Genomic DNA, 109,851 nt, shown 5'->3' on the forward strand with positions numbered 1-109,851 from the left:
GGGCCAGGGCCAGGGTCAGGCGCGCGGGGCGCGGGGACGGTCGGGAAGCTTGCATGGGTCACTCCTGTGTCGCGATGTTCTGTTTGTGAGGAATTCACGCCGCGGCTTGCGGCTGCACGCGTTCGGCCGCGTCGCGCAGCAGGCTGGCGCGGTCGATCTTGTTGGTGCCCGCCAGCGGCAATGCCGGCAGGAACCACACGTGGCGCGGATGCTGGTAGGCGGGTGCGTTGGCCAGCGCGTACGCCTTGATGGCCTCGGCATCCGGCTGGCTGCCGGCGCGCGGCACGATGTAGGCCACGGGCTTGGCGCCCTTGATGTCGTCGTCCACCGGCACCACGCAGGCCTGCTGCACGTCCGGATGGGCTTCGAGCATGCGCTCGACCTCGCCCGGGTAGATGTTCTCGCCGCCGCAGACGAACATGTCATCGCGGCGGCCCACGAAGGTGTAGAAGCCGTCGGCATCGCGCTGGAACACGTCGCCGGTGCGGTAGTAGCCGTCGGCCGTGAAGGGCAGCGCCAGGTCGGGGCGGTTGTGATAGCCGCGCATCAGGCCGGGGCTGCGCAGCTCCAGGATGCCGGTGTCGGGGCCGTCCTGCGGGCCCGGCGCCAGGCGCAGGTCCACCGCGGGATGGGCGTAGCCCACCGACAGCGGCGGCGTGGGCAGGCCGTCCGGGTGGGGGCCGAACACCACCGGCCCGCCCTCGGTCGTGCCGTAGGCGTTGATCACGCGGGCATTGGGGAAGATGGCGTGGATCTGCGCCAGCAGGCTGGCGCTCACCGGCGCCGAGCCCATGCGGATCACCCGCACCGAGGTCAGGTCGGTCGAGGCCAGCAGGTCCTGCTCGCGCAGCATCATCGCGATCATGGGCGGCACGGCCGTGAGCCAGGTGGCGCGATGGCGCTCGATGGCGCGGATGTAGGTGCGCGCGTCGAACTGCGGCAGCAGCACGGCGGTGGCGCGGCACGCCAGCACCAGGAACGCCAGCGCCAGCGCGTTCATGTGGTAGAGCGGCGCGGCGATCAGGGCGCTTTCGCTTGCGAGCGGTGTGGCGCGTTCGCGGGTGTGCACGGTCCAGCGCTGGCCCGCGTGCGACAGCCGTACGCCCTTGGGCTTGCCGGTCGAACCCGAGGTGTAGAGCATCAGCGCGATGTCCTCGGCGCCGGGCTGCCACGGCGGCTCGGCGCCCGGCGCCTGGAATGCCTCCCAGGCGGCGTCGTCGAGCGCCACGGCGGGCACTTGCGGTGGCACCGCGGTCGCCCGCGCGCCGTCATGGAAGACGAGGCGCGCGCCGCTGTCGCCGATCACATAGGCGATCAGCGCCGGCGGGAACTTGAAGTTCACCGGCACCGCGATCAGGCCGGCGCGCATGATGCCGCACACCGTGGCCAGATAGCGGGCCGAGTTGGCGGCCAGCACCGCGACCCGCTCGCCCGGCGCGTAGCCGCGCCGGCGCAGGCCCTGGGCGATGCCCTCGGCCTGCGCGGCGAACTCGGCGTAGCGCACCGGGGTGGCCGCGCCGGCCGCGTCCAGGCCGATCAGCGCGATCAGCCCGTCGTCGGTGGCGCGCGGGTCGCCGGAAAGCGCGCCCAGGTTGGCGGGCGTTTCGGATCGGGTCGGTGCCGGCATGCCTGTTGCCTCCGGTCAGGCGCGCGGCGTGGCGTAGACGCCGCGGCCGCTGGCCACCAGCTTGCCGTCGGCATCGAAGATCTGCGCCTCGGCGACCGACACCGAACCGCCGAACTTGATCACCTTGCCGTGGGCGCGCAGGTCGCCGGGGCCGGCGGGGCGGTGGTAGTCCACCCGCAGGTCGATGGTCGGCACGCCGCGGCCGGTCTGCGACACCAGGGCCCAGTCGGCCGTGAGGTCGACCAGCGCGGCCAGGATGCCGCCGTGGGTGTAGCGCTTCTCGGCGTTCACCACCCACTCCTCGCGCCAGCGCGCGGTGAGCTCGATCTCGCCTTCGCGCACGGCCTGCACTTCGAGGCCGAGCCATTGGTGGTAGGGGCCGCGCAGCAGGCGGGCCTGGATGTCGGCCGCGGTGGGCAGGGTCTGGGTTTCACTCATGATGAGGGTCCTTGCGGGTTCAGGGATTGACGATGACTTTGCCCAGCACTTCGCGGTCGCGGATCAGTGCCAGGCCGGCGGCGGCCTCTTCGAGCGGCAGGCGGCGGTCGATCAGCGGATCGATGCGGCCTTCGGCGATGAGCGCGAGCAGGGCCTTGAGGTTGTCGTCGTAGAAGCTGTTGGAGCCCTTGATGTTCAGCTCGAAGCTCCAGACGTAGCGCAGGTCTTCCTTCGGATCGTGGCCGGCCGTGGCGCCGCAGACCAGCAGCGTGCCGCCGCGCTTGAGGCACTTGAGCGAGGGCACCCAGGTGTCGCCGCCGGTGAAGTTCACGACCACGTCCACGCCGCCCTCGTTGGTGCGGCGCTGCGGTTTGCCGTATTGGCCGATGGCCCACTTCGAGAAGTCGGTGTCGCGGTAGTTGATGACGTGGTCGGCGCCCAGCGCCTTGAGCGCGTCGAGCTTGGCGGCGCTGCCGGCGCAGGCGATCACCTCGGCGCCCAGCAGCTTGGCCAGGATCACGCTGGCGGTGCCCACGCCGCCGCTGGCGCCGAGGATGAGCACGCGATCGCCCTTGCGCACCGTGTTGTGCGTGACCAGCATGCGGTGCGCGGTGCCGTACGCCACCGGCAACGCGGCCGCGGCATCGAAGCCGACCGCGTCGGGCAGTGCGATGAGCTGGGGTTCCGACACGAGGCAGTACTCGGCCATGCCGCCGTCCAGCATTTCGCCCATCAGGCCCTTGGCGCGGTTCAGCGGGTTGACCAGCACGCGGTCGCCCACCTTCCAGCCGGTCACGCCGGGGCCGACCTCGCTGATCTCGCCGGCCAGGTCCAGGCCGATCACCACGGGCAGCGGCACCTTGATGCCGGGCATGCCCTGCACGGTGAACACGTCGTGATAGTTGAAAGACGAGGCGCGCACGCGTATCACCACATGGCCTTCGGTCGCGTTGGGGATGGGCTTGTCGCTCACCACCTTGAGTTGGTCGAGGCCGCCGTGCTCGGACAGCACCAGCGCTTTCATGGTCTTGCTCATGTCGATTTCCCGGGTTCGGTTGGTAAAGGAGAGGGGCACGCGCCTTACTTGAGCTTCTTCGCGGCCTCGTAGGGGCCGGTCACGAAGAGGTCGGCAGGCAGTTCGCCCTTGATCAGCCCGCCCGCGGCAAACACCTCGTGCTGGCGCTTGAGCGTGGCGAGATCGGCGGCCTCGAAGGCCACGCGGTTCATGTCGTTCCATTGGGCGGCGTAGATGCGGGCGTCCTCGGCGGGCAGGTTGGCCGACTTCTGCAGGATCTCGACCACCTGGTCGCGATGCGTGTCGCCCCAGGCCAGCGTGTTGCGCAGGCCGGCGATCACGCGCGCCACCGTGTCGGGATGGGCCTGCACGAACTCCGCGCGCACGGCGCCGATGCCGATGTAGGGCACCGATTGCGAGCCGGTCAGGCGCTGCCATTCCTGCGCGAACGAGCCCAGGCGCGTGACGTTGAGTTCCTTGAGCTGCGCCACCGTGACCGAGCGCAGCGCGGCCCCGTCGACCTGTTTCTGCGCCAGGAACTGCGCCAGGCGCGATTCGTTGCCGCCCACCAGCGATAAGTCGTTGGCGCCGATCTTGTGGTTGCCGGCCAGCACCGCGCCGGCGATCACCGCCACCGAGCTGCCGGCGGGCGACATGCCGATCTTCTTGCCGCGGAACTGGTCGAGCGAGGTGATCGGCGAGCCTTCGGGCACGACGAACTGCGCGTCGGCCGGCTGGGTGGCCGCGAACACCTTGATCGGCACGCCTTCGGCGGCGCTGCTGAACACGCCCGCGGCCGGGGCGCCGAAGGCCAGGTCGATCGAGTTCGATGCGAGCGCGCGCAGCGGCGCGTTCACGTCGGGGAAACGCACGAACTCGACGTCCAGGCCCTGGTTCTTCAGGAAGTCGGTGGCTTCGAGCACCGAGCCGTAGCCCAGGCTCACGCCGCTGCTCCAGTAGCCGATGCGCACCTTGTCGGCGGCGTGGGCGGTGAGCGCGCTCGCGCCCAGGACGACGGCCGCGGCCGCGCGCAGGAGGGATTTCAATTGCATGGGGGAACTCCGGTACGTCAGTGAGGTTTCCAGCGGAACAGATGGCGTTCCAGCGGTTTGAGAATGCCGCCCTCGAGCGCGAGCATCAGCGCCACCAGCAGCAGGGTCCAGGCGAACACCTGGTCGGTCTGCACCAGGTCGGCCGCCTGGCGCAGGCGATAGCCGATGCCGTCGGACGAGCCCAGCGTCTCGGCCACCAGCGACACGCGCCAGCCGAAGCCGAAGGCCAGGCGCGCGCCCGAGAAGAAGTAAGGCAGGATCGAGGGCAGGTGGATGCGCCACAGGATCTGCGTGCGGGAAAAGCGCAGGCTGCGGGCCAGGTCGACGTGCTGCTTCTCGACGTTGCGCGCGCCCTGCCACACGTTGGTCAGGATCAGCGGCATCGCCGTCATGAAGACCACGAAGATGGTGGTGGCGTTGGAGATGCCGAACCAGATGATGGCGAACACCGCCCAGATCGCGGACGACACGGTGTTGGTCACGGCCAGCACCGGTTCGAACACGCGGGCCAGCGCGCGGCTCGAGCCCAGCGCGAGGCCGAGCGGCGTCCCCACCAGCGCGGCCAGCGCGAAGCCCATGGCGACCCGGTAGGTGGTCATGCCCACGTCGTGGCCGAAGCTGGCGGTCCGGGTCAGGGCCACCAGGGCGCGCCAGACCTTCTCCGGCCCGGGCAGCACGAAGCTCGGCATGCGCGAGGCGGCAAAGGTCCAGAGCGCCAGGAACACCGCGGCCAGCAGCAGGCGCGTGAGCACCAGCCACAGCCAGGCGGGCAGGGCGCGCGGCGGGGTCAGGGTGGAGGCGGAAGCACGGCTCATTGCTGGACTTTCAAACGCAGGCGGCGCGTGGTTTCGGTGACGTCGGGATCGGTGGGCAGGCGCGGGCGCGGCAGGGTCACCGGCACCACCTCGCGGATGCGGCCCGGGCGCGGTTCCAGGATCACCACGCGGTCGGCCAGCACCACGGCCTCTTCGACGTCGTGGGTCACGAACAGAATGGTGGCGCCGGTGTCGGCCTGGATGCGCAGCAGCTCCTCGTGCATCTGGCTGCGGGTCTGCGGATCGAGTTTGGAGAACGGTTCGTCCATCAGCAGCAGGTCGGGGTCGATCACCAGCGTGCGGGCCAGGGCCGCGCGGCTGCGCATGCCGCCCGACAGGGTGTGCGGCCAGGCCTGGCCGAAGCCGGCCAGGCCGACGCGCGCGAGCGCGGCCTCGGCGCGTTCGGCGCGTTCACCGCGCGCCATGCGCGTGGTCTCGAGCCCGAGCGCCACGTTGTCGCGCACGGTGCGCCACGGCAGCAGCCGGTCTTCCTGGAACAGATAGCCGAGCCGCGCATGGCGGTGATAGCGCGCCGCCGGCTCGCCGGCCAGCGTGATCTCGCCCACGCCGGGCGCCTGCAGGCCTGCGATCAGGTCGAGCAGCGTGCTCTTGCCGCAGCCGGACGCGCCGAGCAGCGCCACGATTTCGCCGCGGCCGACCTCGAACGAGATATCGCGCAGCACCTCGAGCGAGCCGAAATGCTTGGACAGGCCGGCCACGCGCAGCGCGGCGGGCGGGGTGGCACCGAGGACGGCGCGGGGCAGGGCGCTCATCGCCAGCTCCCGGGCCCGGTCACCGGAATCGCGGCGCCGGTCTCCGCCAGGCTGGCGTAGAGCTTCTCCAGCGTCATGGCCTGGAAGGTCTCGATGTGACGGCGCGCAATCAGTTCGACGCGGCGGGCGTCGCCTTCCTCGAAGGCCGCGATCATCGCGTTGTGATCGTGCTTGATCTCGGGCTTGGTCTTCTGCACGCCGAAGCCCAGCGCCACCAGGCGCGACATCTCGTCCATCAGCCCCGCCAGCGTGCGGTGCAGGCGTTCGTTGCCGCAGGACGCGGCGATGGCCAGGTGAAAGGCCTTGTTGGCGTCGAGAAAGACGTCGATCTGTTCGTTCAGTTGCAGCACGGGGTGCTGCACACGGCAGGCCGCCTCCAGCTCGCGCAGGCGGGCCAGGTCGACCCGGCCGACCGCGAGGCGCGCGGCCAGCGGCTCGAGTTGCGCGCGCAACGTGAACACTTCCTCCACGTCGCGCAGCGTGATCGGCGCGATCTGGTAGCCCTTGCGCGGCCGCGAACGCACGAATCCTTCCTGCGCCAGGCGCGTGAGCGCGATGCGGCAGCTGGTCTTGCGGATGTCGTAGGCGGCCATCAGCGTGGGCTCGGTCACGATCGCGCCCGGGGCGAGCCGGCACGAGATCACGTCGCGGCGGATGCGCTGATAGGCATCGTCCCCGCTGCTCAGGGCGGCGTCGTCGGAGTCGGGATGGCGAAAAGTGTCCATGGGCTGCGCGGTGTGGGATGGGGTTCTGAGCGGCTCACCGAGGTCTGCACATCGGCTTACGAATGATTCTAGGTAGGTGCACAGCGCAGGCGAACGAAGAAAATCTGCTATGGATATGCGCTGTGCTGACCGGCCCAGCTGGGCTGCTCACAAAGGGGGGCCCAGGGCCGGCCACGCCGCGCGGCTGCATGGCTCGTCCGCGCGTCTGTCCTTATTACCTGCGCTGCTAAGGCGGGCACCGTATGTCGTCATGCGCATTTGGTTGTTCGCGCAACCGGGGGGGCTACCTACCATGCAGCCTGATTCTTACAGTCAGGAGCGGGGTTCATGGGGTCGGTGGCAGTTCATACGCAAGGCGTTGCGGCGACGCGCAGCGGGCAGGGGCGGCGCGTGCGCCGCGTGGTGACGGGTCTGCTGGTGGCGGGCGTGGCGACGGCGGCGCTGGCCTGGAGCGCGGCCGCACAGGCCCAGGGCAAGCCCAAGGCGGGCGGCACGCTGATCGTGGGCCAGTACCAGGAGCCCACGGTCTACGATCCCAACCGCCAGTATTCGTGGGAGACCTATCGGGTCGACAAGCACATCTATGAGTCGCTGCTGGCCGAAGACCTGAGCAAGCCCTACAAGGAAGGTCCGCCGCCGCTGGTGCCGGCGCTGGCCGAGCAGTGGGAAGTGAGCGCCGATGCGCGCACCTTCACCTTCAAGCTGCGCCAGGGCGTGAAGTTCCACGACGGCACCGATTTCGATGCCGAGGCCGTGCGCTTCAACGTGCGCCGCTTCACCGATCCCGCGTTCGAGTTCTACGACGCGCGCGCCGCCGCCACCATGAAACCGGTGTACGGCAAGCTCGAGGCGCTGAAGGTGCTGGACGCGCACACGGTGCAGTACGTGTTCAGGGAGCCGTTCATCGACTTCCCGCGCCTGCTGCCCCAGGGCAACTACGTGTCGGGCATCTTCAGCCCGGCCGCGCTGAAGAAATACGGCCAGGACGGCCTGGCGCTGCACCCGACCGGAACCGGCCCCTTCAAGTTCGTGGAGCGCGTGCATGGCGAGAAGACCGTGCTGGCGCGCAACGACGCCTGGTGGGGCGGCAAGGCGCCGCTCGAGCGCGTGATCTTCCGCCCGATCCCCGACGAGGCCACGCGCCTGTCGGCGCTGCGCTCGGGCGAGATCGACATCCTGACCCGCGTGCCGGCCGATGCCGCCGATGCGCTCGAGCAGGCCGGCTACACGGTGCACGACAGCACCACCGCCGGACAGCTGTTCCTGGGCTGGAACTTCCGCAACCCGTTCATCGCCAAGCGTGCGGTGCGCGAGGCAGTCGCGGCCGCGATCGACCGCGAGGGCCTGGCGCGCAGCATCTTCAAGGGCCGCGCGCAGGCCTCCTACAACATCCTCAACATCGGCAGCACCGGCTACGACCCGGCCCAGAAAGACGTGGCCTACGATCCGGCGCGGGCGCGCCAGCTGCTCAAGGACGCCGGCTATGCCGAGGGCGAGGTGCAGTTCACCATCATCACCGACGTGGCCAACCAGCCCTCGATCGAATGGATCCAGCGCGACCTGGGCAAGGTCGGCATCAAGGTGAACGTGATCTCGCAGGAGTGGCTGACCTATTCCAGCAAGCTCGCCAACCTCGCGCCCGACACCGGCCTGTTCACGATGGAATGGGGCTTCGTCACGCCGTACTGGCTCAAGATCGCCTACGACGGCTACGTCGTGACGCGCGGCGGCGGCGAGAAGCTGGTGGACCCCGCGCTGGGCCCCGCAATCGCGAAGGCCGCGGCGCAGACCGACGAGCGCGCCGCGATCGCGGCCTGGAAGGAGGCCAACGCCATCGCCCTGCGCGACGTCGCCTTCCTGCCGCTGGTGACCTTCCGCCTGCACTTCGCCTCGGCCCGGAACGTGCAGGGCTTCAACGTGCCGGCACAGAACTTCTACGACCTCTCCAAGGTGTGGCTGCAACCATGAGCCGCGCCATCCTGTCCCGCCTGCTGCAGGCCGTCCCGCTGTTCTTCGTGATTTCCGTGCTGGTGTTCTTCATCTCGCACGCCGGCGGGGGCGATCCGATCACCAACGCGCTGGCCAGCACGCTGCCGCAGGAATCGATCGACGCCATCCGCCGCGAGTACGGCCTGGACCAGCCGGTCTGGGTGCAGTACCTGCGGTGGCTGCAGCACCTGGCGGCAGGCGACTGGGGCACCTCGCTGGTGCTGCGCACGCCGGTCTACGAGGTGCTGGGCCGCAGCTTCACCAACACGCTGATCCTGGCCGGCGCCGCCGTGCTGGTGTGCGTGGCGGGCGGGGTGCTGGTGGGCGTGACCAGCGGTCTCAAGCGCGGCAGCTGGCTCGACAGCGCGACCATGTTCATCATTCAGGTCGGCCACAACTTCCCGGTGTTCTGGTCGGGACTGCTGCTGATCTGGATCTTCGGCGTGCAGCTGCGCTGGCTGCCGGTCTCGGGCATGTACGACATGCGCGGCGACCACGGCTGGGGCGATCTGCTGCGTCACCTGGTGCTGCCGGCGCTGGCCGCGGCGATCATCTCGATGCTGATCCTGGCCCAGCTGGTGCGGGCCCAGGTGATCGAGATCATGGGCTCGGAGTACGTGCGCACGCTGCGCGCGCAGGGCCTGCCGCGCGGCCACATCCTGCGCCGCCACCTGGGCCGCAACCTGTTGCCGCCGGTGGTGAACATCACCGGCCTGCAGATCGGGTATCTGCTGTCGGGCGTGGTGTTCGTGGAGAACGTCTTCAACTGGCCCGGCATCGGCACCCAGCTCTACAACGCCGCCGCCGGTCGCGACTATCCCATGATCCAGGCCGGCGTGATGCTGGTCACCGGCTGCTTCATCGTGGTGAACCTCGCCACCGACATCATTCTCGACCTACTGAACCCGCGCCTGCGCGGCGCCACGGCCACCGCATGAACACCCTCACGATTTCCGCCACGGCGTCCGTGTCCGCGGGCGCCGGCCGCCGCGCGTGGCGGCGGCTCGCCGCCAACCGGCTGGCGCTGCTCGGCCTGCTGCTCATCGCCGTCGCCTTGCTCGCCAGCGTGTTCGCGCCCTGGCTCGCACCCTACGATCCCAATGCCGCCACGCCGATGCTGCGCAACGGGCCGCCGGGCACCGACGGCCACTGGCTCGGGCTGGACGCGCAGGGGCGCGACATCCTCAGCCGGCTGCTGTGGGGCGGCCGGCCCGCCTTGCTCGCCTCCATCGTGCCGGTCGCGATCTCGGTACTGCTGGCGCTCGCCGCGGGCCTGCTGGCGGGCTTTTACCGCAATCGCTGGTCGGCGCTCATCATGCGCGTGATCGACGTGCTGTTCGCCTTTCCGATGGTGTTGCTCGCCATCGGGCTGGCCACCGCGCTGGGTCCGGGCGGCTGGGCGGTGGGCCTCACCATCGTCTTCTCGGCCACGCCTTACCTCACGCGCGTGGTCTACGCCGGCGTGCGTGCCGAGCGCGACAAGGACTACGTGGAGGCGGCCCGGGCCTGCGGCGCCACGTCCGCCGACCTGCTGCTGCGCGAGATCCTGCCCAATGTCGTGAGCGCCGCCGTGGTGTACGGCACCACGCTGGTGGGCGGCATGATCGTGTTCCAGGCCGGGCTCTCGTTCCTGGGCCTGGGCACCCAGCCGCCGCATGCCGACTGGGGCCGCATGGTCTCGGAGGGCGCGCAGGTGCTGGTGCTGGGCGCGGCCCACGTCGCCACGCTGCCGGCGCTCGTGATCGTGACGGTGGCGCTTTCCTTCAACTGGCTCGGCAACGGCCTGCGCGACGTGCTCGACCCGCGCGACTAGGAGCCCGCATGACTGTCCTGACGATTCAAGATCTGCGCGTCGATTTCACCGCGCCCTCGGGCGAGGTGCAGCCCGCCGTGCGCGGCGTGAGCCTGCACATCGACGCCGGCGAGGTGCTGGCCCTGGTGGGCGAGTCCGGCTCCGGCAAGAGCGTGACCGCCGCCTCGGTGATGGGGCTGCTGCCGGCGCGCGGCGTGTCGGTGCGCGGTTCGGTGCGCTTCGAGGGCGAGGAGCTGCTGGGCCGCAGCGAGGCGGGCTTCAACCAGATTCGCGGCCATGGCGTCGGCATCATCTTCCAGAACTCGCTGGCCTCGCTCGACCCCTCGTTCCGGATCGGCGACCAGCTCACCGAGGCCCTGCGCTTCCGGCAGGGGCTGCGGGGGGCGAGCGCGCGGGCCGAGGCGCTGGCCTGGCTCGAGCGCGTGCGCATCCGCGATCCGCTGCGCGTGTTCAAGGCCTATCCGCACGAGCTCTCCGGCGGGATGCGCCAGCGCGTCATGATCGCGCTCGCCATGCTGGGCCGGCCGCGCCTGCTGATCGCCGACGAGCCGACCACCGCGCTCGATCCCACCATCCAGAAGGAGATCCTGGAGCTGCTGGCCGACATCAACGTGCGCGACGGCACCGCCATCCTGCTCATCACGCACGACTTCGGCGTGGTGGCGGCGCTGGCCGACCGCGTGGCGGTGATGCGCGCCGGCGAGATCGTGGAGACCGGCACGACCGAGGCGGTACTGGCGCGTCCCGCGCATCCGTACACCACCGCGCTGGTCGCCGCCGTGCCCGGCGGGCGCCGCGAGCACCCGGCGGCCGCGGCGCGCGTCGATGGCGTCGATGCCACCCCGCTGGTGCAGCTCACGCAGTTGTCGCGCACGTTCACGCTGGGACGGCGTCTGTTCGGACCGGCCCAGACGGTGCAGGCGCTGGCGCCCACCGATCTTTCGATCCGGCGCGGCGAAATCCTCGGCCTGATCGGCGAGTCCGGGTCGGGCAAGTCGACGCTGGCGCGGCTCGCCGCCCGTCTGCTCGACCCGAGCACGGGCCGCCTGACCTTTGCGGGCGCAGACGTGACCGCGCTGAGCGGCGCGGCGCTGGCCCCGCTGCGGCGGCAGGTGCAGGTGGTGTTCCAGGATGGCGGCGCATCGCTCAATCCGCGCCGCACCATCGGCGCGCAGCTGATCGCGCCGCTGCTGCGCCTGGGCGCGGCGGCCACGCCCGCGCAGGCGCATGCGCGGGCGGTCGAGGCCCTGGAGCGCGTCGGCCTGGGCGCGCAGCACCTGGCGCGATATCCGCACGAGTTCTCGGGCGGGCAGCGCCAGCGCATCGGCATCGCCCGCGCGCTCGCGCCCCGGCCCGCCTTCGTGATCCTGGACGAACCCACCTCGGCGCTGGACGTCTCGATCCAGGCCCAGGTGCTGGACCTGCTGCGCGAACTGCGCCGCGAGCTGTCGCTCACCTATCTGTTCATCGGCCACGACCTGGCGGTGATCGAGTCGCTGTGCGACCGCATCGCCGTGATGGAGCAGGGCCGCATCGTCGAGGTCTTCGAGCGCAGCGCGCTGCACGACCCCGATCGCCATCCCGCCACGCGCCGCCTGCTCGGTGCCGTCCTGCCGGTGAGCGCGCAGGCCCGGCTCGGCCGCCGCGATGCCGGGCTCGACCAGCGCGCCGCCGCCTGACCCTTTCCTCGCACCATGCCCACCAAGAAGATCATCTACAACGCATTCACCCAGTTCACGCTGTCGCACCAGGCCCATGGCCAATGGCGGCGCCAGGAGGCGGCCGCGCAGCGCAACTTCTCGCGGCTCGCGCCGTGGGTGCGGCTGGCCCGCACCGCGGAGCGCGCCGGGCTGGACACCATCTTCTTCGCCGACACCATCGGCGTGTACGACGTCTATCGCCAGGGCTGGGACACCGCCGCGCGCGAAGGCATGCAGTTCCCGGCCAACGACCCCGCCAGTCTGATCTCGGCGCTGGCCTACGCCACCGAGCACCTCGGTTTCATCGTGACCAGCTCGATCCTGCAGGATCACCCCTTCAACTTTGCACGCAAGCTCTCCACGCTCGACCATCTGAGCGAAGGCCGGGTGGGCTGGAACATCGTCACCAGCTACCTCGACAATGCCGCGCGCAACTTCGGCGCGCCGCGCCTGGAGGCGCACGACGAGCGCTATGCCTGGGCCGAGGAGTACACCGAGGTGGTCTACAAGCTCTGGGAGGCGAGCTGGCAGGACGACGCCGTGCGCGCCGACCTGGAGCAGGGCATCTACGCCGACCCGGCCCGCATCCACGCCATCAACCATGCGGGGCCCCGCTACACGGTGGCGGGGCCGCACATGCCGCAGCCCTCGCCGCAGCGCACGCCCTTGCTGGCGCAGGCAGGCGCCTCGGGCGCGGGCCGCGCCTTCGCCGCGCGCCACGCCGAGATGACCTTCCTGCCGGCGATCACGCCCGCATCCGCCAAGGCCGACATCGCCGACATGAACGCCCGCCTGGTCAAGGCCGGCCGCCGCGCCGGCGACCTCAAGTACGTGGTGGGCCTGCATCCCATCATCGGCAGCACCGAGGCCGAGGCCAGGCTGCGCTACGAGGAATTCCTGCACTGGCGCAGCGAGCCGGGCTACCTCGCGCATGCGTCGGGCAGCATCGGCTTCGACCTGTCGGTGATCGACCCCGACACGCCGCTGGCCGACGTGAAGTCGGAGTACGTGCAGGGCGGCATCCGCGCCGTGATCGATGCCGAGCCCGACAAGCAGGCCCGCTTCGGAGACGTACTGCGCACCCGCCTGAACAAGGCGGCGCCCGGCACGCCCGAGCAGATCGCCGACACCATCGCCCAGTGGGTCGAGGCCGGCGTGGACGGCTTCAACCTGATCCCGGTCACGCTGCCCGACTGGTTCGACGTGTTCGCCGACGAGGTCGTGCCGATCCTGCGCAAGCGCGGTCTGATCCAGTCGCATTACCGCGACGGCACGCTGCGCGAAAAACTCTTCGGCGCGGCGCCCACGCTGCCGGACCGCCATCCGGCCCGCCGCCTGCGCCCCTGGGCGGCCTGAGCGCCACGCCCGACTCTCCTTGACATCGATACAGGATTCCCCATGTCTCACGACGCTCCCACCGACGAATCGCTGGCCGGGCGCTTCCGCCCGATCTTCGCCCGCATCGCCGAAGGCGCGGCCGAACGCGACCTCAAGCGCGAGCTGGCCCACGAACCGATCCGCTGGCTGGCCGAGGCCGGCTTTGGCGCCGTGCGCGTGCCGCGCGCATTCGGCGGCCTGGGCGGCTCGGTGGAGCAGCACTACGACCTGTTGATCGAGCTGGCCGAGGCCGACTCCAACCTGCCGCAGGCACTGCGCTCGCATTTCGGCTTCATCGAGCGGCTCTACGCCGAGGTCGATCCCGCCCGCCACGAGCCCTGGCTGCGCCGGATCGCGCAGGGCGCGATCTTCGGCAACGCCACCACCGAGCGCGGCGATCACGCCATCGGCCAGCTCGATACCGTGGTGCGCCAACACGCCGAGGGCTGGCACCTGAACGGCGAGAAGTTCTACAGCACCGGCTCGCTGTATGCCGACTGGATCCAGGTGACGGCCCGGCGCGAGGGGCATCCGCCCACGCCGCAGGACCATCAGACCTTCGTCGTGGTGCCCGCCACGGCCGCCGGCGTGACGCGGGTGGACGACTGGACCGGCTTCGGCCAGCGGCTCTCGGCGTCCGGCACCACCCGCTTCGACAACGTGGCGCTGGAGGAAGACCAGATCTTCTCGTACCGCCGCACGGGACCCACGCCCATGACGGCGGTGTTCCAGCTCACCCATCTCGCCACGCTGGCCGGCATTGCGCGCGCCATCGTGCGCGACGCGGCGGCGTTCGTGCGGCCGCGCAAGCGCGTGTTCAGCCACGGCGCCGGCCAGGTGCCGGCCGAGGACCCGCTGGTGCAGCAGATCGTGGGCCAGCTCTCGGCCACCGCGTTCACCGCCACCGCATCGGTGCGGGCCGTGGCGCGCACGCTGGGCGCGGCCGACCGGGCGCGCCAGCGCGACGGCCAGTTGCCGGCCGACCTGCTCACGCAGGCCGAGCTCGAGACCGCGCAGGCGCAGGTGGGCGTGGTCGACGCGGTGCTGCAGGCCGGCACCCGCCTGTTCGACGTGGGCGGCGCCTCGGCGCTGCTGGAGGCGCGCGGGCTCGACCGCCACTGGCGCAACGCCCGCACGCTGGCCTCGCACAACCCCACGCCCTACAAGGCCCGCCTGCTCGGCGACCACGCCATCAACGGCACCGGCCCGGCGTTCTACTGGACCGTCGGCACGCGCGCCGCGTAAGGATTCCCATGGCTGCAAAACCCCTGATCCTCAACGGCTTCATCATGAACGTGGTGGGCCACGTCTCGGCCGGCCTCTGGCGCCATCCGGCCGATCGCGCCACCGACTACACCGGGCTGGATTACTGGCTGCACATCGCGCGCCTGCTCGACGAGGCCGGCTTCGACTCGCTCTTCATCGCCGATGCGCTGGGTCAGCTCGACGTGTATCGCGGCAATGCCGAGACGGCGCTGCGCACGGCGGCCCAGACGCCGGTGAACGATCCGCTGCTGCTGGTGTCCGCCATCGCCGCCGCCACCCGCCATCTCAGCGTGGGCGTGACGGTGTCGACGACCTACGAGCATCCCTACCTGCTGGCGCGCAAGTTCACCACGCTGGACCACCTGACGCGTGGCCGCGTGGCCTGGAACGTGGTGACCTCGGTGCTGGAGTCGGCCGCGCGCAACCTGGGCCTGGACACGCAGATGGAGCACGATGAGCGCTACGACCGCGCCCAGGAGTTCCTCGACGTGACCTACAAGCTGTGGGAGGGCTCCTGGGAGGACGGGGCGGTGCTGCGCGACCGCGAGCGCGGCGTGCACGTCGACCCGGCCCGGGTGCATCCCATCGGGCACGCGGGCAAATACTTCCAGGTGCCGGGCGCGCACCTGAGCGAGCCCAGCGTGCAGCGCACGCCGGTGATCTTCCAGGCCGGCACCTCGCCGCGCGGGCGCGAGTTCGCGGCGCGCAATGCGGAGGTGGTGTTCCTGGGCGGCGCGCGTCCGGCCGACATCCGCGAAAGCGTGGACGCGATCCGGGCGCGCGCCGTGGCGCTGGGCCGCGCGCCCGACGCGATCCGCTTCATCACCGCCGTCACCGTCATCACGGCCGCCGGCAGCGCGGCGGCGCACGCGAAGTACGAGGACCTGCTGCGCTATACCGACGAGGACGCGGCGCTCACGCTGTTCTCGGCCTGGACCGGCGTCGACTGGTCGCGCTATCCACGCGACCATCCGCTCGAATACATCGAAACCAATGCCGGCCGCTCGGCGCTGCGCAACTTCACGCGCATCGACGCCGACCGGCGCTGGACGGTCGGCGACGTCGCGCGCTACATCGGCATCGGCGGGCTGCACCCGACCTTCGTGGGCGATCCCGTCGAGGTGAGCGACGCGCTGGAACGCTATGCCGACGAGGCCGGCGTGGACGGCTTCAACCTGGCGTATGCCGTGAGCCCCGGCACCTTCGAAGACTTCGTCACGCACGTGGTGCCCGAGCTGCGCCGCCGCGGCCGCCTGCGCGACGCGCCCGCGCGGCCGCTCACGCTGCGCGAACGGCTCCAGGGCGAGGGCCAGCAGCGCCTGCGTGCCGATCACCCCGGCGCGCGCTTTCGCGAGCTGCGCCCGCAGCGCGAGGAGGCGGCATGAGCATCCATCTGCATTGGTATCTGCCGACCAACGGCGACAGCCGCGGCATCACCGGCTCGGGCGACGACTCGCACCGCATCGCCGGCGTGGCGGGCGCGTTTCGCAAGCCCACGCTGGCCTACCTGAAGCAGGTGGCCGCCGCGGCCGAGAGTCTGGGTTTCGAGGCCGTGCTCACGCCCACCGGCACCTGGTGCGAAGACGCCTGGATCGCCACGGCGGCGCTGTCGCAGCATGTCGAGCGGCTGAAGTTCCTGGTGGCGTTCCGCCCCGGCTTCATCTCGCCCACGCTGGCGGCGCACCAGGCGGCGACGTTCCAGCGTCTCACCGACGGTCGTCTGTTGATCAACATCGTGACGGGCGGCGACGCGGTGGAGCAGCGCCGCTTCGGCGACCACGCGGATCACGGCCAGCGCTACGCGCGCACCGGCGAGTTCCTGGAGGTGTTCCGCGGCCTGGGCGCACGCGCCGGCACCGGCCAGCTGCTGGACTTCTCCGGCGAGCACTATCGCATCGAGGCCGCCCATCTCGATCCCGCCCCGGCCGGCGCGCCGCCGGTGTTCTTCGGCGGCGCCAGCCCGGCCGCCGAGCAGGTCGCGGCGCGCCATGCCGACGTGTACCTGGCCTGGGGCGAGCCGCCGCAACAGATCGCCGAACGCGTGTCCCGCATGCGCGCGCTGGCGCGCGAGCAGGGCCGCGAGCTGGCATTCGGCATCCGGCTGCACGTGATCAGCCGCGACACCGAGGCCGCCGCGTGGGCCGAGGCCGACCAGCTCATCGCCGGCATCGCGCCGGAGCGCATCGCCCAGGCCCAGTCGCTGTTCGGCCGCACCGAGTCCGTCGGGCAGCAGCGCATGACCGCGCTGGTGTCGGGCTGGGAAGCGGGCGCGGACGCCCGCAGGCTGGAGGTGGCGCCCAATCTCTGGGCCGGCTACGGGCTGGTGCGCGGCGGCGCCGGCACCGCGCTGGTGGGCAGCCACGCGCAGGTGGCCGATCGCATCGCCGAGTATCAGGCGCTCGGGCTCACGCACTTCATCCTGTCGGGGCAGCCCCACATCGAGGAGGCCTACTGGTTTGCCGAAGGCGCGGGCGCCGAGCTGCAACGGCGCGGCCTGTGGCGGCCCGCGCGCTGAGCGCGCGGCGTTGCCCGACGCCCGAGGCGGTCCGTCGCGCGGCGGTGCCGTGGCGCGCGGCGCTCAGCCGACCGCGTGCGTGAGGTCTTCCACGTGCACGTGGCAGGCGTCGCCGTCGCTCAGGATGCGCGCCTGCACGCCGTAGGCCTCGCGCAGCCGCGGCGGCACGATCACCTCGCGCGGCGTGCCGCGCGCCACCAGCCGGCCGGCCTTGAGCAGCAGGGCGTGGTCGGTGTGATTGAGTGCCATGCCGAGATCGTGCAGCACGATCACCGTCACCATGCCGCGCGCGCGTGTCTGCTGCGCCAGCAGCCGCATCACGTGGAATTGGTAGTTCAGGTCCAGCGCCGACAGCGGCTCGTCGAGCAGCAGCAGGCGCGGCGCGCGGATCAGCGCCTGCGCCAGGCCCGCCATCTGGCGTTGGCCGCCCGAGAGCTCGGCGAGCTCGCGATTGGCCAGCGCCGCGATGCCGAGCGACTCGAGCAGGCCGATGGCCGGCGCCAGGTGGTCGGGCGCGCGCGAGGCGGTGAGCACGGCTTCCAGCACGGTCATGTGCACACCGGCGGGCAGCGCCTGCGGCATGTACATCGCGTGGCGGGCGCGCTCGGTCGGGCGTAGCCGGTCGAGCCGTTGCCCGCCCAGCCAGACCTCGCCCGCGGAGAGCGGCACGAGGCCGGCGAGTGCGCGCAGCAGGGTCGACTTGCCGCTGCCATTCGGCCCGATCAGCGCCGTGACGCTGCCCGCGGCCAGGCCCGCCGCGCTGATGCCGTGCAGCACCGGGCGGCGGCCGTAGCCGGCGCACAGCTCCGTGATCGAAAGCGCGGCGGGGGTCTGGCTCATGACGGCATCACTTCGCGGCGAGCGTGAGCGTGCCGCGCATCATTTCGGCGTGCGCCGGGAACGAGCAGTAGTAGGTGTACGACTCGCCGGCCTTGAGACGGCTCACCGGGAAGGTGACCGTGGCGGTCTCGCCGCCGCCCAGCATCGGCGTCTTGGCCAGGATGCGCGCGTCGTTCGGCACCAGCCAGTCGCCCTGCGGGCCGGCGGCCATGCCGTCGAGCATGACGCGGTCGATGTCGGCCGTGGTGGTCAACACCCAGTTGTGGCCGGCGTTTTCCTTGCTGTTCTTGCCGGTGTGGATCAGGCGCACGGTGAAGTTCTGGCACGCGGCCGGGATCTCGATCCTGCTCGGCGAGAACTTCTTGCCGGGCTGGCCCTGGACGTCGACCGCGCAGTCGCGCACCACGGCGGGCGCGTCGTCGGCGGCGGCCGGGGCATGGTCGTGGGCCTGGGCGGCTCCGGCGACCAACAGCAGGGGCAGGGCGAGCAGGGTGAAGCGGGACGTCATGGAGGTTCCTTGGACTACCGGTTGAGAAAGCGGGGCGTGGTTCAGCTTTTGCGCAGCGTGCGCACCACAATGGCCAGAAAGAAGGGGATCCCGACCAGCGAGGTCACGATGCCCACGGGGATCAGCGCGCCGGGCAGCAGCGTCTTGGATGCGATCGACGCGCCCGACAGGATCAGCGCGCCCGCCAGCGTGCTGCCGGGCAGGTAATAGCGGTGGTCCTCGCCCAGCAGCAGGCGCGCGATGTGCGGCGCCACCAGGCCCACGAAGCCGATGGTGCCGACGATCGAGACGGCCAGCGCCGTGAGCGCGCTCACGCGCAGCAGGCTCACCATGCGCAGCCGCCTGAGGTCGACGCCCAGGCTGGCCGCGCGTTCCTCGCCCAGCCGCACGGCGGTCAGCTGCCACGCGTCGCGGTACGACCACGGCAGCACCACGGCCAGCGCGAGCGCGAGCGCGGCGACACTGCCCCAACTGGCGCGGCCCAGGTTGCCCATGGTCCAGAACACGATGCCCTGCAACGCCTCTTCGGAGGCGATGAACTGCAGCAGCATGATGAGCGCCTGGAACGAATACACCAGCGCGATGCCGAACAGCACCACCCCGAGCGTCGAACCGCCGCGCCAGCGCGCCACGCGCTCCAGCAGGGCCACGGCGAGCAGGGCGCTGGTGAACGCGGCCAGCGTCACGGTCCACGCGCCGGGGATGCCGGGCAGGCTGAGGTTGAGCGTGATGGCGGCGGCCGCGCCGAATGCCGCGGCGGCCGACACGCCCAGCGTGAACGGACTGGCGAGCGGATTGTTGAGCAGGGTCTGCATCTCCGCGCCGCCCCAGCCCAGCGCCGCGCCCACCAGCACCGCCATCAGCGCGTAGGGCAGGCGGAAGTCCCACACGATCACGCGCGTGCCGGCGCTCGCCGCGTCGGGATGCAGCAGGGTGCGCAGCAGGTCCGCGGCGCCCAGGCCGGCGGGGCCGCTGGTCATGTCGGCCGCGAGGCAGGCCAGCAGCAGGGCGGCGAAGCCCAGCAGCCAGCAGCGGCGGCGTCGTTGCGCGCGCAAATGCACGCGCGCGATCTCCTGGGCCGGCGCGGCCAGGGTGGCGAGGGACGGCGTCATGCGCAGCCCGGCTCAGCGGCCGGCCGGCGCGGCGCGGCGGGCGCCCGCCCGCGTGCCCGGGTCGGTCCAGTAGGTGCCGGCCACCGGCGCGCTCAGGAAGGTGCCGTAGAGCGTGCCCAGGTCGGCCTCGGGATCGATGCCGCGTGCACGCGCCGCCTCCGGATGCAGCCAGGTTGCCAGCGCCTCGAGCGCCAGGATGTTGTAGGGCGAGTTGTAGAACGCGTGCCACAGGCCGTGCGCGCGGCCCGCTTGCACGGCGTCGAGCTGCTTGATGCCGGGGCGCGACAGCAGCACGTCCAGGCTCGCGGCCGCCGTCTCGGGCGCCACGCCGGGGCCCGCCAGCAGGCCGGGGCGGCCCGGCTCGCTGCGGCTGCCGGTGGCCACGTACACGTCGGGCTGGTGCGTGAGCAGGAATTCCAGGCTCACGTCGCCGATCGCGCCCGGCACCACGCCGCGCGCGATGTTCACGCCGCCCGCGGCTTCCACGAGATCGCCCAGGCTGCCGGTGCCGGTGGTGTGGCAGCACGGCGGCCACACGCCCGCCAGCATCTCCACGAACACGCGCGGCCGTTTGGCCTCGGGCACGGCGGCGGCCAGGTCCTGCACCGCCTTCAGCCGCCCGGAATAGAAGTCAACATAGGCCTGCGCCTCGGCCGGCCGGTCCACGGCCGCGCCCAGGATCTTCATGCTGGCCACGGTGTTCTGCACCGGGTGCTGCCGGAAGTCGATGAAGACCACCGGGATGCCGGCCGCCTGCAGGGCCGCCACCATCGGGCTGTTCTTGCCCGGGCCGTGGCCGGCCAGGCCGAAGATCGCGACGTCGGGCTGCAGGTCCACGATGCGTTCGGGGCTCACGCTGTCTTCCGAGCTCTTGCCGATCAGCGGCACCTTGGCCGCGCGCGGATAGCTCGTGGTGAGCTGGGTCCAGGCATAAGGATCCTGCTGCTTGAGCTCGCCCTGCCAGCCCACGATGCGGGCGGTCGGGTCGGCACGGTCCAGCAGCGCCATGGCGAACACGAAGCGGCCTTCGCCCAGCAGGATGCGCTTGGGATGGTCGGGCACGTCCACCTGCCGGCCGGCGAGGTCGGTCACGGTGCGGGCGGCGGCGGCGCCGGGCAGCGCGAGGGCGAGCGCCAGCGTGGCGGCGGAGGCGGCCAGCAGGGCGCGCGGGCGGAGGATCGGGTTCGTCATGGCGTGCGGAATCGGCGCGGCGGGTGAGGGGTTGGAACGCGAATGGTTCTTATTGAAACGAGAGTGTGCGTGGGTTAATGTCAACGCAACGTTAAGACCGCCCGCCCTACAATCCGCTCACCTCATTCTGCCGCCCGCCGCGCCGCCTGCATGCGTATCCTGGTCATCGAAGACGATCCCGCCATCCTGTCCAACGTCGCCGCCTATCTCGGCCGGCGCGGCTATATCGTGGATTGCGCCGAAGACGGCCGGCAGGGCTACAGCCTGGCCGCGAGCGGCGAGTTCGACCTGATCGTGCTCGACCTGATGTTGCCGCGCATGGACGGCTACGACCTGTGCCGGCGCCTGCGCACCGAGGCGCGCTGCGCCACCCCGGTCATCATGGTGACCGCGCGCGACACGCTCGATCACCGCCTCGAAGGTTTCGACGCCGGCGCCGACGACTATCTGGTCAAGCCCTATGCGCTGGCCGAGCTGGCGGCACGCATCCACGCGCTGCTGCAACGCAGCCAGGGCAGGGTTGCCGCGACGGTGCTGCGGGTGGCCGATCTGCGCTGCGACACGGCCACCCTGGAGGTCTCGCGCAACGGCCGCCGCATCCGGCTCGCGCCCGCACCGCTGCGCGTCCTCACGCTGCTGATGCAGGCCAGCCCGGCGGTGGTGCACCGCAGCCGGCTGGAGGAGGCGCTGTGGCGCGATTCGCCGCCCGACAGCGACAGCCTGCGCACCCACATCCACCAGATCCGCCACGCCGTCGACAAGGACGAGGCCGTGCCGCTGGTGCACACCGTACGCGGCATCGGCTATCAGTTGCGCGATGCGGCTGGCTAGTCTGCGGCGCGGGCTCGCGCGCAACCTGGTGCTCACCTATGTGCTGCTGGCCCTGCTGGTCGGCGGCCTGCTCACCATCGTGTCGGTCTGGACGGTGACCGGGCTCGAGGCCCACCTGCAGCGCATCGACATGGGCATGGCGGTCGAGCGCGTCCGCGCGGAGTACCTCTCGGGCCGCGATCCCGGCCGGCCCAATCGCTTCTTCCATGGCCAGGCCGGCGGCGCGGCCTTTCCGGAATGGTTGCGCGCGCTACCACCCGGCTTTCACAAGGTCGACCACGACGGCCGCGTCTGGCACGCGATGGTCGATGACGACGCCGGCGAGCGCTACATGCTGCTGCGCGACTACACCGATTACGAGCGCAGCCAGCGCGGCTCGCACTGGCTTGCCGTGATCGGCATGGCGGGCGGCCTGCTGGTGGCATTTCTGTTGGGGGCGCTGATGATCCGGCGCGTGGTGGCGCCGCTGGGCCGGCTCGCCGCCCAGGTGCAGACCCGCGCCGCGCAGCCGCCGCGCACCCGGCTGGCGCAGGACTATCCGGCCAACGAGATCGGCGCGCTGGCCGCTGCCTTCGACCAGACCTACAACCAGCTCGAGCAGGCGCTCGAACGCGAACGGCTCTTCACGGCCGACGTGGGGCACGAGCTGCGCACGCCGCTGATGGCCATCACCAGCTCCTGCGAACTGTTGCGAGACGAACCCGGGCTCGCGGCCGCCGACCTGAGTCCGCTGGCGCGCATCGAGCAGGCGGCGGCCGACATGCGGCAGCGCCTGGACGTCTACCTGATGCTGGCGCGCGGCCGCGACAGCGGCGCGGCCTTCGAGCACGCCAGCGTGCAGCGCGTGGCGCGCGAGCAGGTGGGCGTGTTCCTTGCCATGGCGAACCGGCGCGGCACCGCGCTGACGCTGGACGCCGACGGCCCCGCCACCGCCGACTATCCCGTGCCGCTCGTGCGCGCCGTGCTCGGCAACCTGATCCAGAACGCGCTGCAGTACGCCGGGCCCGACGCCACGATCCGCGTGCGCGTGCGGGCCGGCAATCCGGCCACCGTGGAAGTGAGCGACGACGGCCCCGGCATCCCGGCCGAACGGCAGGCCAGCGTGTTCGCGCCCTTCGTGCGCGCCAGCGCGCCGGGCGAGGCGCACAACCTCGGGCTCGGCCTGTCGCTGGTGACGCGGATCTGCGAGCACCAGGGCTGGTCCGTGACGCTGCAGTCCGAACCGGGTGCGGGCGCAACGTTCCGCATCAGCCTTCCCGCGCCCGAGGACGACGCGCCGCGGGGCGCCTGACGGCGGGGCCGCAGGCCGCGCTCAGGTGCCCTCGGCGCACGCAGCGCACGCAGCCGCACTGCGCGCAGTCAGGCGCAGTCAGGCACGTTGCGCTTACCCGCGCCACGGCGAACGGCGGATCGTGCAGCAGAAATTGCCGCGATGGAAGTGCGGATCCTTGTCGGCCAGCACGTCGGCCTTCACATTGCCGAAGGTGGTGTCGGGCTTGTGCTTGATGCCGTCGTAGAAGGCCTGGATGATGTCTTCCTTGAACTGCGGCGTGCGCGGATGCGCGTGCACCACCGCCTCGCGCTCGTCCTCGCGATACTGGTGGTAGGTGAGGCCCAGCACGTCCATCTCCACGCCCGCCGTCACCAGCGCCACCACCGGATGCATGTGTTCCGGAATGCCCGGCGTCGTGTGCAGCGCAATGGCGGTCCAGACCAGGTCGATGTCGCGCGGGTCGATGCGGTGCCGGCGCAGGAAGTCGCGCGCGGCATTGGCCCCGTCCACCTCGAAACGCTGGTCCGGGCTCGCATGGGCGGCGGTCAGGCCCATGTCGTGGAACATCGCGCCGGCGTAGAGCAGCTCGGGGTCGAAGGCGAGGCCACGGTCGCGGCCGGCCAGCGCACCGAAGTAGTACACGCGCGAGGAGTGGTGAAACAGCAGCGGCGAGGCGGTGTCGCGCACCAGCTCCGTGATTTCGCGGGCCAGCTGGCTGTCGGGAATGGCGATGCCGCCGATGGATGTGTGCATGGATGACTCCTGAAGGCAGGGCGCGATCGCGCCCGGATGGAGCCATTCTGGAATCCGTGCGAGGTGGCAACAATAGGCGTATAACGTCAGATTCTGCCATTTCGCGCCGAATCCGGACCCGGCCTGGCCTGGCGTCGCCTGGCCTGCCGCTGCGCCAGGACTCAGCGCCCGCCCCGTCATCCATCGCCCGTTGCCATGCCCGACCCCGCGCCGCTCACGCTTGCCATTCTTGCCTTGCCCGGCGCCCAGTTGCTCGACGTGGCGGGGCCGCTCGACGTGTTCGCGCAGGCCAACACCGAAGCGGGCCGGGCCGTCTACGCCCTGGAGGTCGTGGCCTGCGACAGCGGGCCGCTGCGCACCTCCTCGGGCGCGCGCCTGCTGCCCGACCGCGTCGCCGGCCGGGATCCGGCACCGCCGTCGCGGGTCGACACGCTGCTGGTGGCCGGCGCACCCGGCTGCGAGGCCTGGCCCTTGCCCGCCGCAGCCCGCCGATGGCTGCGCGATACCGCGCGCGACAGCCGCCGCCACGGATCGGTGTGCACCGGCGCCTTCGTGCTGGCCCAGGCCGGTTTGCTGGCGGGGCGTCGCGTCACGACGCACTGGGCCCTGGCGCAGACCCTCGCCGCGCGCCACCCGGACCTGACGGTCGAGCCCGATGCGCTCTACATCAAGGACGGGCCGGTGCGCACCGCCGCCGGCGTGACCGCGGGCCTGGACCTGGCGCTCGCCCTGGTCGAGGAAGACCTGGGCGCGGACATCGCGCGGCGCGTGGCGGCGCAGCTGGTGATGTTCTTCAAGCGGCCGGGCGGACAGCTGCAGTTCAGCCGATCGGGCCAGGCCGAACCGGCCGGCCGGTCGGCCTTGCAGGCGGTGCAGCGCTGGGTCGCGGCCCATCCCGCGGAGGACCACAGCGTCGCCAGCCTGGCCGCCCGGGCCGGCATGAGCCCGCGCCACTTCGCCCGCTTGTTCCAGGCCGAGGTCGGTCTGACCCCGGCGGCCTGGGTCGAGCAAGCGCGGGTCGGTGCCGCCCGCGCCCTGTTGGAGACCGGCCGCGAGGCGCCCAAGCAGGTGGCCGCGCGCTGCGGCTTCGCCAATGCCGACACGCTGCGCCGCGCCTTCGCCCGCCACGTCGGCGTGACGCCCGCCGACTACCGCAAGCGCCACGCGGGGGGTGAATGAGGGCGGGCGGCGTGGCCCGATTGCGTCCTGGATCCGCGCGGCTTTGGCGGTCGGGCCGGTGCCGCCGGCCGCGCGTCTACTAGCTTGCCGCGCCGGCCAGGGCGGGCGGCGGGCCAGCCGGGCGTCGGCGCCCGCCTGAGTCGCGCCGGGCGGTAATCCCCCTGCGGCCCGCAGGGCATTTGACCCGGCGCAAGAACTGTTGCGTAAGCCCCGCAAGTGCCCCGCCACAAGGGCTCGCAACCATACCTATGCATGGATGGCATACGCTAAGATTGACCAGTACTATCGTTTTCATCGATTGAATTCATTGGAGAGTCAGCACTCTTTCAAGCAATAGTTATCCGCCGTGAGTCATGATGCGCAAGCATTGAGAGCAAACGAAGACTGGAGTCTGTATGCAGCAAAGAGAAGAGTCCCTGGATTTGCCCCCTCAACCCCCGGCCACGCAGGGCAACGCGCCGCCGGAAGTCCTGGTCGATCTGCTGGCGCTCGCCGATGTGCGGATCAATGGCAATCGCCCCTGGGACATCCGTGTGAATGACCCGCACGTGTACAGCCGCGTGTTTTCCAGCTGGTCGCTGGGATTCGGCGAGTCGTACATGGATGGCGAGTGGGAGTGCGACCAGCTCGACGAGCTGTTCACCAAGCTCATGACCGCGCACCTCGAAGATGCCGCCGTGGGCCTGTCCAAGCTGCGCCTGATCGCCGAGGGCCTGCGCCACAAGCTGTTCAATCTGCAATCCAAGGGCCGCGCTTTCGAAGTCGGCGAGCGTCACTACGACGCCGGCAACGACGTGTTCGAGGCCATGCTGGATTCGCGCATGATCTATTCGTGCGGCTACTGGGCGAAGGCCGACAATCTCGAACAGGCGCAGTTCGACAAGCTCGACCTGATCTGCCGCAAGCTCCAGCTCAAGCCCGGCGAGACCCTGCTCGACATCGGCTGCGGCTGGGGCGGTCTCGCCAAGTTCGCCGCCGAGCACTACGGCGCGCACGTCACCGGCGTCACGGTCTCCAAAGAGCAGCTCGTGCTCGCACAGGAACGCACCAAAGACCTGCCGGTCAAGCTGCTGCTGCAGGACTACCGCGATCTCGAAGGCCAGTTCGACAAGATCGTGTCGGTCGGCATGTTCGAACACGTGGGCCCCAAGAATTACCTCACGTACTTCGACACCGTGAAGCGCCTGCTCAAGCCCGACGGCCTGTTCCTGCTGCACAGCATCGGCCTGGCCTCGATCACCGCCGGCACCGATCCGTGGATCGACAAATACGTGTTCCCCAACGGCAAGCTCCCGTCGCCCGAACAGATCGCACAGCCCGTCGAGGGTCGCTTCATCATCGAAGACTGGCACAACTTCGGCCAGGACTACGACCGCACGCTGATGGCCTGGTGGGAAAACTTCAAGGCCGCCTGGCCTCAGCTGAGCCAGCGCTACGACCAGCGCTTCTACCGCATGTGGCAGTACTACCTGCTGTGCTGCGCCGGCTTCTTCCGCTCGCGCGAAGGCCAGCTCTGGCAACTGGTGCTCACCCATCCGGGCCGCAAGGAGACCTACCGCTCGGTGCGATGAGCGCCACCGGCGCGCCAACCGCTGCCGCACCGACCCAGGCCGCCCCGCAAAGGGCGGCCTTTTTCATGGACGGCGGTCTGGTTGCGCGCGCAGCGGTTGCGGGCGCAACCGGGGCGGCGGGGGGCGCCGGAGCCGGCGGCTACCCCGTGCGGCTGCCGGCATTGGGGTTTCCCTGGGGCGGTTTTGCGGTGTGCCGGGTACGCGGGTTGCGGACGCCGCGCGGCAGGAGGAACACCGCCATGCGCATCATCGACAGCCTGGTCAGGCTCAACCCCGACGACATGGGCGACGGCCCCGTGCCGTGGCGCCGGTTCAACGGTGTCCTCTCGGCCGGCTTGCTCGCCGCTGTGCTCGGCGCCGCGCTCAGCACCGGCGCGGCCTGGGCCGAGGGCCCGCGCACCGACCTGCGTGGATACAGCCTCGGCGGCGTGCGGCTCGGGATGGGCTACCAGGAAGCCATGCAGGCGGCCGCCGGCCACTTCCGCGTGCCGGTCGAATCCTTGCAGCCGGGCCCCACGCCGTCGCAGAACCCGGGTGCCGGCAGTCAGGTGCCGATGGCATTCACCTATACCCGCGGCGACGAGGTGCTGCGGGTGGCGGCGGTCAAACGCGTGCCGCCCAGCCCGTCCAACCCCACCGCGGTCACGCAGATCAGCTACGAAATCAAGGGCGACGACCCGGCCCGGGCCCGCTTGCGCGAGGGCGCGGTGCGCCAGTTCGGCCAGCCGGTGACCCGCCATGGCGACACCTGGATCTGGTGCGACGCGCCGGCCGGCAAGGGCTGCGGCAACGCGGGCGGCCCCGCGCTCACGTCCACCCCCGGCATGCTGGCGCTGCGCGACCGCGCCTACGAAGAGAAGGCGCGGGGCGCCGCGCGGGGGGATTCGGTGCGCAAGCCTGCGTCCTGAGCGCAGGCGAGGGGAGTGGGGGGGCGTCCCGAGCCCTTGCGGCCGGGAGGCACTGGGGGCGCTGGCCATCAGGCCGGCAGGGCCGATCCAATCGGGCATGGTCGAGCGGGCGGTGATCCAGGGCGATGGAAGGGGGCACGCGCCCGCGTTTGGCGGAGAAGGCGCGCGGCGATCGCTGCGGCGTGTCGCGATGCGAGGCGGTCGCCAGCCCGGCGCGGGGGCGGGTTCACGTTCCGTGCCGCGGATGCGGCGGGATGCGGGGCGCGACCGGGCGGAGCCGAGAAGGCGCGCGGCGATCGCTGCGGCGTGTCGCGATGCGAGGCGGTCGCCAGCCCGGCGCGGGGGCGGGTCACGTCCCGTGCCGCGGATGCGGCGGGATGCGGGGCGCGACCGGGCGGGCTTTGGCCGGGAGCCACCGGGCCCGGTGCGGGGGGCCGGCTGGCCGCATCCTATACAATCCCGGCACTCCATCGCCGCGCGTGCGTTTGCGCGCAGGCGACATCAACGACAAGCATACGAGTGACGAGGCCATGATCATCAAACCCCGCGTGCGCGGCTTTATCTGTGTGACCACCCATCCGACCGGCTGCGCCGCCAACGTGCGCGAACAGGTCGAATATGTGAAGGCCCAGGGCCCCATTGCGAACGGCCCCAAGAAGGTGCTGATCATCGGCGCGTCCACCGGCTACGGCTTGGCCGCCCGCATCACCGCCGCCTTCGGCAGCGGCGCCGCCACGCTGGGCGTGTTCTTCGAGCGTCCGGGCGACGACAAGAAGCCGGGCACCGCGGGCTGGTACAACACCGCCGCGTTCCATGACGTGGCCGAGGCCGAAGGCCTGTATGCCCGCAGCATCAACGGCGACGCCTTCTCCGACGAGATCAAGGCCCAGACCATCGACGCGATCAAGGCCGACCTCGGCAAGGTCGACCTGGTCATCTACAGCCTGGCCGCACCGCGCCGCACCCACCCGAAGACCGGCGTGGTCTACAACTCCACGCTCAAGCCCATCGGCAAAGAGCTGAAGATGCGCGGCCTGGACACGGACAAGGAAGTCATCAAGGAAACGGTCTTGCCGCCCGCTACGCAGCAGGAAATCGACGACACCGTCGCTGTGATGGGCGGCGAAGACTGGCAGATGTGGATCGACGCGCTGGCCGACGCCGGCGTGCTGGCCCCGGGCGCCAAGACCACGGCGTTCACCTACCTCGGCGACACCATCACCCAGGACATCTACTGGAACGGCACCATCGGCGCCGCCAAGAAAGACCTGGACAAGAAGGTGCTGGACATCCGCGCCAAGCTGGCCGCAACCGGCGGTGACGCCCGCGTCTCCGTGCTCAAGGCCGTCGTGACGCAGGCCAGCTCCGCCATCCCGGTGATGCCGCTGTACCTGTCGCTGCTCTTCAAGATCATGAAAGAGAAGGGCACCCACGAAGGCTGCATCGAACAGCTCTACCACCTGTTCCAGGACGGTCTCTACACCGACAAGCCCCTGCAGGATGACGTCGGCCGACTGCGCGCCGACCTCAAGGAAATGGACCCCGACGTCCAGGCCAAGGTCACCGCCCTCTGGAACCAGGTCCAGGACGACAACATCTACGAACTCACCGACTTCGCCGGCTACAAGGCAGAGTTCCTGCGCCTCTTCGGCTTCGGCATCGACGGCGTGGACTACGATGCCGACGTCAACCCCGACGTCCAGATCCGCAACCTCGGCTGACCCCCGCGTCCGCTGAAACAAAAAACCGGGCCAAGCGCCCGGTTTTTTTATTTGCCCCGTCGACACCGCCGTCCCCAAAACGGCGCCAGCTCAACAATGGTGTCAGACTACATTTATCGACGCCACGCTCCCATCCAAAAAGGAGTCAGACTGCATTTTTCGGTATCCCCGGTTCCGCAGAAAAGGAGTCAGACTGCATTTATCTGTGCGGCAATCAGCGCCGAAAAGGTGTCAGACTGCATTTATCGAGACGCCTACCCCTTCCAAAAAGGTGTCAGACTGCATTTTTCCGGCGCCCGTCGCACCCAGCAAAAGGTGTCAGACTGAATTTATCAGTGCCCGGCGCCCTTGAAAATTGAGTCAGACTGCATTTATCCGCCAGGCCGCCGTCAGGCGGCAATGCCGATCCACTTGGCCCGATAGCCGTCCATTTCAAATCGCGCGTCACAGCCGTTGCCGCGCCCGACGCGTAGTCCTGTCCAACATCGACGCGAGAGAAGCCGCGGTCCGCGCCGCCGTGTGGGCCCCGCGCACGACCGGCTTCGTTGCGCGGGAAGCGCACTTGGGGCAGGTCGCCGTAAGTTGCGTCAGTTCGTCGGGGGCCGCCACCGCGTCCGAGGTACTGAGGTCGCCGCCCAACGGTAAGATTCAGTTTTGCTTCGCTTTCAATCCAGGCAGGCTGAAATGACCGATACCGCCGACATCCGTTTCCTGCTTTCCATCAAGTCCGGCGGCAGCCTGCTCGCCGCAGCGCGCACGCTGGGCGTGACGCCGTCGGCGGTATCACAGCGTCTGCAGCAGCTCGAGGCACGCGTCGGCGCTCGGCTGGTCGACCGCAGCGCCCGGCGACTGCGGTTCACCGAGGCGGGCGAGATGCTTTGCCGGCGTGGCGAATCGCTCGTGCGCCAGCTCGATGAACTGCTGCAGGACGTCCACGGCGACCAGTCTGGTCTGGTGGGCCGGCTGAACATCTGCGCGCCGCTGGGCTTTGGCAGGCGCTACATCGCGCCGCTGGCCGCAGATTTCCAACGCCTGAATCCCCGCGTCGATATCGCGCTCACGCTGTCCGACGAGCCGCTCAGCGCCACCGCCGGCCGCTTCGACGTCATCGTGCACATCGGCCAGCTGCCGGCCTCCAACCTGATCGGCCACGCCATTGCCCCCAACGCCCGCCTGCTCGTGGCGGCGCCGGAACTCTTGCGCCGCCACGGCACGCCGCAGACGCCGGAAGACCTCGCCAATCTGCCTTGCATCGTCTTGCGCGAGAACAACGAGGACGTGTCGCTCTGGTCGTTCACGAAGGGCCGTACCACGCGCAGCGTGCGCGTCAACGCCGCCTTGAGCTGCAACGATGGCGATGTGATCTGGCAATGGGCGGTCGAGGGACGCGGCGTCATCCTGCGTTCGGAGTGGGACGTCGCCGACGATCTGCGGGCAGGGCGACTGCAACGCCTGTTGCCGGCATGGAAGGCCCCGGACGCAAACGTCGTCGCGCTCACGCACGACCGCGCGGGGCTGCCGCGGCGCACCCGCGATTTCATGCAGCACCTCCAGGCAGGATTCAAAGGCGCGGTGCCCTGGCGCGTCGCGTGAGGCCTCCCCCGGGGAGGAGTCAGACTGCATTTACGCGCCGGGCGATGGCTCGGGGCGGCTGGCGCTTGCAACGGTCCGCCGGGATAACCCCGGCCCTCACTTTGCGCGTCGACCCGCGGATCAAGCCCAGCCGGACCGCAGTATGCCCGGCGCCACCCCTCCGGTGGCAAGCAGTAACTGCGGAGCTTGGCAATTGCAATGCGATTTGCGAGTGCACTCGATGATCCAATTTCGACCTAGCTTTCTGCTTGACACCAAACCGACCAACTAGTAGATTGGCTGCCATGTCGACCCCCGACTCGGTCCGAGTGCAGAGAACCCGGACGAGCGAAGCAGAAAACTGGATTTACCCATGAGCTTGGATCTTTCCCCCAGAGCACTCGAAATCGTCGAGCAGACGAAGCTGCTGCTGGCCGCCGGCGGATATCACGGCTTTAGCTACGCCGACATTTCCGAACGCGTGCGAATTGGAAAGCCCAGCATCCACCACCATTTCCCGACCAAGGCAGATTTGGTATTGACGGTTGTCGCCCAGCATCGCGCGCAGGCACGGGCAGGCTTGTCGGCATTGGATGGCCATGTGCCGAATCCGCTGGACCGTTTGACGGCGTATACCGATTATTGGGCGAAATGCATCGGCGAGGGCACAATGCCGATGTGTATTTGCGCAATGTTGGCCGCTGAGCTCCCCATGATTCCACAGGCAATCGCCGACGAGGTGCGCGCTTATTTTGGCGAGCTGAACGCGTGGATCGCCGGGGTGCTGGAGAAGGGCAGTGCCGCCGGGCAGTTTCGTCTGCGCGACACGGCCGACGTGGAGGCGCAGGCATTCATGTCGTCGGTGCATGGCGCGATGCTCACGGCGCGCGCCTATGGCGACCCGAAGGTTTTCGCAACCATTTCTCGGGCAGCGATCGGGCAACTGACCACAGCTTGATGTCTTAGGCGCGCCTCGTGGGCGCGCATATTTTTCGATTCTCAACCGATCAACTAGTTGGTTGTCAGTGGCTGGTCAAAGCGTGTTTTCGCCAGTGCCCGACACCCTCGACCCTGCAGGAGTTTTCCATGCCTCATCCCATTTCAGCGCTCGGCGCGGCGCACACCATCGTCAGCCTCATCCCCGCTGTGGTCGGCGCATACAGTTTCGCCCGCTACCGCGGCATCGATACCGCCACGCTGGCGGGAAAAATATATCTGGGCGGCTTGATCGCGGCCGTTCTCACATCGTTTGGTTTATCGAGCTCAGGCGGGTTCAACGCGGGGCATGCGCTGGGCATTCTGGCCTTGATCTCGGTATTCGGCGCGCTGGTCATAATGCGAATGCGGGCGTTCTCGCGTTCGCAGGTGTATCTCGCCCAACTGGGATTTTCGTTCAGCTTCTTCCTGATGTGGGTGCCCGGCATCGCGGAAACGCTGACTCGCCTGCCGCTTGCACATCCCCTGGCCGACGGGCCCCAGGCGCCGCTGGTACGCGGCGCACTCACGGTGTGGTTGGGCCTGTTCTTGATTGGCGCAATCGCACAGCAATTTTGGCTGCGGTCGCAGCGTCGCATCCGCATCGAAGCAAACCGCTGAGCCACCCGAGCACCGGTATTCCCCCTCGATGCGAAATTCAATCTGGAGAGCCTTGTGAATACGAGCAGTGTGGAGGCGATTGGAAGACCACGGATCGACACCCTCCAGAATTTCTATCTGGAAGAGCGCGTGCGTGCGCAGATGCGCGCGGAACGTCGTGAGTACGCGCACGTCGCGGCACGCATGGGTGCGGAGGCCACAGAAGCTGCATGCGTGGCAATGCCGTTCACAGCACAATCGCAGGCGGGCGAGGGTGCAGGGCCTTCGGTGGACGCGCTGCGAAATGACTTTGCCGCGCACTGTCTGCAACGCGCCATACAGGCTTTCCATGAACAGCTGGCGCGTCTCGATGCGCGGGCGGCGGAAGTCGACCATGCGGCGCGAGACGAGCAGTCGCTGCTCCAGGCCCGCGCCGCTGCGGCCCAAGACCTCGGCACCATCGAAGGCCTGTCGCCACTCCAGCCTTACCGGTCCGCGGCAGTTTGGCCTATGCTTTCCACGCCGGCGCCGGAGGCCGTTTTCGGAAGCGGCGCGTTGCGGGTAACAGCGGTCGACGCCTCCGCCTCGCTGCGTGGAAGCACGGACCGCAGCCCGCGCCCCATGACGCCAGTCGTCGCTGAACATCGCAAAAATGCAGTCTGACTCCTTTTCCGCGGCGGCGCGGCAGCCGATTTAAGGTGTCAGACTACAATTTCGGGTCGCGGCGAGGCGCGTGTGGCGCATCGCGACGGCAGGCCAACTGCGGCGACGGCCTACGCCGCACTACGCCGCTGTACGCCGCAGTGCGCGGCAGCCCGGGACAATCCCATCATCGATGCCAGAGTGAGCCGCCCGCGTCTCGGCGGTGGGCTACAGTGCTTCTGGTTCTCGCGAGACGCCCGGGCCGAGCCGCAATGCCCGCGAGATTCGTTTCCCGCGTGCCGAGCGGATATCGACACGATCCGCCGCACGCCCGAGAGACGGCACGAATATGAAAGCAGGAGTAGTACAGCAGTGAACGATACCCACGATTTGGACCTGGATGACCCGCAAGACAGCAAGGAGCAGAGCGCTCGGCTGTGGCAGGACGACGGCTGGACGGCCCGGGTCATCAAGAATGAAGACGACGACGGCTGGGCCGTCGAGATGACCAAGGACGGTCAGGCCGAGCCGGCCCTCGTCGGCCCCTGGACGATGGGCCGCGACAAAAAGAATCCCAAGCCGCTCGACTCGCCCGCGTTCATCACGCTGGTAAAGACCGCCAACGAGGTGCTGCGTCGTCACGAACAGCAGCTGCACGCCACCTTGCACAAAAGCGTCAAGATCGACACTGCCGAAGGACGGCTGACGATCAAGCTAGACATCGTGCCAGACGATGACGAGCCCTATGCCATCTTGAGTGCCTACGACGAACTGGGCGAGGAACTGGCCAAGATCCAGGTCGCACCGAACTACAAGTTGAGCGTGCAACGCGCGTCGGACTGGGCGAGCGGCGGTTTCGGCCGACAAGGCTGATTCGCTGACCGGCGCACGTGCGTGCGTCGGTTCTTGCCGGGCGTTCCTGGGCGTCCAACGCCAGACTCGCAGCGCACCGGAAAAATGCAGTCTGACACCTTTTCGCTGCGCAGGCGCGCTTCAGAAAATGCAGTCTGACTCCTTTTCGGTGGCGCCCGGATTCCAAAAAAATGCAGTCTGACACCTTTTCGCGGCGTGGATGCGTCTCGTGAAAATGTAGTCTGACTCCTTTTCTTGATGCCTTCTCGGCTCCTTCGCGTTTTTGTCCTCCTGGCGGGGGGAAACGGCTGGCGCGGCGGCGCGGCCAGCGGAGGTGCGAGCCTCGTGCGTGTCGATACATGTTGTTGCAAGTGATGGTGCGTCTACCTGATCCCTTTTTCTTTCTTAAGGGTCATGTCAGGTAAGCACACCTCTTACAACGACACAGGAACCCTCGACCATGCACGTTGCCGCGTCGCATCACTGCGCCAACACCCCTGCGTACCGCCGCACCCGCTTCGCGAGCGCGATGGGCGCCGCCTTCATGATGATGGCCGCGTCGGCCGCCATGGCACAAGCCCAGTCTTCCGCCACGGCCGACGCCTCGACGCTGCCGGCGGTCACCGTGACGGCGCCCGCGCTGAACGAGTTGCCGGAAGCGTATGCCGGCGGCCAGGTCGCGCGCGGCGGCAGCCTGGGCATCCTGGGCTCGGGCGACGTGATGGACATTCCGTTCAGCACGACCAACTACACCTCGCAGATGCTCGAGGACCAGCAGGCCCGCACGCTGGCCGACGTGGTCGTGAACGAATCGTCGGTGCGCGTGATGACCTCGACGGGCAGCTTCAGCGAAGACTTCCAGATCCGCGGCTTCAACGTGCCCAGCGGCGACATCGGCTTCAACGGCCTGTATGGCCTGACCTCGTCGAACCGCATGCCCGCCGCGCTGATGGAGCGCGTGGAAGTGTTGAAGGGCCCCGGCACGCTGATGTATGGCATCAGCCCGACCGGCAGCGTGGGCGGCAACATCAACATCATCACCAAGCGTGCTGGCGACGAGCCGCTCACGCGCCTGACCACGACCTACGAAAGCAAGTCGATCCTCGGCACGCATCTCGACGTGGGACGCCGCTTCGGCGACGAGAACCAGTGGGGCATCCGCGTGAACGGCCAGTATCGCAACGGCCAGACCAGCCTCGACAACGGCCGCCAGGAATTCGGCCTGGGCGCGCTCGCGCTGGACTACCGCTCGCCCAAGCTGCGCTGGTCGCTGGATGCCTACTCGCAGCGTGAGAACGTCGACAACTTCCGCGCCCAGACGGGCTTCGCGCCGGGGATTCCGTACCTGCCGTCGGCCCCGTCGGGTCACCGCGCGATCTATGATGGCGCCGATCTGCTGGTGTTCGATTCGGTGGTGGCCTCGCGCCTGGAGTATGACCTGACCGACAACCTGATGGTGTATGCCGCCGCCGGCTATCGCTATGGCGGCAGCGAGCAGGACTTTCCGTCTGCGCGCACCATCAACGGCCTGGATCAACACGGCAATTTCCGCGTGACCAACGCCTGGTACGACGCCTACTCGCGCAACAAGACCGGCGAGATCGGTGCGCGCGCCAAGTTCGATACCTTTGGCGTGAAGCACACGCTGTCGGTGTCGGGATCGCTGTTGAAGATGGAAGCCGGCAGCTTTTTCCTGTCGGCACCGGCCAGCTCCGCGCAGAACTCCAACATCTATGATCCGGTGCGGCTCACGCCGATGACCGGCGATCGCAGCACGCCGACGAAGAACTCGGAAACCGAGCTGTCGAGCCTGGCGCTGACCGACACGCTGTCGTTCGCCAACGACCGCATCCTGCTGACGGGCGGCCTGCGTCACCAGAACGTGAAGCTGGAGAACTTCAACGCGGCCGGCAGCGTGACCTCGAAGTATGACGAGAGCGCCGTGTCGCCGCTGGCCGGCATCGTGCTCAAGCCGTGGGAGAACGTGGCCCTGTACGGCAACTTCACCTCGGGCCTGAGCCGGGGCGGCACCGCGCCGGCCACGGCCGCCAACGCGGGCGAAGTCTTCGCGCCGTACAAGTCCAAGCAGTACGAAGCGGGGATCAAGGTCGATTGGGGCAAGGTGATGACGACGGTGTCCGTGTTCCAGGTGGACCGGCCCAATGCCATTACCGATCCGGTGTCGAACGTCTACAGCTTCGACGGCGAGCAGCGCAACCGCGGTCTGGAACTGGCCGCCGTCGGCGAGATCACCCGCGGCCTGCGCGTGATGGCCAGCGCCACGTTCTACGACGCCAAGCTGAGCGAGACCGCCGGCGGCGTGAACCAGGGCAATCGCGCGCCGGGCGTGCCCAAGCGCACCTATAACCTGGGCGTGGACTGGGACATCCCGGGCGTGCAGGGCCTGAGCGTAAACGCGCGCGCGATCCACACCGCCTCGTCGCCCTATGACGCCGAAAACACGCTGACGCTGCCGTCGTGGACCCGCTACGATCTGGGCGCGCGCTATCGCACCGAGATCATGGGCAAGCCGGTCACGTTCCGCGCCAACGTCGAGAACCTGTTCAACAAGAACTACTGGCTCTCGAGCAGCACGCTGCTCACCGTCGCCACCGCGGCCGCACCGCGCACCTTCCTGCTGTCGGCACAGATCGACTTCTGACGGATGTGGACGTCGGCCCGGTGTCGCGCACGCCGGGCCGGTGAATGCCAGAAACGAAAGGCCGGAGATCGCTGGATCTCCGGCCTTCTTCTTTTTTGGGGCGACATCGGAATCATGCACCGGCACCGTCGCCGCCCAAACAAAGGTGTCAGACTACATTTTTCCGTGTCCGACCAATCACAAGAAAGGTGTCAGACTGCATTTTCGCGAACCGCCGCTCCAAGAACAAAGGTGTCAGACCGCAATTCCTGTGGGCCGCGGCGCCGTGAAAAAGGAGTCAGACTGCAATTATTTGGTGCTGAGCTGAAGGTGTTCGGAGCGTCTGTTTGCGGGCCCGTCGCGGTTCGATGCCTGGAAATTGCAGTCTGACACCTCTGATTGGTGCAACGACGAAATTGCAGGCTGACACCTTTCTTTAAATTGCAGTCTGACACCTTTCTTTTGGGCGAGGTCGGAGCGGGTCTAGTCGAACGACCACCACAGCTCAAGCAAAAAGTAGCGGTTGTCTGACAGCCGGGCCATGTGGAGGTCGGCATTCATGATGTGGCCGTCGTTCTGGTAGTACCAGAGGAATGCGTCGACGCCGAGATCCGTGCGGAGTGCGTCGATCAAGGCGTGCGCCGCGCTCTGCGGGTCGGGCCGCAGCGTGCCGAACTCGCCCTCGGCCGCCTGCAGCCATATCGCAAGCTCGTCCATGTCCAGCGGGCCCGCCGTGGGCGTGCGACGGGGATCATTGAAGCGTGTGTGGGCCTGGTGCGCCGCCTCGGTGTAGGTCCACAGCGTGCCTCCTTCCGGAAACGCTGCGTGCGAGCGGGCACAGTGGCGGTCCAGGAGGTCGAGGGTGCGCGGTGACAGCATCGTGGGGTGGGGCGAGAGGTAAGGGGCGCAATGCTGGCCCGGGGGAGGAGAATCGTTGCGCGTAGCGATATGTGCGACCGTTCGACCTCAGCAGATCATCGCGCGCAGCACGTGAGACCTGCGTGATCGTTGCGGCAGCAACGAATGGTCGCGCAGACAATGACGGAAGGTGAGTCAACAACGTCCGCCGCGGCCATCATGGTCTTGGGGGCTCACGGGACGAGCGAGAATATCGAGGCGGGCACGGCTTTTCCATGCAGCTGGATGCGATTTCGTGCAACGCCCTCGAACTCCGCGCCAGCCTTGCGCGCGACAGCCTCGCTCGGCGTATTGCCCACCGCCACCACGATTTCCACGCGTTGCATGCCGAGCGTGTCGAACGCATACGGAACGAGCGCCTGCACCGTGCGCGAGGCAATGCCTTGGCGCTGTGCCGACTGCTTGACCCAATAGCCCAGGTTGCAGAGCAGGTTGTGGCGCTGGATCGCGTTTAGCCCCGCGCCGCCCAGCAGCTCGCCGGTCGAGGCGGAGAATATCCCCACCTCATAAGCGGTCTGGCGCCGCTTGCCCGAGCGACACTGGCTGAACCAGGCGAGCGCGTCGAGCTCCGAAAACGATGAATTGCACCACGACATCCAGCGACCGACCGTATCGACGGACTCCCGTGCGGCGCGCGCGAAATTGGCAGCATCGGTGCTGCGAAAACTCCGGAAAACGAGCCCTGCGTGCGTGATCGGCTGCATCGCCATCTCTCAAAATCGGTTTCTCCTGCATCATACCTAAGGCGCGTTCGCCCAGCGCCGGCGGTCAGGATCCGGGACGCATCAATGCAGTGCGAGTCCATTGCGATGGTCTGACCGCATTCTTGCGGCGGCGTGTCGTCGGTGCGGGAATCGAACACTCATGCGTGGCTACGGCGTCGGCGCGAGCCCGTGCCCCAAGCCTGGTCCGCGCTCGCGCCCGCGCCTGACTCCGCCCTTACACGGACGCCATGATGTTGGAACGTCCTGTCACAGGAGGCCGGCATCGGGTCGGGTAAGCTTGCGGCGATTTTGATCGGGTGTGCGCGCAACGAATTGCATGCGCAAGCAACCCCTTCGCTTTCCCGGCAACTCTTGGATCGACTCCCTATGGCAAATCCCCCCATCCTGGACGAAATGTGGGCCATCCTCGGCCCGGTCGACATCAAGGACTTCGAGGTCGTGGCGGGCGCGGCCGAGGCGGAACGCTTCGACGCGTATGAGGCCAGACTGGGCTTCAAGCTGCCCGACGCGTTCCGCGATCTGAGCCTGTCCAAGCTGGGTGGTGTGTACGTGACGGCGCGCGAGGAGCATTGGCCGGAGGCCAAGCTCTATGACGTCGGTCCGGCCTGGACCTTCTGGCGGGGCGTGATGGTGTTCGGGCTGGCCCCCGACGTGCCCGACAGGCTCAACCTCGAAGTGATGCTGGATCGCGTTCGCGAGCAGGAGATCAGCGACTTTGCGCCGGTGCTGAAGGTGGAAGGAGATTCGCGGCTGTATGGCTTCCGGCCTGACCAGACCGTGGCCGTGTTCGACGGCTACGAGCTGGAGGATGAATCGGCCGAGTCCTTTGCCGCGCTGTACCGACGCGAGATCGGCGATCTGCTTGAGCGATTCGCCGACATGAAGGCATTGCAGGCCAAGCGTGCGCGCAAGGGCTGAGCAGGCAGGCGCGGGTTCACCGGGCGTCGTCGGCGCCGGGGAGCCCCAGCAGGCTGGTCTGGCTTACAAGGAAACCAGCGTTGAACGATCGAGGAACGTCGATGATCCGAGTCTTGAGCGGTTTTGCCTTTTTTGCCGTTGCCGCCGTGGCGAGCGCCGCGTCTTCGGTGGATTATGACGCCCGTTACGACCTTTGCCTGACCGAGGCTGGAGGGGCGAACAATACTTCGGTGCTGAATTGCTCGGGGTCGGTGAATGCCGACGTCAAGGCCGAGATGAATACGCTCTACGACAAGCTGCACACGCGCCTCGTGGGCGAATCGGTTGCGGACGCAGACAAGCTGGAGGCGACCCAGAAAGCCGTGTATCGCAACGGTCAGTGCGACCTCGCCCCGTCGTACGTGGGATCGCCCATGTACGGCTATTGTCCGCTGATGCTGAACATTCAGCGCGTGAAGGAGTTGCGCGAGCTGTTGGGCGAGTGAGCCTCGGGCGCTCCGAGCGCGCGCCGGAAGGTCAGCCGGGCGCCGGGGTGGCGATCCGGGCTTTCACCGCGTTCGCCAGTTCGCACATGGGATCCTGGGCGGCAAGCGGATAGAGCGCCTCGCCGTCCACGCGCGGGAAAGCCGCGCTGCCTCGCCAGAACTCGGCCGGGTTGAAGCGGAATTTGGCGATCAGCTTGCGGCCGAAGTCCATTTCCGCGTGCTCGTAATGCAGGCCCTGGTCGGCGCTGGCGAACTCCGGGTACTCACCGAGAAGATAGCCTTCCTGGATGTGCGGGCGCACGGCGTCGGGCGGGCATACGCTGGCGAGACGCACGATCTGGATGCCGGCCTCGGCGCTTGCGGTGATGGCGCCGCTGATCTGCGGTATGCCCAGCACGAACACGTAGGCGTCCGACCCGTCATGCTGGCTGGCGAAAGACGCGGCGATACGCAGCGATTGCGTCACGTCGAGCAGCGGCGTTTCGCAGATTTCGTAGTGTTGAAGTATCGCCCAGCGCAGGATGCGCTGACGCTTGACGCGATCGCGCCCGAGAATCTGGCGCGCGGTGTACTCGGCAACCAACGCCTGTTCGGCGGCGATCAGGCGTTCGAAGCGCAGGCCGATCTCGCGCTCGGTGGGCAGCTTGTTGGGCACGCGCGAACGCAGCAGCGACGGCTTGAGCGACGTGGCGCCTGCGCGATTGGCGTGGTCGCGGGCCTGGCCGCGGTACATCATCACGAAGTCGCGATTGCGGAACTGCAGCTCGGCCACCTTGTTGGCGAGCTCCATGTACGACGCGACGAAGCAGGGCGGCTCCTTCCGGATCGTGCCGCAGCTCGAGGCCTTGATGCCGTCGGCCGAACCGGAGAAGGTCCAGATCTTCTGGCTGCCGATGATGTCCACTGTCGCGTGTCTCCTGCCTCGCCCGACGATGCGCGCGCCGGACGGGTGGCTGTAAAGGGCTAAGCATACTAGGACAGGCCCCCGCCGGCCGCGGTAAAGGTATCCAGTAAAGGTGTCAGACTGCATTTTTCTGTGCAGCCCGATTCCCAACAAAGGTGTCAGACTGCATTTTCTTTGCCGCCTCCGCGCACAACAAAGGTGTCAGACTGCATTTTCCGGGGCGGGGAGCAATGCGGGGGAAGGCAGGTCGCAGCGAAGCGGGCTGTGGCGGCAGGAGAACCATCGCAGCCAGCTCGCACGCTGTGCAATGAACCGGTGTGATGAACGCATCCCGCAGTCGCGCCGATCTCTGCATGAAGTGCTAGCGTTGCACGCTCCCCTCTTTGCCGGAGCCGCTCATGTCTCCTCGTCTCGCACGGGTCGTGGTTGCCCATCTTCCGCATCATGTCGTCCAGCGTGGACACAGCCGTCAGACCGTGTTCGCGGGAGACGATCACTATCTTGCCTACCTCTCCGATATCGAACAGAAGTCCCGCGAGTTGGACGTCGCGGTTCACGCCTATTGTCTGATGCCGAACCACGTGCATCTGCTCCTCACGCCAACCGAGCCACCCTCGGTCGGGCGCTTGATGAAGGAGGTGGCGCGACGCGCGACGGTGCGATGGAATCGCCGGTTCGGGCGTTCGGGCACGCTCTGGGAGAGTCGGTACCGCTCGAGCGTGGTGCAGACCGAGCGCTATTTCCTGGCCTGCTGCCGGTATATCGAGTTGAACCCGGTGCGTGCCGGGTTGGTGGCACGGCCGGAGGAATATCCGTGGTCGAGCTACTGCGCGCGGTTGAGGGAAGCGGAGGGCGGCGTGCTGGCGCTGCACCCGGCCTATCTCGCGCTCGGCGCCACCTTGGAAGCGAGGCAGCGCGTCTATCGGGCACTTGCGGCCCAGGCGCTGCATGAGGACGAACTCATGCAGATCCGGGGCGCGACGCAGACCGGCAACCCGTTGGCGACGTCAGCCTATTGCCGCGCGTTGCAGACGGCGCTGGCGCGCCCGGTGGTGACGGCACGGCGCGGTCGGCCGAGGAAAGAAAATGCAGTCTGACACCTTTGTTTGGCGCACGGCGGCGCAGAAAAAATGCAGTCTGACACCTTTGTTTGGATCGGCGGCGCCGCGGAAATTGCAGTCTGACACCTTTGTTCGAGGGTGGGGTGGCGGGATAAATGCAGTCTGACACCTTTGTTTTTGGGGTGTAAAGCTTGCTTGACATTGGCCCCGATGGGATGTCAAACTTGCTTTACATCATCCGTGGGAAGGGGTTTTCATGTTTACGCAAAAACGCTATGTGCTGGAGTTGGTTGGGGCGCTGGCGCTTTATGGGGTGTTGCTGTTCGGGGCCAATGCCTTGGAGGCTGCCGTGCGGCCGGCGGGGGCGATGTTGGTGGCGATCAATCTGTTGCCGATGGTGGGTGCATTGGCGGCGGCGTGGGCGATCATGCGGGCGTTGTGGCGCATGGATGAGTTGCAGCGACGCATCCAGCTCGACGCGATCGCGATGGCTTTCCTCGGCACCGCGCTGGTGACGTTCGGCTGGGGATTCGCCGAGGGCGCGGGGTTGCCGCAGCTGCGGGCCTTTGCGGTGTGGCCGGTCATGGCTTCGCTGTGGGTGGTCGGGCTGCTGATCGCGCAGAGGCGCTACCGGTGAACAACCACATCAAGGAACTGAGGCTGGCGCGGGGCTGGAGCCAGGCCCAGCTTGCCGAGGCGCTGCAGGTGTCGCGCCAGACGGTGAACGCGATCGAGAACGGTCGCTACGATCCGAGTTTGCCGTTGGCGTTCCAGATTGCCGGGGTGTTCGCGCTCAGGATCGAAGAGATCTTCGTGCCGGACGCGTGACGCGGCCGACGTCTGCCGAAGCGCGTTTGCCGGGGTCGGCGTGCGCCTGGATCGAGGCGACGGCGCACCCACCATGAAGTGTCGGCGCGCCTACCATGAGGCGTCGGCACGCCACCTACGCATCGGCGCCCGGTCGTCCCAGCGCGTCGCCTTTCCCGGTTCCACGTACGCCCGCACCGGCGTCTACCTGTTCATTCTTCGTTCGGAGCTGACATGTATTACCGCGTGATCGCGCCCCATCGCAGCGAGTATCCCGATCCCATCCGGCTTCGACGCGGCGAGGCGCTGGTGGTGGGGGAGCGCTACGAAGGGCCGGAGGGGTGGGACGACTGGCTCTTCTGCTCCACGGCATCGCATCCGGGCGGATGGGTGCCCGCGCAACTGATCGAAGCGACCGGTCCGGGCGTGGGCCGCGCCATGGCGGACTACAGCGCGCGCGAGCTGGATGTGAACGAGGGCGAGGCGTTGACCGGCGAGCGCGAGCTCAATGGCTGGGCCTGGTGTGTGCGGGCCGGCGGCCTGGACGCGGGGTGGGTGCCACTGGCCAATCTCGTGCGGGTCGCGGCGGCCTGAGCGGGCGGCGGCGTATGTGCGGCACGCGCCGGGCGCGGCTGCATTTGCATCCCGACCAGGCCGCGCGCCGCGCATGCGATGGAGCGCCTACGCGGCATCGCGGGCGCCCCGGGCAACGTTCAGGGCATCCGGTTCGTCACGAACATGCCGAGCGCCTCAAGCGCGTCCAACACCTTTGCCAGGGCGGCGGTGGCGCCGGCGTCGTAGTCCAGCCGGGCGCCGACGCGGGTGTCGCCGGGTGACTGTGTGAGCTGCGCGCGCCCGTGCACGGTGGGCAGGTAGAGCAGCGTGCCCCAGGCCGCATCCAGGCGGTGCGCGGCGGGCAGATGGGCGGTGATCGCTTCGGCTACCTGGGCGACGCGCAGGCTCTGCGCGGTGAAGAGCTCGACGGTTGCGCGGTCGATGCCGGAGTCGAAGGTGAGGAACGGCGAGCGGAGGTGGGGGCCCTCGCCCCAGTCGAGCGGATCGGCGAAGCCGCGCGGCATCCAGTAGACGCGGTCGTCGTGGCGCGGCAGCACGAAGAGCTGCGCGCGTTCGCGGCTGTAGAGAATCTTGTCGCCGTCGACCGAGTAGCCAAAGGGAATGCCGCGAGCGGCTTCGTCGCGGGTGATGCTGGGATCTTCGCCCCAGAACTCGTCGAACCATTCGCGCACGAAGTCTTGCTCGGGCGCCGTTTCGGCCGGGATCTCGGGCGGCGGGCGCACGATCACGCGGTTGTCGTAGGCGCCCCGGCCAAGTCGCGTCACATAGTCTGCATAGCCCGCGGGCAGTGGCTGGCCCAGCCAATCGGCCAGGGCCTGGACCTCGGTGTCGGTGGCGAGGTGCAGCTTGGGCGTGATGAGATAGGGAGCATCGTTCATCGGGCGTTCTCGGGTCGGCATGTCGGGCGTCGCGTGCGGGCCTGCCGGACGCCAGCCAGGACTTTACCAAGTCGCACCGCCTTGCCCCGGCCGGAACAAAAACAGGCAAGAATGATTCAGCCAGGCTACACACAAGAATAATAAGAAGCTAAATCACAGCCCTCCCGGGATTTTCTAAAATGAGGCATACGCGCCACCCTGGCGCCTGCCTCTTTCCGGAGCCGCCATGAGCGCCACCTTTCTCGAATCGCTGGACACGCCCGCCGCCATCGTGGACCTGCCGCGCTTGCAGCACAACATCGCGCGCATGCAGGAACACATGAACGCGCTGGGCGTGGCGTTGCGTCCGCACGTCAAGACGACCAAGTGCCTGGAGGTCGCGCAGGCCCAGATCGCGGCGGGCGCGCGCGGCATCACGGTGTCCACGCTGAAGGAGGCGGAACAGTTCTTCGCCGCCGGGATCACCGACATTCTGTACGCGGTGAGCATGGCCCCCGCCAAGCTGCCGCGCGCGCTCGCGCTCAAGCGGGCGGGCTGCAATCTGAAGATCATCGTCGACAACGTCGCCGGCGCCGAGGCGATCGTGGCGGCCTGTCGCGAGGCTGGCGAGACGCTCGAAACCTGGATCGAAATCGATACCGACGGCCATCGTTCGGGCATCACGCCGGAGCAGCCCGAGCTGCTGGACGTGGCGCGGGCGCTCGACGCGGCCGGCCTGGTGGGCGGTGTGCTCACGCATGCCGGCTCGAGCTATGAGCTCAATGACGACGAGGCGCTGGCCGCGCTGGCCGAGGTCGAGCGCGCGGGCTGCGTGCGAGCGGCCGAGCGCATCCGCGAGATCGGCATCGCATGCCCGAACGTGAGCGTGGGCTCCACGCCGACCGCGCTGGCGGCGCGCGCGCTGCCCGGCGTCACCGAGGTGCGCGCGGGCGTGTACGCCTTCTTCGACCTGGTGATGCACAACGTAGGCGTGTGCCGCAAGGAAGATATCGCGCTGAGCGTGCTGGCCACCGTGATCGGTCATCAGCCCGACAAGGGCTGGGTGGTGGTGGACGCGGGCTGGATGGCGATGAGCCGCGACCGCGGCACCTCGAAGCAGGGGCAGGATTACGGTTATGGCCTGCCGTGCGACCTGGAAGGCCGGCCGCTGGACGGCTGGCTCATGACGCAGGCCAACCAGGAACACGGCATCCTGGCGCCGACCGATGGCAGCGTGCCGGCCGACGTCGCCCGCGACTTTCCGGTGGGCATGCGCATCCGCATCCTGCCCAACCATGCCTGCGCCACCGGCGCGCAGTTTCCGGTTTACGGCGTGGTGGGCGAGGGCAGCGGCACGCAGTGGCCGCGCTTTTACGGCTGGTGAACCCGCCAAGGCGCGGGCTCGAGGGCGCCCAAGGCAAAGGCGCCGCTGCCCGGTGCTGGCGCGAAGGCATCGCTCCCGAGAGGAACATGCCTGCCGTATGCCACGCGGCATCGGGCCGGTGCAGCCTCCACGCGGCCGCGCCCGCAACGGCACGACTGCGCCCCGCCTTGAAGCGTTCTTGACGCGCCCTTGACGCAAGGGCTGGCATACTCGCGCCATGTCCGAACACGCAGAATCCTCCCATGAACCGCTGCTGCGGCTCGACGCGCTCGCCTGCGCGCGGCTCGCGCCCACGACGCTGAGCGTGGCCGCGGGCCAGTGCCTGGCGGTGCTGGGCCCGTCCGGGGCCGGCAAGTCGGTGCTGCTGCGCCAGATCGCCGACCTGGATCCCGGCGCCGGCGAGGCCTGGTTGCGCGCGCAAGCACGCAGCGCCATGTGTGCACCCCAATGGCGGCGCCAGGTGGTGTATTGCCAGGCCGAGGCCGGCTGGTGGCACGAGCACGTGGCGCCGCACTTCCCGGATGCCGATGCGGCGCGGGCCATGCTCGCGCGGCTGGGACTGGCGCCCGACAAGCTCGACGCAATGGTGCACGAATGCTCCACCGGCGAGCGCCAGCGGCTCGGTCTGGCGCGCGCGCTGTTGCTGCAGCCCGCCGTGCTGCTGCTCGACGAGCCGACGGCGGCGCTCGACGCGGACTCCACCGCGCGGGTCGAGGCGGTGCTGCGCGGGGCGCTGGCGCGCGGAGCGGGCATCGTGCTGGTCACCCATAACGAGAGCCAGGCGCGCCGCCTGGCAGACACGGGCTGGCACATGCAGGCCGGCGTGCTCTCGCCCTTGTGGCAACGCAGGCCGGAGGCCGCATGGGCGTGATCAGTCTCTCGATCGCGGACCTGCTGACGGCGGCCAGCCTGGTGCTGGTGTCGGCGCTGATTTCGCTGTTGCTGCGCATGGGGCTCGAGCGGCAGGTGCTGTGGGCGGCCACGCGCACGGTGGTGCAGCTGCTGCTGGTAGGCCACATTCTGCGGGTGGTGTTCGCGCAGGATGCGCCCTGGCTGACCGCGCTGGTGCTGGCGTTGATGATGGGGCTTGCCGCGCGCGAAGTCGCGGCGCGGCCGCGCGAACGGCTGGCAGGACGCGGCAATGCCTGGGTGGGCGGGCTCACGGTGGCCTGCACCACCGTGCTCACCGCCCTGTTCGTGCTGCACACGGCCCTGCGGCCTGACCCCTGGTACGACCCGCGCTACACCATCGCCCTCGTCGGGATCCTGCTGGGTAGCGTGCTCAACGCGGCCAGTCTCGCGCTCGACAGCATGCTGTCGGGCATCCGGCGCGAGCGCGCGGCCATCGAGGCGCAGCTGGCCCTGGGGGCGCCGGTGGGACAGGCCTTTGCGCCGCTGGTGCGCGCCTCGGTCCGGCGCGGCATCGTGCCGAGCGTGAACCAGATGGCCGCGGCCGGCATCATCACCCTGCCGGGCATCATGACCGGCCAGATCATCGCCGGCATGGACCCGGTCGAGGCCGCCAAGTACCAGATCCTGTTGATGTTCCTGCTGTGCGGTGCCAGCGGCCTGGCCGCGATGGGCGCGGCGTGGCTGGCGATGCGCCGGCTGACCGATACGCGCGATCGGCTGCGGCTCGACCGCCTGTTGCCCGAGCGCGGCGACGCCTGAGCGCGCGCCGCCGCTGCACGCAGGGGGGCGGTCGTGCGGTGTCAGTCCGCGTGCAGGAATCCGGTGATGAGGGCCGCCGACTCGGCGGGTTGCTCCAGGCCGGGCAGGTGCGCCGCCTGCCGCAAGGCGTGCCCCTGCGCGCGCGGCAGACCCTGGACCAGGGCGCGGGCGCGCGCCTGGATGTGCGGAAAATCGTATTCGCCCCAGATCACCAGCGTGGGTGCTTCCAGCTTGCCGAGTTGCGGCCAGGCGGGCTCGGCGTCCATGTCGGTGCCGGCGCGCGGGCCCAGCAGGATGCGCCGGTGCATGGCGAGAAAGCGTTCGCGCACCGCGCCGCCGACCCGGCCCTCCGGCTGCAGCGGCCCATCGAGAAACAGGTGGGCCTTGATGCGGTTGATCGCCTCGATGTCGCCGGCGGCCTCGGCCTGCTTGAGCGCGTTCATCCGGGCCAGGACGGGCTCGGGATAGTCGGGCGGCGGCGCGCCGGAGATGGTGGGCGACACCAGCACGAGCGACCGTACCCGCTTCGGATGGCGCAGGGCGGTGTCGACCCCGATGCGCGCGCCGCCCGAACAGGCGACCAGGGTGGCCGGCGCCGGCCCCGCGGTGGCGTCGAGCACGGCCAGCAGGTCGCCCACGGCCGAGTAGTCTTCGGCGCCGGCGCGGCTCTGGCCGTGGCCGCGCCGGTCGTAGGCGACGGCGAGGTGGGTGCGCGCTGTGGCGGCCAGCTCGGCCTCCCACATGCCGCTGTCGCACACGTTGGCGTGCAGGAACACGACGGGCGCGCCCTGGCCCTGCGTGGTCACGGCCAGGACGGCGCCGGCGTTGGCGATCTGGAGGGTCTGCATGAGAAGGCCTCTGGCGGCGCGGGAAGGGAGCGCTCATGCTAGCGCCCGCCGGGCCGGCCGTGGTGAGAAAGTTGTTGCCGCTCCACGACGGCGGGACGAGCGCCCCGGGCTGCAGCGGGCAAACCCAGCCCGCTGTCTTTACAAGCTGACGAATTTGGCCGACACTTGTTTTACAAGTCGAGGCGGCCGCGTCCCACAGGCCGGCCCGACCGCGAAACACCGCGAGGCCGCCTGCCGGCCCGCAACAGTCAACACGTCCCGAGACACCCGCCATGCCCGCCGTCACCGAAGCTCCGCCGCCCGTCGCCGCCAAACAGGCGCCGCTCTATATCAAGGTCCATCCGAACGACAACGTGGCCATCGTCGCCAACGACGGCGGACTGCCCGCGGGCACGGTGTTTCCGTGTGGCCTGACGCTGGTCGAAGGGGTGCCGCAGGGGCACAAGGTGGCGCTCACGGACCTGGCCGAGGGCGACGAGGTGGTGCGCTACAACGTGACCGTGGGCTATGCGGCGAGGCCGCTGCCGCGCGGCAGCTGGATCAACGAGCGCGTCACGACCATGCCGTCGGCCCGCACGCTCGACGACCTGCCCATCGCCACGCGCCCGGCGCCGCAGAGCACCCCGCTCGAGGGCTACACCTTCATGGGCTATCGCAACGCCGACGGCACCGTGGGCACGCGCAACATCCTCGCGATCTCGACCACGGTGCAATGCGTGCAGGGCGTGGTCGAACACGCCGTGCGCCGCATCAAGGACGAGCTGCTGCCGCGCTATCCCAACGTGGACGACGTGGTGGGCATCGAGCACACCTATGGTTGCGGCGTGGCGATCGACGCGCCCGGCGCGGCCGTGCCGGTGCGCACGCTGCGCAATATCGCGCGCAACCCGAATTTCGGCGGCGAGCCCATGATGGTGAGCCTGGGCTGCGAGAAGCTGCAGCCCGAGCGCCTCATGCCGGTCAAGGGCCGCGCCACCACGATTCCGATTGCCCAGCAGGATGCCAATCCCTGGGACGAGCCCGTCGACACCGTGTGCCTGCAGGATGAGCAGCACGTAGGCTTCGGCGCCATAATCGACGCCATCATGCAGACCGCCGAGAAGCATCTGGCGCGGCTGGATGCGCGGCGCCGCGAACCCTGTCCCGTGTCCGACCTGGTGGTGGGCGTGCAGTGCGGCGGCAGCGACGCCTTCTCGGGCCTCACCGCGAATCCGGCGGTGGGCTTCGCGGCCGACCTGATCGTGCGCGCGGGCGGCACGGTCATGTTCTCCGAGAACACGGAGGTGCGCGACGGCATCGACCAGCTCACGGCGCGCGCGGCCACCCCCGAAGTGGCGCAGGCGCTGATCCGCGAGATGGACTGGTACGACAAATACCTGGAGCGAGGCGCCGCCGACCGCAGCGCCAACACCTCGCCGGGCAACAAGAAAGGCGGCCTGTCGAACATCGTCGAGAAAGCCATGGGCTCGATCGTGAAGTCGGGTTCCTCGGCGATCTCCGGCGTGCTCTCGCCGGGCGAACGACTCACGTCGCGCGGCCTGATCTTCTGCGCCACGCCGGCCAGCGACTTCATCTGCGGCACGCTGCAGATGGCGGCCGGCATGAACCTGCACGTGTTCACCACCGGCCGCGGCACGCCCTATGGCCTGGCCCAGGTGCCGGTCGTCAAGGTGGCGACGCGCAGCGACCTGGCGCGGCGCTGGCATGACCTGATGGACGTGAACGCCGGGCGCATCGCCACCGGCGAGGCCACCATCGAAGACGTGGGCTGGGAGCTGTTCCGCCTGCTGATCGCGGTCGCCAGCGGCGAACAGCAGACCTGCGCCGAAAAGCTCAAGCTGCACAACGCGCTGGCGCTGTTCAACCCGGGCCCGGTGACCTGAGCCCGGCTTGGTATGCTCGGGGGGTGAGTCACTACCGGATCGCCCATGCCCGAGATCGATGCCCCGCAGCCCCTGCATGAAATCCGGCGCCGCCAGTTGCGGCGCATGCAGTTCTGGGCGCTCGTGTTGCTGCTGGCCATGCTGGCCGGCTTCATCACCAGCCACGTGATGGGCGGGCAGGGCGCCTGGGCCTGGGTGCGCGCCTTCTGCGAGGCCGCCACGGTGGGCGCGCTGGCCGACTGGTTCGCGGTGGTGGCGTTGTTCAAGCGGCCGCTCGGGCTGCCGATCCCGCACACGGCCATCATCCCGTCGAACAAGGAACGCATCGCCGACAACCTGGCGATCTTCGTGCGCGACCACTTTCTCGATCCCGACACGCTGCTGGAGAAGCTGCGCGCCTTCGACCCCGCGCTGCGGCTGGCGCGCTGGCTGTCCAAGCCGGCCCAGACCCGAGCGCTGGCACAGGGCGCGCGCAAGATCGCGCTGCAGATGCTGGACCTGCTGGACGAGCGCGCCGTGCGCGGCGCCATCCAGCGCTTCGTGGTCGACACGGTGCAGCGCTGGGACGCGGCCCGCACCGCGGGCGACGTGCTCACGCTGCTCACGCGCGACGGCCGCCACCAGGAGCTGCTCGATGCCGCGCTGTCGCGGCTGGGCGGCTATCTGGGCGAGGCCGACGTGCGCGACCGCGCCTCGACGCTTTTGGTGAAGTTCGCGCGCAAGGAGTGGCCGCGCATCGTGAAGGCGGTGGACCTGGTGGCCGACCTCGACGACATGGCCGACAAGCTGGCCGACAAGATCGCGCTGGCCCTGGTCGACGAGCTGCGCGAGGTGCTGGCCACGCCCGACCATCCGGTGCGGCGCAACTACGAGACCTGGGTGCTCGACTACATCGAGCGCCTGCGCACCGACCCGGCGCTGGCCGAGCAGGTGCAGCACATGAAGCAGCAGGCCATCGAGCACCCGAAGGTGCAGGAATACGTGCAGGCGCTCTGGGGCGACATCCACGGCGCCCTGCGGCGCGACCTGAGCAACGAGTCGTCGGCCATGGCCCGTCATCTGGAGTCGGCGCTGCGCAACCTGGCGGGCCGACTGGCGCGCGACCCCGGCATCCGCGACGCGCTCAACGCGCACCTGATGAGCGCGGCCAAGCGCCTCACGGGCCGGCTGCGCAGCGGCGTGACCGAGCACATCGCCCGCACCGTGAAGAACTGGGACGAGCGTCACCTGGTGCAGGAGCTGGAGCTCAGCGTCGGCCGCGACCTGCAATACATCCGCTTCAACGGCACCCTGGTGGGCGGGCTGATCGGCCTGTGCCTGCACGCGGTGGTGCTGCTGCTGGCGCCCTGAGCGTCAGCGGCGCGCCAGCTCCGGATTCCCGGCGCGGCGTGCGAGCAGAGGGCGCGCCTGGCTCACGCGGGCGCAGGACGGCAGCGCTGGCGCGGCGCGCCGGTCAGCGCACCGCTATCACGAACAGGCGCGGGAACGGCAGCAGCACGGTGCCGTCGGCCAGCGTGGTGTAGGCGCCGTCGATGGCGTCGTGATAGTCCTTCAGGAAGGCCTTGCGCGCGGGCTCGTCGAGCGGGCCGAGGAAGGGCCGCAGCGCCGACGCCGTGAACCAGTCCACCACCGCCTGCGTGCCGCCCTTGAGCGCGTGGGTGTAGGTCGTGCGCCACACGTCCACCTGGGCGGCGCGGCCGTACAGCAGCTCGAAATACCATTCGCCGGGGTGGCGATCGGGATGGGTCACGCGCCCGACCTGATCGGCCCAGCGGCGGCTGGCGGCCACCTCGCGCGCCACGCGGTGCGCCGGTTCGTCGAGGTTGTCGGGGGTCTGGACGGCGAGCGCGCCGCCTTCGGTCAGCGAGTCGAGCAGGCGCGGGTAGAGCGTGGCGTGGTCGGGCACCCACTGCAGCGAGGCGTTCGCCAGGATCACGTCCACCGGCGCGTTGGCACGCCAGGTCTCGATGTCGGCCAGCGCGAAGTCGGTGCCGGGCATGCGCTTGCGCGCGGCGTCGACCATGTCCTGCGAACTGTCCATGCCGCTCACCTGCGCCTGCGGATAGCGCGCGGCCAGCACTTCGGTGGAGTTGCCCGGGCCACAGCCCAGGTCGACGGCGCGGCGCACCTGGGCGTCGGGCGTGGGGATGGCGGCCACGAGGTCGCGCACGGGGCGGGTGCGTTCGGCCTCGAAGGCGGAATACTTCTGGGCGGACCAGCTCATGATGTCTCCTTCGGTCGCGGGCGGGCGGGTCGGGGCCCGCGCATGCCCTGCAGTCTAGGAGCGTCGAGCTATGATGACAAATGCCGTGATTGAACGATATCCATACCAGGGAGGTATGGCTCATGCTCGAACTGCGCCAGCTGCAGGCCTTTCTCACCATCGCCGAAACCGCCAATCTCACGCACGCCGCCGCCAGGCTGGGGATGCAGCAGCCGCCGCTCACGCGCATGCTGCAGGCGCTCGAAACCGCGCTGGGCACCGCGCTGGTGGAGCGGCTGCCGCGCGGCGTGCGCCTGACCCCGGCCGGGCTGGCGCTGGCGGAAGAGGCGCGCCAGCTCGTGGCGCGTGCCCAGGCGCTGCCGCAGCTCGCGCAGCGCGCGGCCGCCGGGCAGACCGGGCGGCTCGCCGTGGGCTTCACCAGCTCGGCCAGCCTGCATCCGCTGGTGCCCGAAGTGCTGCGGCGCTTTCGCGAACAATGGCCGGGCGTGCACATCACGCTCGAAGAGGCGGGCAGCGATGAGCTCGGCCAGGCCCTGGCCGAGGGCCGATTGCAGGCCGCCTTCGTGCGCTCGATGCTGATGCCCGGCGCGGCCCTGCAGGTGGATACGGTGCTGGAGGAGCCCATGCTGGCCGCCATTCCCGCCGGCCACGCGCTGGCGGCGCGGCCCGCCGCGACCCTGAGGCTGGCCGCGCTGGCGGACCAGCCCTTCGTGCTGTACCGCCGGCCCACGGGGCCGGGGCTGTACGACCGCATCCTGTCGGCCTGCCGTGCGGCCGGCTTCAGCCCGGACGTGGCGCAGGAGGCGCCGCGCCTCACCGCGACATTGAGCCTGGTGGCGGCCGGCTTCGGCGTGTCGCTGGTGCCGGCGTCGCTGCAGCGTTTCGGCGCCGAGGGCATCGTGTACCGCCGGCTGTCGGGGGCGCAGGGCTTGACCGCGCCGCTGTACCTCGCGGCCCATACCGGCGACGACGATCCGGTGCTGGCGCGGCTGCGGGCGCAGGTGCGCCAGGCGGCCGCGCGTGGCAGGCGTTCAGCCCGGACCGGTTGACGGCAGGGGCGCGGGCTGCGCCTGCGCGGCCACCTCCGCCTGCTCGCGGCGGCGCTGCGCGCGTCCCAGCGACAGGCCGGTGGCGGCCCAGCCCACGGCCAGGCCCGCCCCGATGAACATGGCCAGCGCGGGGTGGTCGCCCAGCAGGTCGAGTCCGCGCTTGAGCCAGCCGCTCACGGCGTCGCCGCCGCGATACACCACCGTGTCGATGAAGTTCTTGGCCTTGTATTTCTGCTCGGCGGGAATCACCGTGAACAGGATCTCGCGGCCCGGGCGCACCAGCGCGTACTCGCCGGCCCGGCGGACCACCATCACCACGGCGAACACCGCGAAGACCGGGGCCAGCGCCAGCGCCAGGAAGCCGGCCGCCACCACCAGCGGCACCGCCACCAGGAGCACGCTCACGCCCAGCCGCTGGGCGAGGCGGCCGGTGAAAAAGAGCTGGGTCAGGATGGCCAGGGTCTGGACCACGGCGTCCAGCATGCCGAAGACCTGCGTCTGCGTGGTGCGATCGGGAAAATGCTCGGCCACGATCCGCGCCTGTTCGAAGTACAGAAAGGTGTTGGCGCTCGCCAGCAGGATGACGAACAGCGCGATGCCCATCAGATAGGGCGAGCGGAACACCGCGGTCGCGCCCGACCAGGGGTTGCCGCCCAGCGGCTTGCGGCGCTCGGCCGCCTCCTCGCGCGCCAAGGGGTGGTGGCCGCGCCAGCGCAGCAGGCCCAGCGCCGCGGCCGTGCTGGCCGCCAGCATCAGCGCCGACAGCAGCAACAGGCCGGCGTGGCCGAGCGGCGCGACCAGCAGCGTGCCCAGCAGCGGTCCGGCCAGCCCGCCCAGGCTCGCGCCGCCCGCCATGATGGCGAACAGGCGCTTGGCCTGCCGGCTCGTGAACACGTCGGCCAGCACGCTCCAGGCCAGCGAGATGCTGAGCAGGTTGAAGACCGAGAGCCAGACGTAGAACACGCGCCCGACCCAGACGTCGTCGGGCCGCAGCTGCAGCGCGAGCGCGAAGCCCGCCAGGTTGAGCACGAAAAAGCCGTAGACCCAGGCCACCAGCGGCGCGCGCGCGATGCGCGAGGCCAGGGCGCCGAACAAGGGCAGGACCACCAGGGTCGCGACGAAGGTGGCCGTGAACAGCCATTGCAGGTTGTTCACGCCGCCGGCCAGGCCCATTACCTCGCGCACCGGGCGCAGCATGAAGTAGCCGCAGAACAGCAGGAAGAACATCAGCAGGCCGGCGGCGACCACGCCGGCCTCGCCCGGCTGCACGTTGAAGAGGCGGCGCAGGCGCGTCGCGAGCGGCGTAGCGTGGGCCATGCGCGCTCAGCCCACCGTGTCGATCAGCGACTGGCGTTGCTGCGGCGTGAGCGGCTTGCCGTAGCCGGCCCGCAGGTTGTCGGTCTGGCGCTCCGGCTTGCCGGTGGCCGGGATCACCGCCGTGACGGCAGGATGGCTCAGGCAGAAGCGCAGGAATGCCTGCGCCCAGGAGCCGATGCCGGCCTCGGCGGCCCAGCCGGGCAGCGGCTTGTCCTTCACCTTGCCGAACAGCCTGCCGTCGTCGAAGTTGCGGTTGACCAGCACCGCCACGCCCAGCGCCTGCGCCAGCGGCAACAGCGTGGTCTCGGCGCCGCGCGCGGTGACCGAGTAGTTGACCTGCAGAAAGTCGGGCTTGACCGTGCGCACCACCTCGGCAAGCTCGGCGTGGCCGCTCTCGGTGTAGTGCGTCACGCCGGTGTAGCGCGTCTTGCCCTCGGCCTTCAGCGCGGCGATGAGGGCGTACTGCGTCTTCCAGTCGCGCAGGTTGTGCACCTGCAGCAGCTCGACGTGATCGGTGCGCAAGGCGGCCAGCGATCCCTCGAACTGCGCCAGCCCGGCGTCGCGGCCCGTGATGCTGAGCTTGGTGGCGAGAAATGCCCTGTCGCGCAGCCCGGCCTCGGCCAGCAGCGCGCCGAGCACGGCCTCCGACTGGCCGTAGCTGGGCGAGGTGTCGATCAACGATGCGCCGGCGGCGAAGAAGCGCCGCAGCACCTCGCGCAGCGGCGCGCGCTCGGCCTCGCCGGCGCCCACGTTGAAACTGTCGGCGGTGCCCATGCCGATCACCGGCACGCGCTGGCCCGAGGACGGGATCGCACGGGTCTGCAACGGCGGGTGGGTGGGCTCCAGCGCCAGGGCGTGGCGCCACGCCGGGGCGAGCGCGGCGCCCGCGCCGAGCGCACTGAAACGGGCCAGGAAACGGCGGCGATCGGACATCCGGGGCTCCTTGAATCACGCGTGGCGGGACTGCCTAGTGTAGGGGTTCACGGGATTGAAACAATAGCTGGTGAACTGTCTGCCGCGCCCGTCGGAAGCCGGGGGCCAAGCGCCCGGAACGCCGAACCGCGAACCGGGAACTCGGAGCCCGAACCCCGAACCCCGAACTCGGAGCCCGGAGCCCGGAGCCCGGAGCCCGGAGCCCGGAGCCCGGAGCCCGGAGCCCGAACCCAAACCCGGCCCCGGCGCGCTTCGGCGCAGGATCGGTTATGGCGATATTGCGGATCGGTCGTTCGTTTTGTCATGTTCGCCGCGTATTCTGCAGCCATCGGATCGCGATCAGCGCGGTTCGGCAGAGATACCGCGCCGCATCCAGGGGCAATCCCGCTCCCGCCGCCGCGCCGTCTGCCCCAGGACTCCATGTAAAGGGCACGTCATGTTCGATACCTCCTACGCTTTGTCGGTGCGCGCCATCGCGGCGCTGGGCCGCTTCCAGCCGCCGCCGGCCAATTCCGGCACCCGCCCGGGCGAGATCAACCGCGCCAGCGTGGCGCTGTCGGTCGAGCGCATGCTGGCCGTGTCGGCCGCCTACTTCCAGATCCCCACCGCGCACTGAGCGCGCCCACACCGGTCAGGCCGTGCTGGCCGACCAGAAGGCCGAGCGCACCGCCGGCGCGGCCGCGATCCTCGCGGTGACGCGGTCCAGGCCCGCCTCGTCCATGGCCGCATCGGCCAGCGCGGCCTCGATTTCGATCGTGCCTTCGCCAAACTGATCCACCTTCAGGTCCGACAGCGGCAGCTGTGCGGCCTGCAGCATGTCTTCGAGCGTGGCCAGCGCCTGCTGCTGGTGTGCCTCGTCGGCGATCACGTGGATCACCATCGCCGCCTCGGTGGCCTGGGTCTGCACCGGCTGGCGGTTCACATAGCTGGCCACCGGCCGCAGCAAGGTGTTGGCCGCGAGCACACAGGCGGTCGCGGCCACGGCCTCGAGCAGCATCGAGGCGCCGGCGCAGGCGCCGATGGCGGCCGAGCCCCACAGCGTCGCGGCGGTGTTCAGGCCGCGCACGCTGCCGCCTTCGCGCATGATCGCCCCCGCGCCGAGAAAGCCGACGCCCGACACCACATACGAGATGACGCGCGCGCCGCCATCGGCCCCGCCGATGCGGAACGCCAGGTCGACGAAGATGGCCGCGCCGATCGCCACCAGCGCGTTGGTGCGCAGGCCCGCCGTGCGCTGGCGCACCTGGCGCTCGTAGCCCACCAGCGAGCCCAGCACGAAGGCCAGGCCGAGGCCGAACAGCGTGTTGGCGAAGGCCAGCAGGTCGAGGTTCTGGAAGTGCTTCATGGTGTGCTCCGTTCTTGAGGACGGTTGAAAAATGGCGAGCGCAGGCCCGCGGGCGCGCGATCCTCGCCGCGGCCTGCATGGGTGTCCTGCGTGGGCGCCCTGCATGGGCGCCCGGCGGGCGCGCCTCAGTGCAGGCCGGCCCAGCGCAGCAGCGCGGCAACCAGGGCGACCAGCCAGATGGCCAGCAGCAGGCCGATGCGGATCAGCCAGAGCCAATCGGTCGGCGTTCTCATGCCGGCTCCCGCGCGGCGCGCGGCGCCGCCGACAGGGGGGCGGGCCCCGGCAGGTAGCGGCACATCACCGGCGCGTGCGCCGCCTCGCGCAGCGTCACGATGAGCCCATGCAGCGCGGCGCGCGCCTCGCGCGGCACGCGCACCGCCAGCGTGGCCCGCGCCAGGCCGCGCCCATCGGGCCGGCCGGTGTGGACGTGCGTGACGCGCAACGGGCCGTCGCGCAGTTGGTAGTAAAGCGTCTTGCGGGCGCGGTGCAGGGTATCGGGCGCGGCAAGCACCGTGAGCTCGCAGCGCAGGATCGCGCTCGCGCCATGCACGGGATGAAGGGTCTGGTCGATGCGCATGCTCGTCTCCGGTTGGAGGACGCGCGGGTCGGCTTCGAGGGGCGGCACGGCGCCGCTCGCGCCATGCGGGCATGGGCGAGGGGAGGCATTCCGAGGAATGCCCGGTTACGTCGGCGGCAGATGCAGGCGAGGGCCTGCGAGGGTGCCGGTCCGGCGTCTCCTGCTCAAGCGCAGGAGACGGCAGCCGGTGACTGGCGTGGATCCTGCGTCAAGCGGCGCGTGCCGCCGTCGGTCGGCGACATCCGTCGTTGTCCACGTTGATCTCGTAAAGGTTGTCGGGGTGGCGTCATTATAGGAAGCGCAGGCGCGCGGCGGGCCGCTCGCGTGGTATGTGCGGCGTATACCTTGGTATCGCCGCGGCCCGCCTGCGGCTTCAGTAGCGCAGCGTGTAGGCCAGGCCGAACGTGCGGCCGCGGCCGTTGAACTGGAGCGACTCGGGCGTCATCAGGCCTGCGTACAGGATCTGCGCGCGCTGGCTCCACGTGGTCTGGTAGCGGCGATCGAAGAGGTTCTGCACGCCGAAACTCAGGGTGCCGGCCTGCTTCATGTCGTAGCTGCCGAAGAGGTCGAAGGTCAGGTAGCCCTCGATGCGGTTGCCGTCGCCATCCGACAGATCGAAATTGCGGTTGGCCTGCAGCCGCAGCGAGGTCGGACCGGACTTCCAGCCGCCGTAGAGCGAGGCCTTCGACGGGCTGGCGAGCGTCACGGTCTGCTTGCGCCATTCTCCCTGCGCATCCTGCTGCTCCGACTTGATCGCCAGCCAGTTCGCGCCGGCGCTCCAGTTGGGCGTGAAGTCGTAGTTGATCTGGCCTTCGAGGCCGTAGTTGCGCACCTTGCTCTGGGCCAGGCCCACCGAAAGCGAGATCGGCTCGATCACGAGCGCCTTGTCCGACCAGGCATAGAAGGCGGCGGTCTGCACGCTCAGCTTGCCATACTCGCCGCGCCAGCCCAGTTCGACCTGGCGCGTCTTCACGTTGGCCAGCTCCGAGCCCTCGATGGTCACCGCGTTGAGCAACTGCCAGTTGCCGCCGGCGCCGCCCTGCAGGCGGTAGGTGCCGTTGCCGTAGTACTTGCCCACGTCCACCAGCGAGAAGCCCTCGGAGTAGTTGAGCCAGGTCTGCTGGCGCGCGTCGATCTTCCACAGCAGGCCCGCGTTCAACAGCGTGGTGTCGTAGCTGTTGGTGCCGCCGGGAATGCGATCCGCGCTCGTGCCCAGGCCGTTGCGCATGAGGATCTGCTGCGAGACCGGCACGAAGTCGGCCAGATCGACCTTGTTGTGCTGCTGCCGCACGCCGCCGCTCAGGGTGAGCGCATCGGTCATGCGCCAGTCGGCCTGCAGGAAGGCGGCCCAGGTGTCGGCCTGGTAGTCGGGGTAGCGCTGCAGGTTGGCCAGGTTGTCGAAGTCCAGCCCGCCCGAGCTCACCGCGCGGTTCCAGTCGAAGTAGGCGGTGCCGCCGTTGAACTTCTCGTGGCTGTATTCCAGTCCATAGGTGAGCTTGAGCACGTCCCAGTCTTTGGTAAGCGCGGTCTTCAGGCCCCAGCTGTCGGTGTTCTGCTGCGACGCGCCGTAGTAGCGGCCGCGCTTGCAGTTGGCGCTGCCGGCGCAGGTGCCGTCGTTGTAGGAGAACTGGTTCGGGAAGGGATAGAAGTCGAGCTTCTCGCGCCGCCAATAGGCCTGTGCGTAGAGCTCCTGGCCTCCCAGCACGTCCTGCGCGGCGTAGTCGGCCAGCAGCATGCTGCGTTCCGTCGAGGGCTTCACGTCGGAGGTGAAGCCGTGGCGGATGTCGAGCTGCTCGGGGTCGGGTGCGCCGGCGACCGGCACGGAGCCGCTCAGGTTCTCGCCCAGGTACAAGGCCTTGCCCGGATGGAACTCCGAGGTGTAGTGCTGTGCCAGCAGCTTCACCGTCTGGTTCGAGGCCAGTTGCAGATCCAGCGTGCCCGACAGGTCGAGCGAGCGGTTGTACTGCATGTCGGTCTGGGTGGTGTCGGGAATCACCTGGCGGCCGCCCGCGTCATAGGCCGCGCCGTTCTGGGCGTAGGCCACGGCCAGCCGGCCGAACACCGTCTCGCTGCCGCCCGAGATCGACTGGGCCAGGCGCCAGTCCAGGTCGTCGCTGGCCTCGAAGCCGCTGCGCCCGGCGATCTCGGTCGTGAACTGCGCCGGGCCCGGCGCGCCGCGCTTGGTGATGATGTTGATGATGCCGCCGGTGGCGCCGCCGCCATACACCGAGCTGGCGCCGGACAGCACCTCGATGCGCTCGATGTTGAACGGCGAGATCGAGTCGAACTGGCGGCTGATGTTGCGCATCGAGTTCAGCGACACGCCGTCGATCATGATCTGGGCGCTGCGCCCGCGCATGTTCTGCGAGTAATTGGTGCGGCTCTGCGATCCCAGGTCCAGGCTGGGCACGAGGCTGCCCAGGATTTCGGAGAGGCTGGCCCCGCCCTTGGCCTGGGTTTCGATCTGTTCCTCGGTCACGTACCAGACGGTGCGCGGCAGCTCGCTGATGGTGGTCGGCGTGTAGCCGCCCACGACCACCACGGTGTCGAGCGCGCGCGGCGCCGCAGCCGATTCCGCGCCGGCCTCGATCAGGAACGCGCCAGGGCCGTTGGCGCGCCACACCAACGGCGCGCCGGCCAGCAGGCGGTCGAGCGCCTCGGCCGGCGTGTAGGTGCCCTGCAGCGCGGGCGCCGCGCGGCCGCGCGTGAGCTCGGCGCCGAAACTGACCTGCACGCCCAACTGCCGGCCGAGCTCGAGCAAGGCCGCGTCGAGCGGCTGGGCGGCCACCGACACGGGGCGGGCGGCGGAAGCGGCAACGGCGGCGGGCTGTTCCTGCGCATGGGCCAGGGGCGAGCAGGCCAGCAAGGCGATGGCCAGCGCGAGGGCGCGCGGCCGGGAGGGCAGGGGGCGGGCGGGGAAGGGCATGGAGACTCGCTGTGGAGGGAGGGGATATACCGGTAAGACGCACCCGGCGCGGCGCGACCCTACCCCCCTTCGCCACTTTTTTTTCAGTCGGCGGAGATCCAGGCCCAGTTGCCGGCCTGGCGCAGCCGCGCGCCGGCGCCTTCGACCAGCTGGCGCAACGCATCCGGCCGTTCGGCAGACACCACCGCCGAGACCCGCCGCGCGCCGGCCGCGTCGCTGATCCAGGCGCGCACGCCGGTGTAGCGCGCCAGCTCGGCCACGGCCTGCGCCAGCGTCACGTCGCGCAGCAGCAGTTGGCGCTGGGTCCAGCTCGACGCCTGGGCCGGGTCGAACGCGGCGACGGAGATGCCCGGCGGGCCGACCAGCGCGCGCTGCGCCTGACTGAGCTCCTGGGGCGGCGTGCCGGCCGCGCAGACCACGCAATCGATGCGCACGCGATGCTCCAGCACCGAGACCACGGTGGCGGCCGGGTTCAGCACGCTGACGTCGTAGCGGGTGCCCAGCGCGGTGGCGCGCGCCTGCGGCGTGCTGACCACGAAGGGGCGCGCCGGGTCGGGCGCGACGTCGAAGCGGGCGCGGCCGCGCACGAGAACGACCTCGCGCCGCGCGCCCTCGAAGCGGGTGCGGATGGCGGACTCGGCGTCCAGCAGCACGCGGCTGCCGTCGGCGAGCGTGAGGCTGCGGATCTCGCCGGTCGCGCTGGCCAGTTCGCCGGACGGCGCGGCCATCCAGAGCCAGCTGCCCAGGCCGGCGGCACAGGCCGCCAGCGTGAGGGCCGCGAGGGTGCGGTGGCGCTGCGCGCGCCGGCCCAGGCCGCGCTGCACATCGACGCGCAGCGCGTCGCCGTCGATGCCGTTCATCTGCCGCCACAGCGCGGCGGCCGCGTCATAACAGGCTGCGTGGCCGGGGTCGGCGCGATACCAGCGCTCGAAGCGGCCGTCGGGCACGTCTTCGCACGAGGCGCCGTTGCGGCGCACGACCCAGCGGGCCGCGGATGTCTCGACCGGATCCATCACAGCTCCAGGGTGGCCTGGCGGCACGCCAGCAGCACGCGCGTCATGTGCTTCTCGACGGTCTTGACGCTGACACCGAGCTGGCCCGCGATCTCGGCGTGACTCTGGCCGTCGATCTTGTGCAGCAGGAAAATCTGGCGCGTGCGCAGCGGCTGCGCCAGGATGGCCCGTTCGAGACGGGCGATCACCTGGCGCAGGGCCGCGACCTCGCAGGTGTCGGGGGCGCTCGCGTCGGGCAACTGGTGGCTGGCGTAGTGTTCGATGCGCCGCTGGTCGGCCGCCTGGCGCCGCTGCATGTCGACGGCGATGTTGGCCGCCACCTGGAAGACATAGGCGCGCAGGTTCTCCACCGGCGCCTTGAGCGTGCGGGCGGAGGCGAGCCTGAGCCAGGTTTCCTGGGCGCAGTCGTGCGCGCTGTCGCGCGCGCCGGTGCGGCGCGACAGAAAATCGACCAGTTCGCGGTAGTGGTCGACGACGGTGTCGGCCAGTTTCATGAGCGGCGGCGTAGCGGGAAGCGGAAAACGGCAAATTATAATGAGAAACGTTCTTGATGGAAGCCGGCGTCGCGCGCGCCGTGGCGCCGGCGCCAAAAGACACGGGCAGCTCTCTCGCGAAAGCCGCCCGTGGCGGGATGCAGCGCGGGCGTGCCCGCGGCGGCGATCAGTAGGTCTTCTTGGCGATCTCGTTGGACCAGCCGAGATCGAGCCACTTGGGATCGGTCGGGATGGCCTTGAGGTTGCCCAGGTCCACCTGGGTCTGCAGCGCATCGTTGAGCGATTGCGGCGGCAGCGCCACCGAGTCGGCGAACACGCCGTCGTTGATGAGGCGCAGCACCGAGGCGCGCACCACGGCGGGATCGAGGTTGGGGAACAGCTTCAGGCCGCTCTTGACCGCCGCTTCCGGATCCTTGTGGATCGCCTTCAGCGCGCGATCGATGCCGGAGACGAACTTGCGCGAGACGGCGGGCTCGATGTCCTGGCGGGTCGAGATGGCCGAGAACGTGTAGGGGCCGATCTCGCGCGAGAATGCCGACACCACCTTGAAGCCCTGGGCTTCGGCCTGCGAGGCGCCCGGTTCGTACAGCACGGCGCAATCGGCCTGGCCCGAGCTCAGCGGACCGACCTCGTTGCCGAGCGGCACTTCGAGCAGGTCCAGGTCTTTCTTGGGATCCAGGCCCGCGTTCTTCACCAGCTTGAGGAAGGCCGAGGTGCTGGTGGTCGGCATGGCGCCGGTCGAGATCTTCGCGCCCTTCAGGCTCTTGAAGCCGTCGAACGTGAAGGACGACTTGCAGGTGAGCCACACGCCGAGGCGGTTGAGCGTGCCGCCCACCACCTTGACCGGGGCGCCGCGGCCGAACGAAATCGCGGTCCATTCGGGGCCGTGCAGCGAGAAGTCGGCGCTCTTGGAGATCACGGCGGCCAGCGCGTTGGTCGACGAGGAGGCCACGTCGATCCGCACGTCCAGGCCTTCGTCCTTGAAGTAGCCGTGTTCCTCGGCGAAATACACCGGCAGGTAGAACACCGACTTGAAGGCGGCCGACACGACGGCCTTGTCATTGGCCCAGGCCGAAGCGCTGAGGAGGCAGGCCGCGGCGGCGGCCAGGCGCAGGGTGGTTTTGCGAGTCATGTGCGTCTATCAGAGTTTGAAGTTCGTGGCGTAGGTCTGGTCTTTCCAGCGCAGCAACCGCTTTTCCGCGACGTCCACGCCGGCGTAGAGCACGAAGCCCAGTGCCATCAACGAGAAGATTCCTACCCAGACCGTGTTCAGGTCATAGAGCGACGAGGCCACGAAGATCACGTGGCCGAGGCCGTACTTGGAGGAAATGAATTCGCCCACCACCGTGCCCACCAGGGCGAAGCCGATGTTGATGCGGAAGGTGCTGATGATGTAGGGCGTGGCCGACGGCACCACGACCTTGGTGAAGATCTGGCGCTTGGTCGCGCCCAGCGAGACCAGCATGCGCTGGATGTCGGGATCGGCGTCCTTGGCGGCCTGGAACGCGGCCAGCAGCGCCACGATCGCGGTGAGCGAGACCGACAGCGCGACCTTGGAGATCACGCCGGTGCCGAACCACAGGATCACGAGCGGCGCGAACGCGATCTTGGGCACGCTGTTGATCGCGACCAGGAACGGCTCCACCACCTTGGCGCCATAGGGCGAGTACCAGAGCGCGAGGCCGGGAATGGTGCCGATCACGGTGCCCACCACGAAGCCGGCGGCCGAGGCCCACAGCGTGTAGTTGGCATGCACCCAGAGCTCGCCCGAGACGATCAGGTTCCAGGCGGCCTGGGCGGTGCCGCTGGGCGAACCGAACAGGAAGGCGGAGACCGCGCCCTGGCGCACCGCGAACTCCCAGGCGGCGAAAAGCAGCACCACGATGAGGAGCTGCGCCAGCCACACGGGCGGCAGGCGCGGCGCGCGGGCGAGGGCGGGAACGGGAGCCGAATCCGCGGGCGCCGGGGCGGCCACGGTGGCGGAGGAGGAAGACTGGCTCATGCGTGGGCGGTCTGAATGTCGAGTTCCTGGCAGAGCAGGTCGAAATAGGCGGAGAAGCGGCTGTCGTGGCGCGCCTCCAGCGGCGAGCGCGTGTCGAGCGTGATGCGATGCTCGCTCTTGAGGCGGCCGGGGCGCGCGCTCAGGACGAAGATGCGTTCGGACAGCGCGATCGCCTCGTCGATGTCGTGCGTGACCAGGATCACGGTCTTGCCCTTCTGCGTGACCGTGTCGGCCAGCATGCCTTCGAGGAACAGGCGGGTCTGGTAGTCGAGCGCCGAGAACGGCTCGTCGAGCAGCAGGATGTCGGGATCGGGCAGCAGCGTGCGCGCGAGCGCGGCGCGCTGGCGCATGCCGCCCGACAGCGCCTTGGGATAGCTGTCCTGGAACGGCAGCAGGCCGAAGGTGTGCAGGTATTCGCGGGCCAGTTCGACCGACTCGGCGCGCGGCGTGCCGCGCAGCTCGAGGCCGACCAGCACGTTATCGAGCACCGTGCGCCAGGGCATGAGCAGGTCGCGCTGCAGCATGTAGCCGACGCGGCCGCGCAGATTGGTCTGCGGCTTGCCGTCGAGCAGGATCGTGCCGCTGTCGTGTTCGAGCAGGCCGGTCAGGATGTTGAACAGCGTCGACTTGCCGCAGCCCGACGGGCCGATGATGCTGACGAATTCGCCGGCGGCGGCATTGATGCTGATGTCGTCGAGCACGTTGACCGTGCCCTTCGGCGTATGGAACCGCTTGGAGAGGTTGCGGATCTCCAGCTTGGGCGTAGCGACGGACATGAACGGCCCGCTCAGTGTTCGCCGTGTTCGAGCTCGAACGCGACCACGTCCTCGGCGGCCACGTCCAGCGCTTCGTTGAAGCGCTTGAAGAAGCTGCACAGCGCGATGCGGATCGTCAGCTCCACGATCTGCTCTTCGCTGTAGAAGCGCTGCAGGCGGGCGTAGAAGGCATCGGTGACGCGGTTGGGCGTGAGCGTGACCAGCACGGCGTAGTCACGCACCACGAGGTCGTGTTCGTCGAGGCCGGGGACCTCGGGCTCGAGCAGGTGGTCGATGGCTTCCTGCGAGATGCCGTGCGAGGCCAGCTTGGGCGTGTGCAGCGCCACGCAGTAGTGGCAGGCATGGGCCTTGGAGGCCGTCAGCAGGGCGATCTCGAGGTGGCGCGGCGAGATCAGGCCGTCCTTGCGCGACTGCACCAGGTACGAGAACAGGTGCTTCAGTGCCGGCGGGCGCGGTGCGAACGCATTGAGCATGTTCGCGTACGGGCCGTATTCGGTCAGCAGGTTGTCGAGGAGGGAGGCAGTGGCGGGATCCAGCGTGGCGGGATCGATCGGAGCGAGGCGGGACAAGACGCGTTTCCAGCAAAGAGGTGACAGGCAGGCGCTCATCCTATGCCTGTCGCGCGCGGGAACGAACGACCGATCCCTTGTATCGATATGCGTTCTGGTGATTAAGCGGGGTCGAAACCCCCGATCCAAGCTTTATGCGGGGCGTGCACGCCGGCACGCCCCTGTTGCTTGCGCATGCAACGATCTGGCTCACTCGGCCCTGATGCCGCCGCGCTGGATCACCTCGGTCCATTTGGCCACGTCGGCGCGGATGCGCGCGGCGAACTCGGCCGGGGTGCTGCCCACGGGCTCGAAGCCGAGCCCCGCGAGCTTGTCGCGCAGGGCGCCACCCTTGACCGACCTGGCCAGGGTTTCGGAGAGCTGGTTGACGATGGCCTCGGGCACGGCGGCCGGGGCGATCAGGCCGAACAGCGGGGAGATGTCCACGCCCGGCAGGCCGGCCTCGGTGAAGGTCGGCACGTCGGGCAGCTGGGCGACGCGCTGTTTGCTGGTGACGGCCAGCGCGCGCAGTTTGCCGCCCTTGATGTGCTCGGCCATCGACGGCACGGTGGCGAACGCGAACTGCACCTGCCCGCCCAGGAGGTCGGTGAAGACCGTGCCGCCGCCACGGTAAGGCACGTGCAGCAGCTGCACGCCGCCCTGTTGGCGCAACTGCTCGCCGGCCAGGTGCGGGGCGCTGCCCACGCCGGCCGAGCCGAACGACAGGCTGCCGGGCTGGGCCTTGGCCAGGGCGAGGAATTCGGCCAGGTTCTGCGCCTTCACGGAGGGGTGCACCACCATCACGAAGGGCGCGGTGGCCATCAGCGAGATCGGCGCGAAATCTTTCAGCGCGTCATAGGGCAGGCGCGCGCCCAGCAGGCCGGGATTGATGGTGAAGCTCGAGTCGACGATGCCGACCGTGTAGCCATCGGGCGCGGCCGTGGCCACCGCGCGCGTGCCGATGGTGGTGCCGCCGCCGCCGCGATTCTCGATCACGAAGGGCTGGCCCAGGGCCTCGGCCCAGGCCTGTCCGGCCATGCGGCCCAGGGTGTCGGTGGCGGCGCCGGGCGGGTAGGGCACGTACAGGCGCACGGGCTTGTCCGGGTAGCCGGCGGCCAGCGCGCTGCCGGGCCAGGCCCAAGGGGCGGCCGCGGCCGCGAACAGGGCGCCGCTGCGGGTGAGGAATTGCCGACGGTTGGCGTGCATGGTGTCTTCTCCAGTGTTTTTATCGGATGGTTTTCTGCGGTGCGGTTAGTCGCGATAGCGGCCTTCGGCGAGCGCTGCCTCGGGATCCGCGCCCAGGCCGGGCGTGTCGGGCACTTGCAGCCTGCCGTTTTCGATCGGCACGCTGCGGCCGTACGGCACATGGGCCAGCGCCACGTAGAGGCGTTCGAGCGAGACCTCCCGGGCCTGCGCCGCGATCAGGTGCAGGCTGGCCAGGAAGCCGGGGCCGAAGAAGGCGACCTGCGGGGCGCAGACCACGGGCGTGCCCTCGCAACGGCGCGCCAGGTCCCAGGCGGCGGTCAGGCCCAGCTTGATGACGCTGGGCTGGATGTAGTCGACCGCCTGCGTGTCGATCATGCGCTGCAGCGCATAGGCGCAGCTCGCGTTCTCTCCCACCGCGAGCGCGATGCCGCACTGCGCTTTCAGGCGGGCCAGGGCCTGGTCGTCTTCCGGCGGCCACAGCGGTTCTTCGACCCAGAACGGATCGTGCGGCGCCATGGCCGCGATCTCGGCGCCGGCCTGGTCGGGCAGCCAGGCGCAGTTGGTGTCGACCATGATCGGCACGCCGGGGCCGGTGGCGCGGCGGGTCGCGGCCAGCGCGGCCGCGGTGCGCTCGTGCAGCTTGATCTCGGTGTAGCCCTCGCCGAGCGCCTGGGTGGTGACGGCGTCGAGCCGTTCCGCGCTGCCGTAGTACTGCAGCAGCGAGGCGTAGACGCGCACGCTGTCGCGCCGCTTGCCGCCCAGCAGGGCGTACAGCGGCACGCCGGCGCGCTTGGCGCGCAGGTCCCACAGCGCGATGTCCAGGCCCGCCAGCGCATGCACGACCGGCCCGGAGCGGCCGAGGTTGTGCAGGATGCGCTGCATGCCGGGCAGCAGCGACGCGTCGTCGCCGTCCTTGCCGCACGCGAGCGGCGCGATCAGGGTTTCGAAGATCGCGGGCAGGGCGCGCGGCTCCACGCAGTACGACTCGCCCCAGGCCACGGTGCCGTCTTCGGTCTGGACGCGCACCAGCGCGCTGTCGAGCTTGTCGCGCGGGCGGCCGGCGAACAGCGGCGGCGGATTCCAGTGATGGAACGGCAGGCGCATCGGGATGCAGGTGACGGAAGCGAGGGTGTTGGCGGCCATGCGAGCGGGGCGTGAGAGTGGAGTCGCTGCGATTGTGGCAACCGGCCCTTCATATGGTCAAATAGATAGATTGACTGATTCCATACGGATTTCATATGCTGAATCGACGCGAACTCACGCTGCTGCGCGCGATGTACCAGCACGGCACCGTCACCGCCGCCGCCAGCGCCATCGGCATGACGCAGCCGGCCGCCAGCGCCTTGCTGCGCGACCTGGACACCCGGCTCGGCTTCGCGCTGTTCAGCCGCGAACACCGGCGGCTCGCGCTCACGAGCCAGGGCCGCGCGCTGATCCCCGAGGTGTTGAACGCGCTGGCGGGCATGGAGTCGGTGGATCGTCTCGCCCACGACATCCGCCAGGGCGCGCAGGCGCGGCTGGCGGTCGGCGCGGTGGCGATCGCGGCGTCCAGCCTGTTGCCGCCGGCCCTTGCCGCCATGCGCCGGGCGCATCCGGCGGTGGCCGTCACGGTGCGCGCCGGCACCGCGCTGGAGCTGATCGAGATGGCGGCCGATCACCGCATCGACCTCGGCATCATGGTGGGCTCGCATCCGGAGACCGAGCGCGTGGCGAGCCAGCGGCTCGCGCCGCTTGCCCTGCACGCGGTCTATCGGCCCGACCACCCCTACGCACGCGTGGGGCGCCTGACGCTGGCGCGGGTGGCGGCCGACGGCCCCATCGTGCTGGCCACCGCCTTGCCGGCCGGCCGTGCGACCCGCCACGCGCTGGAGGCGCGCAAGCTGCCGTATCACCCCCTGATCGAGGTCGCGCAGTCGTCGGCGGCCTGCGCGCTCGCGGCCGAAGGCCTGGGGGTGGCGATCGTGGAGAGCCTGGGCGCGCGCTACGCCGAGCGGCTCGGGCTGGCCACCCGCCATCTGCTCGCGCTCGACGACCCGGCGCTCACGCTGGTCTGGCCGCGCGACCGCGCCATGAGCGAGGCGGCCGAGGCCCTGCGCGCGGGGCTGGTGGCTGCGGCGCAGGTGCGCTGAGTCGCGACCCCGGGTGCGCGCGGCGCCGCCGGGTCGGCCGCGCGCGCGGCGGCGGTTCAGCCCGGCGGCAGGCGCCGCGACGGGTCGTCTTCGGGGGCGACGATGTGGGGCGATTGGTCGGGCCAGGCGATGCGGGCCGCGTCGCGCGCCGCTTCGGCGGTGGGGTAGCGGCCGCGATCCTCCTGCACGCCCAGGGTGGCGATGCTGCGAAACGACCACTGGCCGTCGGTATGCTGGAAGACTTCGACGATCATCTGGGCTCCTCTCGACGGGCGGGTATGGAATTTGCTGCGCGATCGGGTCGGGCGGGACATGGCGGCTCGCCCGCAACGCGTTGCAGGAGACATCATGGCATCCACACGAACGATCTGGAAAGGGGCGATTTCCTTCGGCCTGGTGCACATCCCGGTGGGGCTGCACACGGCCACCACCGAATCGGGTGTCGACTTCGACTGGCTCGACAAGCGCACCATGGATCCGGTGGGATACAAGCGCGTGAACAAGCGCACCGGGCGCGAGATCGACCGCGAGAACATCGTCAAGGGCGTGGAATACGCCGATGGCAAGTACGTGGTGATCTCGCCGGATGAGATCGCCCAGGCCTATCCGCGCACCACCCAGACCATCGAGATCGACCGATTCGTCGACGCGTCCGAGGTGCCGTTCCTGTATCTCGAGCGGCCCTACTATCTGGCGCCGATCAACAAAGGGCAGAAGGTGTATGCGCTGCTGCGCGACACCCTGGTCAAGACCGGCAAGATCGGCATCGCGCGCGTGGTGATCCAGACCAAGCAGCATCTCGCGGCCCTGATCCCGTCGGGCGACGGCCTCGTGCTGGACCTGATGCGCTGGGGCGACGAGGTCAAGGACATGGGCGAGCTCGACCTGCCCACCGGCAAGACCAGCGCGCCCAGCGCCAGCGAGATCAAGATGGCGAAGATGCTGGTCGAGGACATGAGCGCGCCGTGGAATCCCGACGACTTCAAGGATGAGTTCAAGGACGCCATCATGGGCCTGGTCGAGAAGAAGGCCAAGGCCGGCAAGGCCAAGACGGTGTGGGAGCCCGAGGAAGAGGCGCCGAGCCAGGGCGACAACGTGATCGACCTGACGGAGCTGCTGCAGCGCAGCCTCAAGGGCCGCGGCGGCGCGTCCAAGGGCAGCAGCAACGGTGCGGCCGACAAGGCGGACGGCGCGGCCGGCAAGAGCAGTGCGCCCAAGACGCCCGCGAAGTCGGCCAAGCGCGCCGCCAAGACCACCAAGACGACCAAAACGACCAAAACGACCAAGACCGCGGCCAAGCGCGCCTCCCGCAGCGGGGCTGACGCGCGTTCGCGCAAGGCGGCCTGACCATGGCCGACTCGCTCAAGACCTACCGGCAGAAGCGTAATTTCTCCGTGACCTCGGAGCCCGAATCGGGTGGCGAGGAAAATCCCGAGGCGCTCGCGTTCGTGGTGCAGAAGCACTGGGCGAGCCGGCTGCATTACGACTTCCGGCTCGAGCTCGACGGCGCCATGAAAAGCTGGGCGGTGCCCAAGGGCCCGTCGTTCGATCCCACGGTCAAGCGCATGGCGGTGCAGGTGGAAGACCATCCGATCGCGTACAACCAGTTCGAGGGCGAGATCCCCGCCGGGCAGTACGGCGCGGGCAAGGTCATCATCTGGGACGAGGGCCACTGGACGCCGCTGACGGACCCGCGCAAAGGGTATCGCGACGGCCACCTGAAGTTCGAGCTGCACGGCGCCAAGCTGCGCGGCCGCTGGGCGCTGGTGCGCATGAAGGGCCGCGGCGAGAAGCAGCAGCCCTGGCTGCTCATCAAGGAGAAAGACGCCGAGGCGCGCGCCGAGGCCGATTTCAGCGTGGTGGACGAGGCGCCGGACAGCGTGGTGCCCTTGCGCAGCCAGGCGGCGAAGAAGGCGCCGGCCCGGGGCCGCGCGCGCGCCACCCGCGCGATGGCGCCGCCCGCCGACGAGACCCCGGCGCTGCCAGGCGAGGCCGCGCCGCTGCCCGCGCGCTTCTCGCCCCAGCTCGCGACGCTGGTCGAGCGCGCGCCGCACGACAGCGAAGACTGGGTCTACGAGCTCAAGTTCGACGGCTACCGGATCCTGGCGCGGCTGGAGGAGGGGCGCGCCACGCTCTACACCCGCAACGGCCACGACTGGACGGCGCGCATGCCGCAGCTCGCGCGCGCGCTGGAATCGTTGCGCGTGAAGGATGCGTGGTTCGATGGCGAAATCGTGGTGCTCGCCGACGATGGCAATCCGAGCTTCCAGCTGCTGCAGAACGCCTTCGACCAGGAACGCGCCGAGCGGATCCTCTTCTACGTCTTCGACCTGCCTTATGTCACGGGGCGCGACCTGCGCTCGGCCCCGCTTAGCGTGCGGCGCCAGGTGCTCGAGACGGTGCTGCACGACGCCGAGGACCCCGTGCGTTTCTCGGCCAGCTTCGACAAGCCGGCGGCCGACCTGGTGGCCTCGGCCTGCCGCATGGGACTCGAGGGCATCATCGGCAAGCGCCGCGATGCCCCGTATGTGTCACGCCGCAGCGACAGCTGGATCAAGCTGAAGTGCGCGCGGCGCCAGGAGTTCGTGATCGTGGGCTATACCGAGCCGCAGGGCAGCCGCGTCGGCCTGGGCTCGCTGCTGCTGGCGGTGCATGACGACAAGGGTGAACTGCGCTACGCCGGCAATGTGGGCACGGGCTTCGACGATGCCTTGCTCGCCGAGCTCACGCGCAAGCTGGACAAGCTCAGGCGCGACGACAGCCCGCTCGCCGCGGGCCAGAAGGTCGGTCGCAAGGCGCATTGGGTCGAACCGAAACTGGTGGCCGAGGTGTCGTTCGGCGAATGGACCGGCGCGGGCCACGTGCGCCATTCCGTGTTCCGCGGCCTGCGCGAGGACAAGCCGGCACGCGCCATCGTGCGCGAGGAGCCCGAGCGCGGCGCGGGCGGTGCCGAACGCGGCGCCGACGACGGCAGCGCGGGCCGGCGGGCGGAGCACGCGGCGCCGGCTCGCAAGGGCCGCCAGGGCAAGGCGGGAAAAGCCGATGCCGGCAAGGCCGAGGCCGGTGCGCAGCCCGCGCGGGCGGCGGGCGGCGCGGCCGCCAGCCGGGTCAAGCCGGGCCGCCTGACGCACCCGGAGCGCGTCATCGACACCGAGTCCGGCGCGACCAAGCTCGACCTGGCGCGCTACTACGCGCTGGTGGCGCCGCTCATGCTGCCGCACCTGGCGGGGCGGCCGGTCGCGTTCCTGCGCGCGCCGCAGGGCGTGGGCAAGCAGATGTTCTTCCAGAAACACCTCGAGCATGCGATGCCCGGCGTGGTGACGCTGCCCAAACTCGACCCGGGCCACCCGCCACTGCTGGAGGTGGCCAGCGCCGAGGCGCTGATGTCGGCGGTGCAGATGAACGTGGTGGAATTCCACACCTGGAACGCGCACAAGGATGCCATCGAGAAGCCCGACCGCATCGTGTTCGACCTGGATCCGGGCGAAGGCGTGACGTGGCCGACGGTGGTCGAGGGCGCGCAGCTGCTGCGGGTGCTGCTCACCGAGCTGGGCCTGGCCTCGTGGCTCAAGACCAGCGGGGGCAAGGGCTTGCACGTGGTCGTGCCGCTGCGCCGGCAGCTCGACTGGGATACGGTCAAGGGCGGCGCGCAGGCCATCGTGCGGCACCTCGCTGCCACGCTGCCCGATCGCTTCGTGGCCAAGAGCGGCCCGCGCAATCGTGTGGGCAAGATCTTCGTCGACTATCTGCGCAATGGCCGCGGCGCGACCACCGTGGCGGCCTGGTCGGCGCGGGCGCGCCCCGGACTGGGCGTCTCGGTGCCGCTGGCGTGGGACGAGCTCGACCGGGTCAAGCGCGGCGACCAGTGGAACGTGCGCAACATCCACGAGCGCCTGGACGTGGGCGACGCGCCCTGGGACGACTACGCGCCGCAGCCGCTGGCGCAGGCGCTCAAGACCCTGGGATGAGCGCCGGGCCCGCTCGCTGCCGGGCCCGGTTTCAGCGCCCGCCGATCACGCCGGCCGTGGCCAGCACGCGCGCCAGGTCGTCCGCCGCGCAGGGCTTGTGCAGCCGGCTCGCGCCGGCCAGCGTGTGACGCTCCCCCAGCTCCTTGCTCACGTCACGGCCGGACGCGCGCCGCGGGCGGCGGGGCGGGCGTCGAGTACGGCGCGCACGCGCTTGGCCAGCGTCGCGGCGGTGTACGGCTTGGACAGCAGCTGCACGCCCTCGTCGAGCCGGCCGTCGTGCACGATGGCGTCGTCGGCATAGCCTGAGGTGAACAGCACCGCCAGGCGCGGCAGCCGTGCGCAGGCGAGCCGGGCGAGCTCGGGGCTGCGCATCGGGCCCGGCATCACGACATCGGTGAACAGCAGGTCGACCTCGGCGCCGTCCTCGATCAGGCGGAAGGCGGCGTGGGCGTCGCGCGCCGCCAGCATGCGATAACCCAGGCCGCCCAACAGCTCGACCACGGTCGCGCGTACGTCATCGTCATCTTCCACCACCAGCACCGTCTCCTGCCCGCGCGGCGATTCCTCCACCAGGGGCGCGGCCACCTCGGGCTCGGGCTGGGCCACGCACGGCAGGTAGAGCCGTACGGTGGTGCCGCGGCCGGGCTCGCTCTCGATCGAAACGTGGCCGCCCGACTGGCGCACGAAGCCGTAGACCATGCTCAGGCCCAGCCCCGTGCCCTGGCCCTCGGGCTTGGTGGTGAAGAAGGGCTCGAACACGCGCTGGCGGGTCTGCTCGTCCATGCCACAGCCCGTGTCGCTGACGGAGAGCATCACATAGCGGCCGGGCTGGACGTCGGGATCGTGGCGCAGCTGCTGCGCATCGAGTTCGGTGTTGGCGGCGGCCAGCGTGAGGCGGCCGTGACCCTGCATGGCATCGCGTGCGTTGATGGCCAGGTTGAGCAGGGCGTTTTCCATCTGGTTCGGGTCGACCAGCGCATGGCCCAGGGTGCCCGGCACGATGGTGGCCAGCTCCACGCCTTCGCCCACCGCGCGCCGCAGCATCTCGTCGAAATCGCGCAGGAAACGGCCCAGATGCAGGGTCTTGGGCGCGAGCGGCTGGCGCCGGCCGAAGGCCAGCAGCTGGGCCGCCAGGCGCGAGCCGCGGTCGACGCCGGCCAGGGCGCGCTGCAGGCGCTGGCGCGCGCGGTCCGGGTCGGCCAGGTCGCGCTCCATCAATTGCAGATTGCCGCTGATCACCTGCAGCAGGTTGTTGAAGTCGTGGGCGACGCCGCCGGTGAGCTGGCCCACGGCCTCCATCTTCTGCGACATGCGCAACGCCTCTTCGGCCTGCTGCAACGCCGCGGCCTGGGCCTTGTCGGCCGTGATGTCGCGCCCCACGCCGTGAATGCAGTCGGAGGCCGGATCATGCGACCAGGTCCAGGCCACCCAGCGCCACTGCGCGTCGGCCGTGCGCAGGCGGTGCTCGCCGCGCTGGCTGCCGGCGCCGGCGCGCAACCGGGCAAACATCTCCTGCGCCGCTGCCACGTCGTCGGGATGGATGAGGGTGCAATAGGACTGGTGCAACAGGGCCGGCTCGGCGTGCCCGAGGCGGCGCGTCCATGACGGACTCAGACGTTGCAGCCGGCCGTCGCCATCGGCCATCAGCAGCAGGTCTTCGCTGTAGGTCCAGAGCCGTTCGCGGTCGGACACGGCGTCGTTGACGCGCCGTTCGAGACTGTCGTTCAGCTCGCGCAGCGCGGCCTGGGCCTGGCCGCGTTCGGCGATCTCGCGCTGCGCCGCCTGGAACAAGGTGGCGTTGTCGATGGCGAGCGCGGCCTGCGCCACGATGCCGATCGTCAGCCGCTCCGCGCGGTCGTCAAACACGCGCGGCTCGGGATGCACGAGATAGAGGTGGCCGAGCAACACACCATCGCGGCCGCGCACCGGCGCCGAGAGGTAGCTGCGCGCGGGCGCATGGCCCAGGCCGGGCAGGATGAGGCCCTGGCTGCGCAGATCGTCCTGCCGCAGCACGCCCACGCCGGTCGGCCAGGCGGCGATGCGACGCAGGTCACCCGCGGTCAGCGGTGCGGTATCGCCGGCCACGGCCACGCGCGGCCCGGCCATCGGTCCGCCGGCCGGATCGGCCGGATAGGTGAGCAGCGCGAGCGCCGCGCCGGTCAGGTCGCTGGCGGCGCGCACCACCGCCTGCACGGCCTGCGTCATGTCGAGTTCGGCCGCGACCACGGCGCCCACGTGATTCAGGATCTCCAGCGTGCGCGCCTCTTCGGCGAGGCGGCGCGCGGTCTCCTGGCGCAGCTGGTTCAGGCGCAGGTTGCCGCTCACCCGCGCCAGCAGCTCGCGGGCGGAGAACGGCTTGGTCAGGTAATCGTCGGCACCCGCGCCCAGGCCTTCGACCGAGGCCTCCTCGCCGGCGCGCGCCGATACCAGCAGCACCGGCACGGTGCTCAAGCCCGGATCGGCGCGCAGCGCGGCCAGCAGGCCGAAGCCGTCGAGGTGGGGCATCATCACGTCGGACAGCACCAGGTCGGGCCGGCGCGCACGCGCGCGCAGCAGGGCGTCGCGGCCGTCGGCGGCGCTGTCGACCTGATAGCCCGCCGCCGCCAGGATGCGGCCGATGTAGGCCCGCATGTCGTCGTTGTCGTCCACCACGAGCACGCGGCCGCTCTGCGGATGCTGCGGCGTTTCGATCGGCAGGGTCAGCTGCGGCGTGTCGGCGCCGTCGAGATAGGCCCGGGCCAGCGCGGGCGAGGTGAGGGCGGCCTGGCGCTGCGCCGTTTCGAGCGACGGCCCCAGCGGCAGCCGCAGGATGAAGACGGTGCCGCGGTTGGCCTCGCTCTCGACGCGGACGGTGCCGCCCTGCAGCTGCACGAATTCCTGCACCAACGCCAGTCCGATGCCGCTGCCTTCGATGCTGCGGCCGGCGACACCGGCCACCTGGTGGAAGCGATCGAAGATGCGCGGCAGGTCGTCGGCGCCGATGCCCACGCCGCTGTCCGCGATGCGCACCTCCGCATGGCCGTCGGGGGTTTCGCGCACGCTCACGTGCACGCCGCCCTCATAGGTGAACTTGTAGGCGTTCGACATGAGGTTGAGCACGATCTTCTCCCACATGTCGCGGTCGAGCATGACGGCGCGCGTGGGCGTGGGGCAATCGATGTCCAGCGTCAGGCCGGCGCGCTCGAGCGTCGAGCGGAACAGCGAGGCCAGATCGGCCGTGAGGGCGGCGATGTCGGTGGGGTGCGGGTCCACCCGGACCCGGCCCGCCTCCAGCCGCGAGAAGTCGAGCAGCGTGTTGACGAGCTTGAGCAGGCGCAGCCCGTTGCGCTGGGCCAGCTCCAGCGCGGCCTGCTGGTCGGCGGCCAGCCCGGCCGACTGCAACAGGTCTTCGAGCGGGGCCAGCATGAGCGTGAGCGGGGTGCGGAACTCGTGGCTGATGTTGGAGAAGAAGGCCGTCTTGGCGCTGTCGATCTCGGCCAGGGCCTGGGCGCGGCGGCGCTCCTGTTCGTAGGCGCGGGCGTAGCGCAGCGACGCGCCGATCTGCGTCGCCGCGAGCTCGAGAAACTCCTGGTAGTCGGCGCCATACAGCCGCAGCGGATTGAGCCCGACGACCAGCACGCAGGCCGGCTCGCCCTCGCTGGAGGGCGCGATCGGCACCAGCGCGGCGCGGGTGGCGGGGCGCTGCCACACGTTTGGCGGCAAGGCGCCGCCGAAACGCGCGGCGAGATCGTCCAGCAGCAGCGGGACGCCGGCGCGCAGGGCCTCGGCGCAGGGCCATACGGCGCCGTCGAGCGGCAGTCGGCGCGGTGCCACCGCATCGTCCGGCGCCGCGCCGCACACGCCCACCAGCTCGGCCTCGCGGGCATCGGGCTCGATGGCGTACACCAGGCCGAACACCACGTCCTGCGGATCGGCGGCCAGCGCGCGGGCGCTCAGGGCGCAGGCTTCGCGCCAGTCGGCCGCCTGCGGCATCGCGGCGGCCAGCTCGCGCAGGGCCTTGAGCTGGCGGTCCGCGATCACGCGCTGGGTCTCGTCGCTGTTGGCGCAGATGATGCCGCCGACGCTGCCGTCGTCGTTGGGCAGCGGCGTGTAGGAGAAGGTGTAGTAGGTTTCCTCGGGGTAGCCGTTGCGCTCCATGATGAGGAGCATCTGCTCCTCGTAGGTGCCCTCGGTGCGGGTGACGGCGCGGTGCAGCAGGGTCTGCACGTAGTCCCAGATCTCGTGCCAGACCTCGTGCGTCGGGCGGCCGATGGCCTGCGGATGGCGCCCGCCGATGATGGGCAGGTAGGCGTCGTTGTAGAGCACGCGGAATTGCGGGCCCCAGCCGATCCAGATCGGCTGGCGCGAACTCAGCATGATGCGGATGGCGGTCTTCAGGCTCTGCGGCCAGCCTGCGGGGTCGCCCAGCTCGGTGGCGGCCCAGTCGAACGCACGCATCACCGCACCCGTTTCGCCGCCTCCCGCAAGAAACGCGGCGGGATCGGCATTGGGTACGGAGGCGCTGAGGCAGGCGGACGCCGGTTGTTCCATGGGCGAGTGCAGGACGGCATGCAAGGCGCCGCCTCGAAGGGCTGAAGGTGTGTCTATTACATCCGAGCCGGGACTTTTTGGGGTCGGAGTCAATGAAACGATTCTTGACATTAGGCGTCCATGAATGACGGTTGCGCGCGCAAGCGTCTAGTCCTCGACGAGGGTGTACAGGAAGGCGGCCATATCGCGCGCATCCTGCTCCGAGACGTGCAGGTCGGGCATCGCACTGCCGGGCGCATGGCGCTGCGGCTCGCGCAGCCACGCGGCCAGGTTTTCGGCCGTATTGGGCAGGCGGCCGGCCAGGAAGCCGCGAGTGGCCAGACCGCCCAGCGGGGGGCCGACCTGATTGCGGGCGCCCGTCACGCCGGGAATGGTGTGGCAGGTGGCGCACAGGTATTGCTGCATGGCGGCGCGCCCGGCGCGCGGGTCGGCTGCACGCGGCGCCGCGGCAGCAGCCGTTGCGGGCGCAACCGGGCGGGGCGGCGAGGGCGGCCGAGCTTGCCAGTCGGCCGGCGCGATCTCCGGCATTACCGCCAGAAACGCCACCACGTCCCAGATCTCTTCGTCGGCCAGCCGGTATTGCCAGGCGGGCATGCCGGTCATCTTGATGCCGTGGCGGACGATCCAGAAGAGTTCGGCGGCCGACCAGTGCCGGCGGCTTTCCACCAACGGTGGCGGCGCCGGGTTCAGGCCCAGCGCAAAAGGCTGCGGCGCCTCGCCCGGCGCGCCGTGGCACTGCACGCAATGCTGGCGGTAGATCGCTTCGCCGCGCGTGGCGCGGGCGGCGTCGAGCGCGGGCGCGGCGATGTCGGCGGCGCGCACGCGCACCGCGCGTTCCAGCGCGAGCTCCAGCGTGCGATGCACGGGGGCGGTGTGCGGACGGGTGGCGCTGATGTCGTAGACGCCGGCGTAGACGAGGAGGGCGGTGGCCACGGCGGCGAGCAGGCCCGCGCACGCCAGCGTGGCGATCACGATGCGCAGGCGCTTGCCGGAGGCGGCTGGCGTCATGGCTGCGCCAACAGGTAGGCCGCGATGTCGCGCGCCTGTTGCGGCGTGAGGCCGACGGCCGGCATGGCCGTGGCGGCGTCATGCGCGCGCGGATCGGCCAGCCAGCGCACCAGGTTCTCCGGGGTGTTGGGCAGCACGCCGCCCAGGTACACCCGGCGATGGAGGTCGTGCAGCGGCGGGCCGACCTGCGCCCGCGCCGAGCGCACGCCCGGCACGCTGTGACAGGCCGCGCAGCCGGCCTGGGCCACCCATTGCCTGCCACGTTCGACGTCGGCGCCGGGCAGGGCCGACGCGTCGGGATAGGGCGCGAGCGGCGCCGGGGCGGGGCCGCAACCGCCCAGCATCAGGATGAATGCGCCGGCCCAGTGGCGGGGCGAAAGGCGCGGGGTCGCCAGACGACTGGCCGCGCCGCGGGGTGCCGCCCAGCGGGGTGCCGCCCACCGGAATGCCGCCCAGCGCGGTGCCGCCCTTCGGTCGGGCGGGCACGAGTCGCATGGGCGGGTAGGGCGTCGGGCCACGGCGTGTCCTGTTCTGCTTGAGGGGGCGGACCTCGCGCCGGGCTGGTACGCCACGTGCTGAGGTAACGCCAGGCTGGCCTGCGTGCCAGCAAGTCCCATGCCGACAGGACCGCCCTTGCCCCGCTCCCGATTGCGCCGCGATGCCATGTTTGCCGCGCTGCCCGCACCCGCCTGGGGCGGGCCGGCCGCCGTGCTGGATCCGCGCGGTGACGTGGCGGCGCGCGCGGCCGAGCTCACCTGGCTGCTGACCTGGGGCGCGCTCGTCATCTTCGTGATCACGCTGGGCTTGCTGGCCGTGGCGCTGTGGGGCCCGGCGCGGCTGCGGCGCGGCCTCGGGCGCCGCACCCTGGTGATGGCGGGTGGGGTCGTGTTCCCGGTGACCGTGCTCACCGCCTTGCTCGCCTACACGCTGGGCCCGGGCTGGCGCGGCGGCGGCGCCGAGGCGCGCGTGCACATCGAGGTGACCGGCGAGATGTGGTGGTGGCGGGTGCGCTATACCGACGCCACCGGCCGGCTGCTGTTCGAAACGGCCAACGACATCCGCATCCCGGTGGGGCAGCCGGTGCGCTTCACGCTGCGCAGTGCCGACGTGATCCACAGCTTCTGGGTGCCGCAGCTGGCCGGCAAGCTCGACATGGTGCCGGGGCGAGCCACCACGCTGCACCTGCGGGCCGAGGCGGCGGGCACCTATGCCGGCGTCTGTGCGGAGTTCTGCGGCGCGCAGCACGCGCGCATGCGCTTCTCGGTGGCGGCGCTCCCGCCCGACGACTATGCGGCGTGGGCGCTCGGCCAGGCCGCGCCAGCGCGCGCGCCGTCGACCGCGCGGCTGCGTGCCGGCCAGGCGCTGTTCGAGCGCCACTGCATGGCGTGTCACGCCATCCGTGGCGCACGCAGTGACGGACGCAGTGCCGCCGCCGCGGGCGTCCTCGACGGGCCGGATCTCACGCACGTGGCGAGCCGGCCGACGCTGGGCGCCGGCCTCCTGCCCAACAACATCGGCACGCTGGCAGGCTGGATCGCCGCGAGCCAGCAACTCAAACCGGGCAATCGCATGCCATCCTTCGACCGGCTCGACAGCGACGCGCTGCTCGCGCTGGCGGCCTACCTGGACAGCCTCGAATGACACCCTCCGACGCCGCGACGTCACCCATCGCGGGCACGCCGCCCGCAGACATGGACACCGCGCGGGGCGCCGCGCTGCCGAATCCGCTGCCGCGCCCGGCCGGGGAGGAGCCGGAACTCGCCCGCATCTGGCGCACGCCGCGCGGCTGGCGGCTGCTGTCCGACGTGAACAACAGCACGATCGGCGTGCTCTATATCGGCACGGCCTTGCTGTTTTTCGTGCTGGCCGGCGTGCTGGCGATGCTGATGCGCGCGCAACTATCCGTGCCGGACAACGACCTGATCAGCCACGGCCTGTACAACCAGCTGTTCACGATGCACGGCACCGTGATGATGTTCCTGTTTGCCGTGCCGGCGGTCGAGGCGGTGGCGGTGCTGCTGCTGCCCAACATGCTGGGCGCGCGCGACCTGCCGTTCCCGCGTCTGTCCGCCTATGCCTATTGGGCTTACGCCGTGGGCGGCCTGGTGTTCTTCGGCAGCCTGTTCTTCGGGCTGGCGCCGGACGGCGGCTGGTTCATGTATCCGCCGCTCACCAACGCCACCTATTCGCCGGCGCTCAATGCCGACCTCTGGCTGCTGGGCATCGGCTTCATCGAGATCTCCGCCATCGCCGGGGCGATCGAACTGGCGGTCGGCATCCTGCGCACCCGCGCGCCGGGCATGCGGCTGGATCGCATGCCGATCTTTGCCTGGGTCATGCTGGTGTTCTGCGGCATGGTGGTGATCGCGTTCCCCGCGGTGATCGTGGCCACGTTGCTGCTGGAGCTGGAGCGGGCCTTCGGCATGCCGTTTTTCGTGGCGGAGCAGGGTGGCGATCCGCTGCTGTGGCAGCACCTGTTCTGGTTCTTCGGCCATCCGGAGGTGTACATCATCTTCCTGCCCGCGGCCGGCATGGTGTCGATGATCATCCCGGCCATGTGCGGCGTGCCGCTGGTGGGCTACCGCCTGGTGGTGATGGCGGTGGTCGGCACGGGCTTCGTGAGCTTCGGGCTGTGGGTGCACCACATGTTCGCCACCGGCATCCCGGCGCTGTCGCTGAGCTTCGCCTCGGCGGCCAGCATGGCGGTGGCGGTGCCGACCGGCGTGCAGGTGTTCGCCTGGATCGCCACCATCGCCTCGGCCACGCGGCTGCGTCCGCTGCAGACCCCGATGCTGTTCATCCTGGGCTTTTTCGTGGTGTTCGTGCTGGGCGGGCTGACGGGGGTGATGCTCGCCGTGATTCCGTTCGACCTGCAGGCGCACGACAGCTACTTCGTCGTGGCGCACCTGCACTACGTGCTGTTCGGCGGCATGGTGTTTCCGCTGTTCGCCGCGTTCTATTACTGGGCGCCGTTCTCGAGCCGCCGGCCGCTGTCGCCCCGGTTGGGACGCTGGGCGTTCTGGCTGATCTTCGCCGGCTTCAACATCACCTTCCTGCCGATGCATCTCACCGGCCTGGCCGGCATGCCGCGGCGGGTCTACACCTATGCGGAGAACCAGGGCTGGACCCTGCTCAACCAGGTGTCCACGGCGGGCGCCGTGCTGCTGGCGCTGGGCGTGCTGGTGTTTCTGGTGGACCTCGCGCGCAACTTCCGGCCGGTGTTCGGCGGCGGGGCGAGCGAGGCCGGCAACGTCTGGAACGCGGGCACGCTGGAATGGCTGCCCAACGACAGCTACGGCGTGCGCAGCCAGCCCGAGGTCCGCAGCCGCGAACCGCTGTGGGACCAGCCCGGCCTGGCCGGGCAGGTGGAGGCGGGCGCCCATTATCTGCCGGGCGCGCCCACGGGGCGGCGCTCGACGCTGGTGACCAGCGCCGTGGACGCGCGCCCGGAATACGTGCTGGAGCTGCCCGGTCCGGGCTGGTCGCCGCTGTTCGCGGCGCTGGGCACGGCGGGCTTTTTCCTGCTGCTCACCTTCAAGCTGACCTGGCCGGCCGCGGCCTGCGGGGTGCTGGCGCTGGTGATGATGTGGATCTGGATGTGGCAGTCGGAGCCGCTGCCCGTCCACGCGCCGGTGGACGTGGGCGCCGGCCTGTGCCTGCCGGTCAGCTGCAGCGGCAGCCGCTCGCATGCGTGGTGGGCCATGGTGATCCTGCTGGTTGTGTGCGCAAGCATCTTCGGCGCGCTGGTCTTCTCGTACCTGTTTCTCTGGACCACCGCGCCGCCCGGCTGGCTCGAGACCGCCCGGCTGCCGGGCGCCGGCCGGGCCTGGACGGTGGCCGCGCTGCTGCTGGCCTGCGTGGTGGGCTGCGAGGCGGCGGGCCGCCGCCTGCGCGCCTCGGCCGCGGGCGTGGCCTGGCGCGTGGGCGTGGCCTGGCGCGTGGGCGGCGCGGCGCTGGCGCTGCTGGCCGGCGCCGGGGTCGAGCTGGAGGGCCACTGGCGTGCGGGGCTGCGGCCGGACGACAGCGGCTACGCCGCCTCGGTCTACGCGGTGGCGGGCCTGCAGGCGATCTTCGCGGCGATCACCGCCTATCTGGCCGCATTCGCTGGCGCGCGCGCGCTGGCGGGCAGGCTGGCGCCGGACCGCCGCGCCAGCCTCGACACCCTGCGCCTGTTCGCGGGCTACAGCGCGGCGCAGGGACTGGCCGGCCTGGCGCTGGTGCACGGCTTCCCGCGGTGGCTCGCATGACGCGCGGACCCGCCGCGCGGCACCTCGCCGGCGTGCTGGCCGCGCCGCTGCTGTGGTTCGCCCATTTTTTCGCGATCTACATCGTCAACGCGCTCGGATGCGCGCGCGGGCTGTGGCAGGCGCGCTGGGCCGGCCTGCCGCTGTCGTCGTGGCTGATCGTGGCGGTCAGCGTGCTGGTGCTGCTGCTGATGGGTTGGCTGTGGCGCCGCACGCGGCGCGCGCTCCGGGCCCGCGGCGCGGCGGACTTCCTGGGCTGGCTGGCCGGCGCGCTCGCGGCGCTGTCGGCGCTGGCGGTGGTGTGGGAAACCTGGCCGGCGCTATGGGTGCCGGCCTGTGGCCCGGCCCTGTGAGGGCTCAGGCGGCCTCGCCGCTCTCGCTCATGTTGCGCAAGGCATTGGCGGCGGCCTTGCGGATGTGCTCGGCGCAGCGCTGCGCCGCCGTCTCCTCGTCGCCGGCCTCGATGGCCGACACCAGCGCGTCGAGTTCCTTGACCGTTTCGGGCAGCCGGCCGGGGCGCGCCATGGAGACGCGCCGCAGCACCGTGACGCGGTTGTTGAGCTGGCGCAGCATCTGCCCGACCACGGAGTTGCCACAGCCGGCGATCAGCACGTCGTAGAACTGGTTCTTGATGTTGAGCACGGCCGCGCGGTCGTGGGCGGTGGCGGGCTCGGCGAGCGCCGCGACGTGGCGGCGCAAGGCCTGCTTCTGTTCGGGGGTGGCCTGGGTCACGAATCCTCGCACGGCCAGTGTCTCGAGACTGCCGCGCACCGCATAGATGTCGCGCACCTCCGCCGGGGTGATGGTGGTGACCTCGGGGCCGCGGTGCGGCACGATCGTGATCAGGCCCTCGGCCTGGAGGTGCTGCAGCGACTCGCGCACACAGGAGCGGCTGACGTCGAGCCGCTCGCACAACTCGCGCTCGGAGAGCTTCTGGCCGGGCGAGAACACGCCGTCGAGGATGGCGCCGCGCAGCGCCTGGGTGGCGCGTTCGCGCAGGGAGGTTTCTTCGCGGGAAATGCGGGTGATGGCGGTCATGCGGCGATTTTAGGCGACAGTCGGATTGTCATACAACGGGGTGCCGCACCCGGTCAATGCGGGATATCGTCAGGTCTGATTGTCAGACAATCAGACTAGTATTCATCCCATGCTTTTCAGACAAAGGAGCAGTTCATGACCCGTCCGTACGCCCCCAAGAATCCCGCCCTGTTCGACCAGGGCCTGTCCACCCGGCGCGAGGTGCTGGGCGCCGAGTATGTCGACGCCTCGATCCAGAACGCCACCGACTTCAACATCGACATGCAGGAGCTGGTCACGCAGTACTGCTGGGGCGATGTGTGGAACCGCCCGGGGCTGGACCGCCGCACCCGCTCGTTCCTGAACCTGGCCATGATCACCGCGCTGAACCGTCCGCACGAGCTCAAGCTGCACGTGCGCGGGGCCATCAACAACGGCCTGACCCGCGATGAGATCAAGGAGGTGTTCCTGCAGACCGCGATCTATTGCGGCGTGCCGGCCGCCATCGACTCGTTCCGCGTCGCGGCCGAGGTGTTCAAGGAAATGGACCGCTGACGGGAGGGCATGAGATGCGCACGATAGGATTCATCGGCCTGGGCATGATGGGCACGCCCATGGCACACCTGCTGCACGAGGCCGGCCACCGGCTGGTGGTGCAGGATGTCAACCCGGCCACCGAGGCGGCGTTCGCCGCCGCGCACGCCGATGTCGTGCGCGCGCCCGACGCGGCCGCCTTCGCGGCCTGCGACGTGGTGTTCACGATGCTGCCCAACTCCGACATCGTGGACGCGGTGGTCGACGGGCTGGCTTCCCATCTGCCCGCGGGCGCCTGCGTGATCGACATGAGCTCGGCCGATCCGCATCGCACCCGGGCGCTGGCGGCGCGGCTGGCCGCGCGCGGGCTGGGCCTGCTCGACGCACCGGTCTCCGGCGGCGTGAAGAAGGCCGTGGCCGGCACGCTCGCCATCATGGCGGGCGGCGACCCGGCGCTGTTCGAGCGCCAGCGGCCCCTGCTTGCGGTGCTGGGCCAGGCCATCACCTACGTCGGCCCGGTGGGTGCGGGCCACGCGCTCAAGGCGCTCAACAACTACGTGTCGGCGGCCGCCATGATCGCCACGGCCGAAGCCATCCATGCCGGGGCGGCCTTCGGCATCGACGCCGCCACCGTGGTGGACGTGATCAACGCCTCGACCGGCAGGAACAACACCACCGAGAACAAGGCGCACCAGTTCATGCTGAACGGCGCCTTCAATTCGGGTTTCTCGCTGGCGCTGCAGGCCAAGGACGTGGGCATCGCGGCCGCGCTGGGTCCGGTGCTGGGCCAGCCGATGCGGCTCGCGCAGCAGGTCTCGGCCTACACGCGCGACGCGTCGGCCGAACTGGGCCCGGCCGCCGACCACACCGAGCTGTACCGCTACGTGGTCTGAGCGGCGCCGAACGCCTTCATTCCATTCCAATCGCGTTGCCGTGACGCGTGTCCCGCAGAGGATGCCGCGCGGCCGCGCTCGTCCGGCGGGCTTACGCGCCTGTCGGCCAATCGAGGAGACAACTCATGCAACGCATTTTTCAAGCCTGCGCCGCGGGCGTGCTGGCGCTCGCCTGCGGCGCGGCGCAGGCCTGGCCCGACCGCGCGATCACGGTAGTGGTGCCCTACGCGCCGGGCGGTTCGACCGACGTGCTGGCGCGGGTGCTGGCCGACGGCCTGGGCCGCCAGCTGGGCCAGCCCGTGGTGGTCGAGAACGCCGGCGGGGCCGGCGGCACCATCGGCACCACGCGGGTGGTGCGGGCCCAGCCCGACGGCTATACCGTGCTGTTGCACAACATGGCCGTGGCCTCCGCGCCCGCGCTGTACGCCCGGCTGCCGTATGACGTGACGCGCGACCTGCAGGCGGTGGCGCCCGCCGGCGAGGTGCCGATGATCCTGGTGCGCAACAAGAACTTCGCGCCCGATTCGGTGCAGGCCCTGATCCAGGCCATGCGGGCCGAGCCGAACGCGGTGAATTTCTCGCATGCGGGGGTGGGCGCGACCTCGCACCTGTGCGCGCTGCTGTTCACCCATACCGCCCGGGCGCAGGCGACGCTCGTGCCTTATCGCGGCACCGGCCCGGCGCTGCAAGACCTGGTGGCCGGCAACGTCGACCTGATCTGCGACCAGCCGGTGGCGACGCTGCCGCACATCCAGTCGGGCGCGCTCAAACCCTATGCGGTGGCGACCCGCGAACGCTTGCCCGCCTTGCCCGAGGTGCCGACTTTTGCGCAGGCCGGGCTGCCGGACTTCGAGCTGTCGGTGTGGCACGGCTTCTACGTGCCCAAGGGCACGCCGGCGGCGGCGGTGGAGCGGCTGAACCAGGCGGTGCGGGCGGTGCTGGCCGATCCCGCGACCGCGAAACGCCTGACCGACATGGCCGTGCTGATCCCGCCGGCGGCGAGCCAGACGCCGCAGGCATTGCAGACGTATACCGCGGCCGAGACCCGGCGCTGGGCCGAGGTGGTCAAGGCCACGGGCGTGAAGCCGCAGTGATCACTTGGGCCGCGGATCGGTGAGGGTGGCGTCGGGCGGGGTGAGCTCGCCCGCACGCAGGCGCGGCACGCAGCGGATCATGGCGCGCGTCACGTTGCGCGCCTCTTCCTGCACCGCGGTGTCGGCGTCGAGATCGGCGTGGCTGGTGGCATAGGGCCGGTAGTAGCCGATGTAGCGGTCGAGCCGCGCCGCGGCGCCGGCATCGACCAGGCCCATCCAGTCGAGCCAGTCGGACAGGGCGCGGCGCTGGCCCTCGATACCGGCCACGTCGCCATGCACGATCAACCCGTAGGCCCGGCCGGCCAAATGCTTGGGATAGTGCCAGCCATCGAGTTCCACCTGTTTCGCGCGCACCGCGTCCTTGCCGTGCGTGGTGGTCGGATCGGGGTTGCCGCCGTCGGCGCAGACGAGCCGGTCGATCATGAGCTTGAGCGGGCTGGGCGACTGATACCAGTAGGTCGGCGCGATCAGGATCACGCCGTGCGCCGCCACCCATTGTTCATAGATGCCGTTCATCGCATCGTTGCTCTGCCCGAGCGAGTGATTGGGATAGCAGCTGCAGGGCCAGTGGCACAGCGGCATGGCCGTGGACACGCAGCCCTTGCAGGGGTGGATCTCGTACTGGTATTCGGCCACCAGCCGGCTGAGGTCGAGCATGTCGGCTTCGACGCCGGCCGCCTCGAGGGTCTCGCGCACCAGGCCGGCGAAGCGCCAGCTCTTGGAGGCCTCGCCCGGACAGGTGCCGTCGTTGCGCGCCGCCCCGTTGATCACGAGCACGCGCGCGGGCGTCTGCGGATCGCGCTGGCGCAGCGCCGCCTGTTCGAGCCGGTCGCGCGCGGCCTTCCACTCCACCGACAGCGCATGGTCCGGATCGGCATAGCCCGGGCCGGCCCGGACCGTGATCGGCGCCTTGCGGCTGTCCTGGTAGGCGTCCCAGGCGATCTGTTCGAGCCGGGCGAGCGCCGCATCTTCGCTGCGGAAGGCCGGGTCGTAGAAGCGCCGCAGGAAGCGCTCGCGAAACACCGCGCGCGGCAGCTTGCCGGAATACTGGCCCTTGCGCGGTTCGAGATCGGGCGCGGACGGCGCATTGGGCGGCGGGTGGGACATGGCGGGCTCCTGGTCCGGATGGTGCAGTGCGGCCGCGCAAGCACCATGCCCGGTGATGCCGAGAGCAACTGTGCCGAGCCAGGGACGCGTCGTGCCGGCACCACGGGCGGCGGCACGACGCGGCTTCGCCGACGGGCGCCGCGTGCTAAGTTGGCGAGACGGCGGGCCGGGCCCGCGCCATCCGGAGGGGCGGGAGATGCGATTGTTGCTGGTGGGAGCGACCGGGCTGGTTGGCAGCCACGTGCTGCGGCTGGCGCTGGCCGATGCGCGGATCACACAGGTGACGGCGCCGGTGCGCCGGGCACTGCCACAGGCGTCGCGGCTGCTGGCGCCGCAGGTCGACTACGCGTCGTTGCCGCCGGACGCGCCCTGGTGGCAGGCCGACGCGGTGGTGTGCACGCTGGGCACCACGATCCGGACGGCGGGCTCGCAGGCCGCGTTTCGCCGCGTCGACCATGACTACCCGCTGGCCGTGGCACGCCTGGCCCGGGCCGCCGGCACGCCGGTCTACGTGCTGAACTCGGCGATCGGCGCGGATGCCGGGTCGCGCTTTTTCTACAACCGCGTCAAGGGCGAGCTCGAGCGCGACCTGCAGGCGGAGGGCTTTGCCTCGCTGACCTTCGTGCGGCCGGGCCTGATCGGCGGCCGGCGCGAGGAATTTCGCGCCGGCGAGCGGATCATGCAGGGGCTGCTGGGCGCGCTCGGCCCGGTGTTGCCGGCCCGCTGGCGCCTGAATCCGGCGCCGCGCATCGCGGCTGCGCTGCTCGAGGCCGCGGTGCAGGCGCGGCCGGGCGTGCACGTCATCACGGCCGACACGCTGACCTGAGCGCGCAGCCCGCAGGCCGCGATGCGCCTGCCGCCTGCCGCTTGCCGCGCGCCGCTTGTCCCACCCGCGCCTACACGCGCGCGAGCGCCTGGGCCAGGTCCGCGATCAGCTCGTCGACCGCCTCGAGCCCGATGTTCAGCCGCACCAGCCGGCCGGCATAATCGCGATGGGGGCGCTTGAGTTCGGGATACGACAGGGCCAGGCTCGTCACGCCGCCCCAGCTCATGCCGATCCTGAACAGCTGCAGCGCGTCGATGAAGCCCGCCACCCGCGCGGCGTCGTAGTCGGGCTTGAACAGGATGGAAAACACGCTGGCCGAGCCGGTGAAGTCGCGCGCCCAGATCTCGTGGCCCGGGCTGCCGGGCAGGGCCGGGTGATACACCGCCTCGATCTGCGGTTGCTCGCGCAACCATCGCGCGATTTCGAGGGTGGCGCGTTCCAGGTGGTCGAGCCGCAGCGCCAGCGTCTGCAGGCCGCGCAGCGCGAGGTTGCAGTCGTCGGGCGACACGGCCAGGCCGAGCTGCTGGTGGGCATCGCCCAGCCGGGTCTTGAGCTCGGCCGTGGCGACGGAAACGGTGCCCAGCAACAGATCGCTGTGGCCGCCCACGTATTTGGTCAGCGCCTGTATGCTGATGTCCACGCCGTGCGCAAAGGCGTCGAACAGCACGCCGGCGGCGTAGGTGTTGTCGAGCGCCACCGGCACGCCGCGCGCGTGCGCCGCGGCGCAGATCGCCGGCACGTCCTGGATCTCCATCGTGACCGAGCCGGGGCTTTCGGTCCAGACCAGCGCGGTGTCGGCGCGGATCAGGTCGGCGATGCCGGCGCCGATCAGCGGATCGTAGCCCTCGATCGTCACGCCGAAGCGTTCCAGCATGCCGCGCGCGAGCTTGAGGTTGGGGCCATAGGCGCTGTGCGGCACGAGCACGTGGCTGCCGGCGCGACCCAGGGCAAGGTAGACCAGCGCGATCGCGGCCTGGCCGCCCGGCACCACGAAGGTGTGGTGCGCCTTTTCCAGCTGCGCGATGCGGGCGCCGAGCTCGAGGGCGGTGGGCGTGCCGTACACGCCATAGGTATAGCCGTGCTCGTCCTGGCGCCAGCCGTCGCGCACGTCGGCCTGGCGCTCGAACAGTACCGTCGAGGCGCGGTGCGTGGGCACCGTCAGGGATTTGAAGTCAGCGGGGGCGAGCGCCTGGGGCTGGACGAGTCGGGTGCGCCAATGCATCGAAAACTCCGTAAGGAAAGGAATGGGCGGTATCGGCCGCACTTTATTGCGTCGACACCGAGAAGTGGCCCCGTATTACTCCCTTGATATGAGAAAATTTCTCACATGAAACCGGCCAACCTGCCCGACGCCTTCGATCTCGCCCTGCTGGACGTGCTGCAGCAGGACAACAGCCTGCCGCTGCGCGCGCTGGCGCAGCGCGTGCATCTGTCCACCGCCTCGGTGCAACGCCGCATCCAGCGCCTGAAGCAGGCGGGTTTCATCCAGGCCGACGCGAGCGTGATCGACCCGGAGAAGCTGGGGCAGGTCATCACCCTGGTGGTCGAGGTGCATGCGGACCGCACCCAATCGGCCGACCTCGAGCTGATGAAGCGCGCGTTCTCCGGGCCGGAGATCCAGCAGTGCTATTACGTGACCGGCGACGCCGACTTCCTGCTGGTGCTCACGGTGCCGAGCATGACGGTGTTCCAGGCGCTGGCGCAGCGGCTGTTCCACGACAATCCCAACGTGAAGTGGTTTCGCACCATCGTGGTCCTGGAGCGCGTCAAGGCGACCCTGCACGTGCCCCTGCCGGCGGCCGCCAGCCGCTGAACGGATCGCGGCGCAGCCGCGCCTCTCGCTGCGCGGGTTGCCGGCGCCAGGTGTGGCGCGACACGCTTGCCGCGGCGCGGCCGCGCGACGCTGGGCAGCTCACCGCGCCGCCCCGGACACGGGCGCGGCGCATTTGCAAATCGCCGATCCTTCGTTCGCGCCGCGCGGCGCGCCGCCTACCATCCTCACTTTGTCGGATCAGGCGAGGAGCGGCAACATGGCAGTCACACGCAGACGCATCGAAGGCAGCACGGAGAGCGGCTACGACGCCGACGTGCTGGTGATCGGGGGCGGCCCGGCCGGCACGTGGGCGGCGATCAGCGCGGCCCAGGCGGGCACGAGCGTGGTGCTGGCCGACAAGGGCTACTGCGGCGCCTCGGGCGCCACCGCGGCGGCCGGCACCGCTGTCTGGTACGTCGAACCCGATCCCGCGCGGCGCGCCGCCGCCATGGCGAGCCGCTACGAAATGGGCGGACGGCTCGCCTCGGCCGCGTGGATGCGGCGCGTGCTCGACCAGACCTGGGACGGCATCAACACGCTGGCCGAATGGGGCTATCCGTTTCCCGACGACGAGGGCGGCGTGTCGCGCCGCAACTCCCTGCAGGGCCCGGAATACATGCGCCTGATGCGCAAGCAGGTCAAGCAGGCCGGCGCCCGTATCCTCGATCACAGCCCGGCGCTGGAGCTGCTGCGCGATGCGGCGGGGGCGGTGGCCGGCGCCGCCGGCATCGACCGCCAGCGCGGCGGCCGCTGGGAGGTGCGCGCACGCGCAGTGGTGATCGCCACCGGCGGCTGCGCCTTCCTGAGCCGCGCCCTGGGCTGCAACGTGCTGACCGGAGACGGGCTGTTGATGGCGGCCGAGCTGGGCGCGGAGCTGTCGGGCATGGAGTTCTCCAACGCCTACGCCATCGCGCCCGAGTTCGGCTCGGTCACCAAGACGCTGTTCTACAACTGGGCGACGTTCACCGACGCCGACGGCGTGCCGATCCCCGGGGCGGCGTCCAAGGGCGGGCGCTCGGTGATCGCGCGCGAACTGCTGCGCCAGAAGGTCTATGCCCGGCTCGACCGCGCCGATGCGGCCACGGCCGCGGCAATGCGCGCGGCCCAGCCGAACTTCTTCCTGCCGTTCGACCGCAGCGGCATCGATCCGTTTGCCGACCGCTTTGCCGTCACCCTGCGGCTCGAGGGCACGGTGCGCGGCACCGGCGGCCTGCGCCTGACCGGGCCGGACTGCAGCACCTCCGTGGCCGGCCTTTATGCCGCGGGCGATGCGGCCACGCGCGAACCGATCTGCGGCGGCTTCACCGGCGGCGGCAGCCACAATGCCGCCTGGGCGATCTCCTCGGGCAGCTTCGCCGGCACGGGCGCGGCCGACTATGCGCTGCAGCAGCCGGGCGAGCGCGGCGCGACGCAGGGCGCCGGCGTGGCGGCGCTGCGTGGCCGCGGCGCGCACCCGGTCGACGCGACGGCGCTGGTGCGTGCGGTGCAGGCCGAGGTCATGCCGTTCGAACACAACTATTTCCGCACCGGCGAGGTGCTGGAGGCCAGTGCCGCGCGGCTCGATGCGCAGTGGCACGCCCTGCGCGCGAGCGGGCCGGCCGATGCGGGCAGCGTGCTGGCGGCGCGCGAAGGCGCGGCCATGCTGGCCACGGCGCGCTGGATGTACCGCAGCGCGCTGGCGCGCCGCGAGAGCCGCGGCATGCACAAGCGCTACGACTTCCTCGAGCAGGATGCCGCGCAATACCATCACCTGAGCTCGGGCGGACTGGACGAGGTCTGGGTGCGGCCGCAAGCCTGCGCGCCCGACGCGGCCCTGGCATCGCAGGACAGGAGGCTGGCGGCATGATCGAGCTCATCAGCGCAGACCGCTGCACCGGCTGCAACATCTGCGTGCGCGTTTGCCCCGTGAACGTGTTCGACCTCGTCGCGGGGGCCGCGCCGGTGATCGCGCGCCAGGATGCCTGTCAGACCTGCTTCATGTGCGAGGCCTGGTGCCCGGAGGATGCGATGTACGTGTCGCCCAATGCCGACGCGCCCGAGGCGGTCGACGAGGCCGCCCTGGTCGCGAGCGGGGTGCTGGGCAGCTACCGCCGCGGCATCGGCTGGAGCCGCGACACGCGCGCGCTGCGGGGCGGCGACCAGTCGTTCCGCCTGTTGGGCGGCGGCCCGGCGAAGTAGCGGCCGAGCGCCGCCAGACCGACGAGGCGCGACGCGTGGCCCGGCGGGCGCGCGCCGCGCCTGCCAGGCCGCGGCGCGCGCGGGGCCGCTTGCCCGCCCGCGTCAGCCCGCCGGGCCTGTCGGCGCCAGCGCCTGGGCCGCGGGGGCGGCATCCGCTTCGACGCGCGCGCCGCCGCTGCCGCCGCGCTGCAGGAAGAACACCGCGATGCCGATCACGAGCCAGATCCCGCCGGTGATCTGCGCCATCACGCCGGCATTCATCAGCACGTAGGCAATGATGACGAAGCCGATCACCGGCAACAGCAGGTGGCTGAGCCAGCGCCGCGAGCCCTGCTTGCGCAGGTAGTACCACATCACGGCGAGATGTAGCACGGCGAAGGCGCTGAGCGCGCCGAAGTTGACCATCGCGCTCATCATGCCGATCTCGCCCGCCGCCGCGATCACCAGCACGGTGGAGATGCCGGCCACGGTGAGGATGGCCGCGCTCGGCACCTTGCGCCGGTTGACGTGGGCGAGGAAGGCCGGCAGCTTGCGGTCGCGCGCCATCGAGTAGACGAGGCGGCTGGTGGCCGCCTGCGCCGCCAGCGAGTTGGCGATGCCGATGGCGACCACGTTGCACAGGAAGAACGCGTTGACGATGCCGGTGCCGGCGATGGCGCGGATGGGCTCGAAGAAGAAGTTGGCGATCCGGTCGTCGGGTACCGCGGCGTAGGGGCCGGCCAGCAGCGAGGCCAGCCAGGTCTGCGCGACGAACAGCACGCCGATGATGAGCAGGCTGTACACCATGGCGCGGCCGGGCGAGCGGGCGCCGCCGGTGGACTCCTCGGCCATGGTGGCGATGCCGTCGAAGCCCAGGAAGCTCAGCACGGCGATCGACAGCGCCGAGGCGACCAGCGCGGGCGTGACGTGCTCGGGATTCCAGAGCGGCGCGGTGGACCACGCGGCCTGCGGCAAGGTGTGTCCCATCAGGCCCGCCACCGCGATCCCGATGAAGGCCGCGACGAACGCGAGTTCGATCACGAGCATGACCCGGTTCATTCGCTTGAGCGACGTCACGCCCGAGAGGTTGATCGCCGCGTTCACCACCACGAACAGCACGCCCCACAGCCAGCGCGGCGTGCCGGGCAGGATGCCGACCATCGACTCGGCCGCCATGATGTAGAGCAGGGTGGGCGTGAGCAGGTAGTCGAGCAGCATGAGCCAGCCGGCGAAAAAGCCGATGGCCGGGTTGATGCCGCGGCCGACATAGCTGAACACGCCGCCCGCCAGCGGAAAGGCGCGCGCCATCTGCGAATAACTCAGCGCCGTGAAGATCATGGCGGTGGCGCCCAGCAGGTAGACCAGCGGCACCATGCCCTTGGACAGGTTGTAGACCTCGCCGAAGATGGCCCACGGGGCAATCGGCAACATGAAGATCAGGCCGTAGATCAACAGGTCGCCGGTGGACATGGAGCGCGACAGCTCCTGCTTGTAGCCGAACTGGCTGAGGGGATCGGCGGCGCCGACCGGGGTCTTGGGTTCGTTCATGCGGCCTCCGGGTGCGCGTCGTGGCGGCCGATGAAGGCGCCGATGATCTCCTGGAACGTCTCCGGGTATTCGAGGTGCGAGCAGTGGCTGGCGCCCGGGATCACGACCGCGCGCACGTCGGCCACGTGATCGAGAAAGGGCTGCCACACGATGGGCTGGGCCTCGTCGAACTCGCCGGCCACCACCAGCGTGGGCACCGCGATGCGCGACAGCCGGTCGATGATGCTCCAGTCTTTCAGCGTGCCGATCACATGGAACTCGTTGGGGCCGTTCATGGTGTGGTAGACGGTCGGGTCGGCCTCGACGCGGGCCACCGAATCGGCATAGTCGGGCGGATACTCCGGCATCCGCACCACGTGGCGGCGGTCGTATTCGCGCGCCGCCGCGAGGTAGTCGGGATGGTCGAGGCTGCCTTCGGCCTCGTGATGCTCGAGCACCTCGCGCACCTCGGCCGGCAGCGCGGCGCGCAGCGTGCGGGCGGCCTCGATCCAGAGCGGCAGGGCGGCCAGCGTGTTGCACAAGGACAGCGAGACCACCTGCGGCGCCTGCGTGGCCGCGATCTCGGCACCCAGCATGCCGCCCCAGGAATGGCCCAGCACATGGGCGCGTCGGATGCCGAGCGCGTCCAGCACGGCGTGGAACTCGCGGATGAAGAGTTCGGGCGTCCAGTAGTCGGGCGGCGCGTCGGGACGATGGGTGGATCGGCCGCAGCCATGCTGGTCGTAGTGCACGACCGGCCGGCCGGTGCTGTCGGCCAGGGCCGCGAGGTTGCGCAGGTAGTCGTGCGCGAAGCCCGGGCCGCCATGCAGCACGACGAGCGGATGCGCGCCGGCCACCGGCGTGTCCGGATGCGTGAGGCGCACCCAGGTGTGTCCGTGGTTGAACGGCACATGATGTTCAGTGATGACGGGCAAGGTTGTCTCCTATCCGATTGAACGTTGGCGACCGCCTGATGGGCGATCGCCGCACATCCTTTTCGGTGGGGCCTTGCGTGTCAATGCGAACCTAGGGACAACGAGGGGAAGTCGCGCGGAGAATCGGACCCGCTCGAAAACTTTTCGATGCGCAGTGATTCAGGATGCGCGGAGAGGTTGCGCGTGCAACGGGCCGGCGGCGCGCTTCAGGCGAGCCTGCCGTCGGCATCGTGGACCACCCGGCCGCCCACTACCGTGAGCCGGCACGACACCTCGCGCCAGTCGGCCACGGGCGCGGCCAGCGGATCCTGGCTCAGCACCGCCAGGTCGGCGGCATAGCCGGGCGCGAGCGGCCCCTTCCAGTCCTCGTCGAAGGTGAGCCGGGCGCCGGCCACGGTGAAGGCGTGCAGCGCGTCGCGGGGCGCGAGCGCCTGGCGCGCGCCGATGCGGCGGCCCGTGATGCGTTCCTGGCGCGCGGCCGCGACCCACAGCGTGAAGAAGGGATCGTAGGGAATGTTGTCGGTGGCCAGGGACAGCGGCAGGCCGAGCTCGAGCATGGTGGCATGCGCGACCACCGCGTCGCCGCCGTCGGGCTCGTCGAGATACGCCGCGCCGCCTTTCCACAGGAAATAGGTGGGAATGGTGGTGACCAGTACGCCGAGCGCCTTGAGCGCGGCGAGGTCGTCGCGCCGGGCGCGGGCGATGTGCTGCACCACCCAGCGGCGCGGCGCCAGCGCAAAGCGCGCATCGATCTCGCGCAGCACCGGCAGGATCTCGTGCAACTGGTCCGACACGATCACGTTCACGCGCAGGTCGTGTTCGGCGGCGAGCCAGCACAGGGCGCGAAAATCGGCCGGCGTCACGGCCTGCTCGACGAAGCCCGACCAGCCGGTGTCGGGCAGGTTGGCGCGCGCGCAGCAGGCCACGGTGGGGTCGCCGCCGTAGGCGATGTGCACCCCGCTCACGCGCAGCCAGCCGTCGCCCAGGCCACGCCCGCGCGCGGTGGCCGACCAGTCGCGCAAGGCGCGTGCGGCTTCGTCCAGGTCGCCCCAGCTCGGGCTGAGCACGAGGCCGGTGCGCATGGTGAGCTCACCGTCCTCCCACAGTTGCCGGTACACGGCGATGGTCTCGGGCGCGCTGCCGTGGCCTTCGTAGATGCTGGTCGTGCCCTGGGCGTGATACAGCGCCTGCGACAGCCTGAGCGCCTTCAGGCGCTCGGCAAAGCCGAAGCGCGGCACGTCCGCCAGCAGGTCGAACTCGAGCGCCGGCCGGTTGTTGTGTTCGATGATCTGGCCCGTGAGCGCGCCCGCGGCGTCACGGCCGAGCTCGATGCCGCGGCAGCGCGCCGTGCTGTCGGGACGCAGGCCGTTGCGGGCCAGCGCCAGGCTGTTGAGCGCGGCATGGCCGGGCGGGCGGCCCCAGTTGCCGAACGGTGCCGGGATGTAGACCGGATGGTCGGGCGCCGCGGCATCCAGCTCCGCGCGGCTGGGCAGGCGGCCCTCGGCCAGCGTCGCCGGCCCGGTGAAGTAATGCGGCGGCGTGCCCACCGGCATGGTCACGATGTATTCGCCGCGGGGCGTGATGCGCGCCTGGGCCCGCACCACGTCGAGCACGTCGGCCACGCTGCGCGCGTGCGCCAGCGAGGGCCGCAGGTGCTTGAGCCCCTCGCGCTCCATGTGGGCGTGGGTGTCGTTGAATCCCGGGATGACCGCGGCGCCGTCGAGGTCGAGCGCGCGCACGCCGGCGCCGCGCAGCGCCAGCGCGGCCTCGTCATAGGCGGCCACGCGGCCGTCGCGCAGCGCGATGGCGTGGGCCTCCGGATGATCCGGGTGGAAGGTGTGGATGCGCGCGTTGTGCAGCACCAGGTCGGCCGGCGCCCGCATCACGACACGCTCTGGTACCACGGGAACAGCCGCTTGACGGCCCACACGAAGAGGCGGTCGGCGATGAAGCCGAAGGCACCGAGCAGCACCAGGCCGATGAACATGATCTCGACCTGGAACAGCTGGTGGCCCAGCGACATCATGTAGGCGATGCCATGGGTGGAGCCGGACAGCTCGGCCGCGACCAGCACGATCAGCGAAACCGCGATGGCCTGGCGCACGCCGGCCAGGATGAAGGGCAGGGCGGCGGGCAGAATCACCAGGAACAGCGTGCGCACGCGGCCGGCGCCCAGGGCGGCGGCGGAGCGCAGATAGACGATGTGGGTATCGCGGATGCCGATGAAGGTGGTGATCCAGATCGGGAAGAACGCGCCCCAGGCGATCAGGGCGACCTTGGGCAGCTCGCCGATGCCGAACCACAGTACCGCCAGCGGCACCACGGCCAGCGACGGCACCGAGCGAAAGCCGTGCAGCACCGGCTCGCTGAGGTGGTGCAGCGTCTCGATGCGCGCGGTGAGAAAGCCCGCCGTGATGCCGAGCACCAGGGCAATGGAGAAGCCGCCCGCCGCGCGCGCCAGGCTGGCGCCGATGTGGTGGGCGAGCTCGCCGGACGCGATCAGGGGCAGGGCGGCCTGCAGCACGCGCGATGGCGGCGGGAACAAGGCCGGGTTCATCCAGGGCAGCAGGTGCGGGATGGCCTCCCAGGCCGCGAGAAACAGCACGATGCCGGCGACGTTCAGCCACAGCCGGCGGTGGCGGCGGGCGCGCTCGCGCCGCAGATGCTCGCGCTGGAAGCGTGCGGCCACCGGGTTGGTGCCAGGCGCGGCGGGCGTGGCGGCCGCGGGATCGTCGCGGTCCAGGATCAGCGTGCTCATGCGGCGTGCCTGTGGGTGCCGGCCGCAAGCGCGGCCTCGATCTGGTTGTAGTAGCGCGCGAACTCGAGCGAGCCGCGCTGGCGCGGGTAAGGCAGGTCGATGGCGATGTCGGCCGCGAGCGTGCCGGGGTGCGGCGCCATGACGACGGCGCGCTGCGCCAGGAAGATCGCCTCGTCGATGTTGTGCGTGACGAACAGCACCGACACGCCGGTTTCCTGCCACAGGCGCAGCAGGTCCTGCTGCAGCGTGGCGCGCGTCATGGCGTCCACGGCCGCGAAGGGCTCGTCCATCAGCAGCACCTTCGGTTCGACCACCAGCGACCGCGCCACCGCGATGCGCTGGCGCATGCCGCCCGAGAGCTCATGCGGATAGCGTTCGGCCGCGTGGGCGAGGCCGACCCGGCGCAGCGCGGCGAGCGCCCGCTCGCGGCGTTCGCCGGCCGGCACCGATTGCGCGCGCAACCCGAACTCCACGTTCTGGCGCGCGGTCATCCACGGAAACAGCGCGTATTCCTGGAACACCACGCCGCGCTCGGGCCCGGGCCGCGTCACGGCCGCGCCGTGGAAGGCCACCGTGCCCTCGGTGGGCTGCAGAAAGCCTGCCAGCAGGTGCAACAGCGTGGTCTTGCCGCAGCCGGACGGGCCGATGAGACAGACGAACTCGCCGGCCTGCACCTGCAGCGACACGTCGTGCAGCGCCTGCGCGGGGGCATCGCCCCGGGTCGCGAAGAACTGCGAGACCCGGTCGAACTCGATCAGCGCGGCCATGGTTCAGGACAGCGTGACGCGCTCGGGCGCGGCGGCGGCGAGGGGCGCGTCCTTGATCGCGGCGCGGAACAGAGTGCGCAGATCCCCGGCCGGCTTGGGCGAGAGCTTGTTGTCGATCGCCCATTGCGCCTGCACGACCAGGTCTTCGATGAAGCTGTCGTCGAAACCGACCTTGAACTCGAACACCGAGGTGGCCTGCTTGACCTCGGCCGGCGTGCTGCGGATGCGCGCGGCGATCAGTTCGGGCCAGGCCGGATCCTGCGCAATGCGCTTTTCCGCGTCGAGCAGGGCGGCGATGGCGTCGCGCACCAGCGGTCCGCGATTGTCCAGGGTGTTCTGGTTCACCAGCAGCAACTGATGGCTGCGGAAAAACTTCTCGTAGCCGGTCTGGGTGAGGAAATAGGCCTTGCCGCCGCTCTGGCGCAAGGCGGCGTTGCCGGCCTGCGCGGTCCAGGAGAAGGCATCGATGTCGCCCCGCACCAGCGCGCCGATCAGGTCGGTGGGCGCCAGGTTGACCTGGGTCACGTCGCGCTGGCCCAGGCCGGCAAAATCCAGATAGCGCGCCAGCGCGTACTGGCCGGAGGTGCCGGCTGGCGTGCCGACCTTCTTGCCCTTCAGGCTGGCGGGATCGTCGGCCTTGATACCGCTGCCCTCGCGCGCCACGATCTTCATGTCGTAGGAGTAGCGCGAGAAGTTGGCCAGGACGCCGGGCTTGAGGCCCTGCAGCACCGCGAACACGAAGGGCGTGTCGGTGGTGGTGGAGAAATTGGCGGAGCCGGCCAGCAGGGCCTGCATCGAGTCGCGGCCGGTGGGGAAGTCCAGCACCTTCAGGTCGACGTTGCGGTCTTTCCAGTAGCCGGCGCTCTCGGCCACGAATGGCAGGGCCCAGGTATAGCCGGCGCTGCCCGAGGCCAGCACGGCCTGCTCGCGGGCCTGGGCCAGCACGGCGCGCGGCAGCGACACGCCGGCCACCCCGGCGGTTGCGGCCACGCCGATGTTGAAGAGCAGACGCCGCCGCGCGGTGTCGATGGTGGCCAGTTTCTTGAACGAACTCATGCTGCGTGATCCGAAGTGAGGGGTGTCATAGCTTGCGGTCATGCTAGGGGCGGCTCGTTGCGCGCACAAAGAATATCTCGGCATATGCTTGGGGCCGGTCGGCGCATACCGATATGCCGAAAGCGTCGTTCGCGCGCGCCCCACGCGGGACTATGGTGATGGCCTGCAACCCTGGGGCCGCCTCATGCCCGCGCAACGTCAACTCAGGCTGGGCGCCTTCATGCGCCCGGTCAGCATCCACACCGGCGCCTGGCGCTATCCGGGCGCCCAACGCGACGCCAACTTCAATTACCCGGCGCTGCGGCGCTATGCGCAGACGCTGGAGCGGGCGCGGTTCGACGCCTTCTTCATGGCCGACCACCTGGCGCTGCTCAACATGCCGATCGAGGCGCTCAAGCGCAGCCACACGGCGACGTCGTTCGAGCCCTTCACGCTGCTGTCGGCGCTGAGCCAGGCCACCGAGCGCATCGGCCTGGTGGCCACGGCCTCCACGACCTTCGACGAACCCTTCCACGTGGCGCGGCGCTTCGCCTCGCTCGACCACCTGAGCGCGGGCCGGGCGGGCTGGAACATCGTGACCACGGCCAATCCGGACGCGGCACTCAACTTCGGCCGCACCGAACAGCCCGACCACGCGCTGCGCTACGCGCGGGCCCGCGAGTTCTACGACGTGGTGACCGGCCTGTGGGACAGCTGGGCCGACGACGCCTTCGTGCGCGACGCCGACAGTGGCGTGTACTTCGATCCGGCCAGGCTGCACACGCTCGATCACCGCGGCGAGCACCTGTCGGTGAAGGGCCCGCTGCACATCGCCCGGCCGGTGCAGGGCTGGCCGGTCATCGTGCAGGCGGGCGCGTCAGAACCTGGCCGCCAGCTCGCGGCCGAGACGGCCGAGGTGATCTTCGCGGCGCAGCCGACGCTGGCCGATGGACGGGCCTTCTATGCCGACGTGAAGGGGCGCATGGATCGTCTGGGCCGCAATCGCGACCATCTGAAGATCCTGCCCGGCGCGCTGGTGGTGGTGGGCGAGACGGCCGAGGCGGCCCGCGCGATCCGGGCGCGGCTGGACAGCCTGGTGCACGAACAGAGCGCGATCGCGTCGCTGTCCATCGCGCTGGGCTGCGACGCCAGCCGTTTCGATCCGGACGGCAGGCTGCCGCCGATCCCGGAAACCAACGCGAGCAAGAGCAGCCGCGAACGCGTCTTGCGGCTTGCCGAGGAAGAGGGGCTGACCGTGCGGCAGCTGGCGCAGCGGCTCGGCGGCTACGGCGGGCTGGCGTTCGTGGGCACCGCTCGCCAGATCGCCGACCAGATGCAGCAGTGGCTGGAACAAGAGGGCGCCGACGGCTTCAACGTGATGTTCCCGTGGCTGCCGGGCGGGCTCGACGCGTTCGTGGCGGACGTCATCCCGGAGCTTCAGGGCCGGGGGCTGTTCCGGCGCGAGTACGAAGGCAGCACGCTGCGCGAACATCTCGGCCTGCCGCGGCCGGAGAACCGCCACTTTCGCTGAGCGGGCGGGTGCCCGCTCGCAAGCGTCACTTCACCGGCAGGTAGCTGCCTTCGAGAAAACCGTTGAAGCCGCAATAGGGCCGGTTGCCGCCTTCGCCGCCGGGCGAGACTTCCTCGACGACCAGCGCATCGCCCTGGCGGCGGAAACGGACCGTCCAGCCCTCGTTGTCGGCGCTGTCGGCCAGCGTGCCGACGCCGTCCTTGAGCGTGAGCGGGCCTTCCACGTCGCAGAGCCAGCGTGCGTTGTGCGGCTGCGCGCCGTTGGCATGGGCGTGCAGCGTGCCGTCGGCGGCACGCGTGATCGTCACGCCGCCGATGAGGTTGGCCCACTCGCCCTCCAGGCCGGGGCGCGGCGCGTGCGAAAAGCGCTGCAGGAAGGCATCGCGCTGCTTCAGGCGGTCGGCCAGCTCTTCCTTGGGCGTGTCGTAGTTGAACGGCCGCTCGAAGGCCGCGTCGCGGCTGCCGATGAAGTAGCGCTGGTCCTGCGCCAGCGCGGCGGCGGCGGACGTGTCGAAGGCCTTGCGGGCCGCCTGGTAATGGCGCGCGATGCTGGCGTCGCGCTCGGCCAGGGCCGGGTCGGCGCAGATGGCCTTCTCGACCGCGCTGCGCGCCTTGGCGCAATCGAACGACGGCGCGGCCGCGCAGGAGGCGCCTGCGCTCAGCAGCAGGGCGGCGGACAACAGATGCTTCATGGTTGGAACTCCCGTAGACGGGCGATGCGTTCGGCCAGGCCGTCGGCGCCCAGATAATGGCCGAGCTTGCCGCGCTTCACCTTGGCCAGCGCGTCTTCGTAGTCGGCCAGCAGCGTGTCGCGCGCGGCCACGTAGTCCGCGCCCAGGTCTTGCGGCGCGGCGCCGAGGATGGCGCGGGCCGACGCCTCCGAGCCGCAGGCCACGCAGCGGGCCACGCCCTTGCCATCGGCCACCGCGCCGCGCGCGAGCAGCAGCGCCACCAGCGCGGGATCGGGCTCGCGGTCGATGCGGTGGATCGCATCGTCGATGACGGGCGAACCGGCCTCGACCAGCGCGCGCGCGGCGCGCCAGGCCTGGCGCATCAGCGCCACTTCCAGCGGCAGCGCGCTGCCGCGCAGGGGGCCGTCCAGCGCCACGCCCTGACCGGCCAGCTGGCGTACCAGGCCGGCATCGTCGGTCTTGATCGCATGGTCCAGCGCAATGTGGGCGAGGCGCGGCTGCGCCGCGATCGTGTTGGCGGCCAGCGGCGCGCGCCAGTCGAGCATGGCCGCGCGATAGAAGACCACCAGGCGGTCGGCGAGTTCGCGCGCCAGGCCATGGCCGTCGACGCGCTCGTCGAGGTACTCGAGCAGCCGCACGCCCGCGCTGTCGAGGTCGTCTTCGGGGTCGGTTTCCAGGCACAGGGCCGCGAATGCGGCGTACAGGTCGGGCGCCACCGTGGCGACGGCGTCCTGCTGCAGCGCGTGGGTCCAGCCGGGAAGACCCTGTTTCCAGGCCACCACGCTGCCCGCCTGCGGACCGCCGTTGACGACGACGTAGATGCGATCGCAATACTCGAAGCCGCCGATGGGCAGGTAGTGCAGCTTGCCGTCCCAGGGCGTGCCTTCGTCGTGGGCGGCCGCTTCGGCGCATTCCTGCTCGTGCTCGATCCAGCCGGCCAGGTCGCGGTAGTGGTCGCTGCCGTCGTAGAACAGCTCGGCCCAGCTCAGGGCTTCCTCGTTGCCGTCCATCGTGGCGTGCAGGTCATAGGCCAGCTCGCCGCCGGCGGTCAGGCGCCAGAGGTCGAGCAGGGCGGGCGGCAGCGGTCCGGCGCAGAGCGCCTCGATCTGCGCGATCCGGGCCGGGTCCAGGGGCGGCTGCACGTCGATCAGCACGCGGCCGGCAAACAGGGCGATGCCGTGTTCGCGCAGCACGCGCAGCTCGTCAGGGGAAAAGGCGTCGCTCATGAATGCTTCTGATGAGAGAGGAGGGAACCGCGCGCGGCGCGGCTTGCGGCTGGGAGCATAAGGGCTCGGGCCCGCGCGTGGCGCGCCAATCCGTGCCCAAATGCAAATGCCTGCAAGCAGCCATGTCGCGGGCGGGCGCGGCAGGCGTTCACACGGCCGCCATCGCCTGCAACACGCGCTGCCGCAGCCACGCGGTCAGGCCCAGGTTGACCAGCGCCAGCACGAGCAGCAGCCACAGCGTGCCGATCGTGCCGATGTGGGTGATGAGCATGCCGCAGGCGAGCGGCGTGAGGGCCTGGAAGATCAGCGAGGAACGGGCCAGCCGGCCCATCACGGGCGCGAGGGCGCTGGCCGGCAGCATGGCGAGCGGCAGCGTGCCGCGCACCAGCGCGCGCAGGCCATTGCCGATGCCGTAGCACACGATGCCCACGGCGGCCGCCTGCGGACTGACGAGGATCAGGCCCAGGCCGAGCGCGACGAACGCCGCCGAGATCAGGGCCATCCACATCGGATGCAGGTTCTTGATGCTGAAGGTGATGACGCGCATCAGCACCATGCTGGGCCCGATGAGCGCGCCCAGCGCGATGGCGGAGGCCTGGCTGTGGCCCACCCCCTGCAGCAGCACGATGATCTGCACCGATACCGCCGTCATCAGGATGGCAGCGATGGAGAACACGCAGGACAGCAGCCAGTAGGTGCTGCGCGGTACGGTTGCGAGCGCAGCGGTGAGGGCGGCCTTGTCGGCGGCCCTGCCCGCGGCCTTGCCCGCGGCGGCTGCCGCGTCGGCAGCGGGCGGCGCCGCGGCGGGCAGCGCCTTGAGATAGAGCGGTGTGTTCACGAGCACCAGCACGGCGGCGTAGACGGCGCAGGTGGCGCGCCAGCCCAGCGGTTCCACCATCCAGGCGAGCACGGGCCAGACCACCGTGGTGGCAAAGCCCGCGATCAGCGTGATCGCATTGATGACCGGGCGCGCGCGCTGGCGATACATGATGCCCAGCGTGGCGAACAGCGGATCGTACAGGCCGCCCGCCATGCCCGCGCCGATCAGGCACCAGCCCGCGAAGAACACCCACAGATTGGGCGCGGCGCCCACCACGCACAGACCGGCGGCGACGATCCAGCCCGAGGCCACCAGCACCTGGCGGCCCTGGCCGCGCGCGATGAAGGCGTTGGCGCGTGGCGACAACAGGCCGGAGATCAGCACGCCCACGGTCAGGGCGCCGTAGATCCACGACATCGACCACTGCGTGTCGCGATGGATCGGATCGGCCAGCACCGACAGCAGGAAGAACGAGCCGCCCCAGATCAGGATCTGGGCGATGCCGAGCAGGAAGCTGACGGAGAAGGGAACACGCGCCTCGCTGGCGCCGGCGGGCGTGGCGCTCATGCGGCGCGCACCGCAATGCGTGCCGTGGGGTGCGGGGCTGCGCCGCGGGGCCCCGGGCTGCCTCCGCATGGCGGCGGAAAACAGGGGTGCGGCGTGCAGCAGGAATCCATGGGGAGACAGCGGGAAGAAGGGCGGGAGACAGGAATGGTAGGCCCGATTGCGGCGGCGGGCAACGTGCGCGCCGGCGGCCGTCCATTCCGCCGGATCGCCGGCCGGCCCAGGCACCGGTGGCGTGTGCGCGGGCCCTGCGGATCCGCGCGCTCGGCAGGGGCCGCTGCGGCGCAAACGTCGGCGATCAGGCTTTCATCGTCGCCGATTCGGCGTTGGCTCGGCGCACGAACTCGACGAAAGCCCTGAGCGGTGCGGGCGTGAAGCGTCGGCCCGAGTAATAGAGATACGGGCCGGGAAAGCTGGGCCACCACTTGGGCAGGACAGGCACGAGCGTGCCCGCGTCGAATTGCGGGCGCAACCAATCCTCGAACAGATAGACGATGCCGGTGCCGGCGCAGGCGGCGTCGATCGCCAGGTCCACCGCACCGCCGATCCGCACCACCAGCGGGCCGGTGGGCTCGAGTTGGTGGCGCTCGCCGTTGCGTTCGAACTCCCACGGCGGCATGGCGCCGCTCGGGAACCGCCCGCGCAGGCAGGCATGCTGCATCAGGTCGCGCGGATGGCGCGGCGTGCCGTGGCGCGCCAGGTAGGCGGGCGAGGCGGCGGCCGCGAACCGTTGCACGCGCGGGCCGATCGGCAGCGCGATCATGTCCTGCTCCAGGCTTTCTCCATAACGGATGCCGGCGTCGCAGCCCTCGGCCAGGATGTCGACGAAGCTTTCCTCGGCCACCACGTCGAGCCGGATGTCGGGGTACTCGGCGAGAAAGGGCGGGACCAGCGCCGGCAGGACCAGGCGCGAGGCGCTGAGCGACACGTTCAGCCGCAGGGTGCCGGCGGGCTGGTCGGCGCTGCGGCTGAAGGTGTCGATGGCCGCCTCCATCTCGCTCAGCGCGGGGTCGAGCCGCGCCAGCAGGTTGCGGCCGGCCTCGGTGAGCGACACGCTGCGAGTGGTGCGATGCAGAAGGCGCACGCCCAGGCGCGCCTCGACCCGCCGCAATGCGTCGCTCAGGCGCGAGGGGTTGGTATTGCCCAGCCGCGCGGCCTCGCGGAAGCCGCCCGCCCGGGCCACGGCCACGAAGGCATTGAGATCGTTCAGGTCGATGTGCATTGTCCGATAACCCGTACAGGCTGTGCGGATTGTACGGGATTATCAACGGGCGGATCCGGCTCTATCTTGAATGCCTGTTCCTTCCACAGACACCTCGGAGCCCGTCATGACCTCGAATTCTTCCTCTCTTTCCCAAGCCGGCCACTGGCAGCTCGGCAGCCGCCAGGTCAAGCGCCTGGGCTATGGCGCCATGCAGCTCGCCGGACCCGGCGTGTTCGGCCCGCCCAAGGAACGCGACGCCGCGCTGGCCGTGCTGCGCGAGGCCGTGGCGGCGGGCGTCGATCACATCGACACCAGCGACTTCTACGGCCCGCACGTCACCAACCAGCTGATCCGCGATGCGCTGGCGCCGTATCCGGACGAGCTTACGATCGTGACCAAGATCGGGGCGCGCCGCGGCGACGATGCCGCCTGGCTGCCGGCCTATTCGGCCGAAGCATTGACCCGCGCGGTGCATGACAACCTGCGCAACCTCGGACGTGAAGTGCTCGACGTGGTGAACCTGCGCATCATGTTCGATCCCTTTGCGCCGGCCGAGGGCTCGATCGAGGCGCCGCTCACGGTGCTGGCCGAGCTGCAGCGGCAGGGCCTGGTGCGCCACGTGGGGCTGAGCAACGTCACCGCGGCCCAGGTGGCCGAAGGCCGCGCGATCACCGAGATCGTGTGCGTGCAGAATCTCTACAACCTGGCGCAGCGCACGGACGACACGCTCATCGACCAGCTGGCGCGCGACGGCATCGCTTACGTGCCGTTCTTTCCGCTCGGCGGCTTCAACCCCCTGCAGTCGCAGGCCTTGTCGGACGTGGCGCGCAGCCTCGGCCATACGCCGATGCAGGTGGCGCTCGCATGGCTGCTGCAACGGGCGCCGAACATCCTGCTGATTCCCGGCACCTCGTCGGTCGCCCACCTGCGGGAGAACCTGGCGGCCGGCGCGATCGTCCTGCCGGACGAGGCGCTCGCCATCCTGGACGGCATCGGCGCGCGCGCCTAGAACCGCCGCGCGCGGTCGGCGGATTGGATGCGCGCGCAACCACGGCGACACGCGGCCGGACGGCGGCAGCGCGGCCGGGCGCCATGCATTAGCATAGCCACCCATCGCCACGCTCCTCGCCGCCGTCCATGCCGTATCTGATCTGGTCCGTGCCCACCCTGGTCGTCATCGCCGCCATCGCCAGCGGCCGCGTGTCCACGGTGACCGCGGCCGCGCTCGGCGTGCTGGCCGCGGTGCCGGTGGCGGTGTGGGCGGGGCCACAGGCCGGTTTCGCGCTCGACGGCGTCGTGCAGGCGCTGCTGCGCGGCGGCTGGATCGGCGTCACGATCGCGCCGTACATCCTGGGCGGGCTGCTGTTCTGGCAATTGGCGGCGCGGGCCGCCGCGCCCGAGGCCGCGAGCGCCATGCCGGCCGCGCACCGTCTGCCGACACGGGCGCGCCGGCGGCTCGTCTTTTTCGCCTGTTTCCTGGTCGGGCCGTTTGCCGAGTCGGCCACCGGCTTCGGCGTCGGCATGCTCGGCACCGTCGCCATGATCCGGCCACTGGGATTGGCGCCGCGCCACGTCATGATCTTCGCCCTGTTGAGCCAGACGCTCATCCCGTGGGGCGCGATGGGCAGCGGCACGATGCTCGCGGCGGCGTACACGCGCATGCCCGCCACCGATCTGGCGCTTTACGCGATGCCGCTGGTGGCGCTGCTGATGGGGGTGTGGCTGCTGCTGTTCTGGCGCACCGCGCGCCTGGCAAACCTGGGCGCCGCGCGCGGGGAGTACGCCGCGGAGGCCGGCTGGATCGCCGCCGCGCTGGCGCTGCTCGCGCTCGCCACCTGGCAGCTGGGGCCCGAGACCGCCTTGCTGGCGGCGTACGGCCCGCTCATCGTGTTGCGTTTTCTGGCCGACGAGCGCCCCGATGCGGCGCGGCTGCGGCAGGCCGTGCATGCGGCGCTGCCGTTCGTCGTGCTGATCGGGGCCTTGGTGCTGACCCGCATGCCGGCCGTGGCCGCGCGGTTGCGCCAGCCCGCGTTCTTGCCCTACGCCGATCTGCCGGCCTGGCAGCCCTTGTTTCACGCCGGCAGCTGGCTCGTCGCCGGCGGCGTGCTGACCGCGCTGTGGCGTGGACAGGGGCGCACCTTGCCCGCACAGGCGGCGGGCGCGTGGCGCACCGGCCGGAACGCGGTCTACACGGTCTTCCTGTTTGCCATGATGGCCGAGATCCTGACCGCTGCCGGCATCTCGCAGGCCTTTGCCCGCGGCATGTTCGAGGCCCTGCAGGCACAGGCGATCCTGTTCACGCCGGTGCTGTCGGGCGTGTTCGGCATCCTCGCCAACAGCGGCAACGCACCCAACAGCCTGTTCATGCCGTCGCAGGTGGCGCTGGCGTTGCAGGCCGGATTCAGCGTGCTGGCGGTGGCCGCGATCCAGCACGTGTCGGGCTCGCAGCTCAGCCTGTTCTCACCCGTGCGCATGTCGATCGCGGCCGGGCTGGCGCAGGGCGCCGGCCAGGAGCGTGCCGTTTATGTGGCGCTGCTGCCTTACGCGCTGGCGGCGGCGCTGCTGCTGACGCTGGCGGCCGGCGTGCTGATCGGGCTGGGCTGAGCGCCTGCGCACGCCCCGCATGCGGAGGCGGTTCAGACGCGCGGGCCCTTGCCGGTGGGCAGCGTGCCGGGCGTATCGTCCGCGGGCTTGAACACGCCGTCGCGGGAGTCGGCCGCGGGGCCGCCGCCCGCGGGCCGCGTGGCCCGATCCTCGTCCTCGTTGCTGCCCTTGTCCGAGCGCGCATTCGCGTCGGACAAGCCCTTTTGCACTTTGTCGGCGATGTCGACCTGCGGTTCGGAGGAGGGCTCGGGCGCGGCGGGCTGGCCGGGGTCGTTGCGGTCCTGGTCCGGCGGCGGGGCCGGTTCGGCGGCCGGGCCGCCTGGCTTGGGGTGGGTCATGGGGGGCTCCTGGGTTGCGGCGGTCGTCCGCCGGATGGGGTTGGCGTGCCGAGCGTTCAGGGTTCGTCGAGCGTCGACTCGCCGTCGCCTTGCGCCTGGGCAGCGCGCAGCACGCTGAATTCGCCATTGGATTCGATATACGCGCGCCTCACCTCGTCGAGCGTGGCGATGCCCTTCAGCCTGAGCTGCTCCATGAGTTCGGAGCGGCTCACGTGTTCGCGCCGCAGGCCCTTGACGTCGATGCGTCCGTCGCGCACCAGGCACACGCGGCTGGGCTCGAGCACGCGGCGCAGCCCGGGAAATCGATAGGTCGCGCGATCGAGCACGAAGCTCCATCCGACGATGGTGCACACGACGATCACGCCGTCGCCCAACGAATACGAGTCACCCGACATGGCGTTGCCGGCCGCGTCCGCGACCAGCACGAGCACCAGCATGTCGGCCGTTCCGAGCGAGCCGAGGTCGCGCCGGCCGGAAATGCGCAAGAGGGCGAACAACACCCAGTAGATGGTGGTGCCGCGTACGAACATTTCCAGGAAGCCGGCTTGAAGCGCAAAGATATCGACAAGCGATTTCATAGGGGGGTTCCAGTGGGACGTTGCGTGCGCAATCAACCCGCGAGGCCGCGCGCAGAGGCGAGCGGTGCCGCATCCGTCCTGTTGCGACCACGGGCGACGCGTTAGGCGAAGCAACTGGCGTGCCCATGCGCAAGGCGTTCGCGCCGGGGGGAGCGTCGGTGAGCATGGGCACGGCCGATGCTGGGCAGACCGCAGGCCGGGCGCGGGACAGCGCGCCTGATTGCACGGACTGGCTGAAACCACCGGCGCTGCGTGACAGTGCCACCCACGGAGATTCTCATGAAGGCACTTTGCTGGCAGGGCAAGCACGATATCCGCTATGAAACCGTTCCCGATCCCGTGATCGAACAGCCGCGCGACGCCATCGTGCGGGTCAGCGCCTGCGCGATCTGCGGCTCGGACCTGCATCTGTTCGATGGCTTCATGCCGGACATGCACCACGGCGACATCATGGGCCATGAGTTCATGGGCGAGGTGGTCGAGGTGGGGCGCGAATGCGGCGGGCTGCAGGTCGGCGAGCGGGTGGTCGTGCCGTTCACCATCACCTGCGGCGAATGCGATCAATGCCGGCGCGGCAACTTCTCGGTCTGCGAGCGCACCAATCGCAACGCCGACAAGGCGGCCAAGATGTTCGGCCACACCACCGCCGGCCTGTTTGGCTACACCCATCTCACCGGCGGCTACCCGGGCGGGCAGGCCGAGTATGTGCGGGTGCCGTTCGCCGACAGTACCCACATCAAGGTGCCTGACGGCCTGAGCGACGATCAGGTGCTGTTCCTGGGCGACGTTCTGCCCACCGGCTGGCAGGCGGCCGCGCAATGCGAGATCCGACCCGAGGACACGGTGGCGGTGTGGGGCGCGGGCCCGGTCGGGCTGATGACCGTGTTGAGCGCGCAACTACAAGGGGCGCGCCAGGTGATCTGCATCGACCGCGTGCCCGAGCGCCTGCAGATGGCGGCGCAGATTGGCGCCGTCACCATCAACTTCGAGGACCAGAGCGTGGTCGAATGCCTGCGCGAACTGACTGCGGGGCGGGGCCCCGACAAGTGCATCGACGCGGTGGGGCTCGAGGCGCATGCCACCGGCTCGCTCGACGCGATCTACGATCGCGCCAAGCAGGCGGTTGGCGCGGAAACCGACCGGCCGCACGTGCTGCGCGAGATGATTTATGTGTGCCGCCCGGCCGGCGTGCTGTCGGTGCCCGGCGTGTACGGCGGCATGATCGACAAGATCCCGTTCGGTGCGTCGATGAACAAGGGCCTGACCTGGCGCATGGGCCAGACCCACGTGCGGCGCTGGACCGACGAGCTGACGCAGCTGATCGCGGACGGCGAGATCGACCCGTCCTTCATCATCACGCATGAAGCGCCCTTGGCGGAGGGGCCCGAGCTCTACAAGACCTTCCGCGACAAGAAGGACGGCTGCGTCAAGGTCGTGCTGCGGCCTTGAGCGGCGCGCGCGGCCATTCCGACAGATGACCGATGGCGCCGTTGCCGCCATCGGCTTGACCAGGAGAGCGAACATGACGAAATTTACCAAGGACACCGGCGCCCACGTCCGCGACGACACCATCGTGTTCCAGATGGAGACAGGCGGCGTCGTGCGCGACTTCGAGATTTCCGGCGCGGTGCTGCGCGAGCATTTCGGCGCCGACGACGATACGCCGGCAGCGTTGCTGGCCGCCTTCGAACGGGGTGCCGATGAGCTGCGCGAGATCGGCAAGCGCAGCCAGTGGGTGCCCGCCGACGGCCCCATCGAGCTCGGTGCGGGCGACTTCGAAGCGCGCTGAGGCACGGACGCCATGCGGGCCACGGCCTGGCTCATCGGCGACGTGCACGGCTGCGACGCCGCGCTGGCAGCACTGCTTGCCCATCCCGAGCTGCAGGCCGATCCGGACTGCCCGCTCTGGTTCACCGGCGACCTGGTGAATCGCGGCGTGGCGAACGCGGCGACGCTGCGGCGGGTGCGCGAGCTCGGCGCGCGCGCGACGGTCGTGCTGGGCAACCACGACCTGCGTGCGCTCGCGATCGCGGCCGGCGCACTGCCGCCGGCGGCGGGCGACACCCTCCAGGATCTGCTGGACGCGCCGGATGCCGCGGCATTGATCGACTGGTTGCGCAGCCGTCCGCTGGCGTTGCGCGACGGCGACTACCTGCTCGCGCATGCGGGCCTTTATCCCGGCTGGGACGGGGAGGAGGCGGTGGCGCGGGCGGCGGAGCTCGAGGCCCTGCT

103 protein-coding genes (2 of these 103 running past the window's edge) are annotated in these 109,851 nt (G+C 70.1%); 52 read left to right on the forward strand and 51 right to left on the reverse strand.

Going from position 1 to position 109,851, the window contains the following annotated elements:
- The 8 genes in view from CEG14_RS09735 to CEG14_RS09770 are tightly spaced (at most 56 nt apart) and all read right to left on the reverse strand, a layout consistent with a single transcriptional unit that may run on beyond the window.
- Positions 1-55, reverse strand: the beginning of a protein-coding gene (locus CEG14_RS09735) for an ABC transporter substrate-binding protein (protein WP_094826177.1). 1,034 nt of this gene lie to the left of the window's left edge; the window shows 55 of its 1,089 coding nt (coding positions 1-55); its start codon is at positions 53-55; its stop codon lies beyond the left edge, outside the window.
- A 39-nt stretch (positions 56-94) separates the two neighbouring features.
- Positions 95-1,627: a class I adenylate-forming enzyme family protein gene (locus CEG14_RS09740; protein WP_094826178.1), complete on the reverse strand. Its 1,533-nt coding sequence runs from the start codon at positions 1,625-1,627 to the stop codon at positions 95-97.
- 15 nt (positions 1,628-1,642) lie between these two features.
- On the reverse strand, positions 1,643-2,065 hold the full coding sequence (locus CEG14_RS09745) for a PaaI family thioesterase (protein ID WP_094826179.1): 423 nt from the start codon (positions 2,063-2,065) through the stop codon (positions 1,643-1,645).
- A gap of 19 nt (positions 2,066-2,084) precedes the next feature.
- Complete coding sequence (locus CEG14_RS09750; RefSeq protein ID WP_218831334.1) at positions 2,085-3,089, reverse strand: zinc-binding dehydrogenase; 1,005 nt, start codon at positions 3,087-3,089, stop codon at positions 2,085-2,087.
- 56 nt (positions 3,090-3,145) lie between these two features.
- Positions 3,146-4,132 carry an ABC transporter substrate-binding protein gene (locus CEG14_RS09755; RefSeq protein WP_094826181.1) on the reverse strand — a complete coding sequence of 329 codons (987 nt, stop codon included), beginning with the start codon at positions 4,130-4,132 and terminating at the stop codon, positions 3,146-3,148.
- A 17-nt stretch (positions 4,133-4,149) separates the two neighbouring features.
- Positions 4,150-4,947, reverse strand: a complete 798-nt coding sequence (locus tag CEG14_RS09760; protein ID WP_094826182.1) for an ABC transporter permease — start codon at positions 4,945-4,947, stop codon at positions 4,150-4,152.
- On the reverse strand, positions 4,944-5,720 hold the full coding sequence (locus tag CEG14_RS09765; protein ID WP_094826183.1) for an ABC transporter ATP-binding protein: 777 nt from the start codon (positions 5,718-5,720) through the stop codon (positions 4,944-4,946). Before CEG14_RS09765 ends, CEG14_RS09760 begins: the two co-directional genes overlap by 4 nt.
- Positions 5,717-6,445 (reverse strand): GntR family transcriptional regulator, encoded by a 729-nt coding sequence (locus CEG14_RS09770; protein WP_094826184.1) that lies wholly within the window; start codon positions 6,443-6,445, stop codon positions 5,717-5,719. The genes CEG14_RS09765 and CEG14_RS09770 overlap by 4 nt, the downstream gene beginning before the upstream one ends.
- 390 nt (positions 6,446-6,835) lie before the next feature.
- Here CEG14_RS09770 and CEG14_RS09775 point away from each other — a divergent pair, with 390 nt between their 5' ends.
- Genes CEG14_RS09775 through CEG14_RS09810 form a run of 8 tightly spaced genes read left to right on the forward strand, consistent with a single transcriptional unit; the run spans position 6,836 to position 17,105 of the window.
- Entirely contained in the window at positions 6,836-8,413 is a 1,578-nt protein-coding gene (locus tag CEG14_RS09775) for an ABC transporter substrate-binding protein (RefSeq protein WP_256985624.1), read from the forward strand.
- On the forward strand, positions 8,410-9,372 hold the full coding sequence (locus CEG14_RS09780; RefSeq protein WP_094826186.1) for an ABC transporter permease: 963 nt from the start codon (positions 8,410-8,412) through the stop codon (positions 9,370-9,372). The genes CEG14_RS09775 and CEG14_RS09780 overlap by 4 nt, the downstream gene beginning before the upstream one ends.
- A complete protein-coding gene (locus CEG14_RS09785; protein ID WP_094826187.1) occupies positions 9,369-10,247 on the forward strand; it encodes an ABC transporter permease in 879 nt (292 codons plus the stop codon). The genes CEG14_RS09780 and CEG14_RS09785 overlap by 4 nt, the downstream gene beginning before the upstream one ends.
- 8 nt (positions 10,248-10,255) lie before the next feature.
- Positions 10,256-11,926 (forward strand): dipeptide ABC transporter ATP-binding protein, encoded by a 1,671-nt coding sequence (locus CEG14_RS09790; RefSeq protein ID WP_094826188.1) that lies wholly within the window; start codon positions 10,256-10,258, stop codon positions 11,924-11,926.
- Between the two features lie 15 nt (positions 11,927-11,941).
- Positions 11,942-13,303: an NtaA/DmoA family FMN-dependent monooxygenase gene (locus CEG14_RS09795; protein WP_094826189.1), complete on the forward strand. Its 1,362-nt coding sequence runs from the start codon at positions 11,942-11,944 to the stop codon at positions 13,301-13,303.
- 42 nt (positions 13,304-13,345) lie between these two features.
- A complete protein-coding gene (locus tag CEG14_RS09800) occupies positions 13,346-14,569 on the forward strand; it encodes an acyl-CoA dehydrogenase family protein (RefSeq protein WP_094826190.1) in 1,224 nt (407 codons plus the stop codon).
- A gap of 8 nt (positions 14,570-14,577) precedes the next feature.
- Positions 14,578-15,975, forward strand: coding sequence for an LLM class flavin-dependent oxidoreductase (locus CEG14_RS09805; RefSeq protein ID WP_094826191.1), 1,398 nt, complete (start codon positions 14,578-14,580; stop codon positions 15,973-15,975).
- On the forward strand, positions 15,972-17,105 hold the full coding sequence (locus CEG14_RS09810; protein ID WP_094826192.1) for an LLM class flavin-dependent oxidoreductase: 1,134 nt from the start codon (positions 15,972-15,974) through the stop codon (positions 17,103-17,105). The genes CEG14_RS09805 and CEG14_RS09810 overlap by 4 nt, the downstream gene beginning before the upstream one ends.
- A gap of 63 nt (positions 17,106-17,168) precedes the next feature.
- Here the strand turns inward: CEG14_RS09810 and CEG14_RS09815 are convergent, their stop codons facing one another.
- From CEG14_RS09815 to CEG14_RS09830, 4 genes are read right to left on the reverse strand one after another with little or no spacing between them, the layout of a single operon-like run.
- The gene (locus CEG14_RS09815) at positions 17,169-17,945 is read right to left on the reverse strand and encodes an ABC transporter ATP-binding protein (RefSeq protein WP_094826193.1); all 777 of its coding nucleotides are present in this window, start codon (positions 17,943-17,945) and stop codon (positions 17,169-17,171) included.
- 7 nt (positions 17,946-17,952) lie between these two features.
- A complete protein-coding gene (gene azu, locus CEG14_RS09820; RefSeq protein ID WP_094826194.1) occupies positions 17,953-18,453 on the reverse strand; it encodes an azurin in 501 nt (166 codons plus the stop codon).
- A 41-nt stretch (positions 18,454-18,494) separates the two neighbouring features.
- Positions 18,495-19,565: a FecCD family ABC transporter permease gene (locus CEG14_RS09825; protein WP_094826195.1), complete on the reverse strand. Its 1,071-nt coding sequence runs from the start codon at positions 19,563-19,565 to the stop codon at positions 18,495-18,497.
- Between the two features lie 12 nt (positions 19,566-19,577).
- A complete protein-coding gene (locus CEG14_RS09830; RefSeq protein WP_094826196.1) occupies positions 19,578-20,756 on the reverse strand; it encodes an ABC transporter substrate-binding protein in 1,179 nt (392 codons plus the stop codon).
- A gap of 150 nt (positions 20,757-20,906) precedes the next feature.
- Here CEG14_RS09830 and CEG14_RS09835 point away from each other — a divergent pair, with 150 nt between their 5' ends.
- Both CEG14_RS09835 and CEG14_RS09840 read left to right on the forward strand, forming a co-directional pair.
- The gene (locus CEG14_RS09835) at positions 20,907-21,587 is read left to right on the forward strand and encodes a response regulator transcription factor (protein WP_094826197.1); all 681 of its coding nucleotides are present in this window, start codon (positions 20,907-20,909) and stop codon (positions 21,585-21,587) included.
- A complete protein-coding gene (locus CEG14_RS09840) occupies positions 21,574-22,878 on the forward strand; it encodes a sensor histidine kinase (RefSeq protein ID WP_256985626.1) in 1,305 nt (434 codons plus the stop codon). The genes CEG14_RS09835 and CEG14_RS09840 overlap by 14 nt, the downstream gene beginning before the upstream one ends.
- Before the next feature lie 93 nt (positions 22,879-22,971).
- Here the strand turns inward: CEG14_RS09840 and CEG14_RS09845 are convergent, their stop codons facing one another.
- Positions 22,972-23,613: an HD domain-containing protein gene (locus tag CEG14_RS09845; protein ID WP_094826198.1), complete on the reverse strand. Its 642-nt coding sequence runs from the start codon at positions 23,611-23,613 to the stop codon at positions 22,972-22,974.
- Between the two features lie 195 nt (positions 23,614-23,808).
- Here CEG14_RS09845 and CEG14_RS09850 point away from each other — a divergent pair, with 195 nt between their 5' ends.
- The 10 genes from CEG14_RS09850 (at position 23,809) to CEG14_RS09890 (ending at position 36,295) form a co-directional block, all read left to right on the forward strand.
- The gene (locus CEG14_RS09850; RefSeq protein ID WP_094826199.1) at positions 23,809-24,792 is read left to right on the forward strand and encodes a GlxA family transcriptional regulator; all 984 of its coding nucleotides are present in this window, start codon (positions 23,809-23,811) and stop codon (positions 24,790-24,792) included.
- 395 nt (positions 24,793-25,187) lie between these two features.
- Positions 25,188-26,363, forward strand: coding sequence for a cyclopropane fatty acyl phospholipid synthase (gene cfa / locus CEG14_RS09855; protein ID WP_094826200.1), 1,176 nt, complete (start codon positions 25,188-25,190; stop codon positions 26,361-26,363).
- Between the two features lie 239 nt (positions 26,364-26,602).
- Positions 26,603-27,271 (forward strand): hypothetical protein, encoded by a 669-nt coding sequence (locus CEG14_RS09860; RefSeq protein WP_094826201.1) that lies wholly within the window; start codon positions 26,603-26,605, stop codon positions 27,269-27,271.
- Positions 27,272-27,801: 530 nt separating this feature from the next.
- Positions 27,802-28,992: an enoyl-ACP reductase FabV gene (fabV, locus tag CEG14_RS09865; protein ID WP_094827474.1), complete on the forward strand. Its 1,191-nt coding sequence runs from the start codon at positions 27,802-27,804 to the stop codon at positions 28,990-28,992.
- 684 nt (positions 28,993-29,676) lie between these two features.
- On the forward strand, positions 29,677-30,585 hold the full coding sequence (locus CEG14_RS09870) for a LysR family transcriptional regulator (RefSeq protein ID WP_094826202.1): 909 nt from the start codon (positions 29,677-29,679) through the stop codon (positions 30,583-30,585).
- Between the two features lie 352 nt (positions 30,586-30,937).
- On the forward strand, positions 30,938-31,522 hold the full coding sequence (locus tag CEG14_RS09875) for a TetR/AcrR family transcriptional regulator (RefSeq protein WP_094826203.1): 585 nt from the start codon (positions 30,938-30,940) through the stop codon (positions 31,520-31,522).
- A 128-nt stretch (positions 31,523-31,650) separates the two neighbouring features.
- Entirely contained in the window at positions 31,651-32,160 is a 510-nt protein-coding gene (locus tag CEG14_RS09880) for a hypothetical protein (protein WP_094826204.1), read from the forward strand.
- A gap of 54 nt (positions 32,161-32,214) precedes the next feature.
- Positions 32,215-32,802, forward strand: coding sequence for a hypothetical protein (locus CEG14_RS25680; protein WP_143277186.1), 588 nt, complete (start codon positions 32,215-32,217; stop codon positions 32,800-32,802).
- 351 nt (positions 32,803-33,153) lie between these two features.
- The gene (locus CEG14_RS09885) at positions 33,154-33,654 is read left to right on the forward strand and encodes a hypothetical protein (protein ID WP_094826205.1); all 501 of its coding nucleotides are present in this window, start codon (positions 33,154-33,156) and stop codon (positions 33,652-33,654) included.
- A gap of 439 nt (positions 33,655-34,093) precedes the next feature.
- Positions 34,094-36,295, forward strand: a complete 2,202-nt coding sequence (locus CEG14_RS09890) for a TonB-dependent receptor (protein ID WP_094826206.1) — start codon at positions 34,094-34,096, stop codon at positions 36,293-36,295.
- Positions 36,296-36,757: 462 nt separating this feature from the next.
- Here CEG14_RS09890 and CEG14_RS09895 read toward each other — a convergent pair whose 3' ends face one another.
- A complete protein-coding gene (locus tag CEG14_RS09895; RefSeq protein WP_094826207.1) occupies positions 36,758-37,153 on the reverse strand; it encodes a hypothetical protein in 396 nt (131 codons plus the stop codon).
- 212 nt (positions 37,154-37,365) lie between these two features.
- Positions 37,366-37,902, reverse strand: coding sequence for a GNAT family N-acetyltransferase (locus CEG14_RS09900; RefSeq protein ID WP_256985627.1), 537 nt, complete (start codon positions 37,900-37,902; stop codon positions 37,366-37,368).
- 381 nt (positions 37,903-38,283) lie between these two features.
- Here CEG14_RS09900 and CEG14_RS09905 point away from each other — a divergent pair, with 381 nt between their 5' ends.
- Both CEG14_RS09905 and CEG14_RS09910 read left to right on the forward strand, forming a co-directional pair.
- The gene (locus CEG14_RS09905) at positions 38,284-38,835 is read left to right on the forward strand and encodes a hypothetical protein (protein ID WP_094826208.1); all 552 of its coding nucleotides are present in this window, start codon (positions 38,284-38,286) and stop codon (positions 38,833-38,835) included.
- 101 nt (positions 38,836-38,936) lie between these two features.
- The gene (locus tag CEG14_RS09910; RefSeq protein ID WP_094826209.1) at positions 38,937-39,320 is read left to right on the forward strand and encodes a DUF1311 domain-containing protein; all 384 of its coding nucleotides are present in this window, start codon (positions 38,937-38,939) and stop codon (positions 39,318-39,320) included.
- Positions 39,321-39,351: 31 nt separating this feature from the next.
- Here CEG14_RS09910 and CEG14_RS09915 read toward each other — a convergent pair whose 3' ends face one another.
- Positions 39,352-40,224, reverse strand: a complete 873-nt coding sequence (locus CEG14_RS09915; RefSeq protein ID WP_179280575.1) for an FRG domain-containing protein — start codon at positions 40,222-40,224, stop codon at positions 39,352-39,354.
- A gap of 398 nt (positions 40,225-40,622) precedes the next feature.
- On the opposite strand from CEG14_RS09915, the gene CEG14_RS09920 reads away from it, so the two are divergent.
- From CEG14_RS09920 to CEG14_RS09935, 4 genes are all read left to right on the forward strand, one after another.
- Positions 40,623-41,321, forward strand: a complete 699-nt coding sequence (locus CEG14_RS09920; protein ID WP_094826211.1) for an REP-associated tyrosine transposase — start codon at positions 40,623-40,625, stop codon at positions 41,319-41,321.
- A gap of 220 nt (positions 41,322-41,541) precedes the next feature.
- On the forward strand, positions 41,542-41,922 hold the full coding sequence (locus tag CEG14_RS09925) for a hypothetical protein (RefSeq protein ID WP_094826212.1): 381 nt from the start codon (positions 41,542-41,544) through the stop codon (positions 41,920-41,922).
- Entirely contained in the window at positions 41,919-42,113 is a 195-nt protein-coding gene (locus CEG14_RS09930) for a helix-turn-helix transcriptional regulator (protein WP_094826213.1), read from the forward strand. The genes CEG14_RS09925 and CEG14_RS09930 overlap by 4 nt, the downstream gene beginning before the upstream one ends.
- A 213-nt stretch (positions 42,114-42,326) precedes the next feature.
- The gene (locus CEG14_RS09935) at positions 42,327-42,686 is read left to right on the forward strand and encodes an SH3 domain-containing protein (protein WP_094826214.1); all 360 of its coding nucleotides are present in this window, start codon (positions 42,327-42,329) and stop codon (positions 42,684-42,686) included.
- Between the two features lie 119 nt (positions 42,687-42,805).
- Here CEG14_RS09935 and CEG14_RS09940 read toward each other — a convergent pair whose 3' ends face one another.
- A complete protein-coding gene (locus CEG14_RS09940; protein WP_094826215.1) occupies positions 42,806-43,546 on the reverse strand; it encodes a hypothetical protein in 741 nt (246 codons plus the stop codon).
- 226 nt (positions 43,547-43,772) lie between these two features.
- Between CEG14_RS09940 and CEG14_RS09945 the strand changes: the two genes are divergently transcribed.
- The 3 genes from CEG14_RS09945 (at position 43,773) to CEG14_RS09955 (ending at position 46,580) form a co-directional block, all read left to right on the forward strand.
- Entirely contained in the window at positions 43,773-44,909 is a 1,137-nt protein-coding gene (locus tag CEG14_RS09945; protein WP_094826216.1) for a DSD1 family PLP-dependent enzyme, read from the forward strand.
- A 217-nt stretch (positions 44,910-45,126) separates the two neighbouring features.
- The gene (locus CEG14_RS09950; RefSeq protein WP_094826217.1) at positions 45,127-45,780 is read left to right on the forward strand and encodes an ABC transporter ATP-binding protein; all 654 of its coding nucleotides are present in this window, start codon (positions 45,127-45,129) and stop codon (positions 45,778-45,780) included.
- Positions 45,771-46,580 carry an ABC transporter permease gene (locus CEG14_RS09955; protein WP_094826218.1) on the forward strand — a complete coding sequence of 270 codons (810 nt, stop codon included), beginning with the start codon at positions 45,771-45,773 and terminating at the stop codon, positions 46,578-46,580. Before CEG14_RS09950 ends, CEG14_RS09955 begins: the two co-directional genes overlap by 10 nt.
- A gap of 41 nt (positions 46,581-46,621) precedes the next feature.
- On the opposite strand, the gene CEG14_RS09960 is transcribed toward CEG14_RS09955, so the two are convergent.
- The gene (locus tag CEG14_RS09960; RefSeq protein WP_094826219.1) at positions 46,622-47,428 is read right to left on the reverse strand and encodes an alpha/beta fold hydrolase; all 807 of its coding nucleotides are present in this window, start codon (positions 47,426-47,428) and stop codon (positions 46,622-46,624) included.
- A gap of 272 nt (positions 47,429-47,700) precedes the next feature.
- Between CEG14_RS09960 and garD the strand changes: the two genes are divergently transcribed.
- Positions 47,701-49,311 (forward strand): galactarate dehydratase, encoded by a 1,611-nt coding sequence (gene garD / locus CEG14_RS09965; protein WP_094826220.1) that lies wholly within the window; start codon positions 47,701-47,703, stop codon positions 49,309-49,311.
- Between the two features lie 45 nt (positions 49,312-49,356).
- The gene (locus CEG14_RS09970) at positions 49,357-50,661 is read left to right on the forward strand and encodes a DUF445 domain-containing protein (RefSeq protein ID WP_094826221.1); all 1,305 of its coding nucleotides are present in this window, start codon (positions 49,357-49,359) and stop codon (positions 50,659-50,661) included.
- A 103-nt stretch (positions 50,662-50,764) separates the two neighbouring features.
- Here the strand turns inward: CEG14_RS09970 and tam are convergent, their stop codons facing one another.
- Positions 50,765-51,535, reverse strand: coding sequence for a trans-aconitate 2-methyltransferase (tam, locus tag CEG14_RS09975; RefSeq protein ID WP_094826222.1), 771 nt, complete (start codon positions 51,533-51,535; stop codon positions 50,765-50,767).
- A gap of 122 nt (positions 51,536-51,657) precedes the next feature.
- Here tam and CEG14_RS09980 point away from each other — a divergent pair, with 122 nt between their 5' ends.
- Positions 51,658-52,584: a LysR family transcriptional regulator gene (locus tag CEG14_RS09980; protein ID WP_094826223.1), complete on the forward strand. Its 927-nt coding sequence runs from the start codon at positions 51,658-51,660 to the stop codon at positions 52,582-52,584.
- Here the strand turns inward: CEG14_RS09980 and CEG14_RS09985 are convergent.
- Both CEG14_RS09985 and CEG14_RS09990 read right to left on the reverse strand, forming a co-directional pair.
- Complete coding sequence (locus CEG14_RS09985) at positions 52,567-53,901, reverse strand: NTP/NDP exchange transporter (RefSeq protein ID WP_094826224.1); 1,335 nt, start codon at positions 53,899-53,901, stop codon at positions 52,567-52,569. The two genes, CEG14_RS09980 and CEG14_RS09985, sit on opposite strands and share 18 nt — an antisense overlap.
- A gap of 6 nt (positions 53,902-53,907) precedes the next feature.
- Positions 53,908-54,834, reverse strand: coding sequence for an aldo/keto reductase (locus CEG14_RS09990; RefSeq protein ID WP_094826225.1), 927 nt, complete (start codon positions 54,832-54,834; stop codon positions 53,908-53,910).
- 436 nt (positions 54,835-55,270) lie between these two features.
- Between CEG14_RS09990 and CEG14_RS09995 the strand changes: the two genes are divergently transcribed.
- The gene (locus CEG14_RS09995; RefSeq protein WP_094826226.1) at positions 55,271-55,450 is read left to right on the forward strand and encodes a hypothetical protein; all 180 of its coding nucleotides are present in this window, start codon (positions 55,271-55,273) and stop codon (positions 55,448-55,450) included.
- A gap of 15 nt (positions 55,451-55,465) precedes the next feature.
- Here the strand turns inward: CEG14_RS09995 and CEG14_RS10000 are convergent, their stop codons facing one another.
- The 11 genes from CEG14_RS10000 to CEG14_RS10050 form a co-directional block, all read right to left on the reverse strand.
- Positions 55,466-56,179: an MgtC/SapB family protein gene (locus CEG14_RS10000; protein ID WP_094826227.1), complete on the reverse strand. Its 714-nt coding sequence runs from the start codon at positions 56,177-56,179 to the stop codon at positions 55,466-55,468.
- 229 nt (positions 56,180-56,408) lie between these two features.
- Positions 56,409-56,756 carry a hypothetical protein gene (locus CEG14_RS10005; protein WP_094826228.1) on the reverse strand — a complete coding sequence of 116 codons (348 nt, stop codon included), beginning with the start codon at positions 56,754-56,756 and terminating at the stop codon, positions 56,409-56,411.
- A gap of 373 nt (positions 56,757-57,129) precedes the next feature.
- Positions 57,130-59,682, reverse strand: a complete 2,553-nt coding sequence (locus tag CEG14_RS10010; protein WP_094826229.1) for a TonB-dependent siderophore receptor — start codon at positions 59,680-59,682, stop codon at positions 57,130-57,132.
- Positions 59,683-59,765: 83 nt separating this feature from the next.
- The gene (locus CEG14_RS10015) at positions 59,766-60,695 is read right to left on the reverse strand and encodes a FecR family protein (RefSeq protein ID WP_094826230.1); all 930 of its coding nucleotides are present in this window, start codon (positions 60,693-60,695) and stop codon (positions 59,766-59,768) included.
- Entirely contained in the window at positions 60,695-61,189 is a 495-nt protein-coding gene (locus CEG14_RS10020; RefSeq protein ID WP_094826231.1) for an RNA polymerase sigma factor, read from the reverse strand. Before CEG14_RS10020 ends, CEG14_RS10015 begins: the two co-directional genes overlap by 1 nt.
- 166 nt (positions 61,190-61,355) lie before the next feature.
- Positions 61,356-62,321 carry an ABC transporter substrate-binding protein gene (locus tag CEG14_RS10025; RefSeq protein WP_094826232.1) on the reverse strand — a complete coding sequence of 322 codons (966 nt, stop codon included), beginning with the start codon at positions 62,319-62,321 and terminating at the stop codon, positions 61,356-61,358.
- A 9-nt stretch (positions 62,322-62,330) separates the two neighbouring features.
- Positions 62,331-63,191 (reverse strand): ABC transporter permease, encoded by an 861-nt coding sequence (locus CEG14_RS10030; RefSeq protein ID WP_094826233.1) that lies wholly within the window; start codon positions 63,189-63,191, stop codon positions 62,331-62,333.
- Positions 63,188-63,967, reverse strand: a complete 780-nt coding sequence (locus CEG14_RS10035; RefSeq protein ID WP_094826234.1) for an ABC transporter ATP-binding protein — start codon at positions 63,965-63,967, stop codon at positions 63,188-63,190. Before CEG14_RS10035 ends, CEG14_RS10030 begins: the two co-directional genes overlap by 4 nt.
- An 11-nt stretch (positions 63,968-63,978) precedes the next feature.
- Positions 63,979-64,536: a carboxymuconolactone decarboxylase family protein gene (locus CEG14_RS10040; protein WP_094826235.1), complete on the reverse strand. Its 558-nt coding sequence runs from the start codon at positions 64,534-64,536 to the stop codon at positions 63,979-63,981.
- Positions 64,537-64,725: 189 nt separating this feature from the next.
- The gene (locus CEG14_RS10045; protein ID WP_094826236.1) at positions 64,726-65,721 is read right to left on the reverse strand and encodes a Bug family tripartite tricarboxylate transporter substrate binding protein; all 996 of its coding nucleotides are present in this window, start codon (positions 65,719-65,721) and stop codon (positions 64,726-64,728) included.
- 45 nt (positions 65,722-65,766) lie between these two features.
- On the reverse strand, positions 65,767-66,864 hold the full coding sequence (locus CEG14_RS10050) for a mandelate racemase/muconate lactonizing enzyme family protein (protein WP_094826237.1): 1,098 nt from the start codon (positions 66,862-66,864) through the stop codon (positions 65,767-65,769).
- A gap of 95 nt (positions 66,865-66,959) precedes the next feature.
- Between CEG14_RS10050 and CEG14_RS10055 the strand changes: the two genes are divergently transcribed.
- Positions 66,960-67,850: a LysR family transcriptional regulator gene (locus CEG14_RS10055; protein WP_094826238.1), complete on the forward strand. Its 891-nt coding sequence runs from the start codon at positions 66,960-66,962 to the stop codon at positions 67,848-67,850.
- A 56-nt stretch (positions 67,851-67,906) separates the two neighbouring features.
- Here CEG14_RS10055 and CEG14_RS10060 read toward each other — a convergent pair whose 3' ends face one another.
- Entirely contained in the window at positions 67,907-68,104 is a 198-nt protein-coding gene (locus CEG14_RS10060; RefSeq protein ID WP_094826239.1) for a hypothetical protein, read from the reverse strand.
- A 94-nt stretch (positions 68,105-68,198) separates the two neighbouring features.
- Between CEG14_RS10060 and ku the strand changes: the two genes are divergently transcribed.
- On the forward strand, positions 68,199-69,197 hold the full coding sequence (gene ku / locus CEG14_RS10065) for a non-homologous end joining protein Ku (RefSeq protein WP_094826240.1): 999 nt from the start codon (positions 68,199-68,201) through the stop codon (positions 69,195-69,197).
- Between the two features lie 2 nt (positions 69,198-69,199).
- Positions 69,200-71,818 carry a DNA ligase D gene (ligD, locus tag CEG14_RS10070; RefSeq protein ID WP_094826241.1) on the forward strand — a complete coding sequence of 873 codons (2,619 nt, stop codon included), beginning with the start codon at positions 69,200-69,202 and terminating at the stop codon, positions 71,816-71,818.
- Positions 71,819-71,965: 147 nt separating this feature from the next.
- On the opposite strand, the gene CEG14_RS26590 is transcribed toward ligD, so the two are convergent.
- The 3 genes from CEG14_RS26590 to CEG14_RS10090 all read right to left on the reverse strand — a co-directional run bounded on the left by CEG14_RS26590 (position 71,966) and on the right by CEG14_RS10090 (position 77,700).
- Entirely contained in the window at positions 71,966-76,348 is a 4,383-nt protein-coding gene (locus CEG14_RS26590) for an ATP-binding protein (protein WP_256985628.1), read from the reverse strand.
- Between the two features lie 147 nt (positions 76,349-76,495).
- Complete coding sequence (locus CEG14_RS10085; protein WP_094826242.1) at positions 76,496-77,356, reverse strand: c-type cytochrome; 861 nt, start codon at positions 77,354-77,356, stop codon at positions 76,496-76,498.
- A complete protein-coding gene (locus tag CEG14_RS10090; RefSeq protein ID WP_094826243.1) occupies positions 77,353-77,700 on the reverse strand; it encodes a c-type cytochrome in 348 nt (115 codons plus the stop codon). The genes CEG14_RS10085 and CEG14_RS10090 overlap by 4 nt, the downstream gene beginning before the upstream one ends.
- Positions 77,701-77,989: 289 nt before the next feature.
- Between CEG14_RS10090 and coxB the strand changes: the two genes are divergently transcribed.
- From coxB to CEG14_RS10105, 3 genes are read left to right on the forward strand one after another with little or no spacing between them, the layout of a single operon-like run.
- On the forward strand, positions 77,990-78,997 hold the full coding sequence (gene coxB / locus CEG14_RS10095) for a cytochrome c oxidase subunit II (RefSeq protein ID WP_256985629.1): 1,008 nt from the start codon (positions 77,990-77,992) through the stop codon (positions 78,995-78,997).
- Between the two features lie 50 nt (positions 78,998-79,047).
- Complete coding sequence (locus CEG14_RS10100; protein ID WP_094826244.1) at positions 79,048-81,603, forward strand: cbb3-type cytochrome c oxidase subunit I; 2,556 nt, start codon at positions 79,048-79,050, stop codon at positions 81,601-81,603.
- Complete coding sequence (locus CEG14_RS10105) at positions 81,600-81,953, forward strand: hypothetical protein (protein WP_094826245.1); 354 nt, start codon at positions 81,600-81,602, stop codon at positions 81,951-81,953. Before CEG14_RS10100 ends, CEG14_RS10105 begins: the two co-directional genes overlap by 4 nt.
- Before the next feature lie 4 nt (positions 81,954-81,957).
- Here the strand turns inward: CEG14_RS10105 and CEG14_RS10110 are convergent, their stop codons facing one another.
- On the reverse strand, positions 81,958-82,638 hold the full coding sequence (locus tag CEG14_RS10110) for a GntR family transcriptional regulator (RefSeq protein ID WP_094826246.1): 681 nt from the start codon (positions 82,636-82,638) through the stop codon (positions 81,958-81,960).
- A gap of 135 nt (positions 82,639-82,773) precedes the next feature.
- On the opposite strand from CEG14_RS10110, the gene pcaC reads away from it, so the two are divergent.
- The 3 genes from pcaC to CEG14_RS10125 all read left to right on the forward strand — a co-directional run bounded on the left by pcaC (position 82,774) and on the right by CEG14_RS10125 (position 85,138).
- Positions 82,774-83,172 (forward strand): 4-carboxymuconolactone decarboxylase, encoded by a 399-nt coding sequence (gene pcaC / locus CEG14_RS10115; RefSeq protein ID WP_094826247.1) that lies wholly within the window; start codon positions 82,774-82,776, stop codon positions 83,170-83,172.
- 14 nt (positions 83,173-83,186) lie between these two features.
- Entirely contained in the window at positions 83,187-84,044 is an 858-nt protein-coding gene (locus CEG14_RS10120; protein WP_094826248.1) for an NAD(P)-dependent oxidoreductase, read from the forward strand.
- Between the two features lie 125 nt (positions 84,045-84,169).
- Positions 84,170-85,138, forward strand: a complete 969-nt coding sequence (locus CEG14_RS10125) for a tripartite tricarboxylate transporter substrate-binding protein (protein ID WP_094826249.1) — start codon at positions 84,170-84,172, stop codon at positions 85,136-85,138.
- On the opposite strand, the gene CEG14_RS10130 is transcribed toward CEG14_RS10125, so the two are convergent.
- Complete coding sequence (locus tag CEG14_RS10130) at positions 85,139-86,245, reverse strand: flavodoxin family protein (RefSeq protein ID WP_094826250.1); 1,107 nt, start codon at positions 86,243-86,245, stop codon at positions 85,139-85,141.
- 196 nt (positions 86,246-86,441) lie between these two features.
- Here CEG14_RS10130 and CEG14_RS10135 point away from each other — a divergent pair, with 196 nt between their 5' ends.
- Positions 86,442-87,071 carry an NAD(P)H-binding protein gene (locus CEG14_RS10135; protein ID WP_094826251.1) on the forward strand — a complete coding sequence of 210 codons (630 nt, stop codon included), beginning with the start codon at positions 86,442-86,444 and terminating at the stop codon, positions 87,069-87,071.
- Between the two features lie 70 nt (positions 87,072-87,141).
- On the opposite strand, the gene CEG14_RS10140 is transcribed toward CEG14_RS10135, so the two are convergent.
- Positions 87,142-88,293, reverse strand: coding sequence for a cystathionine beta-lyase (locus CEG14_RS10140; protein ID WP_094826252.1), 1,152 nt, complete (start codon positions 88,291-88,293; stop codon positions 87,142-87,144).
- 105 nt (positions 88,294-88,398) lie between these two features.
- Between CEG14_RS10140 and CEG14_RS10145 the strand changes: the two genes are divergently transcribed.
- From CEG14_RS10145 to CEG14_RS10155, 3 genes are all read left to right on the forward strand, one after another.
- Positions 88,399-88,884, forward strand: a complete 486-nt coding sequence (locus CEG14_RS10145) for an Lrp/AsnC family transcriptional regulator (RefSeq protein WP_094826253.1) — start codon at positions 88,399-88,401, stop codon at positions 88,882-88,884.
- 217 nt (positions 88,885-89,101) lie between these two features.
- Positions 89,102-90,730: an FAD-dependent oxidoreductase gene (locus CEG14_RS10150; RefSeq protein WP_094826254.1), complete on the forward strand. Its 1,629-nt coding sequence runs from the start codon at positions 89,102-89,104 to the stop codon at positions 90,728-90,730.
- Positions 90,727-91,062 carry a 4Fe-4S dicluster domain-containing protein gene (locus CEG14_RS10155; RefSeq protein WP_094826255.1) on the forward strand — a complete coding sequence of 112 codons (336 nt, stop codon included), beginning with the start codon at positions 90,727-90,729 and terminating at the stop codon, positions 91,060-91,062. The genes CEG14_RS10150 and CEG14_RS10155 overlap by 4 nt, the downstream gene beginning before the upstream one ends.
- 102 nt (positions 91,063-91,164) lie before the next feature.
- Here the strand turns inward: CEG14_RS10155 and CEG14_RS10160 are convergent, their stop codons facing one another.
- From CEG14_RS10160 to CEG14_RS10185, 6 genes are all read right to left on the reverse strand, one after another.
- A complete protein-coding gene (locus CEG14_RS10160) occupies positions 91,165-92,589 on the reverse strand; it encodes an APC family permease (RefSeq protein WP_094826256.1) in 1,425 nt (474 codons plus the stop codon).
- Positions 92,586-93,503, reverse strand: coding sequence for a proline iminopeptidase-family hydrolase (locus CEG14_RS10165; RefSeq protein ID WP_256985630.1), 918 nt, complete (start codon positions 93,501-93,503; stop codon positions 92,586-92,588). Before CEG14_RS10165 ends, CEG14_RS10160 begins: the two co-directional genes overlap by 4 nt.
- 206 nt (positions 93,504-93,709) lie before the next feature.
- Positions 93,710-95,386, reverse strand: coding sequence for an amidohydrolase (locus CEG14_RS10170; protein ID WP_179280619.1), 1,677 nt, complete (start codon positions 95,384-95,386; stop codon positions 93,710-93,712).
- On the reverse strand, positions 95,386-96,261 hold the full coding sequence (locus CEG14_RS10175) for an ABC transporter permease (protein ID WP_094826257.1): 876 nt from the start codon (positions 96,259-96,261) through the stop codon (positions 95,386-95,388). The genes CEG14_RS10170 and CEG14_RS10175 overlap by 1 nt, the downstream gene beginning before the upstream one ends.
- Positions 96,258-97,028: an ABC transporter ATP-binding protein gene (locus CEG14_RS10180; protein ID WP_094826258.1), complete on the reverse strand. Its 771-nt coding sequence runs from the start codon at positions 97,026-97,028 to the stop codon at positions 96,258-96,260. Before CEG14_RS10180 ends, CEG14_RS10175 begins: the two co-directional genes overlap by 4 nt.
- Before the next feature lie 3 nt (positions 97,029-97,031).
- Positions 97,032-98,084, reverse strand: a complete 1,053-nt coding sequence (locus CEG14_RS10185) for an ABC transporter substrate-binding protein (RefSeq protein WP_094826259.1) — start codon at positions 98,082-98,084, stop codon at positions 97,032-97,034.
- 184 nt (positions 98,085-98,268) lie between these two features.
- Between CEG14_RS10185 and CEG14_RS10190 the strand changes: the two genes are divergently transcribed.
- A complete protein-coding gene (locus CEG14_RS10190) occupies positions 98,269-99,594 on the forward strand; it encodes an LLM class flavin-dependent oxidoreductase (RefSeq protein ID WP_094826260.1) in 1,326 nt (441 codons plus the stop codon).
- A 25-nt stretch (positions 99,595-99,619) separates the two neighbouring features.
- On the opposite strand, the gene CEG14_RS10195 is transcribed toward CEG14_RS10190, so the two are convergent.
- The 4 genes from CEG14_RS10195 to CEG14_RS10210 form a co-directional block, all read right to left on the reverse strand.
- The gene (locus tag CEG14_RS10195; RefSeq protein WP_094826261.1) at positions 99,620-100,285 is read right to left on the reverse strand and encodes a lysozyme inhibitor LprI family protein; all 666 of its coding nucleotides are present in this window, start codon (positions 100,283-100,285) and stop codon (positions 99,620-99,622) included.
- Positions 100,282-101,511 carry an SMI1/KNR4 family protein gene (locus CEG14_RS10200; protein WP_094826262.1) on the reverse strand — a complete coding sequence of 410 codons (1,230 nt, stop codon included), beginning with the start codon at positions 101,509-101,511 and terminating at the stop codon, positions 100,282-100,284. The genes CEG14_RS10195 and CEG14_RS10200 overlap by 4 nt, the downstream gene beginning before the upstream one ends.
- 148 nt (positions 101,512-101,659) lie before the next feature.
- Positions 101,660-102,898 (reverse strand): MFS transporter, encoded by a 1,239-nt coding sequence (locus CEG14_RS10205; protein WP_094826263.1) that lies wholly within the window; start codon positions 102,896-102,898, stop codon positions 101,660-101,662.
- 295 nt (positions 102,899-103,193) lie between these two features.
- On the reverse strand, positions 103,194-104,117 hold the full coding sequence (locus CEG14_RS10210; RefSeq protein ID WP_094826264.1) for a LysR family transcriptional regulator: 924 nt from the start codon (positions 104,115-104,117) through the stop codon (positions 103,194-103,196).
- A gap of 106 nt (positions 104,118-104,223) precedes the next feature.
- Here CEG14_RS10210 and CEG14_RS10215 point away from each other — a divergent pair, with 106 nt between their 5' ends.
- Together CEG14_RS10215 and CEG14_RS10220 are read left to right on the forward strand one after the other, a co-directional pair.
- Positions 104,224-105,108, forward strand: a complete 885-nt coding sequence (locus CEG14_RS10215; RefSeq protein WP_094826265.1) for an aldo/keto reductase family oxidoreductase — start codon at positions 104,224-104,226, stop codon at positions 105,106-105,108.
- 128 nt (positions 105,109-105,236) lie between these two features.
- Complete coding sequence (locus CEG14_RS10220) at positions 105,237-106,703, forward strand: L-lactate permease (protein ID WP_094826266.1); 1,467 nt, start codon at positions 105,237-105,239, stop codon at positions 106,701-106,703.
- 32 nt (positions 106,704-106,735) lie between these two features.
- On the opposite strand, the gene CEG14_RS10225 is transcribed toward CEG14_RS10220, so the two are convergent.
- Together CEG14_RS10225 and CEG14_RS10230 are read right to left on the reverse strand one after the other, a co-directional pair.
- Entirely contained in the window at positions 106,736-107,041 is a 306-nt protein-coding gene (locus CEG14_RS10225) for a hypothetical protein (protein WP_094826267.1), read from the reverse strand.
- Between the two features lie 56 nt (positions 107,042-107,097).
- Positions 107,098-107,619, reverse strand: a complete 522-nt coding sequence (locus tag CEG14_RS10230; RefSeq protein WP_094826268.1) for a DUF421 domain-containing protein — start codon at positions 107,617-107,619, stop codon at positions 107,098-107,100.
- Positions 107,620-107,898: 279 nt separating this feature from the next.
- Between CEG14_RS10230 and CEG14_RS10235 the strand changes: the two genes are divergently transcribed.
- The 3 genes from CEG14_RS10235 to CEG14_RS10245 all read left to right on the forward strand — a co-directional run.
- Positions 107,899-109,068, forward strand: a complete 1,170-nt coding sequence (locus CEG14_RS10235) for a zinc-dependent alcohol dehydrogenase (protein WP_094826269.1) — start codon at positions 107,899-107,901, stop codon at positions 109,066-109,068.
- 73 nt (positions 109,069-109,141) lie between these two features.
- A complete protein-coding gene (locus tag CEG14_RS10240; protein WP_094826270.1) occupies positions 109,142-109,408 on the forward strand; it encodes a DUF1488 family protein in 267 nt (88 codons plus the stop codon).
- 12 nt (positions 109,409-109,420) lie between these two features.
- On the forward strand, positions 109,421-109,851 hold the 5' portion of the coding sequence (locus CEG14_RS10245; RefSeq protein WP_094826271.1) for a symmetrical bis(5'-nucleosyl)-tetraphosphatase. Its footprint extends 406 nt past the window's final position; only the first 431 of its 837 coding nucleotides appear in the window; it begins with the start codon at positions 109,421-109,423; its stop codon lies beyond the right edge, outside the window.

The sequence above is a fragment of the Bordetella genomosp. 1 genome (genome assembly GCF_002261335.1).
In the GTDB taxonomy this organism is placed as follows: Bacteria; Pseudomonadota; Gammaproteobacteria; order Burkholderiales; family Burkholderiaceae_B; genus Bordetella.

What these genes read in the sequence shown, in the direction of transcription:
- CEG14_RS09740 (WP_094826178.1), bottom strand. Translation starts at nt 1,627, where the DNA reads ATGCCGGCACCGACCCGATCCGAAACGCCCGCCAACCTGGGCGCGCTT.
- CEG14_RS09745 (WP_094826179.1), bottom strand. Translation starts at nt 2,065, where the DNA reads ATGAGTGAAACCCAGACCCTGCCCACCGCGGCCGACATCCAGGCCCGC.
- CEG14_RS09750 (WP_218831334.1), bottom strand. Translation starts at nt 3,089, where the DNA reads ATGAAAGCGCTGGTGCTGTCCGAGCACGGCGGCCTCGACCAACTCAAG.
- CEG14_RS09755 (WP_094826181.1), bottom strand. Translation starts at nt 4,132, where the DNA reads ATGCAATTGAAATCCCTCCTGCGCGCGGCCGCGGCCGTCGTCCTGGGC.
- CEG14_RS09760 (WP_094826182.1), bottom strand. Translation starts at nt 4,947, where the DNA reads ATGAGCCGTGCTTCCGCCTCCACCCTGACCCCGCCGCGCGCCCTGCCC.
- CEG14_RS09765 (WP_094826183.1), bottom strand. Translation starts at nt 5,720, where the DNA reads ATGAGCGCCCTGCCCCGCGCCGTCCTCGGTGCCACCCCGCCCGCCGCG.
- CEG14_RS09770 (WP_094826184.1), bottom strand. Translation starts at nt 6,445, where the DNA reads ATGGACACTTTTCGCCATCCCGACTCCGACGACGCCGCCCTGAGCAGC.
- CEG14_RS09780 (WP_094826186.1), top strand. Translation starts at nt 8,410, where the DNA reads ATGAGCCGCGCCATCCTGTCCCGCCTGCTGCAGGCCGTCCCGCTGTTC.
- CEG14_RS09785 (WP_094826187.1), top strand. Translation starts at nt 9,369, where the DNA reads ATGAACACCCTCACGATTTCCGCCACGGCGTCCGTGTCCGCGGGCGCC.
- CEG14_RS09790 (WP_094826188.1), top strand. Translation starts at nt 10,256, where the DNA reads ATGACTGTCCTGACGATTCAAGATCTGCGCGTCGATTTCACCGCGCCC.
- CEG14_RS09795 (WP_094826189.1), top strand. Translation starts at nt 11,942, where the DNA reads ATGCCCACCAAGAAGATCATCTACAACGCATTCACCCAGTTCACGCTG.
- CEG14_RS09800 (WP_094826190.1), top strand. Translation starts at nt 13,346, where the DNA reads ATGTCTCACGACGCTCCCACCGACGAATCGCTGGCCGGGCGCTTCCGC.
- CEG14_RS09805 (WP_094826191.1), top strand. Translation starts at nt 14,578, where the DNA reads ATGGCTGCAAAACCCCTGATCCTCAACGGCTTCATCATGAACGTGGTG.
- CEG14_RS09810 (WP_094826192.1), top strand. Translation starts at nt 15,972, where the DNA reads ATGAGCATCCATCTGCATTGGTATCTGCCGACCAACGGCGACAGCCGC.
- CEG14_RS09815 (WP_094826193.1), bottom strand. Translation starts at nt 17,945, where the DNA reads ATGAGCCAGACCCCCGCCGCGCTTTCGATCACGGAGCTGTGCGCCGGC.
- azu (WP_094826194.1), bottom strand. Translation starts at nt 18,453, where the DNA reads ATGACGTCCCGCTTCACCCTGCTCGCCCTGCCCCTGCTGTTGGTCGCC.
- CEG14_RS09825 (WP_094826195.1), bottom strand. Translation starts at nt 19,565, where the DNA reads ATGACGCCGTCCCTCGCCACCCTGGCCGCGCCGGCCCAGGAGATCGCG.
- CEG14_RS09830 (WP_094826196.1), bottom strand. Translation starts at nt 20,756, where the DNA reads ATGACGAACCCGATCCTCCGCCCGCGCGCCCTGCTGGCCGCCTCCGCC.
- CEG14_RS09835 (WP_094826197.1), top strand. Translation starts at nt 20,907, where the DNA reads ATGCGTATCCTGGTCATCGAAGACGATCCCGCCATCCTGTCCAACGTC.
- CEG14_RS09840 (WP_256985626.1), top strand. Translation starts at nt 21,574, where the DNA reads ATGCGGCTGGCTAGTCTGCGGCGCGGGCTCGCGCGCAACCTGGTGCTC.
- CEG14_RS09845 (WP_094826198.1), bottom strand. Translation starts at nt 23,613, where the DNA reads ATGCACACATCCATCGGCGGCATCGCCATTCCCGACAGCCAGCTGGCC.
- CEG14_RS09850 (WP_094826199.1), top strand. Translation starts at nt 23,809, where the DNA reads ATGCCCGACCCCGCGCCGCTCACGCTTGCCATTCTTGCCTTGCCCGGC.
- cfa (WP_094826200.1), top strand. Translation starts at nt 25,188, where the DNA reads ATGCAGCAAAGAGAAGAGTCCCTGGATTTGCCCCCTCAACCCCCGGCC.
- CEG14_RS09860 (WP_094826201.1), top strand. Translation starts at nt 26,603, where the DNA reads ATGCGCATCATCGACAGCCTGGTCAGGCTCAACCCCGACGACATGGGC.
- fabV (WP_094827474.1), top strand. Translation starts at nt 27,802, where the DNA reads ATGATCATCAAACCCCGCGTGCGCGGCTTTATCTGTGTGACCACCCAT.
- CEG14_RS09870 (WP_094826202.1), top strand. Translation starts at nt 29,677, where the DNA reads ATGACCGATACCGCCGACATCCGTTTCCTGCTTTCCATCAAGTCCGGC.
- CEG14_RS09875 (WP_094826203.1), top strand. Translation starts at nt 30,938, where the DNA reads ATGAGCTTGGATCTTTCCCCCAGAGCACTCGAAATCGTCGAGCAGACG.
- CEG14_RS09880 (WP_094826204.1), top strand. Translation starts at nt 31,651, where the DNA reads ATGCCTCATCCCATTTCAGCGCTCGGCGCGGCGCACACCATCGTCAGC.
- CEG14_RS09890 (WP_094826206.1), top strand. Translation starts at nt 34,094, where the DNA reads ATGCACGTTGCCGCGTCGCATCACTGCGCCAACACCCCTGCGTACCGC.
- CEG14_RS09895 (WP_094826207.1), bottom strand. Translation starts at nt 37,153, where the DNA reads ATGCTGTCACCGCGCACCCTCGACCTCCTGGACCGCCACTGTGCCCGC.
- CEG14_RS09900 (WP_256985627.1), bottom strand. Translation starts at nt 37,902, where the DNA reads ATGGCGATGCAGCCGATCACGCACGCAGGGCTCGTTTTCCGGAGTTTT.
- CEG14_RS09905 (WP_094826208.1), top strand. Translation starts at nt 38,284, where the DNA reads ATGGCAAATCCCCCCATCCTGGACGAAATGTGGGCCATCCTCGGCCCG.
- CEG14_RS09910 (WP_094826209.1), top strand. Translation starts at nt 38,937, where the DNA reads ATGATCCGAGTCTTGAGCGGTTTTGCCTTTTTTGCCGTTGCCGCCGTG.
- CEG14_RS09920 (WP_094826211.1), top strand. Translation starts at nt 40,623, where the DNA reads ATGTCTCCTCGTCTCGCACGGGTCGTGGTTGCCCATCTTCCGCATCAT.
- CEG14_RS09925 (WP_094826212.1), top strand. Translation starts at nt 41,542, where the DNA reads ATGTTTACGCAAAAACGCTATGTGCTGGAGTTGGTTGGGGCGCTGGCG.
- CEG14_RS09935 (WP_094826214.1), top strand. Translation starts at nt 42,327, where the DNA reads ATGTATTACCGCGTGATCGCGCCCCATCGCAGCGAGTATCCCGATCCC.
- CEG14_RS09940 (WP_094826215.1), bottom strand. Translation starts at nt 43,546, where the DNA reads ATGAACGATGCTCCCTATCTCATCACGCCCAAGCTGCACCTCGCCACC.
- CEG14_RS09945 (WP_094826216.1), top strand. Translation starts at nt 43,773, where the DNA reads ATGAGCGCCACCTTTCTCGAATCGCTGGACACGCCCGCCGCCATCGTG.
- CEG14_RS09950 (WP_094826217.1), top strand. Translation starts at nt 45,127, where the DNA reads ATGTCCGAACACGCAGAATCCTCCCATGAACCGCTGCTGCGGCTCGAC.
- CEG14_RS09955 (WP_094826218.1), top strand. Translation starts at nt 45,771, where the DNA reads ATGGGCGTGATCAGTCTCTCGATCGCGGACCTGCTGACGGCGGCCAGC.
- CEG14_RS09960 (WP_094826219.1), bottom strand. Translation starts at nt 47,428, where the DNA reads ATGCAGACCCTCCAGATCGCCAACGCCGGCGCCGTCCTGGCCGTGACC.
- garD (WP_094826220.1), top strand. Translation starts at nt 47,701, where the DNA reads ATGCCCGCCGTCACCGAAGCTCCGCCGCCCGTCGCCGCCAAACAGGCG.
- CEG14_RS09970 (WP_094826221.1), top strand. Translation starts at nt 49,357, where the DNA reads ATGCCCGAGATCGATGCCCCGCAGCCCCTGCATGAAATCCGGCGCCGC.
- tam (WP_094826222.1), bottom strand. Translation starts at nt 51,535, where the DNA reads ATGAGCTGGTCCGCCCAGAAGTATTCCGCCTTCGAGGCCGAACGCACC.
- CEG14_RS09980 (WP_094826223.1), top strand. Translation starts at nt 51,658, where the DNA reads ATGCTCGAACTGCGCCAGCTGCAGGCCTTTCTCACCATCGCCGAAACC.
- CEG14_RS09985 (WP_094826224.1), bottom strand. Translation starts at nt 53,901, where the DNA reads ATGGCCCACGCTACGCCGCTCGCGACGCGCCTGCGCCGCCTCTTCAAC.
- CEG14_RS09990 (WP_094826225.1), bottom strand. Translation starts at nt 54,834, where the DNA reads ATGTCCGATCGCCGCCGTTTCCTGGCCCGTTTCAGTGCGCTCGGCGCG.
- CEG14_RS09995 (WP_094826226.1), top strand. Translation starts at nt 55,271, where the DNA reads ATGTTCGATACCTCCTACGCTTTGTCGGTGCGCGCCATCGCGGCGCTG.
- CEG14_RS10000 (WP_094826227.1), bottom strand. Translation starts at nt 56,179, where the DNA reads ATGAAGCACTTCCAGAACCTCGACCTGCTGGCCTTCGCCAACACGCTG.
- CEG14_RS10005 (WP_094826228.1), bottom strand. Translation starts at nt 56,756, where the DNA reads ATGCGCATCGACCAGACCCTTCATCCCGTGCATGGCGCGAGCGCGATC.
- CEG14_RS10010 (WP_094826229.1), bottom strand. Translation starts at nt 59,682, where the DNA reads ATGCCCTTCCCCGCCCGCCCCCTGCCCTCCCGGCCGCGCGCCCTCGCG.
- CEG14_RS10015 (WP_094826230.1), bottom strand. Translation starts at nt 60,695, where the DNA reads ATGGATCCGGTCGAGACATCCGCGGCCCGCTGGGTCGTGCGCCGCAAC.
- CEG14_RS10020 (WP_094826231.1), bottom strand. Translation starts at nt 61,189, where the DNA reads ATGAAACTGGCCGACACCGTCGTCGACCACTACCGCGAACTGGTCGAT.
- CEG14_RS10025 (WP_094826232.1), bottom strand. Translation starts at nt 62,321, where the DNA reads ATGACTCGCAAAACCACCCTGCGCCTGGCCGCCGCCGCGGCCTGCCTC.
- CEG14_RS10030 (WP_094826233.1), bottom strand. Translation starts at nt 63,191, where the DNA reads ATGAGCCAGTCTTCCTCCTCCGCCACCGTGGCCGCCCCGGCGCCCGCG.
- CEG14_RS10035 (WP_094826234.1), bottom strand. Translation starts at nt 63,967, where the DNA reads ATGTCCGTCGCTACGCCCAAGCTGGAGATCCGCAACCTCTCCAAGCGG.
- CEG14_RS10045 (WP_094826236.1), bottom strand. Translation starts at nt 65,721, where the DNA reads ATGCACGCCAACCGTCGGCAATTCCTCACCCGCAGCGGCGCCCTGTTC.
- CEG14_RS10050 (WP_094826237.1), bottom strand. Translation starts at nt 66,864, where the DNA reads ATGGCCGCCAACACCCTCGCTTCCGTCACCTGCATCCCGATGCGCCTG.
- CEG14_RS10055 (WP_094826238.1), top strand. Translation starts at nt 66,960, where the DNA reads ATGCTGAATCGACGCGAACTCACGCTGCTGCGCGCGATGTACCAGCAC.
- CEG14_RS10060 (WP_094826239.1), bottom strand. Translation starts at nt 68,104, where the DNA reads ATGATCGTCGAAGTCTTCCAGCATACCGACGGCCAGTGGTCGTTTCGC.
- ku (WP_094826240.1), top strand. Translation starts at nt 68,199, where the DNA reads ATGGCATCCACACGAACGATCTGGAAAGGGGCGATTTCCTTCGGCCTG.
- ligD (WP_094826241.1), top strand. Translation starts at nt 69,200, where the DNA reads ATGGCCGACTCGCTCAAGACCTACCGGCAGAAGCGTAATTTCTCCGTG.
- CEG14_RS26590 (WP_256985628.1), bottom strand. Translation starts at nt 76,348, where the DNA reads ATGGAACAACCGGCGTCCGCCTGCCTCAGCGCCTCCGTACCCAATGCC.
- CEG14_RS10085 (WP_094826242.1), bottom strand. Translation starts at nt 77,356, where the DNA reads ATGACGCCAGCCGCCTCCGGCAAGCGCCTGCGCATCGTGATCGCCACG.
- CEG14_RS10090 (WP_094826243.1), bottom strand. Translation starts at nt 77,700, where the DNA reads ATGCTGGGCGGTTGCGGCCCCGCCCCGGCGCCGCTCGCGCCCTATCCC.
- CEG14_RS10100 (WP_094826244.1), top strand. Translation starts at nt 79,048, where the DNA reads ATGGACACCGCGCGGGGCGCCGCGCTGCCGAATCCGCTGCCGCGCCCG.
- CEG14_RS10105 (WP_094826245.1), top strand. Translation starts at nt 81,600, where the DNA reads ATGACGCGCGGACCCGCCGCGCGGCACCTCGCCGGCGTGCTGGCCGCG.
- CEG14_RS10110 (WP_094826246.1), bottom strand. Translation starts at nt 82,638, where the DNA reads ATGACCGCCATCACCCGCATTTCCCGCGAAGAAACCTCCCTGCGCGAA.
- pcaC (WP_094826247.1), top strand. Translation starts at nt 82,774, where the DNA reads ATGACCCGTCCGTACGCCCCCAAGAATCCCGCCCTGTTCGACCAGGGC.
- CEG14_RS10120 (WP_094826248.1), top strand. Translation starts at nt 83,187, where the DNA reads ATGCGCACGATAGGATTCATCGGCCTGGGCATGATGGGCACGCCCATG.
- CEG14_RS10125 (WP_094826249.1), top strand. Translation starts at nt 84,170, where the DNA reads ATGCAACGCATTTTTCAAGCCTGCGCCGCGGGCGTGCTGGCGCTCGCC.
- CEG14_RS10130 (WP_094826250.1), bottom strand. Translation starts at nt 86,245, where the DNA reads ATGTCCCACCCGCCGCCCAATGCGCCGTCCGCGCCCGATCTCGAACCG.
- CEG14_RS10135 (WP_094826251.1), top strand. Translation starts at nt 86,442, where the DNA reads ATGCGATTGTTGCTGGTGGGAGCGACCGGGCTGGTTGGCAGCCACGTG.
- CEG14_RS10140 (WP_094826252.1), bottom strand. Translation starts at nt 88,293, where the DNA reads ATGCATTGGCGCACCCGACTCGTCCAGCCCCAGGCGCTCGCCCCCGCT.
- CEG14_RS10145 (WP_094826253.1), top strand. Translation starts at nt 88,399, where the DNA reads ATGAAACCGGCCAACCTGCCCGACGCCTTCGATCTCGCCCTGCTGGAC.
- CEG14_RS10150 (WP_094826254.1), top strand. Translation starts at nt 89,102, where the DNA reads ATGGCAGTCACACGCAGACGCATCGAAGGCAGCACGGAGAGCGGCTAC.
- CEG14_RS10155 (WP_094826255.1), top strand. Translation starts at nt 90,727, where the DNA reads ATGATCGAGCTCATCAGCGCAGACCGCTGCACCGGCTGCAACATCTGC.
- CEG14_RS10160 (WP_094826256.1), bottom strand. Translation starts at nt 92,589, where the DNA reads ATGAACGAACCCAAGACCCCGGTCGGCGCCGCCGATCCCCTCAGCCAG.
- CEG14_RS10170 (WP_179280619.1), bottom strand. Translation starts at nt 95,386, where the DNA reads ATGCGGGCGCCGGCCGACCTGGTGCTGCACAACGCGCGCATCCACACC.
- CEG14_RS10175 (WP_094826257.1), bottom strand. Translation starts at nt 96,261, where the DNA reads ATGAGCACGCTGATCCTGGACCGCGACGATCCCGCGGCCGCCACGCCC.
- CEG14_RS10180 (WP_094826258.1), bottom strand. Translation starts at nt 97,028, where the DNA reads ATGGCCGCGCTGATCGAGTTCGACCGGGTCTCGCAGTTCTTCGCGACC.
- CEG14_RS10185 (WP_094826259.1), bottom strand. Translation starts at nt 98,084, where the DNA reads ATGAGTTCGTTCAAGAAACTGGCCACCATCGACACCGCGCGGCGGCGT.
- CEG14_RS10190 (WP_094826260.1), top strand. Translation starts at nt 98,269, where the DNA reads ATGCCCGCGCAACGTCAACTCAGGCTGGGCGCCTTCATGCGCCCGGTC.
- CEG14_RS10195 (WP_094826261.1), bottom strand. Translation starts at nt 100,285, where the DNA reads ATGAAGCATCTGTTGTCCGCCGCCCTGCTGCTGAGCGCAGGCGCCTCC.
- CEG14_RS10200 (WP_094826262.1), bottom strand. Translation starts at nt 101,511, where the DNA reads ATGAGCGACGCCTTTTCCCCTGACGAGCTGCGCGTGCTGCGCGAACAC.
- CEG14_RS10205 (WP_094826263.1), bottom strand. Translation starts at nt 102,898, where the DNA reads ATGAGCGCCACGCCCGCCGGCGCCAGCGAGGCGCGTGTTCCCTTCTCC.
- CEG14_RS10210 (WP_094826264.1), bottom strand. Translation starts at nt 104,117, where the DNA reads ATGCACATCGACCTGAACGATCTCAATGCCTTCGTGGCCGTGGCCCGG.
- CEG14_RS10215 (WP_094826265.1), top strand. Translation starts at nt 104,224, where the DNA reads ATGACCTCGAATTCTTCCTCTCTTTCCCAAGCCGGCCACTGGCAGCTC.
- CEG14_RS10220 (WP_094826266.1), top strand. Translation starts at nt 105,237, where the DNA reads ATGCCGTATCTGATCTGGTCCGTGCCCACCCTGGTCGTCATCGCCGCC.
- CEG14_RS10225 (WP_094826267.1), bottom strand. Translation starts at nt 107,041, where the DNA reads ATGACCCACCCCAAGCCAGGCGGCCCGGCCGCCGAACCGGCCCCGCCG.
- CEG14_RS10230 (WP_094826268.1), bottom strand. Translation starts at nt 107,619, where the DNA reads ATGAAATCGCTTGTCGATATCTTTGCGCTTCAAGCCGGCTTCCTGGAA.
- CEG14_RS10235 (WP_094826269.1), top strand. Translation starts at nt 107,899, where the DNA reads ATGAAGGCACTTTGCTGGCAGGGCAAGCACGATATCCGCTATGAAACC.
- CEG14_RS10240 (WP_094826270.1), top strand. Translation starts at nt 109,142, where the DNA reads ATGACGAAATTTACCAAGGACACCGGCGCCCACGTCCGCGACGACACC.